This window comes from Litoreibacter albidus (genome assembly GCF_900107015.1).
GTDB lineage: Bacteria > Pseudomonadota > Alphaproteobacteria > Rhodobacterales > Rhodobacteraceae > Litoreibacter > Litoreibacter albidus.
The window spans coordinates 223,443-333,892 of the sequence record NZ_FNOI01000002.1; the positions used below are offsets into that span (position 1 = coordinate 223,443).

Annotated in this window: 122 protein-coding genes and 1 riboswitch (2 of these 123 cut by a window edge); of the genes, 57 read left to right on the plus strand and 65 right to left on the minus strand. The window is 58.5% G+C overall.

Annotated elements, in window-relative coordinates:
• On the plus strand, window positions 1-339 hold the 3' end of the coding sequence (gene ald / locus BLW66_RS06085) for an alanine dehydrogenase (protein WP_089946103.1). 780 nt of this gene lie to the left of the window's left edge; only the last 339 of its 1,119 coding nucleotides appear in the window; the start codon falls outside the window, past its left edge; the stop codon is at window positions 337-339.
• Window positions 340-400: 61 nt separating this feature from the next.
• On the opposite strand, the gene mscL is transcribed toward ald, so the two are convergent.
• The 5 genes from mscL to pheT form a co-directional block, all read right to left on the minus strand.
• Window positions 401-832, minus strand: coding sequence for a large conductance mechanosensitive channel protein MscL (gene mscL / locus BLW66_RS06090; protein WP_089946105.1), 432 nt, complete (start codon window positions 830-832; stop codon window positions 401-403).
• A 418-nt stretch (window positions 833-1,250) separates the two neighbouring features.
• Window positions 1,251-1,700 (minus strand): YtoQ family protein, encoded by a 450-nt coding sequence (locus BLW66_RS06095; RefSeq protein WP_089946107.1) that lies wholly within the window; start codon window positions 1,698-1,700, stop codon window positions 1,251-1,253.
• 65 nt (window positions 1,701-1,765) lie between these two features.
• On the minus strand, window positions 1,766-2,596 hold the full coding sequence (locus BLW66_RS06100; RefSeq protein ID WP_089946109.1) for a calcium-binding protein: 831 nt from the start codon (window positions 2,594-2,596) through the stop codon (window positions 1,766-1,768).
• Window positions 2,597-2,781: 185 nt separating this feature from the next.
• Window positions 2,782-3,579, minus strand: a complete 798-nt coding sequence (locus BLW66_RS06105) for a calcium-binding protein (RefSeq protein WP_170833410.1) — start codon at window positions 3,577-3,579, stop codon at window positions 2,782-2,784.
• A 158-nt stretch (window positions 3,580-3,737) separates the two neighbouring features.
• The gene (pheT, locus tag BLW66_RS06110) at window positions 3,738-6,128 is read right to left on the minus strand and encodes a phenylalanine--tRNA ligase subunit beta (protein ID WP_089946112.1); all 2,391 of its coding nucleotides are present in this window, start codon (window positions 6,126-6,128) and stop codon (window positions 3,738-3,740) included.
• 219 nt (window positions 6,129-6,347) lie between these two features.
• On the opposite strand from pheT, the gene BLW66_RS06115 reads away from it, so the two are divergent.
• Together BLW66_RS06115 and BLW66_RS06120 are read left to right on the plus strand one after the other, a co-directional pair.
• Window positions 6,348-6,542 (plus strand): hypothetical protein, encoded by a 195-nt coding sequence (locus tag BLW66_RS06115; protein ID WP_089946114.1) that lies wholly within the window; start codon window positions 6,348-6,350, stop codon window positions 6,540-6,542.
• A gap of 60 nt (window positions 6,543-6,602) precedes the next feature.
• Window positions 6,603-7,304 carry a sulfotransferase family 2 domain-containing protein gene (locus BLW66_RS06120; protein ID WP_139254532.1) on the plus strand — a complete coding sequence of 234 codons (702 nt, stop codon included), beginning with the start codon at window positions 6,603-6,605 and terminating at the stop codon, window positions 7,302-7,304.
• On the opposite strand, the gene BLW66_RS06125 is transcribed toward BLW66_RS06120, so the two are convergent.
• On the minus strand, window positions 7,274-7,606 hold the full coding sequence (locus BLW66_RS06125; protein ID WP_170833411.1) for a hypothetical protein: 333 nt from the start codon (window positions 7,604-7,606) through the stop codon (window positions 7,274-7,276). The two genes, BLW66_RS06120 and BLW66_RS06125, sit on opposite strands and share 31 nt — an antisense overlap.
• A 61-nt stretch (window positions 7,607-7,667) precedes the next feature.
• Window positions 7,668-8,741 carry a phenylalanine--tRNA ligase subunit alpha gene (gene pheS, locus BLW66_RS06130; protein ID WP_089946121.1) on the minus strand — a complete coding sequence of 358 codons (1,074 nt, stop codon included), beginning with the start codon at window positions 8,739-8,741 and terminating at the stop codon, window positions 7,668-7,670.
• 208 nt (window positions 8,742-8,949) lie between these two features.
• Between pheS and BLW66_RS06135 the strand changes: the two genes are divergently transcribed.
• Genes BLW66_RS06135 through BLW66_RS06145 form a run of 3 tightly spaced genes read left to right on the plus strand, consistent with a single transcriptional unit; the run spans window position 8,950 to window position 10,154 of the window.
• Entirely contained in the window at window positions 8,950-9,159 is a 210-nt protein-coding gene (locus BLW66_RS06135; protein ID WP_089946123.1) for a hypothetical protein, read from the plus strand.
• A gap of 24 nt (window positions 9,160-9,183) precedes the next feature.
• Window positions 9,184-9,921 carry an OmpA family protein gene (locus tag BLW66_RS06140; RefSeq protein ID WP_089946124.1) on the plus strand — a complete coding sequence of 246 codons (738 nt, stop codon included), beginning with the start codon at window positions 9,184-9,186 and terminating at the stop codon, window positions 9,919-9,921.
• A 14-nt stretch (window positions 9,922-9,935) separates the two neighbouring features.
• Entirely contained in the window at window positions 9,936-10,154 is a 219-nt protein-coding gene (locus BLW66_RS06145) for a hypothetical protein (protein WP_089946126.1), read from the plus strand.
• Here the strand turns inward: BLW66_RS06145 and BLW66_RS06150 are convergent.
• The 5 genes from BLW66_RS06150 to pyk all read right to left on the minus strand — a co-directional run bounded on the left by BLW66_RS06150 (window position 10,138) and on the right by pyk (window position 13,158).
• Complete coding sequence (locus BLW66_RS06150; protein ID WP_170833412.1) at window positions 10,138-10,575, minus strand: BLUF domain-containing protein; 438 nt, start codon at window positions 10,573-10,575, stop codon at window positions 10,138-10,140. The two genes, BLW66_RS06145 and BLW66_RS06150, sit on opposite strands and share 17 nt — an antisense overlap.
• Window positions 10,576-10,743: 168 nt before the next feature.
• On the minus strand, window positions 10,744-11,106 hold the full coding sequence (rplT, locus tag BLW66_RS06155) for a 50S ribosomal protein L20 (RefSeq protein ID WP_089946130.1): 363 nt from the start codon (window positions 11,104-11,106) through the stop codon (window positions 10,744-10,746).
• A gap of 12 nt (window positions 11,107-11,118) precedes the next feature.
• Window positions 11,119-11,319 carry a 50S ribosomal protein L35 gene (gene rpmI / locus BLW66_RS06160; protein WP_073144367.1) on the minus strand — a complete coding sequence of 67 codons (201 nt, stop codon included), beginning with the start codon at window positions 11,317-11,319 and terminating at the stop codon, window positions 11,119-11,121.
• Window positions 11,320-11,451: 132 nt separating this feature from the next.
• Complete coding sequence (locus BLW66_RS06165) at window positions 11,452-11,676, minus strand: hypothetical protein (RefSeq protein WP_089946132.1); 225 nt, start codon at window positions 11,674-11,676, stop codon at window positions 11,452-11,454.
• 30 nt (window positions 11,677-11,706) lie between these two features.
• Window positions 11,707-13,158, minus strand: coding sequence for a pyruvate kinase (pyk, locus tag BLW66_RS06170; protein WP_089946134.1), 1,452 nt, complete (start codon window positions 13,156-13,158; stop codon window positions 11,707-11,709).
• A 233-nt stretch (window positions 13,159-13,391) separates the two neighbouring features.
• Here pyk and BLW66_RS06175 point away from each other — a divergent pair, with 233 nt between their 5' ends.
• The 3 genes from BLW66_RS06175 to BLW66_RS06185 are packed head-to-tail and all read left to right on the plus strand — an operon-like array spanning window position 13,392 to window position 14,272.
• A complete protein-coding gene (locus BLW66_RS06175) occupies window positions 13,392-13,691 on the plus strand; it encodes a DUF1244 domain-containing protein (protein ID WP_089946136.1) in 300 nt (99 codons plus the stop codon).
• Between the two features lie 57 nt (window positions 13,692-13,748).
• Window positions 13,749-14,009: a hypothetical protein gene (locus BLW66_RS06180; protein WP_089946137.1), complete on the plus strand. Its 261-nt coding sequence runs from the start codon at window positions 13,749-13,751 to the stop codon at window positions 14,007-14,009.
• The gene (locus BLW66_RS06185; protein WP_089946138.1) at window positions 14,006-14,272 is read left to right on the plus strand and encodes a hypothetical protein; all 267 of its coding nucleotides are present in this window, start codon (window positions 14,006-14,008) and stop codon (window positions 14,270-14,272) included. Before BLW66_RS06180 ends, BLW66_RS06185 begins: the two co-directional genes overlap by 4 nt.
• 65 nt (window positions 14,273-14,337) lie before the next feature.
• Here BLW66_RS06185 and BLW66_RS06190 read toward each other — a convergent pair whose 3' ends face one another.
• The 5 genes from BLW66_RS06190 to BLW66_RS06210 form a co-directional block, all read right to left on the minus strand.
• Window positions 14,338-15,195 carry a D-amino-acid transaminase gene (locus BLW66_RS06190; protein ID WP_089946140.1) on the minus strand — a complete coding sequence of 286 codons (858 nt, stop codon included), beginning with the start codon at window positions 15,193-15,195 and terminating at the stop codon, window positions 14,338-14,340.
• 4 nt (window positions 15,196-15,199) lie between these two features.
• On the minus strand, window positions 15,200-16,165 hold the full coding sequence (gene dgcA, locus BLW66_RS06195; protein WP_089946142.1) for an N-acetyl-D-Glu racemase DgcA: 966 nt from the start codon (window positions 16,163-16,165) through the stop codon (window positions 15,200-15,202).
• A 19-nt stretch (window positions 16,166-16,184) separates the two neighbouring features.
• Window positions 16,185-17,186: an N-acetyltransferase DgcN gene (gene dgcN / locus BLW66_RS06200; protein WP_089946144.1), complete on the minus strand. Its 1,002-nt coding sequence runs from the start codon at window positions 17,184-17,186 to the stop codon at window positions 16,185-16,187.
• A gap of 115 nt (window positions 17,187-17,301) precedes the next feature.
• Entirely contained in the window at window positions 17,302-18,159 is an 858-nt protein-coding gene (locus tag BLW66_RS06205; protein WP_089946146.1) for a sugar phosphate isomerase/epimerase family protein, read from the minus strand.
• Window positions 18,156-19,139 (minus strand): fatty acid desaturase, encoded by a 984-nt coding sequence (locus tag BLW66_RS06210; protein WP_089946148.1) that lies wholly within the window; start codon window positions 19,137-19,139, stop codon window positions 18,156-18,158. The genes BLW66_RS06205 and BLW66_RS06210 overlap by 4 nt, the downstream gene beginning before the upstream one ends.
• Window positions 19,140-19,238: 99 nt before the next feature.
• Here BLW66_RS06210 and BLW66_RS06215 point away from each other — a divergent pair, with 99 nt between their 5' ends.
• Entirely contained in the window at window positions 19,239-20,099 is an 861-nt protein-coding gene (locus tag BLW66_RS06215) for a LysR substrate-binding domain-containing protein (RefSeq protein ID WP_170833413.1), read from the plus strand.
• On the opposite strand, the gene BLW66_RS06220 is transcribed toward BLW66_RS06215, so the two are convergent.
• The 8 genes from BLW66_RS06220 to BLW66_RS06255 form a co-directional block, all read right to left on the minus strand.
• Window positions 20,096-20,446 carry a hypothetical protein gene (locus BLW66_RS06220; RefSeq protein ID WP_089946152.1) on the minus strand — a complete coding sequence of 117 codons (351 nt, stop codon included), beginning with the start codon at window positions 20,444-20,446 and terminating at the stop codon, window positions 20,096-20,098. The genes BLW66_RS06215 and BLW66_RS06220 overlap by 4 nt on opposite strands.
• A 75-nt stretch (window positions 20,447-20,521) precedes the next feature.
• Window positions 20,522-21,292: a precorrin-4 C(11)-methyltransferase gene (gene cobM, locus BLW66_RS06225; protein WP_089946154.1), complete on the minus strand. Its 771-nt coding sequence runs from the start codon at window positions 21,290-21,292 to the stop codon at window positions 20,522-20,524.
• The gene (gene cobJ, locus BLW66_RS06230; protein WP_089946156.1) at window positions 21,289-23,100 is read right to left on the minus strand and encodes a precorrin-3B C(17)-methyltransferase; all 1,812 of its coding nucleotides are present in this window, start codon (window positions 23,098-23,100) and stop codon (window positions 21,289-21,291) included. Before cobJ ends, cobM begins: the two co-directional genes overlap by 4 nt.
• Window positions 23,091-23,792: a precorrin-2 C(20)-methyltransferase gene (gene cobI, locus BLW66_RS06235; RefSeq protein ID WP_089946158.1), complete on the minus strand. Its 702-nt coding sequence runs from the start codon at window positions 23,790-23,792 to the stop codon at window positions 23,091-23,093. The genes cobJ and cobI overlap by 10 nt, the downstream gene beginning before the upstream one ends.
• Entirely contained in the window at window positions 23,789-24,991 is a 1,203-nt protein-coding gene (gene cbiE / locus BLW66_RS06240) for a precorrin-6y C5,15-methyltransferase (decarboxylating) subunit CbiE (protein WP_089946160.1), read from the minus strand. Before cbiE ends, cobI begins: the two co-directional genes overlap by 4 nt.
• Entirely contained in the window at window positions 24,988-25,626 is a 639-nt protein-coding gene (locus BLW66_RS06245; protein WP_089946163.1) for a precorrin-8X methylmutase, read from the minus strand. The genes cbiE and BLW66_RS06245 overlap by 4 nt, the downstream gene beginning before the upstream one ends.
• 3 nt (window positions 25,627-25,629) lie before the next feature.
• The gene (locus BLW66_RS06250; RefSeq protein ID WP_089946165.1) at window positions 25,630-26,868 is read right to left on the minus strand and encodes a sirohydrochlorin chelatase; all 1,239 of its coding nucleotides are present in this window, start codon (window positions 26,866-26,868) and stop codon (window positions 25,630-25,632) included.
• On the minus strand, window positions 26,865-27,086 hold the full coding sequence (locus tag BLW66_RS06255) for a DUF6732 family protein (RefSeq protein WP_089946702.1): 222 nt from the start codon (window positions 27,084-27,086) through the stop codon (window positions 26,865-26,867). The genes BLW66_RS06250 and BLW66_RS06255 overlap by 4 nt, the downstream gene beginning before the upstream one ends.
• A 298-nt stretch (window positions 27,087-27,384) precedes the next feature.
• Between BLW66_RS06255 and BLW66_RS06260 the strand changes: the two genes are divergently transcribed.
• On the plus strand, window positions 27,385-28,335 hold the full coding sequence (locus BLW66_RS06260) for a glutathione S-transferase family protein (RefSeq protein ID WP_089946703.1): 951 nt from the start codon (window positions 27,385-27,387) through the stop codon (window positions 28,333-28,335).
• 3 nt (window positions 28,336-28,338) lie between these two features.
• Here BLW66_RS06260 and BLW66_RS06265 read toward each other — a convergent pair whose 3' ends face one another.
• Entirely contained in the window at window positions 28,339-28,701 is a 363-nt protein-coding gene (locus tag BLW66_RS06265) for a response regulator (RefSeq protein ID WP_089946167.1), read from the minus strand.
• A gap of 237 nt (window positions 28,702-28,938) precedes the next feature.
• On the opposite strand from BLW66_RS06265, the gene BLW66_RS06270 reads away from it, so the two are divergent.
• The 5 genes from BLW66_RS06270 (at window position 28,939) to BLW66_RS06290 (ending at window position 32,743) form a co-directional block, all read left to right on the plus strand.
• Window positions 28,939-29,313 carry a DUF1636 family protein gene (locus BLW66_RS06270; protein ID WP_089946169.1) on the plus strand — a complete coding sequence of 125 codons (375 nt, stop codon included), beginning with the start codon at window positions 28,939-28,941 and terminating at the stop codon, window positions 29,311-29,313.
• Window positions 29,306-30,241 (plus strand): threonine-phosphate decarboxylase, encoded by a 936-nt coding sequence (locus BLW66_RS06275; protein ID WP_089946172.1) that lies wholly within the window; start codon window positions 29,306-29,308, stop codon window positions 30,239-30,241. Before BLW66_RS06270 ends, BLW66_RS06275 begins: the two co-directional genes overlap by 8 nt.
• Window positions 30,238-31,137, plus strand: a complete 900-nt coding sequence (gene cbiB, locus BLW66_RS06280; protein ID WP_089946173.1) for an adenosylcobinamide-phosphate synthase CbiB — start codon at window positions 30,238-30,240, stop codon at window positions 31,135-31,137. The genes BLW66_RS06275 and cbiB overlap by 4 nt, the downstream gene beginning before the upstream one ends.
• Window positions 31,138-31,169: 32 nt before the next feature.
• Window positions 31,170-32,333: a lytic murein transglycosylase gene (locus tag BLW66_RS06285; protein ID WP_089946175.1), complete on the plus strand. Its 1,164-nt coding sequence runs from the start codon at window positions 31,170-31,172 to the stop codon at window positions 32,331-32,333.
• A gap of 80 nt (window positions 32,334-32,413) precedes the next feature.
• Complete coding sequence (locus BLW66_RS06290) at window positions 32,414-32,743, plus strand: H-NS histone family protein (protein ID WP_089946177.1); 330 nt, start codon at window positions 32,414-32,416, stop codon at window positions 32,741-32,743.
• Window positions 32,744-32,812: 69 nt separating this feature from the next.
• Here the strand turns inward: BLW66_RS06290 and smc are convergent, their stop codons facing one another.
• Complete coding sequence (gene smc, locus BLW66_RS06295; protein WP_089946180.1) at window positions 32,813-36,268, minus strand: chromosome segregation protein SMC; 3,456 nt, start codon at window positions 36,266-36,268, stop codon at window positions 32,813-32,815.
• A 193-nt stretch (window positions 36,269-36,461) separates the two neighbouring features.
• A riboswitch (cobalamin riboswitch) is annotated at window positions 36,462-36,679 on the plus strand.
• Window positions 36,680-36,713: 34 nt separating this feature from the next.
• Between smc and BLW66_RS06300 the strand changes: the two genes are divergently transcribed.
• The 5 genes from BLW66_RS06300 to cobN are packed head-to-tail and all read left to right on the plus strand — an operon-like array spanning window position 36,714 to window position 42,812.
• Window positions 36,714-36,902: a CbtB domain-containing protein gene (locus BLW66_RS06300; RefSeq protein WP_089946182.1), complete on the plus strand. Its 189-nt coding sequence runs from the start codon at window positions 36,714-36,716 to the stop codon at window positions 36,900-36,902.
• 3 nt (window positions 36,903-36,905) lie between these two features.
• Window positions 36,906-37,592, plus strand: a complete 687-nt coding sequence (locus BLW66_RS06305; RefSeq protein ID WP_089946184.1) for a CbtA family protein — start codon at window positions 36,906-36,908, stop codon at window positions 37,590-37,592.
• A 4-nt stretch (window positions 37,593-37,596) separates the two neighbouring features.
• A complete protein-coding gene (cobW, locus tag BLW66_RS06310) occupies window positions 37,597-38,661 on the plus strand; it encodes a cobalamin biosynthesis protein CobW (protein ID WP_089946186.1) in 1,065 nt (354 codons plus the stop codon).
• The gene (locus BLW66_RS06315) at window positions 38,658-39,116 is read left to right on the plus strand and encodes a GNAT family N-acetyltransferase (protein WP_089946187.1); all 459 of its coding nucleotides are present in this window, start codon (window positions 38,658-38,660) and stop codon (window positions 39,114-39,116) included. The genes cobW and BLW66_RS06315 overlap by 4 nt, the downstream gene beginning before the upstream one ends.
• 27 nt (window positions 39,117-39,143) lie before the next feature.
• On the plus strand, window positions 39,144-42,812 hold the full coding sequence (cobN, locus tag BLW66_RS06320; RefSeq protein WP_089946190.1) for a cobaltochelatase subunit CobN: 3,669 nt from the start codon (window positions 39,144-39,146) through the stop codon (window positions 42,810-42,812).
• A 2-nt stretch (window positions 42,813-42,814) separates the two neighbouring features.
• Here cobN and BLW66_RS06325 read toward each other — a convergent pair whose 3' ends face one another.
• Window positions 42,815-43,105, minus strand: coding sequence for a hypothetical protein (locus tag BLW66_RS06325; protein ID WP_089946192.1), 291 nt, complete (start codon window positions 43,103-43,105; stop codon window positions 42,815-42,817).
• Window positions 43,106-43,235: 130 nt separating this feature from the next.
• Here BLW66_RS06325 and cobO point away from each other — a divergent pair, with 130 nt between their 5' ends.
• The gene (gene cobO, locus BLW66_RS06330; protein WP_089946194.1) at window positions 43,236-43,856 is read left to right on the plus strand and encodes a cob(I)yrinic acid a,c-diamide adenosyltransferase; all 621 of its coding nucleotides are present in this window, start codon (window positions 43,236-43,238) and stop codon (window positions 43,854-43,856) included.
• Between the two features lie 274 nt (window positions 43,857-44,130).
• On the opposite strand, the gene BLW66_RS06335 is transcribed toward cobO, so the two are convergent.
• Complete coding sequence (locus tag BLW66_RS06335) at window positions 44,131-45,792, minus strand: thiamine pyrophosphate-binding protein (RefSeq protein ID WP_089946196.1); 1,662 nt, start codon at window positions 45,790-45,792, stop codon at window positions 44,131-44,133.
• Between the two features lie 79 nt (window positions 45,793-45,871).
• Window positions 45,872-46,906 (minus strand): NAD(P)/FAD-dependent oxidoreductase, encoded by a 1,035-nt coding sequence (locus BLW66_RS06340; RefSeq protein WP_089946197.1) that lies wholly within the window; start codon window positions 46,904-46,906, stop codon window positions 45,872-45,874.
• 51 nt (window positions 46,907-46,957) lie between these two features.
• Between BLW66_RS06340 and mnmC2 the strand changes: the two genes are divergently transcribed.
• Window positions 46,958-47,608 carry a tRNA (5-methylaminomethyl-2-thiouridine)(34)-methyltransferase MnmC2 gene (mnmC2, locus tag BLW66_RS06345; protein ID WP_089946199.1) on the plus strand — a complete coding sequence of 217 codons (651 nt, stop codon included), beginning with the start codon at window positions 46,958-46,960 and terminating at the stop codon, window positions 47,606-47,608.
• Entirely contained in the window at window positions 47,605-48,474 is an 870-nt protein-coding gene (locus tag BLW66_RS06350) for a DMT family transporter (protein ID WP_089946202.1), read from the plus strand. Before mnmC2 ends, BLW66_RS06350 begins: the two co-directional genes overlap by 4 nt.
• Here BLW66_RS06350 and BLW66_RS06355 read toward each other — a convergent pair.
• Complete coding sequence (locus BLW66_RS06355; RefSeq protein WP_244508594.1) at window positions 48,464-50,404, minus strand: lytic transglycosylase domain-containing protein; 1,941 nt, start codon at window positions 50,402-50,404, stop codon at window positions 48,464-48,466. The genes BLW66_RS06350 and BLW66_RS06355 overlap by 11 nt on opposite strands.
• A gap of 145 nt (window positions 50,405-50,549) precedes the next feature.
• Here BLW66_RS06355 and dapA point away from each other — a divergent pair, with 145 nt between their 5' ends.
• The 3 genes from dapA to smpB are packed head-to-tail and all read left to right on the plus strand — an operon-like array spanning window position 50,550 to window position 52,921.
• The gene (gene dapA / locus BLW66_RS06360; protein WP_089946206.1) at window positions 50,550-51,422 is read left to right on the plus strand and encodes a 4-hydroxy-tetrahydrodipicolinate synthase; all 873 of its coding nucleotides are present in this window, start codon (window positions 50,550-50,552) and stop codon (window positions 51,420-51,422) included.
• Between the two features lie 42 nt (window positions 51,423-51,464).
• The gene (locus BLW66_RS06365; RefSeq protein WP_089946208.1) at window positions 51,465-52,379 is read left to right on the plus strand and encodes a glutaminase; all 915 of its coding nucleotides are present in this window, start codon (window positions 51,465-51,467) and stop codon (window positions 52,377-52,379) included.
• A 56-nt stretch (window positions 52,380-52,435) separates the two neighbouring features.
• Complete coding sequence (gene smpB, locus BLW66_RS06370; protein ID WP_089946210.1) at window positions 52,436-52,921, plus strand: SsrA-binding protein SmpB; 486 nt, start codon at window positions 52,436-52,438, stop codon at window positions 52,919-52,921.
• Window positions 52,922-52,946: 25 nt separating this feature from the next.
• Here smpB and BLW66_RS06375 read toward each other — a convergent pair whose 3' ends face one another.
• Complete coding sequence (locus BLW66_RS06375) at window positions 52,947-54,236, minus strand: MFS transporter (protein WP_089946212.1); 1,290 nt, start codon at window positions 54,234-54,236, stop codon at window positions 52,947-52,949.
• A gap of 185 nt (window positions 54,237-54,421) precedes the next feature.
• Between BLW66_RS06375 and sseA the strand changes: the two genes are divergently transcribed.
• From sseA to BLW66_RS06395, 4 genes are all read left to right on the plus strand, one after another.
• Entirely contained in the window at window positions 54,422-55,270 is an 849-nt protein-coding gene (gene sseA / locus BLW66_RS06380) for a 3-mercaptopyruvate sulfurtransferase (protein WP_089946213.1), read from the plus strand.
• Window positions 55,270-56,454 carry an amino acid aminotransferase gene (locus tag BLW66_RS06385; RefSeq protein ID WP_089946214.1) on the plus strand — a complete coding sequence of 395 codons (1,185 nt, stop codon included), beginning with the start codon at window positions 55,270-55,272 and terminating at the stop codon, window positions 56,452-56,454. The genes sseA and BLW66_RS06385 overlap by 1 nt, the downstream gene beginning before the upstream one ends.
• Before the next feature lie 66 nt (window positions 56,455-56,520).
• Window positions 56,521-56,988 carry a lytic transglycosylase domain-containing protein gene (locus BLW66_RS06390; protein ID WP_089946216.1) on the plus strand — a complete coding sequence of 156 codons (468 nt, stop codon included), beginning with the start codon at window positions 56,521-56,523 and terminating at the stop codon, window positions 56,986-56,988.
• A gap of 142 nt (window positions 56,989-57,130) precedes the next feature.
• On the plus strand, window positions 57,131-57,757 hold the full coding sequence (locus tag BLW66_RS06395; RefSeq protein ID WP_089946218.1) for a queuosine precursor transporter: 627 nt from the start codon (window positions 57,131-57,133) through the stop codon (window positions 57,755-57,757).
• 251 nt (window positions 57,758-58,008) lie between these two features.
• Here the strand turns inward: BLW66_RS06395 and BLW66_RS06400 are convergent, their stop codons facing one another.
• A complete protein-coding gene (locus BLW66_RS06400) occupies window positions 58,009-58,350 on the minus strand; it encodes a RidA family protein (protein ID WP_089946220.1) in 342 nt (113 codons plus the stop codon).
• A 188-nt stretch (window positions 58,351-58,538) separates the two neighbouring features.
• On the opposite strand from BLW66_RS06400, the gene BLW66_RS06405 reads away from it, so the two are divergent.
• Both BLW66_RS06405 and arfB read left to right on the plus strand, forming a co-directional pair.
• Window positions 58,539-60,689, plus strand: a complete 2,151-nt coding sequence (locus BLW66_RS06405; RefSeq protein WP_089946221.1) for a DEAD/DEAH box helicase — start codon at window positions 58,539-58,541, stop codon at window positions 60,687-60,689.
• A 42-nt stretch (window positions 60,690-60,731) separates the two neighbouring features.
• Entirely contained in the window at window positions 60,732-61,154 is a 423-nt protein-coding gene (gene arfB / locus BLW66_RS06410) for an alternative ribosome rescue aminoacyl-tRNA hydrolase ArfB (RefSeq protein WP_089946223.1), read from the plus strand.
• Here arfB and pncB read toward each other — a convergent pair.
• On the minus strand, window positions 61,151-62,443 hold the full coding sequence (pncB, locus tag BLW66_RS06415; protein ID WP_089946225.1) for a nicotinate phosphoribosyltransferase: 1,293 nt from the start codon (window positions 62,441-62,443) through the stop codon (window positions 61,151-61,153). The genes arfB and pncB overlap by 4 nt on opposite strands.
• Window positions 62,436-63,044: a bifunctional nicotinamidase/pyrazinamidase gene (gene pncA / locus BLW66_RS06420; RefSeq protein ID WP_089946227.1), complete on the minus strand. Its 609-nt coding sequence runs from the start codon at window positions 63,042-63,044 to the stop codon at window positions 62,436-62,438. The genes pncB and pncA overlap by 8 nt, the downstream gene beginning before the upstream one ends.
• Before the next feature lie 103 nt (window positions 63,045-63,147).
• Here pncA and trhO point away from each other — a divergent pair, with 103 nt between their 5' ends.
• The gene (trhO, locus tag BLW66_RS06425; protein ID WP_089946228.1) at window positions 63,148-64,047 is read left to right on the plus strand and encodes an oxygen-dependent tRNA uridine(34) hydroxylase TrhO; all 900 of its coding nucleotides are present in this window, start codon (window positions 63,148-63,150) and stop codon (window positions 64,045-64,047) included.
• Here the strand turns inward: trhO and BLW66_RS06430 are convergent.
• The 6 genes from BLW66_RS06430 to fliF are packed head-to-tail and all read right to left on the minus strand — an operon-like array spanning window position 64,044 to window position 68,980.
• A complete protein-coding gene (locus BLW66_RS06430) occupies window positions 64,044-65,207 on the minus strand; it encodes an NAD(P)/FAD-dependent oxidoreductase (RefSeq protein WP_089946230.1) in 1,164 nt (387 codons plus the stop codon). The two genes, trhO and BLW66_RS06430, sit on opposite strands and share 4 nt — an antisense overlap.
• A 58-nt stretch (window positions 65,208-65,265) precedes the next feature.
• Window positions 65,266-65,730, minus strand: coding sequence for a hypothetical protein (locus BLW66_RS06435; protein WP_089946232.1), 465 nt, complete (start codon window positions 65,728-65,730; stop codon window positions 65,266-65,268).
• Window positions 65,730-66,446, minus strand: a complete 717-nt coding sequence (gene fliP / locus BLW66_RS06440; protein WP_244508566.1) for a flagellar type III secretion system pore protein FliP — start codon at window positions 66,444-66,446, stop codon at window positions 65,730-65,732. Before fliP ends, BLW66_RS06435 begins: the two co-directional genes overlap by 1 nt.
• 23 nt (window positions 66,447-66,469) lie before the next feature.
• Complete coding sequence (locus BLW66_RS06445; RefSeq protein WP_089946235.1) at window positions 66,470-66,748, minus strand: FliM/FliN family flagellar motor switch protein; 279 nt, start codon at window positions 66,746-66,748, stop codon at window positions 66,470-66,472.
• Window positions 66,741-67,334 (minus strand): FliH/SctL family protein, encoded by a 594-nt coding sequence (locus tag BLW66_RS06450; RefSeq protein ID WP_089946237.1) that lies wholly within the window; start codon window positions 67,332-67,334, stop codon window positions 66,741-66,743. The genes BLW66_RS06445 and BLW66_RS06450 overlap by 8 nt, the downstream gene beginning before the upstream one ends.
• Window positions 67,331-68,980 (minus strand): flagellar basal-body MS-ring/collar protein FliF, encoded by a 1,650-nt coding sequence (fliF, locus tag BLW66_RS06455; RefSeq protein WP_089946238.1) that lies wholly within the window; start codon window positions 68,978-68,980, stop codon window positions 67,331-67,333. Before fliF ends, BLW66_RS06450 begins: the two co-directional genes overlap by 4 nt.
• A 91-nt stretch (window positions 68,981-69,071) precedes the next feature.
• Here fliF and BLW66_RS06460 point away from each other — a divergent pair, with 91 nt between their 5' ends.
• The 9 genes from BLW66_RS06460 to BLW66_RS06500 all read left to right on the plus strand — a co-directional run bounded on the left by BLW66_RS06460 (window position 69,072) and on the right by BLW66_RS06500 (window position 77,609).
• Window positions 69,072-69,548 (plus strand): flagellar basal body-associated FliL family protein, encoded by a 477-nt coding sequence (locus BLW66_RS06460; protein WP_089946240.1) that lies wholly within the window; start codon window positions 69,072-69,074, stop codon window positions 69,546-69,548.
• A 9-nt stretch (window positions 69,549-69,557) separates the two neighbouring features.
• Window positions 69,558-69,971: a hypothetical protein gene (locus tag BLW66_RS06465; RefSeq protein WP_089946242.1), complete on the plus strand. Its 414-nt coding sequence runs from the start codon at window positions 69,558-69,560 to the stop codon at window positions 69,969-69,971.
• Window positions 69,972-70,027: 56 nt separating this feature from the next.
• Entirely contained in the window at window positions 70,028-70,552 is a 525-nt protein-coding gene (locus BLW66_RS06470) for a MotE family protein (RefSeq protein ID WP_170833414.1), read from the plus strand.
• Between the two features lie 9 nt (window positions 70,553-70,561).
• Window positions 70,562-71,431: a flagellar motor stator protein MotA gene (motA, locus tag BLW66_RS06475; protein WP_089946245.1), complete on the plus strand. Its 870-nt coding sequence runs from the start codon at window positions 70,562-70,564 to the stop codon at window positions 71,429-71,431.
• On the plus strand, window positions 71,428-73,260 hold the full coding sequence (locus BLW66_RS06480; RefSeq protein ID WP_139254536.1) for a hypothetical protein: 1,833 nt from the start codon (window positions 71,428-71,430) through the stop codon (window positions 73,258-73,260). Before motA ends, BLW66_RS06480 begins: the two co-directional genes overlap by 4 nt.
• Before the next feature lie 73 nt (window positions 73,261-73,333).
• Window positions 73,334-75,433 (plus strand): flagellar biosynthesis protein FlhA, encoded by a 2,100-nt coding sequence (gene flhA, locus BLW66_RS06485; RefSeq protein WP_244508567.1) that lies wholly within the window; start codon window positions 73,334-73,336, stop codon window positions 75,431-75,433.
• 23 nt (window positions 75,434-75,456) lie between these two features.
• Window positions 75,457-76,203: a flagellar biosynthetic protein FliR gene (locus BLW66_RS06490; protein WP_244508568.1), complete on the plus strand. Its 747-nt coding sequence runs from the start codon at window positions 75,457-75,459 to the stop codon at window positions 76,201-76,203.
• Window positions 76,204-77,289: an EscU/YscU/HrcU family type III secretion system export apparatus switch protein gene (locus tag BLW66_RS06495; protein WP_089946252.1), complete on the plus strand. Its 1,086-nt coding sequence runs from the start codon at window positions 76,204-76,206 to the stop codon at window positions 77,287-77,289.
• On the plus strand, window positions 77,286-77,609 hold the full coding sequence (locus BLW66_RS06500) for a hypothetical protein (RefSeq protein ID WP_089946254.1): 324 nt from the start codon (window positions 77,286-77,288) through the stop codon (window positions 77,607-77,609). Before BLW66_RS06495 ends, BLW66_RS06500 begins: the two co-directional genes overlap by 4 nt.
• Before the next feature lies 1 nt (window position 77,610).
• Here the strand turns inward: BLW66_RS06500 and BLW66_RS06505 are convergent, their stop codons facing one another.
• The 9 genes from BLW66_RS06505 to BLW66_RS06545 are packed head-to-tail and all read right to left on the minus strand — an operon-like array spanning window position 77,611 to window position 82,167.
• On the minus strand, window positions 77,611-78,102 hold the full coding sequence (locus BLW66_RS06505) for a flagellar basal body-associated FliL family protein (protein WP_089946255.1): 492 nt from the start codon (window positions 78,100-78,102) through the stop codon (window positions 77,611-77,613).
• A gap of 9 nt (window positions 78,103-78,111) precedes the next feature.
• Window positions 78,112-78,846: a flagellar basal body L-ring protein FlgH gene (gene flgH / locus BLW66_RS06510; protein ID WP_089946704.1), complete on the minus strand. Its 735-nt coding sequence runs from the start codon at window positions 78,844-78,846 to the stop codon at window positions 78,112-78,114.
• 5 nt (window positions 78,847-78,851) lie between these two features.
• Window positions 78,852-79,283, minus strand: coding sequence for a flagellar basal body P-ring formation chaperone FlgA (flgA, locus tag BLW66_RS06515; protein ID WP_089946257.1), 432 nt, complete (start codon window positions 79,281-79,283; stop codon window positions 78,852-78,854).
• Entirely contained in the window at window positions 79,280-80,065 is a 786-nt protein-coding gene (gene flgG, locus BLW66_RS06520; protein ID WP_089946259.1) for a flagellar basal-body rod protein FlgG, read from the minus strand. The genes flgA and flgG overlap by 4 nt, the downstream gene beginning before the upstream one ends.
• A gap of 15 nt (window positions 80,066-80,080) precedes the next feature.
• Window positions 80,081-80,800, minus strand: a complete 720-nt coding sequence (locus BLW66_RS06525) for a flagellar hook-basal body complex protein (protein ID WP_089946260.1) — start codon at window positions 80,798-80,800, stop codon at window positions 80,081-80,083.
• Between the two features lie 2 nt (window positions 80,801-80,802).
• Window positions 80,803-81,072 carry a flagellar biosynthetic protein FliQ gene (locus tag BLW66_RS06530; protein WP_089946262.1) on the minus strand — a complete coding sequence of 90 codons (270 nt, stop codon included), beginning with the start codon at window positions 81,070-81,072 and terminating at the stop codon, window positions 80,803-80,805.
• Window positions 81,072-81,347: a flagellar hook-basal body complex protein FliE gene (fliE, locus tag BLW66_RS06535; RefSeq protein WP_089946264.1), complete on the minus strand. Its 276-nt coding sequence runs from the start codon at window positions 81,345-81,347 to the stop codon at window positions 81,072-81,074. Before fliE ends, BLW66_RS06530 begins: the two co-directional genes overlap by 1 nt.
• Window positions 81,348-81,375: 28 nt before the next feature.
• A complete protein-coding gene (flgC, locus tag BLW66_RS06540) occupies window positions 81,376-81,768 on the minus strand; it encodes a flagellar basal body rod protein FlgC (RefSeq protein WP_089946266.1) in 393 nt (130 codons plus the stop codon).
• 6 nt (window positions 81,769-81,774) lie between these two features.
• Window positions 81,775-82,167, minus strand: coding sequence for a flagellar basal body protein (locus BLW66_RS06545; protein WP_089946269.1), 393 nt, complete (start codon window positions 82,165-82,167; stop codon window positions 81,775-81,777).
• 84 nt (window positions 82,168-82,251) lie between these two features.
• Here BLW66_RS06545 and BLW66_RS06550 point away from each other — a divergent pair, with 84 nt between their 5' ends.
• Window positions 82,252-83,568, plus strand: a complete 1,317-nt coding sequence (locus BLW66_RS06550; RefSeq protein WP_425283325.1) for a FliI/YscN family ATPase — start codon at window positions 82,252-82,254, stop codon at window positions 83,566-83,568.
• Between the two features lie 130 nt (window positions 83,569-83,698).
• On the opposite strand, the gene BLW66_RS06555 is transcribed toward BLW66_RS06550, so the two are convergent.
• From BLW66_RS06555 to BLW66_RS06580, 6 genes are all read right to left on the minus strand, one after another.
• Window positions 83,699-84,505, minus strand: coding sequence for a DUF1217 domain-containing protein (locus BLW66_RS06555; protein WP_089946271.1), 807 nt, complete (start codon window positions 84,503-84,505; stop codon window positions 83,699-83,701).
• Window positions 84,502-84,906 (minus strand): flagellar biosynthesis repressor FlbT, encoded by a 405-nt coding sequence (gene flbT, locus BLW66_RS06560; protein WP_089946273.1) that lies wholly within the window; start codon window positions 84,904-84,906, stop codon window positions 84,502-84,504. The genes BLW66_RS06555 and flbT overlap by 4 nt, the downstream gene beginning before the upstream one ends.
• On the minus strand, window positions 84,903-85,280 hold the full coding sequence (gene flaF, locus BLW66_RS06565; protein ID WP_089946275.1) for a flagellar biosynthesis regulator FlaF: 378 nt from the start codon (window positions 85,278-85,280) through the stop codon (window positions 84,903-84,905). The genes flbT and flaF overlap by 4 nt, the downstream gene beginning before the upstream one ends.
• Before the next feature lie 64 nt (window positions 85,281-85,344).
• On the minus strand, window positions 85,345-86,826 hold the full coding sequence (locus tag BLW66_RS06570) for a flagellin N-terminal helical domain-containing protein (protein WP_089946277.1): 1,482 nt from the start codon (window positions 86,824-86,826) through the stop codon (window positions 85,345-85,347).
• A 204-nt stretch (window positions 86,827-87,030) separates the two neighbouring features.
• A complete protein-coding gene (locus BLW66_RS06575; protein ID WP_089946279.1) occupies window positions 87,031-87,384 on the minus strand; it encodes a hypothetical protein in 354 nt (117 codons plus the stop codon).
• A 1-nt stretch (window position 87,385) separates the two neighbouring features.
• Window positions 87,386-87,658 carry a hypothetical protein gene (locus BLW66_RS06580; protein ID WP_089946282.1) on the minus strand — a complete coding sequence of 91 codons (273 nt, stop codon included), beginning with the start codon at window positions 87,656-87,658 and terminating at the stop codon, window positions 87,386-87,388.
• A 1,337-nt stretch (window positions 87,659-88,995) separates the two neighbouring features.
• Between BLW66_RS06580 and fliK the strand changes: the two genes are divergently transcribed.
• Window positions 88,996-89,445 (plus strand): flagellar hook-length control protein FliK, encoded by a 450-nt coding sequence (fliK, locus tag BLW66_RS17875; protein WP_170833415.1) that lies wholly within the window; start codon window positions 88,996-88,998, stop codon window positions 89,443-89,445.
• Between the two features lie 12 nt (window positions 89,446-89,457).
• Complete coding sequence (locus BLW66_RS06590; protein WP_089946286.1) at window positions 89,458-90,108, plus strand: flagellar hook capping FlgD N-terminal domain-containing protein; 651 nt, start codon at window positions 89,458-89,460, stop codon at window positions 90,106-90,108.
• Here the strand turns inward: BLW66_RS06590 and ubiB are convergent.
• Entirely contained in the window at window positions 90,100-91,632 is a 1,533-nt protein-coding gene (gene ubiB, locus BLW66_RS06595; RefSeq protein ID WP_089946289.1) for a 2-polyprenylphenol 6-hydroxylase, read from the minus strand. The two genes, BLW66_RS06590 and ubiB, sit on opposite strands and share 9 nt — an antisense overlap.
• Window positions 91,633-92,385: a bifunctional demethylmenaquinone methyltransferase/2-methoxy-6-polyprenyl-1,4-benzoquinol methylase UbiE gene (ubiE, locus tag BLW66_RS06600; protein ID WP_089946291.1), complete on the minus strand. Its 753-nt coding sequence runs from the start codon at window positions 92,383-92,385 to the stop codon at window positions 91,633-91,635.
• A 90-nt stretch (window positions 92,386-92,475) separates the two neighbouring features.
• Between ubiE and mutM the strand changes: the two genes are divergently transcribed.
• From mutM to gyrB, 9 genes are all read left to right on the plus strand, one after another.
• The gene (mutM, locus tag BLW66_RS06605; protein ID WP_089946292.1) at window positions 92,476-93,324 is read left to right on the plus strand and encodes a bifunctional DNA-formamidopyrimidine glycosylase/DNA-(apurinic or apyrimidinic site) lyase; all 849 of its coding nucleotides are present in this window, start codon (window positions 92,476-92,478) and stop codon (window positions 93,322-93,324) included.
• Between the two features lie 57 nt (window positions 93,325-93,381).
• Window positions 93,382-94,158, plus strand: coding sequence for an enoyl-CoA hydratase (locus BLW66_RS06610; protein WP_089946294.1), 777 nt, complete (start codon window positions 93,382-93,384; stop codon window positions 94,156-94,158).
• An 86-nt stretch (window positions 94,159-94,244) separates the two neighbouring features.
• A complete protein-coding gene (gene rpsT / locus BLW66_RS06615; protein ID WP_089946296.1) occupies window positions 94,245-94,508 on the plus strand; it encodes a 30S ribosomal protein S20 in 264 nt (87 codons plus the stop codon).
• A 209-nt stretch (window positions 94,509-94,717) separates the two neighbouring features.
• The gene (locus BLW66_RS06620) at window positions 94,718-95,167 is read left to right on the plus strand and encodes a rhodanese-like domain-containing protein (RefSeq protein ID WP_089946298.1); all 450 of its coding nucleotides are present in this window, start codon (window positions 94,718-94,720) and stop codon (window positions 95,165-95,167) included.
• A gap of 19 nt (window positions 95,168-95,186) precedes the next feature.
• A complete protein-coding gene (gene dnaA, locus BLW66_RS06625) occupies window positions 95,187-96,572 on the plus strand; it encodes a chromosomal replication initiator protein DnaA (protein WP_089946300.1) in 1,386 nt (461 codons plus the stop codon).
• Window positions 96,573-96,680: 108 nt separating this feature from the next.
• Complete coding sequence (gene dnaN / locus BLW66_RS06630) at window positions 96,681-97,799, plus strand: DNA polymerase III subunit beta (RefSeq protein ID WP_089946303.1); 1,119 nt, start codon at window positions 96,681-96,683, stop codon at window positions 97,797-97,799.
• Window positions 97,800-97,808: 9 nt separating this feature from the next.
• Window positions 97,809-98,915 carry a DNA replication/repair protein RecF gene (gene recF / locus BLW66_RS06635; protein ID WP_089946304.1) on the plus strand — a complete coding sequence of 369 codons (1,107 nt, stop codon included), beginning with the start codon at window positions 97,809-97,811 and terminating at the stop codon, window positions 98,913-98,915.
• Between the two features lie 24 nt (window positions 98,916-98,939).
• Window positions 98,940-99,560, plus strand: a complete 621-nt coding sequence (locus BLW66_RS06640) for a LysE family translocator (protein ID WP_089946306.1) — start codon at window positions 98,940-98,942, stop codon at window positions 99,558-99,560.
• Between the two features lie 143 nt (window positions 99,561-99,703).
• Complete coding sequence (gene gyrB, locus BLW66_RS06645; RefSeq protein ID WP_089946308.1) at window positions 99,704-102,118, plus strand: DNA topoisomerase (ATP-hydrolyzing) subunit B; 2,415 nt, start codon at window positions 99,704-99,706, stop codon at window positions 102,116-102,118.
• A gap of 57 nt (window positions 102,119-102,175) precedes the next feature.
• On the opposite strand, the gene BLW66_RS06650 is transcribed toward gyrB, so the two are convergent.
• From BLW66_RS06650 to BLW66_RS06660, 3 genes are all read right to left on the minus strand, one after another.
• A complete protein-coding gene (locus tag BLW66_RS06650; protein ID WP_089946310.1) occupies window positions 102,176-103,207 on the minus strand; it encodes a phosphatase domain-containing protein in 1,032 nt (343 codons plus the stop codon).
• Window positions 103,208-103,285: 78 nt separating this feature from the next.
• On the minus strand, window positions 103,286-104,710 hold the full coding sequence (locus BLW66_RS06655; RefSeq protein ID WP_089946313.1) for a UdgX family uracil-DNA binding protein: 1,425 nt from the start codon (window positions 104,708-104,710) through the stop codon (window positions 103,286-103,288).
• Window positions 104,710-105,945, minus strand: a complete 1,236-nt coding sequence (locus BLW66_RS06660; protein WP_089946315.1) for a putative DNA modification/repair radical SAM protein — start codon at window positions 105,943-105,945, stop codon at window positions 104,710-104,712. Before BLW66_RS06660 ends, BLW66_RS06655 begins: the two co-directional genes overlap by 1 nt.
• A 165-nt stretch (window positions 105,946-106,110) precedes the next feature.
• Between BLW66_RS06660 and BLW66_RS06665 the strand changes: the two genes are divergently transcribed.
• Together BLW66_RS06665 and BLW66_RS06670 are read left to right on the plus strand one after the other, a co-directional pair.
• Complete coding sequence (locus BLW66_RS06665) at window positions 106,111-106,326, plus strand: hypervirulence associated TUDOR domain-containing protein (RefSeq protein WP_089946317.1); 216 nt, start codon at window positions 106,111-106,113, stop codon at window positions 106,324-106,326.
• Window positions 106,323-107,285 carry a DNA topoisomerase IB gene (locus tag BLW66_RS06670; protein ID WP_089946318.1) on the plus strand — a complete coding sequence of 321 codons (963 nt, stop codon included), beginning with the start codon at window positions 106,323-106,325 and terminating at the stop codon, window positions 107,283-107,285. The genes BLW66_RS06665 and BLW66_RS06670 overlap by 4 nt, the downstream gene beginning before the upstream one ends.
• 36 nt (window positions 107,286-107,321) lie before the next feature.
• On the opposite strand, the gene BLW66_RS06675 is transcribed toward BLW66_RS06670, so the two are convergent.
• The 4 genes from BLW66_RS06675 to BLW66_RS06690 form a co-directional block, all read right to left on the minus strand.
• On the minus strand, window positions 107,322-107,915 hold the full coding sequence (locus BLW66_RS06675) for a TetR/AcrR family transcriptional regulator (protein ID WP_089946320.1): 594 nt from the start codon (window positions 107,913-107,915) through the stop codon (window positions 107,322-107,324).
• 13 nt (window positions 107,916-107,928) lie between these two features.
• Window positions 107,929-108,567 (minus strand): DsbA family oxidoreductase, encoded by a 639-nt coding sequence (locus BLW66_RS06680; RefSeq protein WP_089946322.1) that lies wholly within the window; start codon window positions 108,565-108,567, stop codon window positions 107,929-107,931.
• A 128-nt stretch (window positions 108,568-108,695) separates the two neighbouring features.
• A complete protein-coding gene (locus BLW66_RS06685; RefSeq protein WP_089946324.1) occupies window positions 108,696-109,259 on the minus strand; it encodes a carboxymuconolactone decarboxylase family protein in 564 nt (187 codons plus the stop codon).
• Between the two features lie 287 nt (window positions 109,260-109,546).
• A protein-coding gene (locus tag BLW66_RS06690; RefSeq protein WP_089946326.1) for a flagellar basal body P-ring protein FlgI crosses the window boundary here: on the minus strand, window positions 109,547-110,450 show its 3' portion. 197 nt of this gene lie beyond the right edge of the window; 904 of the gene's 1,101 nt are visible here — the last part of the coding sequence; its start codon lies beyond the right edge, outside the window — the gene reads right to left on this strand; it ends in the stop codon at window positions 109,547-109,549.

The window sequence follows — 110,450 nt, forward strand, 5'->3', positions numbered from 1 at the left end:
GGCGCGGCGCTGGTCGATGTGGCCATCGACCAAGGCGGCTGCTTCGAGACCTCCAAGGCGACCACCCACGCAGATCCCGTCTATGACGTGGACGGCATCATGCATTACTGCGTGGCCAACATGCCGGGCGCGGTGGCGCGCACCTCCACCATCGCGTTGGGCAACGCCACCATGCCGTTCCTGCTGGCGCTGGCCGACAAAGGTTGGAAACAAGCCTGCGAGGACGACGCGCATCTGCTGAACGGGCTGAACGTCCACGCGGGGCAGTTGACCTACTATGCGGTAGGCAAGGCGCTTGGCATCGACGTGCTGTCACCGCAACTGGCGCTCAAGTCCTAGCCACAAAAAAGGCCCGCCGGATCATCTCCGACGGGCCCAGTTTTCGCGCGTTAAGTCGCGCTTACTTCTGCTTCAAGGCAACCAGGATTTCGGCCAGCAGCTCTTCTTGTGTCGGGCCTGCTGGGGCCGCTGGTGCTTCTTCTTCAACCTTGGCGTTGGCGTCTTTGATCTTGTTGACGTAGCGCACCAACATGAACACCACGAACGCGATGATCAGGAAGTTGATAACCGCCATGATGAAGGAGCCGATGGCGAATACGGCAGCGCCGGACTCGCGGGCGGCTTCCAATGTGGCGCCCTCAGGCACATCTCCGGACAGAACCCAGTAAGAGTTGGTGAAGTCGATACCGCCCATGAACAGGCCGATGATCGGGTTGATCAGGTCGCCCACAAGGGACGACACGATGGCGGTGAACGCCGCACCGATGATGATACCAACGGCCATGTCCATGACGTTGCCCTTGGCGATGAAATCTTTGAATTCGTTAAGCATGTTTCAGTTGTCCCTTTTGTTTCCCACGGCGCATCTGTTGTATTCGTGCGCTCCTGCGCAAGTGCATAGCATCTGTTCGCACCCGTACAGCCCTTTGTTTAAACGAGCGCGCCCATTGTGTTTAAGGGGAAACACGCGGCGGGATGCCCCCCACCGCACGCAGGCTTAGCAAAACGGAAACCGCTGCGGGGTAGAACCCGCCCTGTCTAGACAGCATAGGTCACTTGGCCCCCGCGCACTTTGGGGGCACCTTGATCACCGGTGATTACGGGGGGCTATCAACCCCCGAAAGGTGCGGGATTAAAGCCCCGTCCAGCGCGACCACTCCGGCGGCGCCGCCACCTTGCAACACCATCTACACGAGAAACCGCCACCCGCGCCGCCCCAGATATCGGGCCGCGCGGCATTGGTGCGCGCGCTACGTTGGCAGATCGCCCGTCAGCACATAGCGCAAGATATCCGCCACCTTGGCCGGATCATCCGTGACCGCCAGCGCCGCCGCGTCGACTTCCTTGAGCGCGTGCTGGTGATCATCCCCATGCACAACAATCAGCGATTTGCCCAGCGCGGCAGCAAAGCCCGCGTCGAAGGCGGCGTTCCATTGTTTGTATTTCTCGCCAAAGCGCACAACCACCACATCTGCAGCGCTGATGCCCCTGCGGGTGCGGATCGCGTTCATCATCGCGCCCTTGTGGTCATGCCAGTACTTTTGATCTTCGGCGCCCAGAATGGTCGCGCCACAATCGTCAGAGGCCCCGTGATCCGTCACCGGCGCGTCAAAACTGACGTCCAGCCCGTCACAGCCCGCAATAATCTGGTCGCGCCAGTCCGTGTGAATCTCACCCGACAGGTATACCTTCAGCGTCATCTTGCTTCCTCCATTCATTCGCTTTCGCTGCAAAATGGCGTGATTAACGCTGAAGGCAAGCAGCTTTAGCCAACCGCGATCGGATCATCCAGATAGAATGCGGTGAATGCCGCCTCGCTGACGCCCTCAAAGGTGATGGTGTCCTTGAAGCCGATGTCCAGAACCGCGTTACCGTCCACCTCAGTCAACAGGTCCACCCCGAAGATGTCCGCGAAGGCAAAATTAGCGTCGACCCAGTCCTGACCGTTCAGGCCCGCGACGATGAAATCGTCCAGACCCAACTCAAAATCGGTGATCGTCACGTCGGACGACTTTTTCGCGGATTGGTAAACGAACTCGAACACATCGGCATCCGCGCCGCCAGTCAGCGTGTGGTCCGCGCCCTTCTTCAGGCGGGCAACGATCAGGTCGTTGCCAGTCCCGCCATCTGCGCGCGACGTGTGATCGCCGGTGTTCACCGTGTCATTGCCCGCGCCGCCAAATAGATCGTTGTTGCCCTTGCGGCCAAAGATGAAATCATCGCCGGAGCCGCCATCAATCACGTCCGCACCGTGGCCCCCGTCAATGTAGTCATTGCCGCCAGCACCGTTCAAGACATCCGCGCCAGTGCCGCCGAACACACGGTCGTCGCCGTTGCCCGCGTTCACCACATCATCGCCGCCACCGGCCAGAATGTAGTCATTGCCCAGCCCGCCAGAGATGGTGTCATTCCCGCCGGACAGGATCAGCCGATCATTGCCGTCGCCGCCATCAATGGTGGTGGGGGTGTTATCCGTCACCGTGATCACATCGTCGCCGCCATTGGCGTAAATCCGATACTCGGTGTAGTTGAAGTCAAAAACATCGGGGTTAAAGACATCCGCAGCGTCGCTGCCAAAAACGGTAAGAACCGACATAAAGCTATTCCTTGTTAACGCACAAAAGCTCTGACGAATCGAGCTACCGCACCAACGCTAACGAGAAAAAGACACAAGGTCGCCCCATTTGAGCCACATTTCGACCCAGCAACGCACTGTTTCTAAAAACGAAACGCCCGCCCCAGTTAAGGGACGGGCGCAATCTGCATAAACTTTAGATCGAATTAGCCGATCTCGATACCGATCCCGACACCAATTTCGATGTCGATCAGCGGCGCGTCGGCATAGGCTGCTTGCAGCTCTTCCATGTCGGTATCCGCGAAGGTCAGCGTCAGGCCTTTATCGAGGCGCAGCACCGTGTCCGCGCCGTTTTGCGTCATGGTGGCCTCCGCCTCGCCGGCCATCAGGCTGGCCATATAGTCATCGTCAGAAACCCCCGCGATGATGAAATCATCCACGCCGATTTCAAAGTCGGTGATCGTCGCCAAAGAGCGCTTCTTGGCACCCATGCCATAGAACTCGAACGTATCCGCCTCGGTGCCGCCGGTCAGCGTGTGCCAGCCGCCTTTGATCGCGTTTGCCTTGATGTGATCCTCGCCAGAGCCGCCGTCGACCTTGGTGCCGTTCAGGCCCGTGTCGATGGTGTCATTGCCTGCGCCGCCGGACAAAGTGTTGTTGCCCTTTACGCCGTAAATGAAATCGTCGCCCTGCCCCCCATCAATGGTGTCCGCGCCTTTGCCGCCATACAGCGTGTCATTGCCGAGGTTGCCGGAAATATCATCCGCCCCCGCGCCGCCGTCGACGTAATCGTCATGTTTGCCTGCAACAATTGTGTCGTCGCCAAAGCCGCCCAGAATCGTATCATCGCCTTTGCCGCCGATCAGTACATCATCTTGCGCGCTGCCAACGATGCGGTCGTCGCCCTTACGGCCACGCACCTCAAACTCGCCGGTGTCCCCAGGATAGAGGAGCGGGATGCTAATATCATCGTTGCCGGATGTACCTAAAACTTTCGTAACCATTACCAAATCCTTGCTTCGTTCACAGAATCGACGCACGGCCCCCCAGCACATCGGATCAGGGCACAGACACCACCACAACATGGCAATGTCTGAGCAATTTTAAGACAATTTTAAGATGTGGCTGTCAATCCATGCCCAATCGGGCATGAAAACAAGGATTATCCACGTAATGTGCCGCCTGTCGCCTTAGACACCTTTTCGACGATCTTGGCGCTGACCGCTTCGATGTCCTCGTCTTTCAGGGTCTTCTCTGTGGGCTGCAAACGGACGGTAATGGCCAAGGACTTTTTGTCCTCCCCAAGGGAGCCGCCGATGAATTCATCGAACACGCGCACATCGGTGACCAACGCCTTGTCGGCCCCTGCGGCGGAGTTGACCAGCGTCAGCGCCTCCACATTGGCGTCCACCACAAAGGCGAAGTCCCGTTCCACGGCCTGCAAGTCTTGCAGTTTCAGCGCGGCGCGGGTGGCGGTCTTGGATTTCGGGAACGGAATTTCAGCGGGCCAGAGCGTGAACGCAACAGCAGTCCCCTTGATGCCGTAAGCTTGCAGCACTTTCGGGTGAACCTCGCCAAACACGCCCAGCACCTTTTTCGGGCCAAGGCAGATTTTGCCGTGACGGCCAGGGTGCCACGTATCATCCGCGCCGCGCAGGATTTGCACCTTGGCGGGGGCGCCCATTGCGGCCAAAGCCGCTTCCGCGTCGGCCTTCACGTCATAGACGTCAACGGCGCGGCGGGTGCCATGCACGTCTTTGGGGCCAGTGTGCCCGATCAACAGACCGCTGGCTTGCAGATGCTGCTCCGACGGCTCGCCGCCGTGGAACGCGGGGCCAACCTCGAACAGGGCCATATCGCTGAACCCGCGCGCTTGGTTGCGGCCTGCGGCTTGCAGCAAGCCCGGCAGCAGCGCCGGACGCATATGCGACATCTCGGAGCTAATGGGGTTCTCCAGCTTGGTGGCGTCCGTGCCGCCGCCAAACATCGCGGCAGAGGCCGCATCAATGAAGGAATAGTGAACGCACTCATTATACCCAAGCGCCGCAATCGTGCGCCGCGCGATCTGCTCACGCTTTTGCATAGGCGTCAGGATCGGCTTCGGGATGCCTGCGGTCGTGCGCGTCAACGGGCGGCCTTCCAGCTTGGTCAGCGACGCGATGCGCGCCACTTCTTCCACCAGATCGGCCTCGCCCTGCACGTCAGGGCGCCACGATGGCACCTGTGCCTCGTCGCCGTCCATCACGAAGCCCAACGCTTCCAGCGAGGCGCGTTGCGTCTCCGCGGGGATGTCCATGCCGACCAGCGATTGCACGCGGTCGGTGTCCAGCTTGTAGGCGCGCGAATGGTCAGGCATTGCCCCTGCCATCACCACCTCGGACGCCTCGCCGCCGCACAGGTCGATGATCATGCGCGTTGCATGCTCAATCCCTGTCGGGGTCCACTCGGGGTCGATGCCCCGCTCAAAGCGGTAGCGCGCGTCGGAGTTGATCTTGAGCTTACGGCCCGTGTGCGCTGTGCGGATCGGGTCAAAGAACGCCGCCTCAAGGAACACATCCGTGGTGTCCGCGTCACAGCTGGACGACAGCCCGCCCATGATGCCGCCAAGGCTCTCGATGCCATTCGCATCGGAGATCACGGTCATGCCCGCCTCTAGCGTGTATTCTTTGTCGTCCAGCGCCGCGAAGGTTTCGCCGCCCTCGGACAGGTGAACGCGCAAATCGCCCGCGATCTTGCCCGCGTCAAAGACGTGCAACGGGCGGTTGCGGTCGTAGGTGAAGAAGTTGGTAATATCGACCAGCGTGGAAATCGGGCGCAACCCGATGGCCTTTAGCGCATCTTGCAGCCACGCGGGGCTTGGGCCGTTCTTCACGCCCTTGATCACGCGGCCATAGAACACCGGACAGGCGTCGGTGTCGTCGATGGTCACCTTGATCGGGCACGCGAAGGTGCCTTTGATCGGATCTGTGTCACGGGCCTTCAACGTGCCCAAGCCACGCGCCGCCAGATCGCGGGCGATGCCGCGCACGCCAAGCGCGTCGGGGCGGTTCGGTGTAATGGCAATCTCGATCACGGTGTCCACTTTGGACGGGTCATTGACCGCCAGCCAATCCGTGAAGGTCTGCCCAACCTCGCCGCTGTCCAACTCGATGATGCCGTCGTGTTCCTCCGACAGTTCCATCTCACGCTCGGAGCACATCATGCCGTAGCTCTCGATGCCGCGAATTTTGCCGACACCGATGGTGGTGTCGATCCCCGGCACGTAAACGCCCGGCTTGGCGACAACCACGGTAATCCCTTCACGGGCGTTTGGCGCGCCGCAGATGATTTGCAAAGGGCCCTCGTCCGTGGCCACCTGACACACCTTCAGCTTGTCCGCGTCGGGGTGCTTCTCCGCAGAGGTCACATGCCCGATGGTGAAGGCCGACAGGCGCTCGGCGGGGTTCTCGACCCCTTCGACCTCAAGACCCAGATCGGTCAGTGCATAGAGGATGTCATCAAGGCTGGCCTCGGTGTCGAGGTGGTCCTTGAGCCAGGAAAGAGTGAATTTCATGCCGCGCGCCTTCGTCTATATATACCAGTCAGGGCCACAAAGCCCGGTTGGTCCCGTGCTACCCCATCAATAAGGCAAGTGAAAGTGCCGCCGCGTTTATCGCGCAGCCCGCAGGTGTGGCAGATTAAGGCTATAAGCCATATTCCTGCCACATTTTGGGTCCATCTAGGACACAAGTGGGGCATCTAACGTGATTCTAAAGTTTCAAGGTTCAAGGTAATGCAAGTTCTGTTCGACATTATGTCCTCTGTCTTCAAGCCGTCGCTGATCGCACTTTCCATTGCTTTCGGCGTCGCCATCATTTCGTTCAACGACTCTCCTTTGTCCGTCGACTCCAAGTCCATCGACCTTTCCAATCTGGGTTGCCCCGGATTGCTGAGCGTTGTTTGCGGCCCGACTGGAATTCTGCGCTAACGCGCCCCTAACCCTTTTTCCCGTAGAGTATCAGCGTACCGTTTTCCAAGGACGCCGCTGATGACCCTGTCTCTCGGGAACATCCCTCCTGTATGTATGCTGCACATCGGTAAGACCGGTGGCAGCTACATGCGTTCCCTCCTCAAACATAACGAACCCCGCTGGACACGCCCGCTGCATCTGCTGGGGCACAGCGCCACCGCGCACAGCTCCGCCAAGCGGTTCGGGCCGGACCGCAAGCTGGCGTTTCTGGTGCGTGATCCGTTAACGCGGTTTTCCTCCGCGTTTTACTCGCGCCAACGGCAAGGCCGCCCCACGTATCAGTGCCAATGGAGCGCAGAGGAAGCCGCCGCCTTTTTGTGGTTCGGCACGGCGGAGGAACTGGCGCTAGCGCTCACCTCCCGCAACCCGCGCGAAAAATCGGCGGCGCTATTTGCGGTAAATTCCATCCGCCACCTGAAAGAAGACCTGCGCCACTATCTGTGCAGCGTGGAGACCCTATTGGCCGAGCGCCGCAACATTGTCGTCTGCACGGACGTCGCAGGGTTGGACAGGCACCGCAGCGCGATTATGGCGACCCTTGGCGTGACAGATTTTGAGATGCCGCCAAAGCCCATCTACCACGCGGCCCCAACGCCGCCACCTGCCCTAAGCCAAGCCGCCCAAACCGCGCTGCACGATCACTGGGCGGCGGAGTTCGCACTCTACAACGCCGCCTGCGACATCGCCGATCAGTTGGGGTTTAGCCATTCGCCGTTGTGAGCTCGGGCGTAGCGTTTTGCTTCGCGAATGAGTTGCCTACGCGACCTCAGATAGCTGCGCGGCAAGGGCTGTTCAGTTGCGCTGTGAATCCGCTCCCGCAGGACGGTTGCAAGCACCAAAGCGACTTCAGCCTTGCGGTGCGGCACGACAGGGCGGAATGGCTTAGCGGCATAAAGCCCCGCGATCCACATCGCATGTTTAAACTGCGCGTGAAGCTCGTCGTGGTCCAATTCGGCTGTGGCCTCAAAAAGCCGCCTGCGCAGGCGGTAATCGCTCGTTGCGCGCAGGCAGTAATAAAGCATTGCCAAGATAAAAATCGTAACGTGATATTGTTCAAGCAGGACGGCCCAAACGAACCACATCTTAGCGGCTCAGGCCGCCCGCCAAGTTCGGCTGATCCAGCGCGGCAAAGCCGTAATGGCGCAGCCAGCGCAGGTCGCTGTCGAAGAAGGCGCGCAGGTCGGGGATGCCGTATTTCAGCATAGCCAAACGGTCGATCCCGATCCCGAAGGCAAAGCCTTGGTACTTGTCTGGGTCGATACCCGCTGCGGACAGCACTTTCGGATGCACCATGCCGGACCCCAGCACCTCCATCCAGTCGTCGCCTTCGCCGATTTTCAGCTGGCCGTCTTTCCATGTGCACTGGATATCCACCTCGGCAGAGGGCTCTGTGAACGGGAAGTGCGACGCGCGGAAGCGGGTCTTGATGCCTTCGATTTCGAAGAACGCTTTGAAGAATTCCTCCAGCACCCACTTCAGGTTCGCCATGGAGATGTCCGTGTCGATCGCCAAGCCTTCCACCTGATGGAACATCGGGGTGTGGGTCTGGTCGTAGTCGGCGCGGTACACGCGGCCCGGACAGATGATGCGGATGGGCGCGCCCTGCTCTTGCATGGAGCGGATTTGCACTGGCGAGGTATGCGTGCGCAGCACGTGCGGCGGACGTTCATCACCTTCGGCGCGGCTCATGTAGAAGGTGTCCATCTCACCGCGTGCGGGGTGATGGCTTGGAATGTTGAGCGCGTCAAAGTTGTGCCAGTCGTCCTCGACCTGCGGGCCTTCGGCCACGGCAAATCCCAGATCGGCAAAGATCGCGGACACTTCCTCGGCCACTTGGCTGATCGGGTGAATGGTGCCCGCGGGGCGCCCACGGCCGGGCAAGGTCACATCCAGCCATTCGGTGCGCAGGCGCGCATCAAGGGCGGCGTCGGCCAGTCCGGCCTTCTTGGCGACCAGCGCCGAATTCACTTCGTCTTTCAGCGCGTTCAGCGCGGGGCCAGCGACTTGGCGCTCCTCCGGTGTCATCTTGCCCAGCTCGCGCATGCGCAGGCTGATCTCGCCTTTTTTGCCCAAGGCCGCGACCCGCAGATCCTCCAGCGTGGATTCATCTGCCGCGTCGGCAATTTGAGTAAGATACTTGGCTTTCAGATCGTCCATGACGGCCCCCGATTTGGTGTTACCGTTCTGCTATCCGCCAGTCGGCACGATTGCAAGTACACGGCGGGGCGTGGCCCAAGGGACTCACAGGCGTGAAATGTGGCGGATTTACCAAACCAAGCGCTGATGAAGGTTCAAAACACAAAATAATGTGTGTACGTATACGCCCGACGGCTGCTGATTTTTGCAGCACGCACTGGGGAAAGCAATGCAGGCCACTGTTTACGCCCACCGCATCAAGGCGGTGCTGCAACACAGCGTTGTCGAGCTGGGGTTAACCCTGTCCATTGACGACGAAAGCGCCCAGGTTTCCCTATCCCAGAACGAAGCGACCCTGCGCGACGTCGCCAAAACCCTTGGCATCCAGATCGACATTCAGAAATCCACGAACGCAACGACGGTGACATTTTATCGGTAGTACGAGTACAGAGTGAGTAAGTAGATGGTATTGTTAACGAGACTTAAGGCGGCAGTTTTTCACGCCAAAACCCTATGGCGGACCCACGGTTACCGCCGCGACCCCGCGCTGGCCAAGGCTGATTTCGAGCGAACGGCGATCATCGCCGCCCTTGCGTTCATGCTGGTCTGCGCGCTGTCCTTCATCGCCATGCAACGCGTTAACGCGCCTGCCCCCGTCGCGGTCATCGTCCCAGCGCCACCCCCAACGCCGGAGCCTGAACCGGAAGTCGCAGAGGTTGCCCTGCCCGTCCCCACGCCGGAGCCGATTGCCTTGCCCGTGGTGCAAGCCGCCGCAGTGATCGCGCCACCTGCGCCAGCCCCCGCTCCTGCGCCTGTGCCCGCCGCGCCGGATTGCATCACCGAGTTACGCCAAATCACCAACAACGCGACCTTTTATTTCGGCATCGGCAGCGCGGAGCTGAGCGGCGCGGACCTTGTGCGCCTGTCGCGGCTGGGCCGCATGGCCAACGCCTGCCCCGAGGCGCGTATCCAGATCACCGGCCACTCCGACACCACGGGCAGCGACCTGATCAACTTCGACATCAGTTGGAAACGCGCCGACAGCACGATGAACGCCTTGGCGCAGCTCGGGCTGGACATCACCCAGTTCGAGCCCGTGGGCTTTGGCGCGCGCACCCCGCTGTCCCAAGGCGGCAGCACCGACGACGACCGCAACCGCCGCGTGGAATTTGTTGTGCTGCGCGATGACGCCCGCAATTAAGCCAAGGACGTATCATGCTTAACTTCCTGATCTTGCTGTTCGCGATGAGCGCCAGTGGCGCTATCGGCTTCTACCTTGCACGCGAACGTTACTTGGGTGACGGCAAACGGGAGGTGCGCGCCTTGGGGGCGGAGCTTGCGAAACTGCGCCGCCGTTCACAAAGCGCGGACGCGCAGACGGCGCGGCTCAGAACAGAATGCGACCGGCTGAAACGCGCTACACGGAAATCGTGAGCTTGGTCGGCGCGGCCTCCAGCGACAGGTCTTGCAGGGCGTCCAGCAGATTGTCGACGTTCACGGTTTCGGGGTTGACCTGCGCGGTGCTGAAATAGCGCAAGAAGGCCTTGCGCGTCTGCGCCGTCATCCCCTGATGCAGCCCCATCGGGTGATCGGGGAACATCCGCTCCCGCACGTCGCCAAACGACATGATGATGATGTTGGAATGCCGAGGGTCGCGCATGATCCGCAAAAGCAGGGCCGACACCTCCAGCCGACCACCCTCCACAACCTGAATGAAGTGATCGCCGTTATAGTGCAAAAATCCGGTTAGATTGGTGCGGGCGTTGGTGCGCTTGCAGGTCTCCACCAGCGCCGTCACGTCCATATGCTCGGACGGGTTCCGCTGGCTGTAATACACAAGACGGGTGAGGTTCATGCTGGCCTCCGATGGGTAATCGTTAAACTGATACGCGCTACACCACATTTAGTAGTGCGCCGCGCCCCCGTTGGCAACAACTGGCACAAAACCACCCCAAAACGAAAAACGCCGCCCTAGTTTCCTAGAACGGCGCAAAACACATCTGTCATCCAGATGAGTGTATTCTTAAGCCAGTGCGGCTTTCGCTTTTTCGACCACTACCGCGAATGCGTCAGGCTCGTTCACAGCCAAGTCAGCCAGCACTTTGCGGTCAACTTCGATGCCAGCCAATGTCAGGCCGTTGATGAAGCGCGAGTATGTCAGTGCTTCGTCGATTGCGCGGCAACCAGCGTTGATCCGTTGGATCCACAGCGCGCGGAAGTTGCGCTTGCGGTTCTTGCGGTCACGGGTCGCGTATTGGTTCGCCTTGTCGACCGCCTGCGTTGCAACGCGGAAGGTGTTCTTGCGGCGACCTTGGTAGCCTTTAGCGGCTTTGATGATTTTCTTGTGGCGTGCGTGGGTTACGACGCCGGATGTAACTCTGGACATATCAAATTCTCCTTAGCGCGCGTATGGCATGTATTTTTTCACGATTTTTTCATCTGCTGCGCAGAGAATTGTCGTGCCGCGCGCGGTGCGGATAAACTTGGTGGAGCGCTTGATCATGCCGTGGCGTTTGCCCGCTTGACCCGCTTTGACGCGGCCGGAGGCCGTCATCGAGAAGCGCTTCTTAGCGCCTGATTTCGTCTTCATCTTCGGCATTTCCATCTCCTTAAAGATACGAGTGGTATTACGCGCGACTCGGCATGCCATTCGCCGGACGCACGGGTTGAGCGCGTGTCGTAGGGCCAAAGCGCCCCCGTTGCAAGCCTAGGATTCCGGTTTGTGGCCGCTTTAGCGCACAAACCTTGCAACGACCTTGGTGAAAACCTCCGGCAAGTCCGAAATCACATAGCCACCAGGCACATTGTAGAGTGCATAGACGATCATCCCGCCGGAGATCACGGCTGCGACAGCCGCAACACGTGGCGCACCGCCATCAAGGAACGCCGACAGCATGGCCGGTATGGTGAGCACCCCGATAACGATGCCCAACACAAGAATAAGATCGTAATCCAAAATCGCCTCCTACAATAGGAATGCGCTTATCTACTCAGGATCAGAGCTGTAAATCAACCTTTCCTCGCAAGGCGCTACGCGAAGAATGTTGGTGGTTCCAGGCTGGTTGAACGGCACACCGGCGGTGACGACGATCTGATCTTCCTCGCTGGCAAAACCGTCCTCGCGCGCGGCACGGGCGGCGCTGACAACGGCGGTTTTGAACCGCTCCACCTTGCCGAAGGTCAGCACGCAGTGTGTGCCCCAGCTCAGTGCCAGACGGCGTGCGGTGCCAACAAGCGGCGTCAGGGCGATGATCGGAACATGGGGGCGTTCGCGCGACACCAGCAGCGCGGTCGTGCCGGACTGGGTGAAGCAGCAAATGGCCTTGATGTTGGTGGTTTCTGCAATCTCGCGCGCCGCCACAACGATCCCGTCGGCCACGGTGGTTTTCTTGCCGCCGCGTTGGGCCGCGATGATTTCCAGATAGTTCGGGTCATTCTCGACCTCGATGGCCACGTTGTTCATCGTGGTCACCGCCTCGATCGGGTAGCTCCCCGCCGCGGATTCTGCGGACAACATGATCGCATCCGTGCCCTCATAGATAGCCGTCGCCACGTCAGAGACTTCGGCGCGGGTCGGGATCGGGCTGTCGATCATCGATTCCAGCATTTGCGTCGCGACGATCACCGGCTTGGCCACCTTACGGCAGCGGCGGATCAGGCGCTTCTGGATCGGCGGCACATTTTGCACCGGAAGCTCCACGCCCAAGTCGCCACGGGCGACCATGATGCCGTCAGACACGGCCAGAATTTCGTCGAAGGCTTCGACCGCCGCAGGCTTTTCGATTTTCGACAAGATGGCTGCACGGCCATCGGCCAGCGCGCGGGCTTCCGCCACATCTTCGGGGCGCTGCACGAAGGACAGCGCCAGCCAGTCCACGCCAAGCTGGCAGACGAATTCCAAATCCTTGCGGTCCTTGTCGGACAAAGCCGCCAGCGGCAGCAGCACATCGGGCACGTTCACGCCCTTACGGTTGGAGATCGTGCCCCCCACAACGACTTCGCAGTTCGCGAAATCCTTGCCGCAGTCTTTGACCTTCAAGCGGATTTTGCCGTCGTTCACCAGCAAGCTGGAGCCGGGCTCCAGCGCGGCGAAAATTTCGGTGTGTGGCAGCTGCACGCGGGTGGCGTCACCCTCTGCGTCATCAAGGTCCAGACGGAACGGCGCGCCGACAACCAGCTCCTCCTCGCCATTGGCAAAAACGCCGACACGCAGCTTTGGCCCCTGAAGGTCGGCCAGAATGGAGATCGGGCGGCCGGTGTCTTTTTCGATCTGGCGGATAATTTCGTGGCGCACGCGGATTTCGCTGTGATCGCCGTGCGACATGTTCAAACGGAACACATCTGCGCCAGCCTCGAACAGGGCGCGGATCATTTCATAATCGTTAGACGCCGGTCCAAGAGTGGCCACTATCTTTACTTTACGTAGTCTTCTTTTCATCTCAGTCCCTCGGCCAGCGAATGTTAGCGGTATCATATGACGGAATTCGCACCCCACCGCAACTGGCGCTTCCTCTTATTGAAGGGTATTCTGCGCAGAATTGTAACAGTCAAAACAACAAGTGGCTGCAAAAGTTGGCAAATCCGCGCGGCGCATCCTACATGCAGCCTATACGGCCCTCGCCGCTTCGAACTGCCGCATTTGCCCGACACAGCCCTGAAGGAACGCAGACAATGGACGCCCAAACAAAGCTGGAACTGGAAGCCGCCGCCTTCCGCACCCTACAAGCGCACCTGCAACGGCGCACGGATGTTCAGAATATCGACATGATGAACCTCGCAGGGTTTTGTCGCAACTGCCTGAGCCGCTGGTATCAGGAAGCCGCAAACGAGCGCGGCATCGAGATGACCAAAGCCGAGGCGCGTGAAGAATTCTACGGCATGCCATTCGACGCATGGCGCGAGGCGCATCAGACCGATGCCAGTGACAGTCAGAAAGCAGCCTTCGAGGTTGCGCATAAAGACGCCACATAACTGTGAATTGGGGCTTGCCCGCAGCTGTGCTACACTCGACGCTTAAAGGAGACCCAGATGAAACGCCTGATCCTGACCGCAACATTGGCCGCACTGGCCCTACCCGCCGCTGCCAGCCAGTCGCCCATGCGTGACCACCTGAAAAACGAGCTGCCGACATGGGGCTACAGCGACGTGGACGTCGACGGGCTGACCCGTGCGCAGGTTGTGCACATCAACCACCTGCTGCATAGCAACAAGACACCTGCGCAAATTCGTGGCAACATCGGCGCGGTTTTGGGGGACAGCTTGCTCAAATCGCTGTTCGGCCGCAAATGATCCGCGCTGCGCTTGTTGCAAGCCTGCTCGCGTTAGGCACACCTGTCGCGGCAGGCCCGAACCAACAGCTTTTGCGTTCTATCGAGCACCGGTTGGCGGCGTGGAACGTGGGTGAAGTGGATTACGCCGCGCTGACCACGTCGCAAGCCGCAGCGCTTCACATGAAGCTGACAAACGCGCCGTCGCGCTTTTCCGGACGGGCGCATATGTTCCGTCAAGAACTCATGACGATCTTAGGCTGGGATGGCAGCGAGAAAAAGTAATGAGGCTTAACCAGACTTTCATAGAAAGTCTGGTCCCAAATTCTCTGGGAGAATTTGACCGCGCCCTACAGCGCCTGCTTCATGCTTTCTTCGAGGTAGATTTCGCGCAAACGCGCGGCTGACTTCCCTGGCTTCCCGTCACCCAGCATCACCCCGTCAACCTCGACAACCGGCATCACGAATGTAGACGCCGAAGTGATAAACGCCTCATCAGCGGTCTTGGCCTCTTCAATCGTGAAAGGGCGTTCTTCAATTTGCATCTGCGCCGCCTCGGCGTAGGCCAGAACCGCAGCACGGGTGATGCCATGCAAAATCTCGGACCCGAGGTGGCGGGTGATGATCTTACCGTCCTTCACGATGTAGGCGTTGTTGGAGCTGCCTTCGGTCACATGCCCGTCCTCAACCAGCCACGCGTCATCGACACCCGCAGCTTTGGCCATCATTTTCGCCATCGATGGAAACAAAAGCTGCGTCGTTTTGATATCGCGGCGCGCCCAGCGTTGGTCATCGACGGAGATGACCTTCATGCCCGTCGCAATCTTCGGGCTATTGAGCAGGTTCGCCGTTTGGGTGAACAGCACAATCGTTGGCGTCACATCCTCGGACGGGAAGGCAAAGTCACGATCACCGGGATTGCCGCGTGAAATCTGCAGGTAGATCATACCTTCGGCCAGATCGTTGCGTTTCACCAACTCGCGGTGAACCTCCAGCAGGTCCTCCGTGGAGATCGGGTTCTTCATTTGCAATTCATCAAGCGACCGCTTCAGCCGTGCCGCGTGACCATCAAAGGCAAGTATCTTCCCGTCGAGGATCGACGTCACCTCATACACCGCATCGGCAAACAGGAAGCCGCGATCAAATACGGAAACTTTCGCGTCTTCTTCGGGCAAATATTCCCCGTTCACATATACGGTGCGGCTCATGTCGTTATCCCCATAGCTCGGGCTTGGGCGCGTGAACGCCAGCCTCGTCAAAATTCAAAGGTGCCTTGCGGTCTTCGGCCAGAAGTAGCGGCCCGTCAAGGTCGGTGTAGGCCACGCCTTGCGCCAAAATCGTGGCGGGCGCCATCGCCAGAGAAGACCCGACCATACAGCCGACCATCACACCGTAGCCCTGCGCCAACCCTGCGTCTTTCAGCGCGAGCGCTTCGGTCAGGCCACCGGCCTTGTCCAGCTTGATGTTGATCACGTCATATTTGCCCTTCAAGGACGGCAGGGACGCGCGGTCGTGGCAGGCCTCATCTGCGCAGACGGGCAGCGGGCGGGCGATTTCGGAGAGCATATCGTCGGCCCCTGCGGGCAGCGGCTGCTCCACCAGCTTCACCCCGAGACGCACCAGATGCGGGGCCAGTTCGGTGTAGACCTCGGCCGTCCAGCCTTCGTTCGCATCGATGATGATCGGCGTGTCCGGTGCGCCACGGCGCACGGCTTCCAAGCGGGGCATGTCATCGGGTGTGCCCAGCTTGATTTTGAGCAACGGGCGGTCGCTGTTCTTGCGGGCGCTGGCTTCCATGGCGTCGGGCTCCCCCAGCGACAGGGTGTAGGCCGTGATTTCCGGCTTGGGTTCGGGCAAGCCCAAAATGTCCCACACGCGCACACCCTTGGACTTAGCCTCCCAATCCCACAGCGCGCAATCCACGGCGTTGCGTGCCGCGCCCGCTGGCAGGGCGCCTTGCAACGCGGCGCGGGTGATCTCGGACGGAAGGGACAGGATTTCCTCAATCACGGAATCCAGCGTTTCGCCGTAGCGGGCGTAGGGGACGCATTCGCCTTGCCCAACCACGCCGTCACGGTCGACGCGGGCGGTGAGAACTTGGGCTTCGGTGCGAGAGCCGCGCGAGATGGTAAACACCTCCGCCAGCTGGAACACATCCTTGGTGACTGTGATGCTCATGGCGCGGCTCTCCTTTTAGTTACAATGCTTCAAGCGCATCCACGAGGCGCTCTGCCCCGAAGCGGAACGGATCGGTGGTGGGCAGGCCCATGCGGTCTTCGACCTCTTTGAGGTAAGCGCGCGCGTCATCCTCGGCCATATGCTGGGTGTTAATGGAAATGCCTGCAACCACACAAGCGGGGTTTGCGACCTTCGCCATGGTCAAGGCCGTGTCACGCAGGGTTTCCAGCGACGGCTGTTGATAGTCGGGCAGGCCGCGCATGTGGGTGCGGGTTGGCTCGTGACAAAGCACCAGCGCATCTGGCTGGCCGCCGTGGATCAGTGCCATGGTCACGCCGGAATAGGACACGTGGTAGAGGGAGCCCTGCCCCTCGATGTGATCCCAGTGATCCGCGTCGTTGTCGGGGGTCAGATACTCAACAGCCCCCGCCATGAAATCCGCAATCACCGCATCCAGCGGCACACCGCCGCCGGTGATCAGGATGCCGGTTTGACCCGTCGGGCGGAACGTTGATTTCATCCCGCGCTTGACCATTTCCGCGTCCATGCAAAGACCCGTGTACATTTTGCCCACAGAGCAATCCGTGCCCACCGCCAAACAGCGCTTGCCGGTACGTTTCACACCATTGGCGATTGGGTAGGCGACGGACGGGATGCGCACATCGTGCAGCGTGCCGCCGTGTACCTTGGAGGCGCGTTGGATTTCATCCTCGTCGCGCAGCAGGTTGTGCAAGCCCGACGCGATATCGTAGCCCATGCTCAGCGCCTCCACGAGGACAGCCTTCCATGCGTCGGAGATATAGCCGCCACGGTTCGCGACACCGATCACCAACGTTTTCGCGCCCGCGTCCAAGCCTTCTTGCAGGGTCATATCGGTCAGGCCGACGGTGGTGCCACAGCCTTCCATGCGAAACTGGCCCACTGCGTTTTCCGGACGCCAATCTTTGATGCCTTGGGCAACTTTGGCGGACAGGGCATCCGGCGCGTCGCCGAGGAAGAGGAGGTAGGGTGTCTGGATCATGGCAGGTCTCCGTATGCGTGCTGATTTGGAAGCAGCATAGGAAGGCTGTTCAGAAATGTTCTTGTTGATGCATGGCGCGGCGTACAGGTGACGCGTCAATTATTCGACAGATGCGCTACTTTGGAGAAGAATCTTCGGCAGAGCTGACGTCGGCCCATATATCTTCGACCCACGACTTAATTTTCTGCGCTTCCTCCCACCGATTGGACATCTCGCGACCGGTCGCGTCGGTCATGGCGTATTCTGGGGGGCCAAGCTCGCTCAGGAAGATACAATCGCCGGTGGCGTTGCGGTCGCACCAGCTTGCCATGCCTTCGCGCCACCATCCTTTGAACAGCTCCACCCACTTTTGATGCTGCGGGAAATCCAGCGGCAACTGGATTTGCTGCCGCGAGGCCACCCGCCCCTGAAAACTGTCGGACCGCTCCAACACGCGGGTAATCAGCCCCATATCGTGATCCGACAGGGGAAACCAGAACTCGCGGTCCACGACGTAATGGCTCAGGTCGGCGCAGACGCGCATTTCTGGGATGCGGTCCAAGAGTTGCAGCATGGTATAAAGGTCGTTGGTGATGCAGTTGCGGTGGGTTTCAAACTGGATCGGCATGCCGATCTTGTCGGCCATTTCAATCCACGTCTCTATCACCGGCACCATATCATCGAGCGCTATGGGCATGACCTGCCCGATCACATCCACAAACGGCGCGCCGAAATCCTTCGCCATCTTCAGCGTGTCTTCCAAGCTGTCGATAGTCTTCGGGAAGGCCACGATAAGGGGCGTCAGGTTATGGCGCTCCATATGCGGGCGGACGGCGTGGGCCACCGCAACATCGGACGCGCCCAGATCAATCGCCATGCCGTCGAACCCGGCCCCCGCGACCATCTCGCAGACCTGATCATAGGGCAGTTTGACGCCGGACGGGTCGTGCGGCTGCATCGCCCAAAGGGAGGTGTAGGTCTGAAGCCGCCTCATTCTGCGGGTATCCGCGCGGTGCGGCCCCCTGTCAGGGGCACGACCCAGACCTCATCCATGGGGTATTGGCTTTCGTCTTTGGCCATCAGCTTTCTGATCACCTCGATCTGGAATTCGATCCAGCCCATGCGGTGCACCTCACCGGCCTGCGCTTCGATCTTGGCGTTCAATTCACGCAGCTTCCAAAACGGCACGGCCGGGAAGACGTGATGCGCGGTGTGATAGGGCATCTGCCAGCAGAGCCAGCGGATCAGTGCGTTGGTGCGGGTGGAGCGCGTGTTCTCTAGAATATCGTCCTCATGACTGAGGCCCAGATGCTCAATCGTGTTTTGTAGCTGGTGAATTGGCTTGGTCAACACCATCGGCAGCAGCCAGAACGTAAGCGCGACCCAGTTGCCCGCCGCGACGGACAGCACCGCGATCAACGCATAAAGCGCAAGGTGAACGCGGGCCTCTGTGATCACCTTGGCCTCCTCCTCCGCGCGGATGTAGGGTTCCAGAATGATGCCACGGGCGCGGCGGATGTTGCCGGTGATCCGGTTGCGCCAATAGGTGATCCCGCTCAGCCACAAAAGGTAGCTGGTCAGCGTGTAGGGCGCGCGGACGAGTTCGCCGTCGCGTTCCCAATCTTGGGTGTAGGTGTGATGCGCGAAATGCATGACTTGGTCAAAATCGCGGGGGAATATCTGGATGAAGCCGATGATGCGGCCGAAGATCTCGTTCAGCTTGCGGGTTTTGAAAACCGTGGCGTGGCTCAACTCGTGTTGAGCCGCATAAAGGAAGTTCAGCAGCACCCCGAGCGCCAGCCCCGTTAACCAGACCCAAGGCGTGCCCATCGCCTGCGCGTGGGCGATGACCGCCACCGCGATTGCGCCCAGATGGCTGGCCATTTGCACCCCGCCCTTCAGGTCAGAGCGCGCGTTCAAGGCCCGCAATTCTTGCGGCGTGACCAATTTGCGACGTGAAAAGCTGGCGTCCATATGCGTGCGTCCCCTGTGCGAAGTGTAGCGCCAAGTTTGACCTGCAAAATCTCTCATGTCATACGATTAATACTCACAGATTACATGAGGCATTTTCATATGTCTATTCCATCCACCTCCGCGCTGATGGCGCTTCTGACCTTGGCGCGCACCGGCTCCGTGACGGCCACGGCGGATGCGCTGGCGGTGACGCAATCCGCGATCAGCCATAAATTGAAGGCGCTGGAGGAGCAGTTGGGCTTTACCCTGATCCGGCGCGAAGGGCGCGGTGTGCGCCTGACGGAGCGCGCCCGGCATTACGTGGCCGAAATCGGCCCCGCCTTGGAGGTTCTGGCGCGTGCCTCGCAGACGGAGGCGGTATCGGGGGCGCTGACGGTGAATGTCGCATCGGGCTTTGCCGCAAGCTGGCTGGCCCCGCGGATCGGCGGCTTTCTGGCAAAGCACCCCGGCGTGGTGCTGCGGATCAACACGCCACGGCGCTACGGCGATCTGGGCGCACGGCGCAACGACCTCTACATCAGCTTTCTGTTACCGGACGAGGTGCCTGTCGGGTCAACCAAGTTGATGGGTGTCGGCTTCTTTCCCGTCGCCGCGCCATCGTTGATGGGCGGGCAGACAGTGACCGACACGGCGGCCCTATCGCGCATGCCGATCCTGCACCTTGATAACCGTCAGGACTGGCAACGCTGGCTAAGTGCTGCGGGCGGCGCGGCGGACGATGGCGTGACACAAGGCATCGTGTTTCAAGACCTGCAAATCATGGAAATGGCCGCAAAATACGGGCAAGGCGTGGCCTTGGGGGACGCGCTGACCAGCCGCACCGCGATGGAGCGCGGGGAGTTGATGCGCGTGCATCCTTTCGAATTGCCGTCGGCGCGGGCCTATTGGTTGGTGGAGGGTGCAGCGCCGCTCAGCGACAGTGCCAAAGCGTTCAGCGCGTGGTTGCTGGCGGAGCTTTAGCGGCTGCCCAACAAGGCAACAGGCGCGGCCTCGTCACGGACGAAATCCAGTGCGGGGCCAGCGGCGGACGCTGTGTTGCGCTTGAATTCAAACACCATAACGTCGTCTTCCACCGAGGTGGCCACGACCAGCGCCTGATACAGGTGGCGCGTTCCGTCGTAGATGTCGACAAGGCCCCGCAAGCGCGGTGCGACGTCCAGTTCTATCGCAAAATCGGTGGCCGTCAGACGGACCAAGGGGATCATTTCGTCGCCGGATTGAACCCGCAACCGCGTCCGCTTTTTCGCCGCGCGCAGCCGTGCCGTGGCAAGTCCGTCAGCGACATCTTTGGGCAAAAACTCGATCATGGCAGCGATTCCTTTTTCAGTCCCTCTAAGGATATTGAGCTTGGAACCCGTTAACATCAAGTTTTTAGGACAGTTTTATGAAGCTTTCACTTTCGGGCGCAGAACATGCGGCGTCTCGGGATCGTAAAGCGCGCTGTCGCGGAAGTCTTTCACCTCGGCCAAAGCGGGGCCGACGAGGATCAGCGCGGTGCGGGTGATCTTCTCCGCACGGACCTTCTCGCGGATGTCTTTCAAGGTGCCACGAAGATACAATTCATCCGGCCAAGAGGCGCGGTAGGCCACGATCACGGGGCAGTCTTCGCCGTAGTAAGGGATCAACTGGCGCTCTATCTCGCGCAGCGCACGGATGCCCAGATGGATCGCCAAAGTGGCCCCCGTGCGGGCGAAGTTTTCCAGCGTTTCCCCTGCGGGCATGGAGGTCGATTTCATCGACATGCGGGTCAGCACGATGGATTGCGCGATCTCCGGCACGGTTAGCTCCTGCCCCAAGGCGGCAGCAGCGGCGGCGTAGGCGGGCACACCGGGGATGATTTCGTATGGGATGCCTTCGGCTTTCAAGCGGCGGATCTGCTCCGCGATTGCGCCGTAAAGCGACGGATCACCGGAATGGACGCGGGCCACGTCTTGACCCTTGGCGTGGGCCGCGACGATTTCCGCGTGGGTGTCATCCAAGGTCATCGGCGCGGTGTCCATAACACGCGCATCTTCAGGCGCGCCCGCGACGACTTGCTCCGGCACCAGCGAGCCCGCGTAGAGGCAGACGGGGCAGCGCGCGATGGTTTTCTGCGCCTTCAAGGTCAGGAGTTCAGGATCACCGGGCCCTGCACCAATAAAGTAAACGGTCATTCTGAAGTCCCTGTTTTGGCCAAGTCGCCATCAATTTTGCGCGCATAGCCGCGCGGGGTGTACATGCGGGGGCCTTCGCCCAGTTGCGCCAGTTTGGAGTTGCTGGAGCCGATGAGCACGACGGTCAGCATGTCGACCTCATCGACCTCCAATGCGTCCAAACGGCGGTAGCGCACATGTTCTTCGGGGCGGCCCAAAGACGACGCCAGCATAACCGGCGTGTCGGCGGGGCGGTGCTGCAAAAGGATGTCGCGTGCCTCCGCCAGAAGCGTGCGGCGGCGCATGGAAACGGGGTTGTAGAAGGCGATCACGAAGTCGCCTTCAGCGGCGGCGTGCAGGCGTTTGACGATGTCCTCGCGCGGGGTCAGAAGATCCGACAAAGAGATGGCGCAGAAATCATGGCCCAAGGGCGCACCCGCGCGGGCAGCGGCGCCTTGCAAGGCGGACACGCCAGGGGTGGAGACAACCTCCACGCGGCGGGCGGCATCACTGACGCCAAGCTCTTCGGCGCTGCGGTCCAGCAGTTCAAACACCAGCGCGCCCATCGCGTAGATGCCCGCATCGCCGGAGCAGATGAGCGCCACATTGCGCCCCTCGCCTGCGCGTTCCAGCGCGTAACGGCAACGGTCTTCTTCGCCACCGAGCGGGAAATCGGAGCGCTGTTTGCCGTAGCCCAGCGGGCCAAGCAGGTCGATATAAAGGCCGTAGCCCACGAGTTCTTCGGCCTCGTTCACCAGTTGGGAGGCTTCGGGCGTGCGCCAAGAATGCTGCCCCGGACCGATGCCGATGATCGACAGCTTGCCGCGCGCGCGACCGCGCAATTCGGTGATAGGCTGCGGGGCCAAAGCAACGGCGCAGGTGGCGTTCTTGGTTTTCTGTTTCGGGGCTATGAGCTTGCCCTCCGCGCCAGCGCCCGCCAGGGCGGCGGCTTCGGAAACGCCGTGGGTGCCGACCTCCGCGAACACCACATCGGACGGGTTTTCTAGGCGGGGGGTCTCAGATTCCAGCGCGGCGGCATCAAAGACGCGCACGGGGATATCAAAGGCGCGGGACAGGGCGTGGACGGCGGGTTCATCCGCCTTGAGGTCGAGCGTATAGATCGCCTTGAGCGCGGCGGGCGCGATGTTGGCGTCACTTAGGGTTTTCATAACCAGATCGTGCAATTCTTCCGGCGCACAGTTGCGCGCACAGCCGACGCCCAGCGTGACTTGCTGGGGGTGAAACACAAGGTCCGCCGTGGCCGGCGCGGTGGTGCAGGCGATGGTGACGGCGTCACCTTTGGGCAGGTCTGCCAGCCAAGGCGCGTTGCCTATCACGGTGGCACCCGCGCCGGACAAAAGCTTGGCCATGACGTCTTTGGCGTTCTCGGGGTTGGCGAGGCGGTAGCCCAATGGCGGCTCGTCCAGTGCGACGCCCAACGCGACGTCGCCTGCGGTGGTGACGGCGGCGGTGGCGTCCATCGCCTTGGCGATTAGCGCCGCCATGCGGTTCGCCCCGCGGTGGCCACCCAGCAACGGCACAATCACCGCCCCGTCGTCGGAGACGGAGAGCACGGGTGGTTCAGTGGTTTTATCGGCCAGCACGGGGGCCACGGCGCGGATCAGGATGCCCGAGGCGCAGACGCCGACAACCGGCGTGCCTGCTTGGAACAACAGGCGCGTGTGATCAAGCGCGTTGGCGAAGAACACATCGGCCTGATCGACGCGATCCTCGCGCCCGTGAACGGGGGCATCCAGCAGTCTAGCGATGCGGTGCGCGGTGGCCTCCCCCGCGCGGTTGAGGCACAGGACGACGGGTTTTACAGCCATGGATCGGCCCCTTTGGTCAACAGAATTATAGAAAAATACGGGGCCTGTTCAGGCGCTTGGGACAATGGCAGCACCACCTCTTCGGGCAGGGTCGCGCGCTCCACATACATGGCCTGATCCGTCAGGCCCAGATCATCAATCACGGCGCGGATCTTTGGCAAATGCCGCCCGACCTTCATGATGACGACGCTTTCAGCGCCTTCAATACGTGTGCGCAGCTCTGCCTCCGGCAATGGGCCGGGCAGGATCGTCAGGCGCTCATTGCGGGCGGCCAGCGGCATCGCGGCACGGGCGGCGCAGGCGGTGACGGAGGTGACGCCAGGGATGATCTCGACGTCATGCGCCGCCGTCAGGCGGGCGTGCAGATACATGAAAGAGCCGTAAAAGAACGGATCGCCCTCGCACAGGCACACGACATCTTCGCCAGCGGCCAGAATAGCGGCGATTTCTGCGGCACCGGTGTCATAGGCGTCTTGAGCGGGTTGGCGTTCGGTGCTCATGGGGACATCCATGCGGATTTCGCGTGTGCCCTCGCGGATCAGCCCCGCCGCAATCGCGCGCGCGAAACTGTCACCGCCTGCCAGCGTCGGGTAGGCGATGGTTGTCGCGGTTTCGATCAGCCGCGCGGCTTTGATGGTGATTAGCTCAGGATCACCGGGGCCAAGGCCGACACCGTAGAGTGTGCCGCTCATCGCTTCACCAAGCTCCACTGCGTGACGGTCATGGAGGGACGCCAGCCGGTTAGGCGGCCCACGGGTTCCGCCCGCTGCACGCTGATTTTCACCAAGTCGCCGCCGTACTTCTTGTGCAAGCCGATCAAGATCGCCTCGCTTTCCAACGTCACGGCATTGGCCACCAAACGGCCCAACGGGCGCAGCTTGTCCCACGCGATGTCGAAGACTTCCTCGCTGAGGCCGCCGCCGATGAAAATGGCGTCAGGCGCGTCGAGCCCTTGCAGGGCTGCGGGGACTTGGCCGTCGATCAGCTCCAGCTTTGGCGCACCGAGGGCCAGCGCGTTTTCTGCCGCCATTGCGCGGCGGTCGGCACGGGGTTCAATGCCGGTGGCGCGGGCGTAGCGGGCCGCGCGCATCCATTCGATAGCGACAGAGCCTGAACCGGTGCCGATATCCCAAAGCAGCGCCCCGCGCATCGGCATCAGTTTGGCCACGGTCGCGGCGCGAACCTCTTGCTTGGTCATGGTGCCGTCGGATTGAAACAGATCGTCGCCCAACCCCGGAACACGCGGCAAAAGCGCGGCGTTGGGGGCCGCGATACATTGCACGGCGAGGGTGTTGAACGCGGGAACCTCATGTGCCCAATCGGCGGCGGTGCCGTCGAAACGTTGCTCTTTGTCGCCCCCCATGGAGGCCAGCACGGTCATCTGCGATTTGCCGAAGCCGCGTTCCGTCAGGAATTGCGCGATTTGCGCCGGCGTTTCTGCGCCAGTGGTCAGAATGATCAGGCGCTGGTCAGGCTGGATGAAGGCTACCATCTGATGCACGGGGCGACCATGCACGGTGAGGGTTTCGACATCCGCAAGGCTCCAGCCCATGCGGGCCGCCGTCAGTTGGAAGGCGGAGAGTTGCGGGTGGTAGACGATTTCCGAGGGATCAATGGAGCGCCCGATGCGCGCGCCGACGGAGAACCAAAGCGGATCGCCCGTGGCCAGCACGACGACGCGTTTCCCACGGTAGCTTTCGAGGGTCTCGATCAGCGCGTTAAAAGGCGATGGCCACGCCACGCGGGTGGCAGTGACGCTCTCGGACAGCTGATGATGACGATCACCGCCGATGATCACTTCGGCGGTTTCAACAACGGTGCGGGTGACAGGGGTGAGGCCGCCCATGCCGTCCTCACCGATACCCACGATATGGAGCCATTTATCGTTCACGATTGCACCTCCGGCAGACCAGCGGCAAGGGCATTGACCGCCGCCGACGCGATGGCGGAGCCACCCTTACGCCCGCGCAGTGCCACGAATTCGCAGCCACGCGGATTGGCCGCAAGCTCCGCCTTGGATTCAGCCGCGCCGACGAAGCCTACGGGGAAACCAAGGATCACGGCGGGTTTGGGGAAGCCTTTGTCGATCAGATCGAGCAAGTGAAACAGCGCCGTCGGGGCGTTGCCGATGGCGACCACTGCGCCCGCGATATGCGGCTCCCACAGCTCCACGGCGGCGGCGGATCGGGTGTTGCCGATCTGCCGGGCGCGGTCCGGCGTGCTGGGATCGTTGAGGGTCACAATGACCTCGTTATCGCTTGGCAGGTAGCGCCGGATAATTCCCGCCCCGACCATCTCGCAATCGCACAGGATCGGCTTGCCAGCTGCTAGCGCGTGATGACCCGCGAAATAAGCGTCATCGGTAAAGGCCAGACGGTCCGCGATTTCCACCATGCCGCAGGCGTGGATCACGCGGATGGCAAGGCGGTCCAGACCGTTTGGGAAACGGTCCAGATTGGCCTCCGCGCGGACGGTGGCAAAGCTTTGCGCGTAGATCGCGGAGGGGTCTTTCTCATAAGGGCGCATAAGCTAGATTTTCGCCTTCCGCGCCGATTCCGGTCCATGCGGATGCATGGCGTGGGGGTACGGGGCGTGGTGGTGATCATGCCCGTGGTCGTGGTCATGATGATGGTGGTGGTGGTGCCCGTGATCATGTGCGTGGTCATGCGCATGGTCGTGGTGATGATGGTGGTGGTGGTGGCCCGGCAATTCCAGACGGCACATGCCGGTGCAGAAGGTATCGCACAGATCGCAGTCCTCGACGTTGGAGCCGGGGGCGTTGGCGCCTTGGCCCTCCACGTGGTGGTGATGCGATTCCTGCACCGCGCCGACCTCACCTTCAAAGCCCAAAACCTGCACACGGTATTTGCACAGCACGCAGGTGGGCGGCGGCACGTCGCCGAAGGCGGGGTGGTCTTTGGGGGCAATGGTTTGGACCTCTTGGCCCTCAATCGCGAGAACTTGGGTGCGGTACTGACAGACGCCGCAGTTTGGCGGCGGGGTGCTGCCCATCTGTTCCTTGATACGCTCCGCGAAGGTTTCGAGCACCTGCGCGTGATCGTTCAGGTAGCCCGCTTTGACGAATTCGATATCCGGATGCTGCGTCGCGACTTGGTCGGTGAAGCCATAGATGCGGTCAATCAGGATGCCGGTGAACAAGAAGTAGGGGAACACCACGATGCGTTTATAGCCCAGCTTGGCCGCGTGGGTCAGGCAGGGCTCCACCAGTGGGAAGGTAACGCCGGAGTAGCCTACCTCGACCCAGCCAAAGCCCATGCCTTCGTGCAGCATCCGCGCAATTTTCGACACGTTGCCGTTCGCGTCCGGGTCGGAGGCCCCGCGCCCGATGACGACAAGGCAGGTTTCTTCGTTCGGGACATGCTTCACCGCGTTGGCGGCATCCACGGCCTGTTGGATACGTGCACCAGCGGCGGCGATCATCTTCGGGTCAACGCCCAACTCGCGGCCATAGCTGATGTCCACGCCATGCTTCGCGGCGTAGGTGTTGAGCACGGTCGGGATGTCGTTCTTGGAGTGCATCGCGGCGAAAAGCATCCCCGGAACGGCCAAAATCTTGTCGCAGCCCTGCGCGCGCAGCTTGTCCAAGCCGTCGCGGATCACAGGGTTTGCGAACTCAAGGTAGCCGTATTCGACAGGCCATTCGGGCGGCAGGTAGTCGGGCAATTTTTCGGCCAGAACAGAAAACTGGTCGACCGCCGCCTGAGAGCGCGATCCGTGGCCGCAAATCATCACACCGACTTTGCTCATGCGGTTTCCTCTTCGGTGTCGTCTTGGGCTTCGACCTCGGTCTGGTCTTTGCGCTTCTTGCCCTTCAGCACACCCCAGATGGACACCGCCAAAGCCGCGCCCAAGGCCGCGCCCGCAACCCAGTGATCGTGGCCCGCATATTCGCCGACATGGCCCACGTGGGCCGACGCAGGAGCCGCCAGAAGCAGCAAGGTTAAGGTGAAGAGTTTCCGTGTCATAGCAGCGCCTTTCATCCAAACTTCCATAGGTGGAGAGATTGGGGCAACTGCCCGCACCTTGACGATGCAGCCGGTGGATCCCCTATCTGGGTCGATCCGAAGGCCGCCAACCTCTCTGGGCAAAAGCCCTCGTCGTGACTCGCAGGTATATGGGCAGGGACGCGATGCCGCAATGGGGGGAAGCGGCGCGACAGCGACCAAAACCGGCCCATGCGCAGTTTCTGTGCACCTGCGCGAGGTGACGCATACGACTTTAGCCCATAGCTGTGGACCGAACGCAGCCAAGGAGGATGAAGGTTTGGGTCAGTTGGTAAACGGTGTTTGGCACGACACATGGTATGATACAAAATCGACAGGCGGCGCGTTCAAACGGTCCACCGCGGCCTTTCGCAACTGGATCACGCCAGACGGCGACTTCCCGCCGGAAGCGGGGCGATACCACCTCTATGTGTCCCACGCGTGCCCTTGGGCGCACCGTGCGCTGATCTTCCGCAAGCTGAAGGGCCTGGAAAGCCTGATCGACGTCTCGGTTGTCCATCCCGACATGTTGGGCGACGGCTGGAGCTTTGAGACAGACGACCACGGCGCCACCGGCGACCGGCTCTATGGGCTGCCTTTTGCCCGCGACATTTACCTGAAAGCAGACCCGTCAATTTCCGGCCGCGTCACAGTGCCCATTCTATGGGACACCAAGCGCGAGACGATCGTGAGTAACGAATCCTCGGAAATCATCCGCATGTTCAACTCCGCCTTTGATGGCCTGACAGGCAACACGGATGACTTCTGGCCCGAAGCCCTGCGCGACGCGATAGAGCCGATAAACGAACGGATTTACACGACGGTGAACAACGGCGTCTACAAGGCCGGTTTCGCCACGACGCAATCCGCCTATGACGCGGCGGTGGGTCCGTTGTTCGACAGCTTGGACTGGCTGGAGGCGCATCTGGGCGAAAACCGCTACCTGATGGGCGACACCGTGACGGAGGCGGATTGGCGGCTTTTCACCACCTTGGTGCGCTTTGATCTGGTGTATCACCTGCACTTCAAGTGCAACCGCAAGCGGATCATCGACTACCCCAACCTGTGGGCCTACACCCGTGAGCTGTACCAATGGGACGGCGTGGCGGAGACCGTGAACTTCAACCACATCGTGCGCCACTACCATTACAGCCACGAGACGATTAACCCGAACCGCATCATCCCCACCAACCCCGTCCTGGATTGGCACGAACCCCACGGGCGGGGCTAATCGCTACCGCGCGTGATACTCGACCAAGGCGGCAAGGTCCGACGGCTGCGTGTTCGGCGGCACCATCGCACATGCGTTCGGCATGTAGCGAAAGATGGAGCCATCCGAGAAGAAGCTATCGCTTGTCACGCACACCACCTTCGCATTCGGGCGACGGTAGCTGGCGTAATCGGCGATAGCTGACGCATCACCCGAGCGCGGGTGAAGGTCCAAGTTTATAACCAAAACGTCGAAATCCTGCTGTCGCAGCAAGGCTTCCGCGTCCTTTTGACAATGCACCAGCGCAACTTCACACCCAAGCCGACCAACATGGTCCGCCCAGAGCTGCCCTAGACCACTGCCATTTTCGACAATGAGAATATCCATATGTTTCTCCGACCATGACCGCACACAGGCCGGTACACTTCCCGTTACTGATACTTATTACTGATACTAATTTAGTGTTTTTGGTCCCTGAGCTGGGGACACCTGACTTGTGCACCCAGATACCCTAACGAAAGGTTAACAAACTGGCGGTCATTCAAAACGAATGACCTGCTTCTTGCGTCTTTGGCCATTTTCCGCTTGATGGGCGTCTAAATAGATGAGGCACGAGACACACGCATGACCACATGGATCACCATCTGCGACACCTGCAAACGTGACGATTGGGAGGCCCGCGCCCCCGGCGTGACCGACGGCGAAACCTTTGCGGACCTGATAGAAGCCGCCGCAGAAGGCACCGCAGATGTGCGCACCCGCAGGCATTCCTGCCTGATGGGCTGCGCGCGCGGCTGCAACGTAGCCATCCAAGGGCCGGGCAAGCTGAACTACACGGTGGGCGAGTTTGACCCATCCGTGGAGGCCGCCGAAGCCGTCGTGGAATACGCCAGCCTGCACGCCCAAAGCGAAACCGGCCAAGTGCCTTACAAACAGTGGCCGCAAGCCATCAAGGGCCACTTCGCGACCCGCCACCCGCCCTTACCCTCCGATGACTGAGAACCCGCGCGATCACGGCGGCGGGCTGGACGCTGCTGCCGCATGTTACGGCGGCATGCGCGGCGACTGGCTGGACCTGTCGACCGGCATTAACCCCGTGCCCTACCCCGTGGGCGAAATCACCCAAAACGCTTGGACCGCCCTGCCCGACCGCGCCGCCCACGACCGCCTGATCCATGCGGCGCGGGCGTTTTGGCATGTGCCTGAGGGGGCGGAGATCGTTCCGGCCCACGGCGCATCGGCCCTGATCGCGGCCATGCCCCATGTGCTGCGTGCTCAGTCCGTTGCCATACCTACCCCGACGTACAATGAGCACGCCGCCGCGTTCCGCGCCCAAGGGGTTCCCGTCTTGGACGGCGCTGCGGACCTGCGGGTTCTGGTCCACCCCAACAACCCCGACGGCAAACTCTGGGACGCCGGTGACCTGCGCGGCCCAGCGGTGATTGATGAGAGCTTTTGCGACGTCTGCCCCGCGCAAAGTCACGTTGATCTGGCGAGCCGTGGCGACACGGTGGTCATGAAAAGCTTTGGCAAGTTCTGGGGTCTTGCAGGGCTGCGCCTTGGCTTTGCTATCACCACGCCGGATATCGCCGCGAAAATCCGCGTAGAGATCGGCCCGTGGGCCGCATCGGGGCCCGCGCTGGAAATCGGTGCCCGCGCCTTGCGCGACACCGCTTGGGCGGACGCCACCCGCGCGCGCCTGACGACAGATGCGGCGCGGCTGGATGCGCTTATGGCCAAAGCTGGTGCCAAGGTCGTTGGCGGCACCACGCTGTTTCGCCTTTATGACGTGGGCGACGCTGCGCTGTGGCAGGACAGGCTGGCCAAGGGCCACGTGTGGTCGCGCATCTTTCCCTACTCTGACCGCTGGTTGCGCCTTGGGCTGCCCGCCCCGCACCAATGGGCGCAGCTGGAAGCGGCGCTATGAATGTCGCGCTTGCCATGCTGCTGGATGCCCTGCTGGGCGAGCCGAAGTGGCTTTGGGACCGCGTCCCGCATCCCGCCGTTCTGATCGGGCGCGCGATTTCCTATCTGGAGGTCCGCCTGAACAGTGGCAAGGATCGCCGCGCCAAAGGCATGTTGCTGGTGGCGGGGCTAACCTTGGGTGCATGGATCATCGGCGCGATTTTTGCGGGCCTTGGCCCTATCGCGGAAATTCTGATCGGGGCCGTCTTGATTGCGCAGCGGTCCTTGGCCGACCATGTGGCCGACGTGTCCCGTGCGCTGCGCCTGAGCCTTGGCGACGGGCGCATGATGGTGGCGCGCATCGTCGGGCGCGACGTCAAGGCGCTGGACCGGTCCGGCGTTGCACGTGGCGCAATCGAGAGCTCCGCCGAAAACCTGAGTGACGGCGTTGTGGCCCCTGTCTTCTGGTTTGCGCTGCTCGGCCTACCAGGACTGCTGACCTACAAGGCGATCAACACCGCAGACAGCATGATCGGCTACCGCACGCCCCGCTACGAGGCGTTTGGCTGGGCTGCCGCGCGCTTGGACGATTTGGTCAACTGGCCCGCTGCTCGCCTGACGGCCATATTAATTGCAGCCGCGCACCTGCGCCCAGACGCGATGCGCCTTGCGGCCCGCGACGCGGCTTTGCACCGGTCGCCCAACGCGGGCTGGCCGGAGGCCGCTATGGCCAGCGTGTTGGGTGTCGCCCTGTCGGGACCGCGCAGCTACGACGGCCAAATGCGCGACGAGCCGTATGTAAATCCTGAGGGTCGACGCGATGTCGGCCCCGATGACATCGACGCCGCAGTGTCGGGTTTGTGGCGCACATGGGCGCTCACGCTTGTGTTCGTTGTCCTCTGGGGGGTGATTGCATAGGTTGGCCTCGGAATAATGCCTCGGAGATCAAAATGCGCCACCTTGCCCTTGCCCTGACCCTATGCCTCGCTTCGCCTGCGGCCCATGCTGCGTGCGGCGGAAGTTGGGGCGATTTTATCGGTGGCTTGAAAAACGAGGCCGTCGCGAAAGGCCATTCCGCAGCCACCGTCGACCGCTTTTTTGCATCCGCCCGCCAAGACCCAAAAGTGTTGAAGGCCGACAGATCGCAAGGCGTCTTCAAACGCGACTTCATTGATTTTTCGCGCCGCGTCATTTCCAAATCCCGCATTAACAAAGGTCGTGCGAATGCAAAAAAATACGCCTCCGTCTTTGCAAAAGCGGAGCGTGAATACGGCGTTCCGGCGGGTGTGTTGCTGGCGTTTTGGGCACTTGAGACAGATTACGGCGCGGTTCAGGGGGATTTCAACACGCTGAACGCCCTGCTTACCCTAAGCCATGATTGCCGCCGCCCAGAGTTATTTCGCCCGCAAATTTTTGCCGCACTTGAGTTATTCGAGCGTGGAAATTTTGACCCGAAAACGACCCAGGGCGCATGGGCGGGTGAAATTGGAATGGTCCAAATGCTGCCTGAAGATATCATCGCCAACGGCGTTGATGGCGACGGAGATGGCAAAGTTAGCCTAAAAACCTCCGCGCCAGATGCGCTTTTGTCGGGCGCAAAAATGCTGCAATCCTTGGGTTGGAACGCGGGGGAGCCTTGGCTGCAAGAAGTTCAAGTGCCCGAAAAAATGGATTGGTCCAAGACCGGATTAAACACCACGCTGTCAGTTCAGGAGTGGGCCGCCATGGGGGTTCGTGCGCGTGCAGGGAGCTTTGAAGGCGGAGCGGGTTCGATCCTTTTGCCGATGGGCAAAGATGGCCCAGCGTTTCTGGCCTATCCGAATTTTCAAACCTATTTTGAGTGGAACCAAAGTTTTGTCTACGTGACCACTGCCGCCTATTTTGCCACCCGCCTTTCCGGCGCGCCGGTTTACGACGCGGGGAACCCAAGCCCGAGCCTATCGGATGCCAACATGAAATTACTGCAAAAGAAATTGGCAGCACGCGGGCATGACGTTGGAAAAATAGACGGCATTTTAGGATCTGGCACCCGCGCGGCCGTGCAAGCAGAGCAGAAACGCCTTGGTTTCGCGGCAGATGCGTGGCCAACGCTGGCGCTGTTAAAAAAGCTCTAGTGCATGATTTCCTTGGTTTTGACAAAATAATGTTCTAACAAGCTTCCCATTCACATAGCTGGGGAGCTAAATATAACACTATGGCAAAAGTCGATCTGAAATCACTGTCATTGGCAGAACTGAAATCTCTGAAACTTCGCGTCGAAAAAGCAATCGATCGCCACGACAAGAAGCAAAAAACGCAAGCGCTTGCGGCTATAAAAGCCAAGGCCAAGGAGTTGGGTTTTTCACTGGATGAATTGACGGGCAAAGCCACGTCGGAGCCTAAAGCAGCAGCGAAAAAGCCTGCGAAAGCCGCGTATCGTCACCCCGATGACGCCAGCAAAACATGGGCTGGCCGCGGCGCGCGCCCGCTGTGGCTGAAGGATGCTTTGGCTTCCGGCAAGACATTGGAAGACTTTAAAGTCTAGGCCGATCACATTAGGGATTTAAGGCGCATGCGTTCATCGTATGCGCCTTTTTTGTTTCTCTAAGAATGATCAGGCAACCAGCTGCTCGGCTTTTTTCAGGTCCACGGAAACCAGCTGCGATACGCCTAATTCCGCCATTGTAACCCCGAACAAACGGTCCATGCGCGCCATCGTCACAGCGTGGTGGGTGATGATCAAAAAGCGGGTATCGGTGCGGCGGGCCATTTCGTCCAAGAGGTCACAAAAACGCGTGACGTTGGCATCGTCCAACGGCGCGTCAACCTCGTCGAGCACACAAATAGGTGCTGGGTTCGCAAGGAACACCGCAAAAATAAGTGCCAATGCGGTCAACGTTTGCTCCCCACCCGAGAGCAACGAAAGTGTCGACAATTTCTTGCCCGGCGGCATGCACATAATTTCCAGACCGGCTTCCAACGGATCGTCGCTTTCGACCATAACCAGCTTTGCTTCGCCGCCGCCAAACAGGTGCTTGAAGAGCGTGGCGAAACTGGTGTTCACCTCTTCAAACGCAGTTAACAGACGTTCGCGGCCTTCTTTGTTCAAAGACGCAATGCCGGTGCGCAGCGCGGATATCGCGGCTTCCAGGTCGCGCTTTTCATTGGCCAGCGTGTCATGTTCTTCGGCGACTTCTTTGGCGTCTTCCTCGGCCCGCAGGTTGACCGCGCCCAATGCATCGCGTTGCCGTTTCAGCCGGTTCACGTCAGCCTCAATTTTATCGGACGGCGGCATGTCCTCGGGGTTGGTATCCAAGGTTTCGAGTAGTGCTTGCGGCGTGGTTTCCACCTCTTCCTGAATGCGGTCCACGGCGTAGGTCACGGTCTCTTTTGCGGCTTCGGCGCGGGCCTCGGCGCGGGCGCGGGCTTCGCGGGCCTCGGAGGCTTCGCGCTCCGCGTCGCGCTCAGTTTGCAACCCTTCGCGTAGCGCCGTTTCGGATTCGACCAAGTTGTCGGCCGCTATCTTGCGGCGCTCCTCCGCCTCTTCGATTGCGGCGCCTAATTCATCGCGTTTAGCGGCCAGTTCGGCTGGCGCTGCCGAGGCATCTTTCAGCTCGACCTCTGACGTCGCCTTGCGCTCTTCCAGCTCACCAATGCGTTTTTCAGCGGTTTCCAGACGGTACTTCCAGCCGCTGATTTCGGTGGTGATTTCTTGGCTCCGCTTGGTGCGGGCTTCGCCCTCGCGGCGCAATTCGTCGTGCGAAGACCGCTTGGCCAGCATGGTCATGCGGGAGGCTTCGACGGTCATCTTGACGTCTTCGACCTCGGCACGCGCCGATTCCAGATCCCCCAGATCGGCCACGCCTTTGTCCGCCTCGCGCAGGCGTTCGCGGGCCGCCATCGCCTCTTCCTCGTAGCGGGTCACGGCCAATTCCAAGCTTTCGACGCGTCCGGTGGCGATCGACTTCTCGCCCTCCGCGCGGGACACGGCGCGCGAGGCATCCGCCATCGCGCGGTCGGCATTTTTGCGGGCCTCGCGGGCGTCGCGGTCGGCTTGGGCTGCTTGGGCCAGCTCATCGGTGAGCATTTCATGGGCCTGACGGGCCCCATCGGCGCGGGCGGTAGCCCCTTCCAAGGCTTGCTTCAGCTCCTCAAGACGGTTGAGCTGTTGCAGGCGCATCGCGGCGGCGGAGGGCGCATCATCGGCGCCGGTGCGAAAGCCGTCCCACCGCCAGACATCGCCCTCGACAGAGACCAAGCGCTGCCCTGGCAGCAGATCAGGTTGCAGGCGGTTGCCTGCGTCCGCGTCGACCAAACCGACCTGCGACATGCGGCGCGCCAGCACATCGGGGATCGTCACGTAGGTGGTCAGCGGGTTGACGCCATCCGGCAAGCGCTGCGGCTGATCGTACGGCGCGAGCTTTGCCCAACCTGTGATCTCATCGTCTTCGATTTGCGGCGCGCGCAGGTCATCGGCCAAGGCCGCGCCCAGTGCTTTCTCGTAACCCGCCTTGACTTGCACAACGTCGAGAAGCTGGCCTTGCTCCGACGTGTCGCGGTCCACCAGACGGGACAGTGCGGTGGCCTCCGCACGCAGGGCGTTGGCCTCGCCTTCCGCCTCGGAGCGCTGCGAGCGGGCGTCGCTTTCGCGGTTCTGTGCATCGGAACGGGCGATCTCTGCGGCACTCAGGTCAGCGTCAGATTTCTCCACCTGAACAGAGGCTTGCGACAGCGCGGTTTGGGCAGCGATCAAAGCGGTGTCGGCGTTGGTTGCGGTGGCTTGCGCATGGTCGACGGAAGCGCGGGCCTTCGTTGCCTCATCCTCGTAGCGCTGCAACGTTTTGGCGGCGTCTTCACGCAGGCGGTGCGCCGACTGGTGACGCGCGGCAAGACGCGCCACGTCTTCGGTGTGCTCCGCCAACTGGGTTTCGCGGTCTTGCAAAACGGTCGCTGCCTCGCGGGCCTGCGTCGCGGCGGCGTCGAGTTTTTCAACATGCCCTTCGGAGGCTTTGGCGATCTCGCGCGCCTCCCACTCAAGCCGCTCAATGGTTTCGCCCGCATCGCGGTTCAGCGCCGTTTCACGCTCTATATCGCGCGCCAACTGGTCGATGCGCGACGTCAGGGTATCAATCGTTTGCTGCGCTTGGCGTTCTTGATCCGCCAGCGTATCGCGCTGCACTTGCAAGCGCTGCAAAATGGCGGCGGCGACGGCTTCTTCCTCACGCAGCGGCGGCAGGGCGTCTTCCATGCCTTGGCGCAGTTTTGCCACTTCGCGCACCTGCGCTTCGGCGGCAGCGGCCAGCTTGGTGCGCTCTGTCAGTATCTGACTGGCGGCGAGGTTCGCCTCTTCCGCCTCTTTCCAACGACGGTAGAGCAACATGCCCTCGGACTTGCGCAACTCCTCCCCGATTTCGCGGTAGCGGGCGGCTTGGCGCGCTTGGCGGGCCAGTTGCGCCAGTTGCGTAGCGAGTTGTTCAATCACGTCATCAACCCGCGACAGGTTGGTTTCGGCACCGTTCAGTTTCAGTTCCGCCTCGTGACGACGCTGGTACAGGCCGGAGATGCCAGCCGCCTCTTCCAGAATACGGCGGCGGGCTTTGGGGCGGGCGTTGATCAGTTCGGAGATTTGACCCTGCCGCACAAGCGCGGGGGAATGGGCACCGGTGGAGGCATCTGCGAACAGCATTTGCACGTCGCGCGCCCGTACGTCCTTGCCGTTGGTTTTATAAGCTGAGCCCGCGTCGCGCGTGATGCGGCGGATGATTTCAAGCGTATCCAGATCGTTGAAACCCGCGGGCGCCAACCGTTCGGAGTTGTCGATATGCAAGGACACTTCGGCGAAGTTGCGGGCGGGGCGCGATGACGCCCCCGCGAAGATCACATCCTCCATGCCGGAGCCGCGCATCGACTTGGCGCGGTTCTCCCCCATGACCCAGCGCAGGGCCTCCAGCAAGTTGGATTTGCCGCAGCCGTTTGGCCCCACAACACCCGTTAGCCCGTCCGCAATCACCAGCTCTGTGGGGTCCACAAAGCTTTTGAAGCCGTTCAGTCTGAGTTTAGAGAAGCGCAATGCGGGCCTCGCGGGAATCGGGGTTTAGTGGGCTATTGTTTGAACCCTGCCCCACCGAGTCAACGCCAAACCACTGCATATGGCCGGATTTGCAGGGTTATCCCCAAGATGTTGCGGGTTTTCGCTTATATCGCGGTGCCGCGAAATGCACGTGGCCTGTCGGAATGGACCTTGACCCGCAAGCCACCCATGAAGCATTGTTGCCAAGCATGGTTCCCCGCGACGTGCAAAGCACAGTGGGGAAAAATGGGAATTCGGTAAGTGTGACCCAATTAGGGACGCAAATCCGAAGCCGCCCCCGCGACTGTATGCGGTGAGCACCCTGCCAACCGAGCCACTGGAGAAATCTGGGAAGGCGGCAGGATGCATCGACCCGCGAGCCAGGAGACCAGCCATGCGTCGTGAAACCCCTCCCGTCGGGTGTGACGGGGCAAGGAGATAAAGAATGAACGATCAAGTTAAAGTCGCAGCAATTGCGCAAAAATCCGACGCAGCAGACCAAGGCCTTCTGGGCATCATCGGCGCAGTTATGCTGGGCGCAGTTTTGTTGTTCTCCGCTGGCTTCGCACAAGCGACCGTCATGCACGACAGCTCCCACGATATGCGCCACGCCATGGCGTTTCCCTGCCACTAAGCCATGCTTAAACATATTTTGACCAGCGCGGTGTTCGCTGGGATCGTGGCGGGGCTCTTCGCGGCGATCATTAACCTGTGGGCTGTCATTCCAATGGTGATGGAAGGCGAGCTTTACGAATCTGGTGAACGGACCCACTTCGCGGTGGACGGTTCCCCCCAATCTGACGCTGGCAGCCCCTCGATCCTAGAGGATCCGGCGCGTCACATCATGCCTGCGGCCTTTAGCGTCGTGGTCTTTACCGGCTATGCCTTCTTCTTGGTCGCGGCCTTCGCCTTGGCAGAACGTTACGGGCACAAAACCACCGTACGTTCAGGGGTGATCTGGGGGCTTTGCGGCTTCATCGCGTTCCAGCTTGCCCCTGCGATGGGCATGCCGCCGCAATTGCCCGCCACACCGGGCCCCGAGGTTGTGCCACGCCAGCTTTGGTGGGCCATGACGGTGATATTCACCGCCAGCGCGCTTGGCTTGATCGCCTTCGGGCGCGGGGTGTTGCCGATTGCCGTAGCCGTGGTGTTGCTGTTTGCGCCCCACATCATCGGTGCCCCCCGCCTTGATACTTACTTCGGCTTTGCCGCGCCCGAACTGGCCGCACATTTCGCTGGCGCATCTCTGGCCGCAACCGCTTTGACTTGGACCACCCTCGGCCTGTGCTGCGCGTGGTTCTGGACGAAGCTGAAACAGGATTAACTTTATGCAAAAGATACCCGCAACTGTGGTGACCGGCTTCCTTGGGGCCGGAAAAACCACCCTCATCCGGCACATGCTGGAAAACGCCAACGGCAAGCGCATTGCCCTGATCATCAACGAATTTGGGGATCTTGGTGTGGACGGCGACATCCTCAAAGGCTGCGGCGACGAAACCTGCACCGAAGATGACATTATGGAACTGTCCAACGGCTGCATCTGCTGCACCGTCGCCGACGACTTCATCCCCACAATGGCCAAGCTGCTGGACCGTGACGTCAAACCCGATCACATCGTGATCGAAACCTCCGGCCTTGCCCTGCCGCAACCGCTGATCCGCGCCTTCAACTGGCCGGATATTTCCACCAAGGTCACGGTCGACGGTGTTGTGACAGTGGTGGACGGCAAAGCCGTCTCGGAGGGCCGTTTTGCCCATAACGTTGCCGCCGTAGATGCGCAGCGCAAGCAGGACGACAATCTTGACCACGAGACACCACTGTCGGAACTGTTCGAGGACCAGATCGCCTGCGCCGATATGATTGTTGTGAACAAGTCGGACCTTTTAGGCGACGCGGAAACGGACGCGCTTGTCAGCAAGCTGAAGGCCGACAGTCGCGACGGCGTGCAGGTGGTGCGCACCTCGATGGGCAAACTGCCTGTCGACGTATTGCTGGGCCAAGGCATTGGCGCGGAGGCCGATCTGGAAGCCCGCCACGAGGTGCATCACCACCACCACGATCACGATGATGACCATCACGACGACCATCATCACGCGCATGACCACAGCCACGATGACTTCCAGTCCTTTGTTGTGACACTTGGCGAGATCACCGACCAAAAGGCGTTCGCCGCTCAGGTCGCCGACGTGATCCGCGCCCATGACATTTTGCGCCTCAAGGGCTTTGCGGCGATAGAGGGCAAGCCCCTGCGCCTGACGCTTCAGGCTGTTGGGCCGCGCGTTGATACCTATTATGATCGCCCGTTCGGCGCGGACCCACGCGAGACGCGTCTGGTGGTGATCGGTCAGGCCGGACTGGACCAAGCCGCCATCGAAGCGGCGTTGCAGGTATGATCGTCGAGCGCGGTGACCCCCGTGACCCACAGGTCACCGCGCTGCTGCACGCCAGCCATGCGCTGATGGAATCCTTGTTCCCGCCCGAGGACAATCACTACCTGTCCATCGACGCGCTATGTGTGCCGGAGGTCCATTTCTTCGCCGCCCGCGACGGCGATGCCGTTTTGGGATGCGGCGCGTTCAAAGTCATGGGCGATTACGGCGAAGTGAAATCTATGTTCACCGCCGAAGCCGGCCGTGGAAAAGGCGTGGCCTCGGCAGTCCTGAACGCAATCGAAGCACAGGCGCGCGATTTGGGGCTCAAAGACCTCAAGCTGGAAACGGGCGATTTGCTGCACGCGGCGCACAAGCTTTACGCCAAGCACGGCTTCACGATCTGCGGCCCCTTTGGTGACTATACGGAAAACAAGAGCAGCGTCTTCATGGAAAAGCCCCTGTCGGTTGCCCCCTAACACGCCGCTGCCCATTGGAGGCATATAATGCACCTTCTTGCCGCCACCCCCGGAAGCATCGACGACGGGAAAGAACCCGTTGATTTAGGCCAAACGCCCGCCGACGTAGTGTTTATCTCTGCCGCCGATACGGAGCTGGCCGCGCTGTCAGCCGCGCGGGGCGAGTTGTCTTCGCCCCCGACGCTGCGCCTTGCCTCCATGATGCATCTGCTACATCCGATGTCGGTCGATCTGCATATCGAGGCCTGCGCGGTGAAATCCAAACTTGTGATTGCACGCGTGCTGGGCGGGGTTGGCTACTGGAAGTACGGGGCGGAGCAATACGCGGCACATCTGCACGACGCAGGCGTGCCGCTTGTCTTACTGCCGGGGGACGACAAACCCGACGCGGAGCTACGCGGCCTGTCCACGGTATCCGACGCGGACTATGACGCGCTTTGGGCCTATCTGGTGGAAGGCGGGCCTGCCAACACCGAGAACTTCCTGAACTACGCCCAAGCCATGATCACGGATGCGGAGCGCCCTTCCCCCGCAGCACCCCTGCTGCGCGCGGGCGTCTACTGGCCCGGCGCGGGCATCGCCGACCTGAGTGCCGCGCAGGCGGCATGGACGCCAGATGCGCCAATTGTGCCGCTGGTTTTCTACCGTGCGCTCGTGCAAGGCGCGGGGCTGAACCCCGTCAACCGGTTGGTGAAATCGCTGCTGCGCGCAGGGATGAACCCGTTGCCGATCTTTCTGGCGTCCTTGAAAGACCCTATCAGCCTCGCCACTTTGGAGAGGTTGTTTTTGCAGGCCCCGCCGGATGTCATTTTGAATGCGACCTCCTTCGCCACCGGCTCCCCGCATCAGGGCGACGCGGAGGCGTTCAACCCGCTGGCCGCAGACTTCGCCAATCAGGCCCCCATTTTTCAGGTGATCTTCTCAGGCTCCTCCGAGGAGGCGTGGGCCGACGGGTTAACAGGCTTGTCCGGCCGTGACATCGCGATGAATGTAGCCCTGCCCGAAGTTGACGGGCGCATCCTGTCGCGTGCGGTAAGCTTCAAGGGCGAGGCCTATTTCGACGACGCCACCGAATGCGCGATTGCCGCCTACCGCGCGCGCGGCGACCGCATCCAGTTTGTCGCCGATCTGGCCGCCAATTGGGCAAAGCTGCGCCGCGCAAAAACGGCGGAGCGCAAGGTCGCGCTGATCCTTGCCAACTACCCAAATAAAGACGGGCGCTTGGCCAATGGGGTGGGCTTGGACACGCCCGCCGCCACTGCGCATGTTTTGGAGCTTTTGGCTGGTGAAGGCTACACCGTTGAGGGCGCGCCTGAGGACAGTAAAGCCTTGATGGATCGCATCATGGCGGGCCCAACAAACTGGCTGACAGACCGCGCCGACAGAGAGGGCGGCGAAGCCTTGTCGCTGGAGGCTTACCGCGCGGAGTACATGGCACTGCCCTACGCGCTGCGTCAGCAAATGGAGGATCGCTGGGGGAAACCAGAGACCGATCCGTTCTTTGACGGCACCCACTTCAAGTTGTCCATCCACAAGTTTGGCAACGCCGTCGTCGGCCTGCAACCCGCGCGCGGGTATAACATCGATCCGACCGACACCTATCATTCCCCTGATCTGGTGCCGCCGCACAACTACCTCGCCTTTTACTTCTGGCTACGCCATGAGTTTGGCGCACATGCCATCGTTCACATGGGCAAACACGGCAACCTCGAATGGCTGCCCGGAAAAGCCGTGGCTCTCTCGGAAGAATGTTGGCCCGAAGCCGTGCTTGGCCCGATGCCACACGTCTACCCGTTTATCGTCAATGACCCCGGCGAAGGCACCCAAGCCAAGCGCCGTGCGCAAGCGGTGATCATTGACCACCTGACGCCGCCGATGACGCGGGCAGAGACCTACGGGCCGCTGAAAGACTTGGAGGCCTTGGTCGACGAGTACTATGAGGCCGCAGGCGTGGACCCGCGCCGGATCGAATACTTGCGCCGCGAAATCCTGTCCATGACGTCCGCCACGGGGCTCTCGGAAGACGTCGGGTTCTGTGGGGATGAGGACGGCGATCTGGCCAAGCTTGACGCCTATCTGTGCGAGTTGAAAGAGGCGCAAATCCGCGACGGGCTGCACGTATTTGGCGTGTCGCCCGAAGCTGAGCAAGCCCGCGATCTGACCATCGCCTTGACCCGCGTGGCGCGCGGCGACGGCAAGGGCGCTGACGCGTCAATCATCCGTGCTTTGGCCGATGATCTGGAGCTGGGGTTCGATCCCCTGTCCGCTGAATTGGCGGCGCCTTGGACAGGCCCCCGCCCTGACACGCTCACGGGTGGCACATGGCGAAGCACCGGTGACACGGTGGAGCGGCTTGAGGATTTAGCCGTTCGGATGATGGAGGGCGAAACGCCCCCGGGGCTCGCAAGCGCGGCCGTCATGGATCACATCCGCGACCACGTGTCCCCGACTGTCGCGGCCTGTGGACCTATGGAGGGGGCGGGCCTTCTCAGCGCCCTCAAGGGGCACTTCGTCGCCCCGGCGCCCTCCGGCGCCCCGACCCGCGGACGAATGGATGTGCTGCCAACGGGGCGCAACTTTTTCTCCGTCGATAGCCGTGCGGTTCCCACTCCGACCGCTTGGGCATTGGGGTGGAAATCCGCGAACCTGCTAATTGAAAAACACCTGCAAACCCACGGCGACTGGCCACGCGCTTTGCTGCTGAACGCTTGGGGCACGGCCAACATGCGCACCGGCGGCGACGACATCGCGCAGGCCTTGGCGCTGATGGGGTGCAAACCTAAATGGGACGCCGCCAACCGCCGCGTCACCGGCTTTGAAATCCTGCCTATGGGCGTGCTGGGCCGCCCACGTGTGGATGTCACGCTGCGCGTCTCCGGCTTCTTCCGCGACGCGTTCCCACAGCTGATCGCGCTGGTAGACAGCGCCGCGCGCGCGGTGATGGAGCTGGACGAGCCGGACGCCGACAACCCCGCCGCCACACGCTTCCGCGCGGAAGGGCAAAGCCACCGCGTCTTCGGGTCGAAACCCGGTGCCTACGGCGCGGGTCTGCAAGCAATGATCGACGAGCGTCTGTGGGCGGACAAATCCGACCTCGCCGAGGCCTATCTGGAATGGGGCAGCTACGCCTACGGCAAAGGGTCCGAAGGCACCCGTGACCGCGCAGGGTTCGAGGCCCGCTTGGGACAGGTCGAAGGGGTTGTGCAAAACCAGGACAACCGCGAACACGACATTCTGGACAGCGACGATTACTATCAATTCGAAGGTGGAGCCGCCGCGGCAATTGAGACGATCCAAGGCCAAGCCCGCCCGATTTACCACAATGATCACTCCCGCCCGGAACGTCCCGTCATCCGCACGCTGGAGGATGAAATAGGGCGCGTTGTGCGTTCCCGCGTGGTGAACCCGAAGTGGATCGAAGGTGTGAAGCGCCACGGCTACAAGGGCGCCTTCGAGATGGCGGCGTCATTGGACTACCTCTTCGCATTTGCGGCCACGACGGGCGCGGCCAAGTCGCATCACTTCGATCTGGTGCATCAGGCCTATCTGGAAGACGACGACACGCGTGACTTCATCGCTGAACACAACCCCGCCGCGCTGCGCGAAATGGCGGAGCGCCTGAAGGAGGCGATCGAGCGCGGACTATGGTCGCCTAAATCCAACTCCGCCCGGGCACTGATCGACGGGCTACTATGACATTAGCACAACAAGTCACCCTGTATCAGCGCAACATCCCCCCGCACAGAACTGCGTACAACGCGGCAGCCCGTCACCTGCTCAATCGCTGTGGCCCCTGCGGCGAATACCTCGCGCGCTTGCGGGCGGGCCATAACGTTGGTGCGGTACGCCTCGGCGCGGCTCCCTTTATGGTGAACGGTAAAGCTGTATTCCCCAACGCGCGCGACACGCGTCTGCCCGCCCATCACGCTGATGCCCGGCGCAGCACAGGCCGACGCCAAGCCCAACGTGGCGAGAAAGAAAAACCGCATGAAGACCCCATTTAACGATGACAACCGCACCACCTTAACGGCAGACCAGTTAACAAAGCCCTACCACCTTAAAGCTTGCATCACCCGCCATGCTCTTTCAGGTTAAAGCAACAGACATCCGGAGCGCACCATGACCCACGACACCCCAGAAGACCTGTCCCGTCACGCCACAAAAATGGCCAAGAAGAAGGCCGCGCGCGACAAGATCATGGCCACGAAAACCGATAAACGTGGCTTGATCATTGTCCACACTGGCAAGGGAAAGGGCAAAAGCTCCGCCGCGTTCGGAATGATTTTCCGCTGTATCGCGCACGACATGAAATGCGCCGTTGTCCAGTTCATCAAGGGCGGCATGAGTACCGGTGAGCGCGACCTGATCCTTGGCAAGTTTTCCGACACCTGCGAGTTTCACACAATGGGCGAGGGCTTCACATGGGAAACCCAAGATAAATCCCGCGATATAGAGATGGCGCAAGCCGCTTGGTCGAAGGCCAAAGAGCTAATCCGCGACCCGTCCAACCACATGGTGTTGCTCGACGAAATCAACATAGCGCTGCGATACGACTACATCGACATTAACGAGGTCGTGTCGTTCCTCGCCGAGGAAAAGCCCGACATGACACATGTGGTTTTGACCGGCCGTAACGCCAAGGACGAGTTGATCGAGATCGCCGATCTTGTCACAGAAATGGAGCTGGTCAAACACCCGTTCCGCTCCGGCATCAAAGCGCAAATCGGCGTCGAATACTAACCTTGCATTAAGCTTAACACGCCCGCCTTAGATGCACTAATCGCGTGCTTCATCTTGGCAGAAATATTCCCGCCGGAGGCTCCTTCACCGCGACTTGCGCGTGTGTTGATAACTGAGATGCCTCCGGCGGGAATATTTTAACCAAGATGAAACCAATACCCGCTTTATTGGCGGGGCGGTACAGGGTGGAAACCCGATGGCCGTCCAAGGTGAAGCCTCTTCCAGAGTGTCTTCGGTTGCTTCAGGGGGACTGCGTGTGCCCCCTGAAGGACCGTTAGTTTGCGCTCTCGCCAATCGCCCGTGTCTCGGAAAGCGTCATACCGGTCGACAGCACCTCGTCGTCGAGTTGCAGCTCAATCACAGATAACACTCCCGCCGCCTGCGCTTGCTTGAACGCCGCGGCGAAATCTTCGGTGCGGGTCACAGTTTGCCCATACCCGCCATACGCCCGCGCAAGGGCTGCGAAGTCGGGGTTGGCAATCATCGTGCCTGACACGCGACCGGGGTATGTTTTCTCTTGGTGCATGCGAATGGTTCCATACTTGCCGTTGTTCACGACAATCACAATCACCGCCGCGCCATGCTGGATCGCGGTGGACATCTCGTTGCAGGTCATCTGGAAACAGCCATCGCCCGCGAAGCAAATGACCGTGCGCTCTGGGTGCGCGAGCTTCGCCGCGATTGACGCGGGAAAGCCGTAGCCCATGGAGCCGGAGGTGGGAGCAACCTGCGTCTTATAGCTGCGAAAGCGGTAGTAGCGATGCACAAAGGCCGCGTAGTTGCCTGCCCCGTTCGTCAGGATCGCGTCATGCGGCAAATTTTCGGACATCCACCCGATGACTTGCTCCATTTTGACAGGGCCCGGTGTCTCCTTTGGTGTCTGCCACACCTCATAGTCGGCGCGGGCCTGCGCGCGCCAACCGGCCCAGTCGCCCGCCCGCCCGCCAGCGTCCGCCAGCGCCGCAATCAGCGCCTCGCTATCGCATGCCAAAGCGAAATCCGGAGCGTAGACGTGCCCCGGCTCGTCGGGGCTGGGGTGCGCGTGGATTAAGGTCTTCCCCAGATTTGACGGGTTTAGCAACGTGTAGCCATCCGTCAGAATGTCGCCAACCCGCGCGCCAATGACCAGCAGCAGATCCGCGTCTTTCAAGCGCTTTGCCAGCGCAGGGTTCATGCCAACGCCAAGATCCCCCGCATAGTGCGCACTGTCATTGTTAACGTAGTCTTGGCGGCGAAATGGGACAGCAACCGGCAGGTCCATCCCCTCGGCAAAGCGCTGCATGTCGGCGGCAGCTTGCGCAGACCAGCCGGGACCGCCCGCCACAACCAAAGGCCGCTTAGCCTGCCCCAGCATCTGCACGATGCGAGCCACATCAGCGGGCGCAGGCATTGCGCGGGCCGGCTGCGCGGCTGGTCTGTCGGCGACGTCGGTCATTGCCGACAGCATGTCTTCGGGCAGCGCCAGAACCACCGGACCGGGACGTCCGGATTGCGCAATCTGGAACGCGCGGGCGATGTATTCCGGCAGGCGGTCCGTCTGGTCGATCTGGGCCACCCATTTGACCAAGCCGCCAAACATCTGGCGGTAATCAACCTCTTGAAAGGCCTCGCGGTCGCGGTGGGCGCGGGCGATCTGCCCTACGAACAAAATCATTGGCGTGCTGTCTTGCATCGCCACATGCAGCCCCGAGGACGCGTTGGTGGCACCCGGCCCACGGGTGACAAAGGCAACGCCCGGGCGTCCGGTGAGCTTGCCATGGGCCTCCGCCATCATGGCCGCGCCGCCTTCTTGGCGGCATACCACATTCTGAATGTCACTCTCATAAAGCCCGTCCAGCGCTGCTAGAAAGCTTTCCCCCGGCACCGAATACACCCGCGTCACACCTTGGATTTTCAGCTGCTCCGCCAGAATTGCGCCGCCATGTCGTTGTGTCATCGGACCCTCCGTTTCTTCCCGTGAGCAGTCTTTGAGCAGAGCGAGACCATTTGCAACGGCAAAGCCATGGAACGGCGCCTCAGAGCGATTTTTCCGCCTGAAAGTCCGGCGGTATGTGATCGACGCCGTCCAACACCAAATCGGCCATGACCTGAGCAATTTTCGGCGCCATGCCGAAGCCGATCTTGAAGCCGCCGTTGACGACATAGGCACCCTTCTCGAACGGGTGCTGGCCCAGCATCGGGGCGCGGGTCCGTGCGCGCGGGCGTACTCCGGCCCACCGCGCGATGATCTTGGCCTCGCCAAGCAGTGGCACGCCAGCCACCGCCCGCGCGAGGACGTCATCAAGCTGCGCATCGGTAGACGCGGGCGCCTCGAAGTATCGCTCCGACGTGGAGCCGATCGCGACCGTACCGTCCGCATGGGGCACCACGTGTAAACCGTCGAAATACAGCTGCGGCAGACCATCTGCCGCGTAGTCCAGCAGCACCGCCTGCCCTTTGACGCCGTTGCCAACCTCCCGTGTATGCTGTGCGGACATGGACGCGAGCCCCGCGACACCTGTCGCATGGACGACCGCACCCTCCTGCGCGCCGTCGCGCATGATCTCCCCGCCCATCTCCACGATCGCCCCTGCCAAGGCCAAGCAAGCCTGACGCGGGTGCAGGCGTGCGGAGAGCGTGTCGAAGATCACCTGCCCCATGGGGGCCGTCGGACACCACCCGTCGGGCGCGGCTTCCACCCGCCATTCCGCCGCATCGCCCCAAAGCGTGCGCGCGGACCCCGCGCGAAGTTTCGCCAAGGCCAGCGCTGCCTCATCCGCCACGGGTTGAAGGCGCCCGAGGCGCCCGTATCCCGTGGGCAGACCGGAGGCTCGGGCCACGTCGTCCCAAAAGTCTTTTGCCATCAGCAGGCTATCCAGTTGGAACTGTTTCTTGTCAGTCCAACGCTCCGGCGTATGCGGGGCCAGCGCCCCCACAATACCACCCGACGATCCGGCAGCCACGCCGTTCGGATCAATCACCCGTACCCGTGCGCCACGCCGCACGCAGGCCCACGCCACCGACAGGCCAAAGATACCTGCGCCTAGCACCGTTACTTCTGCTCTGGACAAGATTGCCCCCTTTGCTCAGTGTCGCTCGGTGGGAACCTAAGGCAAAGCGACATGAGCGACCAGACAGCACACCTAGAATGGCGCGACGGCGTGATCCCCGTCTCGACGCGGTTTGACGACCCTTACTTCTCCCTTGCGGGCGGTCTGGACGAGACCCGCCACGTATTCCTCGCGGGCAATGACCTGCCCGCCCGCTACCGCGACGGGTTCCACATCGCGGAGCTGGGCTTTGGCACGGGCCTGTCCATGCTTACCGCGCTTGACGCGCATAGGGGCGCGGGCACGTTGCATTTCACCAGCTTTGAGGCCTATCCGATGGGGCGCGCCGATATTGAGACCGCGTTGAAGGCGTTCCCGACCCTCGACCCTGCCCCGCTGTTGGACCATTGGCCAGCCACCAGCATACGCACCGACAGGCTGCACGCCGATATCATCATCGGGGACGCGCGTGACACGTTGGCCGCTTGGGATGGCAAGGCGGACGCGTGGTTTCTGGACGGATTTTCCCCTGCCAAGAACCCTGAACTCTGGTCGCCGGAGTTGATGGCCCAAGTCGGTCGCCACACAGCAACGGGCGGCACTTTTGCCACTTACACCGCCGCCGGTCACGTGCGCCGCAGCCTTGACGACGCGGGCTTTGATGTGTCGCGCGTCAAAGGCTTCGGGCGCAAACGCCACATGAGCGTGGGCCGCCTGAGATGAGCAGCACCGACACCAAGCGTGGCATTCTGTTGATGATCCTCACCATGTTCATCTTCGCCGTCCAAGACGGGCTGTCGCGGTACTTGGCAGGGGAATACAATGTCCTCATGGTTGTGATGATCCGCTACTGGTTCTTCGCGGCGTTCGTGCTGACGGTATCCGCCAAGCGGGCAGGCTCCATTGCGCTGGTCGCCCGTACGCGACAGCCGGTTTTGCAGGCCTTCAGGGGCGTCCTTCTAGCGCTGGAGATTTGCGTGATGGTCGCGGCGTTCACCTTGCTTGGCTTGATCGAAAGCATGGCCGTGTTCATATCCTACCCGCTGATTGTCGCCGCGCTATCTGGCCCCATTTTGGGAGAGAAAGTCGGGCTTTACCGATGGGCCGCGATTGGCGTGGGATTTGTGGGCGTGATGATCATCTTGCAGCCCAGCGGCGGGGTGTTCAGCCCCTATGCGCTGATCGCTGTGACCGCGGCGCTGCTGTTCGCGCTTTACACGTTGCTGACGCGCTACGCCGCGCGCAAGGACACCGCTGAGACCAGCTTTTTCTGGACCGGCATTGCGGGGGCCGTAGCGATATCGCTGGTGGGCATCTGGTTTTGGGAGCCTATGGCGCCGCGCGACTGGCTCTGGATGCTGGGGCTATGCATCACCGGCGCATCTGGGCACTACCTGCTGATCAAGACCTACGAGATCGCAGAAGCCTCCGCCGTGCAGCCCTTCGCCTATCTGCACTTGGTGTTTGTTGCCGTCATCGGACTTCTGGTGTTCAACGAAGACCTGCGCATCAACGTGGTGATCGGCGCGGGCCTGGTGATTGCTGCGGGCATTTTCACCCTATGGCGCGCGCGCCGCGCTACTGCTTGAGCTGGGCGCTCAGCTTGATGTTGTCGACCTTACCGTTGAGCCGCGCCCTATAGGGAGCAAAGCTTTCTGTGACGCGCATGACGTAGTTGCGGGTTTCGCGGAACGGAATTCCTTCGATCCAGTCGATGACATCGACATCTTCGCTGCGCGGGTCGCCAAACAGCTCCGGCCAGCGCTCCGCCCGACTGGGGCCCGCGTTATAGCCGATAGACATCAGCACCGGATTGCCCCTGAAACGCTCTGACAGGCCGTGCAGATACGCCGTACCGAGACGGGCATTGTAGAGCGGATCCTCGGTCAGCCGTGAAAGTGCGAAGTCCTCACCTAATTCACCGGCGACTTCCTGCGCCGTGGCTGGCATCAGCTGCATTAGCCCACGCGCCCCCGCGCCGCTGACCACTACGGGGTCAAACTCGCTTTCGCGCCGCGCAATGGCCAGTGCGAACTCCTCTGGAACCTCCATCGCCACGCCTTGCGGCACCGCAAGCGGGAAGTAGCCGTGGTATATCTCGAACCCTTGGCGCGCTGCCTCCTTAGCCAACATCAGCGCGATATGCGGTTCGTTCCACTCCAAGGCCATATCAATCATCTGGCCGATAGAGGTGCGCGACTGGCTTTCAGCCAGATGCACCAAGAACCGCTCGGCCAAACTGCGCAGGCCTGCTTCGTGCAGCTTTACCGCAGCCTTGAAGACGGTGGATTTAGTAAACGTCGCGTCGCGCCAGTCGGGGAATTTCTCGCCGCCCGTCATCTTCGGGTCACGTGGCACGTTGGCGCGTTCAGCGGCCAGCTGGCCGTAGAACGACGACTGGTAAAGCGCCCCGAACTCATAGGCGGCTTTCGCCACGTCTTCTGCGCCGTCAGCCTCGTAGGCGCGACCCAGCCAATAGCCTGCCCGCCCGAGGGAAATCGGTGTCTCAACCGCCGCTTGGAAGTTGTTGAAATGCGCCAGTGCCTGCTTTGGCGCGTCCAGCTTGCGCAGTGCGATGAACCCCGCGAGCCATTCCAGATCGGCGTAGTCGGACCCCGCCGTCAGAAAATGCTGCGATGCTACGGCGTAGGCCTGCGCGTGCTTTCCGTCGCGCATGAGCTGGCGCGCAAGCGACCGCCTGCGGTTTGCCCATTCGACCGGACGCCCCAAATCCTGCACGGAGAGGGAGCGCTGCAACAGCACCTCTACCGCGTCGTCCACACGACCCTTGCGTGCGCGCCACAAGAAGCGCTCATAGGCGAGGCCCGCATCTTCGGCGAGCGCCGCTGGCACTGCCGTAATCATCGCATCAACACCGTTCCCACGGTTACGCAGGGTCAGTCGGGCGTTCGCAAGTGTCACCCAATCCTCGGACACCAACTCAAACATGCGGCGGGCGGCGGTTTCCTCACCACGCCACAACAGCATGTCCAGACGCACGGTGTGCAAGTCTTTCAGGGCGTCACCATGGCGTTCTAGAAATGTGGAGTGCTCCACCTGCGCCAAGTTGAAAACTTGCCACGCGCGGCGTGCTTCTTGCACAGCCTCGTCGCGCTGGCCTGTGGCCGTCAGCGCCTCGATCAACCGCAAGGAGCCTGTGCCCGTCTGCGGGATGGTGTTGTTGAAGAAGTCCAAAACAGTCTGCGGGTCAGCGCCATCGCGCGGAATCGAATATTCGCAACGCAGTTGCAGCAGCGGCAACCCTGGCCAATCGCTGTTTCGGGTCAGGAAGTCGACGCACTCGGCGAAGCTACCCTGCCGTCCGCGCATCCGCATCCAGTCCAGCACCTCGCGCTGCACCGGATCAGTCAGCGTGGCGCGGGTCGCGTTCACCCTGTCCCAGTCTCGCGCGCCCGCGTTTGCCACGGCCTTGGCAAACGGCGACCTGTCTTGTGCCGCCACGCCGCCCACACAGCCTATCCAGACCGTTAAAACAGCACCCAAAACCCTTGCGAACACAGCCAACCTTTCATCCGACTCACATGCATTACCTAAGTCGGCTGTCGCGCCTTGCAACTCACTTAGATGCTATCAACCCCCTTGCAGCGGCGTTCCGCCAACGGTATCCGGACAAACAGACATCTTAATCAAAGGAGAACGTGTCATGTTCAAAGGCTCAATGCCCGCACTGGTCACGCCGTTCAAAAACGGCGCAGTGGATTTTGACGCGCTCAAACACTTGGTTGAATGGCACATCGAGCAAGGCTCTCACGGGCTGGTTCCGATGGGCACGACAGGCGAAAGCCCAACCGTGAGCCACGACGAGCACGACGCCGTGGTCGAGGCCGTGGTGAAAGCCGCTGCCGGTCGGGTTCCGGTCATTGCAGGCGCGGGCTCCAACAATACCGCCGAAACCGTGCGCCTTGTGCAGCACGCAAAAGAAGTCGGCGCGGACGCGGCGCTTGTGGTCACGCCTTACTACAACAAGCCGACCCAACGCGGATTGATCGCGCATTTCACTGCGGCGGCAGATTGTGGCCTGCCGATCATCATCTACAACATCCCCGCACGGTCCGTCATCGACATGACACCTGCAACGATGGGCACCTTGGCTAAGCACCCGATGATCATCGGCGTTAAAGACTCGACCGCCGACATCGCGCGGGTCTCTCAGCAACGCATCACCTGTGGCACCGACTTCTTGCAGTTCTCTGCCGAGGACGCGACGGCCTTGGGCGCACACGCGCATGGCTCCGTCGGGTGCATTTCGGTCACCGCCAATGTGGCGCCGCGCCTGTGCGCGGAGTTCCAGAACGCGATGGCCGAGGGCGATTACAAAACAGCCCTGACTTATCAGGACCGCCTGATGCCCCTACACAACGCGATCTTCACAGAGCCGGGTCTTGTGGGCGCAAAATATGGCGTGTCGCTGCTTGGCAAATGCGACGAAGCCGTGCGCTCCCCTCTGACCACGCTAGAGGATAGCACCAAGGCCGCCATCAAGGACGCAATGGTCTACGCTGGGCTAATCAACTAGCCTTCTTCGTTTTCTATGATCCCCAATTGCAAAGGATCGAAGATGCTTGAAGACACGCTATCACGGATCGAAAAATATATGCGCAAGGCCCCCGACAAGGGCCTTGTCGCGAACTACATCCCAGAGCTGGCGACCGTAGACCCCAACCAATTCGCCATGTCGGTCTGCCTTGCCAACGGGCAGCAATTCAGTTGCGGCGACGTCACCACCCGCTTTTCCATGCAAAGCATCTCCAAGGCGTTTTCCTTGGCGATGGCGCTTGGCCGCTACGGCGACGGGTTGTGGAGCCGTGTGGGGCGTGAGCCGACCAGCAACGCCTTCAACTCGGTCGTCGATCTGGAGCTGGGCGGCGGCAAGCCGCGCAATCCTTTCGTGAACGCGGGCGCTATTGTTGTGACCGACGCGCTGATCGGAGGACGCACCCCGAAGGAAACACTGGCTGAGATCGTGCAATTCGTGCGCTACGCCGTGGGTGATGCCGACATATATATCAACGAAGACATGGCGCGCTCGGAAAACCTGACCGGAGATCGCAATTGGTCGCTGGCCCATTTCCTGAAATCCACCGACAACCTCTACCACGAGTGCGAGCTAACCCTCGGCACCTATTTCCACCAATGCGCCATAGAGCTGAACTGCCAGCAACTTGCCCGCGCGGGGCGTTTCTTGGCAGGCTTGAACCCCGAGGACGAGATGATCGCGAATCGCCACGTGCGCAGCATCAACGCCTTGATGATGACCTGCGGGCACTACGATGGCTCTGGCGAATTCGCCTACCGCGTCGGCTTCCCGGGCAAAAGCGGCGTCAGCGGCGGCATTCTGGCGATTGTGCCCGGCGTGGCCTCTGTCGCGGTCTGGGCGCCGGGGTTGAACAGCTTTGGCAACTCGCTGCTGGGCACCATCGCGTTGGAGCAGCTGTCTTTGGCGATGAACTGGTCGGTGTTTGACACCGTGTGATCAAATTTGCTCTTGGGATTGACCCCAAGACGCGCCCTCCCTACCTAGAGACCACTATGGCCAAGAAACCCAAAACAGCTGAAGAGCGGAACTACAAAGTCGTGTCGGAGAACCGCCGCGCCCGCTTTGACTATGCAATCGAGGATGACCTCGAGTGCGGCATTCTGCTGGAAGGGTCCGAGGTTAAATCCCTGCGCACCGGCCAAGCCCAGATCGCTGAAAGCTACGCCGCCGTTGAAGAGGGCGAGCTGTGGTTGGTAAACAGCTACTTCCCCCCCTACGAGCAGGCAAAAACGTTCCAGCACGAGGAACGCCGCCGCCGCAAGCTGTTGGTAAAGCAAAAAGAACTGGCCAAGCTTTGGTCCGCCACCCAGCGTGAGGGCATGACGCTGGTGCCGATGGTTTTGTACTTCAACCACAAAGGCCGCGCGAAGATCAAAATCGGTATCGCAAAGGGTAAAAAGCTCCACGATAAACGCGAGACGTCGGCGAAACGCGACTGGCAACGCTCCAAAGCGCGTTTGATGAAGGAAAACCGGTAGAGACGGGCTTCGGGATGAAGGTCAGCTATCTTGGCATCGTCCTTAGCCGCATCGCAAGCACACCGACCAAAATCGCTGCTACGCCCAGAAAACCCGCGCCGAAAATCCATGCAACAGGTGTGGAATAAACCTCGACCATGGCTCCTACCAAAACCAACCCCAACGCCGCCCCCAGCTGTTGTATCAGGGACCGCAGAGACAGCATTGTCGACCTCTGCCGATCTTCCACACATTTATGCAGGATGCTGCTGGCAGGTGTTTCACTTACGCCAAGCAGGATGGAGTACGCAATGAATGCGCCTACAAACCCGCCGATGCTGCCTTGCATCGCCAGTGCCACCTGAACAGCCGCGAGACACGCGAAAACTGCGGCAAGTGTGATCGCGTGGCGCCGCTTGAATATCCGGCTGATGTAGGGGGACAGTGATGCACCAAACGCTATTGAGAAAAAGTAGCAGGCCGTCAGGGCGCCAATCGCAGTATTTGCGTAGCTCTGATCCAACATTGGTTTGGCGTATGTTGGCCAGATCACTTCGACGGGATTGGTTGCCATTATGAAGAACGCTAGGGCCGTTAGAAGCACTAAGAGCGTAGGGTGTTTCAACGCAAGGAGACCGGCCCCTGTGATCACCGACGGGACGTTTGCGAACCCGTGCTTGAGCGCGCTTGGGCTAAGCGGGCGCGGTTTCTCATCGATGGCGAATATGGTGTAAATCAACACGCCAACCATCACAGCAAAGCTTGCGGCATAGGAAGCGTCATAGATGCTTAATCCATACCTTTGACCGGCCGAACCAAATGCGTCGGGCAAGACGCCACCCAAAACGGCCCCGACAGCCAAGCCCATGGAATTGGCCCACTGCGCTTTGGCAAGCGCGGGTTGGACATCCACATTTGGCGCGTTGGCTTTAAACGTCTCAACGAACCACGCATCCAGCGTACCTGACCGTAGTGCGCGCCCAAACCCTATGAACGCAAATGACATAGCCAAAACGTAGAAATCACTGGCAAACAGGAACAGCGCCAGCGACATCAAGCTGGCGACGACCGCCGCCAGAAATACCGGTTTGCGCCCGATGTTATCGGCCAAGCCGCCGAACGGGAGTTCCATCGCCATCGTGGTGATTGAGTAGACCCCGAACAGAAGCGAAATCTGGAAAAGGTCCATGCCGCGATCTGCCAGCGCCAGCGCAACTACGGCCACCGTGAGCCCCATAGCAAACCGATCAAGAAACTGATGTATTTGAAAGACCCGAATGTGCCGTCGCGCGGGCTCCGGCAGTGCGTTGAAAGAGAATTCTACTTCGTTCGCCATATGTGCAGCTTCGGGGTTACCACCTTCGAACACAATCCCCTGGCACTGCTAGGGGAGTCATTTACGCGTCAAAGCCGACTGGCGGCGCGGCGGTTCCCCCCTCCCGACACCAAACATAATAGCCCGCACTTGCCTCTGCCCCATCACAGGTCTACCAAAAGGCAATTCCGCTCGGAGGCTGTGCAATGACTGACGATCCCAAGACGCTTGTATCCACCAAATGGCTGGAGGATCACCTCAATGATCCCGATCTGCGCATCATTGACGCGTCTTGGTATCTGCCCGATATGAACCGTGACGGCCGCGCCGAATACGACCGCGGGCACATCCCCAACGCGCGCTTCTTTGACATTGACGAGATCAGCGACACGCGCTCCGCCCTGCCGCATATGGCGCCGCCGGTGGAAAAATTCATGTCCCGCTCCCGCGCGCTTGGCGTGGGCGACGGCCACCAGATCGTTGTCTATGATGGCGCGGGCCTGTTCTCCGCCGCGCGGGTGTGGTGGCTTTACCGGCTCATGGGCAAAACCGATGTCGCGGTGCTGGACGGCGGCTACCCCAAGTGGATCGCGGAGGGCCGCCCGACCGAAGATCTGCCTCCCGTACACAAGGAACGCCACATCACCATTCATCGCCAAGCACCATTGGTGCGCGACGTAACACAAGTGGCCGCAGCCTCTAAGCTGGGCGACCACACCATACTGGACGCCCGTGGCGCCCCCCGCTTCAAAGGCGAAGAGCCGGAGCCGCGCAAAGGCCTGCGCGCGGGGCACATCCCGAACTCGCAGAATCTGCCGTATAAATCGGTATTGAACGCGGATGGCACGATGAAATCCGTCTCGGAGCTACGCGAAGTGTTCCATGACGCGAAGGTTGATCTGTCGAAGCCGGTTATCACCACCTGCGGGTCCGGCGTCACAGCGGCAATCCTAAGCCTCGCGCTGGAGCGGATCGGCAACCGGAACCACGCGCTGTATGACGGGTCTTGGGCAGAGTGGGGCCAGTTTGAACAGCTCGCCGTGGAGACCGGATAATGTTCGAGGCGCTGACGGCCCAGCCCGCAGACAAAATTCTGTCGCTCATGGCCGCCTACCGCGATGACCCACGAGACGACAAGATCGACCTAGGCGTCGGCGTCTATAAGAACGCGTTAGGCGAAACGCCTGTGATGCGGGCTGTGAAAGCGGCCGAACAGATGTTGTGGGAAACCGAGACCACCAAAAGCTACACGGGCCTTGCGGGCGACGTCGGCTACCACAACGCAATGCGCGAACTGGTGCTTGGCACCGCCGCAGCCCCCGATCAGGTCGCCGCAGCCGCCACGCCTGGTGGCACAGGGGCCATTCGGCAAGCGCTGGAACTTATCAAAATGGCGTCGCCTAGTGCCACGGTCTGGCTGTCTGCGCCAACATGGCCCAACCACCCGTCGATCATCCGCTATCTTGGCATGCCAATGGCTGAATACCGCTATTTTGACGCCACCACGCGCGGCGTCGACTTCGGGGGCATGCTTACCGATCTGGACGCCGCCAAGCCGGGGGATGTGGTGCTGTTGCACGGCTGCTGCCACAATCCTACGGGCGCCAACCTGACCGCAAGCCAGTGGCAGGAGGTGGCGTATCTGTTAAAGGCTAAGCAGTTGATCCCCTTTGTCGACATCGCCTACCAAGGCTTCGGCGACGGCTTGGACGCGGACGCCTTTGGCCCGCGCCACTTGGCAAAAACCCAACCGGAAATGCTAATCGCAGCCAGCTGCTCAAAGAACTTCGGGATATACCGCGAACGCGCAGGCGTTTTGATGGCCGTCTCCCAAGACCCATCAAAGACGGCGCTGACCCAAGGCACCTTGGCGCATCTGAACCGCCAAAACTATTCCTTCCCGCCCGATCATGGGGCGCGGTTGGTGACGCTGGTTCTGGGCGACGACGCGCTGCGCGCGGATTGGTTGGAGGAGCTGGACGGTATCCGCACGGGCATGCTCGCCCTGCGGCAAAACTTGGCCGACGCGCTGCGCAAGCGGACTAATTCGGACCGGTTCGACTTTCTGGCGCAGCACCGTGGCATGTTCTCCCGCTTGGGTGCAACTGAAGCGCAGGTCGCACAGATGCGCGAAAACCACGGGGTTTATATGGTATCCGACAGCCGCATGAACATCGCGGGCCTAAATGCGCAATCCGTGCCAGTTCTGGCGGATGCGATTGTGGCCGCTGGCGTTTAGCGGCAACCCGCCGACCCCGCGCCGCCGCGCTTGGCAGCCCCGCATACGACGGGTATTGCTTTTAGCATGATACGCGCATTCCTCATCTTTCTGTCGCTGGCCGTCGCCGGTTGCTCCGGCGCCGCACCGCAGGAGCCCACCCAGCAGTCCCAGCGTATCCCGCTCCATCCGAACGAAACGCCAGAGCTGCGCTTGCTGATCAACAACTACGCGGATTTCTACGACGTCCCGCGCGCCTTGGTGCATCGCCAGATCATCCGCGAAAGCACCCACCGCCCCGAGGCCCGCAACGGCCCCTACTATGGCTTGATGCAAATCCTGCCCGCCACCGCCCGCACCATGGGGCATCGCGGCCCACCCGAGAGCCTGCTCGATGCCGAGACCAACCTGAAGTACGCGGTCAAATATCTGCGCGGCGCGTGGCTCTTGTCCGATGGTAGCTTTGACGAAGCTGTAAAATGGTACTCGCGCGGCTACTACTACGAGGCCAAACGGCGCGGGATGTTGGTCGAAACGGGGTTGCGCCCCGCGTAGCGCGCATCGCGACAAGAGCACGCCACGTCACAAGAGCGAAGTCTGCGCGCGGCTATATATCGCTTGCCAGCCCCTAACCGCTCCCTTAAATGCGGCCCTCGAACTTCAAGTCTCCGCTACCTTGTCAAAACGGAATTACATTATGACACGTCTTCTTCCTGGCATCCTTGCCATGGCCATCACTGTTGTGGCCTCCAACGTCCTTGTTCAGTACCTTTTCGGGGATTGGCTAACATGGGGCGCCTTCACCTATCCTATCGCCTTCCTGATCACCGATGTGATGAACCGCGTCTACGGCGTCTCCGCCGCGCGGCGTGTGGTCTTTGCAGGGTTTATTGTGGGCATCATCTGTTCGCTGATCGGGTCGCAGATCATGTTGGAATATGGCCCCGCCGTACCGCTGCGCATCGCCGTGGCATCCGCGATCGCCTTCCTGACTGCACAACTTTTGGACGTGTCGATTTTTGACCGCTTGCGCGAAGGCCAGTGGTGGAAAGCACCTTTGGCCTCGACGCTTATAGGCTCAATCGTTGACACGACCTTGTTCTTCACCATCGCCTTTGCAGCCTTCATCACCCTGTTCGGCACGGCCAATAACGACGCAATTTCATGGGCTTGGGAAGGCGTTCCGCTTCTGGGTCAAGGCCCTGTTCTGCCGCTATGGGTGTCACTCGCGATTGCGGATTGGGGGGTCAAACTGGCGATTGCATTGATCGCGCTGATCCCGTTCCGGATCATTGTCGGAAAACTTTCACACAAAATCGCGTAGAAAATACTTGAGTTATCCACAAGATGTGGCACCTTTCTATTCAACAGCAACCATTGAAAGGAGGTGTCCATGTCTAGAGTGATATTGGAGCAACGTGTCGGGCAAGGTACGGAGGTGCGTGTCTAGGGGCAGCCCCCTTACTCACACCGAGGTATCGGTCTCAGGATCAACCTGACCCACCTCCATCAGATCTCGGAAAGGGCGCCCCGTGCTGTGGGCGCCCTTTCTTTTGTTCACTGATTTTCGCTCATTCAGTCGCAAGCTGCGTCCACGATGATTTCCACCAGCAACTCTGGCCGCGCCAAACGCGCCTCGCCGCAGGCCCGCGCTGGCGCGTGCCCGTCCGGCACCCATGCATTCCACACTTCGTTCAGCCCCGCGAAGTCGGACATATGCGCAAGCCAAATGGTCGCACGCAGCATCTTCTCGCGCGAAGACCCTGCCAATTCCAGCATCTCGTCTACGCGGCGCAAGCACTCCTCGGTCTGCTCCTTGATACCTTGACCCTCGCCGACTTGCCCGCTGATGTAGGCCACGCCGTTGTGCTTCACGACCTTGCTTGCGCGCGGGCCGGTTCCAATTCTTTCGATCATTTCGATGTCTCCTGTTGCGAGCGCGAACCATAACTTCCGGGCCGATTGAACGCACCCCCTATACAACGGTGCCCAAGCAGCGTATTGCGGCCCACTTGCGGTGCGCTCTCAGGGCACGGGCCGCGTTTGGTGGCCAAATAGGGGTGGCTGCCGTTTTCTTTCCCGCCCTGACCAGAAAAGAGTGACCCGTGATACAAACTATTCAAGACGCGCTTACAGAGCGCGGCTACACCGACCTGACTCCCGTCCAAACTGAAGTGACCAACACAGAGTACGGCGACGCCGACCTGCTGGTGTCCGCGCAAACCGGCTCCGGCAAGACCGTGGCGTTCGGCTTGGCTATCGCCCCCACCTTGCTGGGCGACGCGCTGAAATTCGACCGCGCCGCCGCGCCTTTGGCGCTGATCATTGCCCCCACCCGCGAACTGGCCTTGCAGGTTAAGCGCGAGTTGATGTGGCTCTACGCCAAGGCTGGCGCTGTTGTGGCGTCCTGCGTGGGCGGCATGGATATGCGCGATGAGCGCCGTGCCTTGGACCGTGGCGCGCATATCGTCGTCGCAACACCTGGTCGTTTGCGCGACCACATCCAACGCGGCTCTATCGATCTGAGCGAAGCACGCGCTGTGGTGTTGGACGAAGCCGACGAAATGCTGGACCTCGGGTTCCGCGAGGATTTGGAGTTTATCCTGTCCGAAGCGCCGGAAACCCGCCGCACGCTGATGTTCTCCGCGACGGTTCCTGCATCCATCGCCAAGCTGGCAAAAAGCTACCAGAAAGACGCGGTTCGCGTCACGACGAAGGCCGAAAACAGCCAGCACTCGGACATTGAATACCGCGCTATGGCTGTCGCCCCCCGCGACGCCGAAAATAGCCTGATCAACGTTTTGCGCTACTACGAAGCCCCGAACGCAATCGTGTTCTGCAATACCCGCGCGATGGTGAACCGCCTGACGACGCGCTTCTCCAACCGTGGCTTTTCCGTCGTGGCGCTGTCTGGTGAATTGAGCCAGAACGAGCGGACCCACGCCCTGCAATCGCTGCGCGACGGGCGTGCCCGTGTATGTGTGGCAACGGACGTTGCGGCGCGCGGAATCGACCTGCCGAACCTTGAATTGGTTATCCACGCGGAACTACCGAACAACCATGAGACGCTGTTGCACCGCTCAGGGCGTACAGGCCGTGCGGGTCGCAAAGGCGTCAGTGCGTTGATCGTTCCCGCCAAAATGCGCCGCAAAGCGGAGCGCCTGCTGCAAGGCGCCAAGGTCAAGGCCGAGTGGGGCGAAGCGCCATCAGCCGACGACGTGAATGCACGCGACGAGGAGCGGTTGTTCAATGATCCGGTCTGGACCGACACCGCGACCGACAGCGAGGCCGGTTTGGTTACAAAGCTGGTCGAGCGTTTCTCGCCAGAGCAAGTCGCCACCGCGTACACCCGCCTGTTCCGCGAACGCCAATCCGCACCAGAGGATCTGGCACCAGCCAGCTCTGACGCGCCGAAAGCCCGCCCCGCCTTTGGCGCGAGCGTTTGGTTCTCCATCTCGGTTGGCCGTAAGGACAACGCGGAGCCACGTTGGTTGCTGCCCGCGATGTGCCGTGCCGGCGACCTGACAAAAGACGACATCGGCGCGATCCGTATCCAGCAAAACGCCAGCTTCGTGGAGATTTTGAAATCCAGCGAAGAGGGCTTCTTGCGCGCCTTGGGTGAGGGCATGAAGCTGGAAGACGGCGCGATTGTCACACGCTTGGACAAGGCCCCTGACTTCACGTCCATGCCGCGCCCAGAAGGTGGCAAAAAGCCATACGAGAAGAAACCCTACGACAAGAAGCCGTATGATAAAAAGCCTCACCGCGGCGACTTCGACACGCCACCACGTCCCGCAGCAACAGAGCAACCACGCAACGGAAAGCGCATCAGTGACGCACGACCTGACGGTGCTGTGACAGGTCATAAACCACGTCCTGCCGGTGACAAAAAACCGTACGAAAAGAAGCCATACGAGAAAAAGGGCGACAAGAAACCATACGGCGACAAACCAGCGTACGACAAAAAGCCAGGTGGTAAGAAACCGTTCAAGAAGGCCGACGGTGACAAACCGTTCCGCAAGACCGATGGCGATAAGCCGTTCAAAAAAGCAGACGGCGACAAGCCACGGTTCGACAAAAAACCGGGCGGCAAGAAGCCCTTCAGCAAGGCAGATGGCGGCAAGCCTGCAGGCAAACGTCCGGCCGCAAGCCCGAACGACACATCAAAGCGCTTCACACCTCCGGGTGGGAAAGCCAAGCCGCGCGTCGGCAAAGGCGCTGGCGCGAAACCATACAAGGGTAAGGGCAAACCTTAATCTGACGTGTTCACGCAACGGATCATGGGGTAGTAATGCCCCATGATCCGCGTGAACGACACCATAACCATCGAAGACTGGGAACTGACCGAAAGCTTCACCCGCGCCCAAGGGCCGGGCGGGCAGAACGTCAATAAGGTTGCTACTGCCGTCGAACTTAGGTTCGAGGCAGAGCGCTCTCCGAACCTGACCGCCCCCGTCAAAGCCCGCCTGAAGCGGCTTGCGGGGCGTCGCTGGACAACAGAGGGCGCGCTGATCATCTTCGTGCAGGACACAAGATCACAGGCCAGAAACCGCGACCTTGCAGAAACACGTCTGCGCGATCTGATCCTCAAAGCTTTGGAAACACCTAAACGCCGGATTAAAACCCGCCCGACGCTTGGCTCTCAACGACGCAGGATTGCCAGCAAGAAGCAGCGCGGCGAAGTCAAAAACCTGCGCGGCAAAGTCACCGACGACGATTAGACGACGACGTCGATGTCTTCCTGCTCCCCCACCCCGAACACGCGTTTGTAACGCGCGATCTCTGCGGCGGGGCCCATGGCTTTACGCGGGTTATCCGACAGCTTGACCGTCGGGCGACCATTCGCCGACACCGCCTTGCAGACCAACGAAAACGGCGACAGCCCGTTATCGGGGACCAGTCCACGGAAATCGTTGGTCAACAGCGTGCCCCAACCAAACGAAACCCGTACCCGCCCGCGAAACTGCGATTGCAGCTCAACGATTTTGTCGACGTCCAGACCGTCCGAGAAAATCACCAACTTCTTCGTTGGATCCTCGCCGCGTGATTTCCACCAACCGATAGCGCGCTCCGCCCCCTCGGCAGGATCACCGCTATCAATGCGGATGCCCGTCCATCCCGCCAGCCAGTCTGGCGCACCCGCAAGGAAACCGTCGGTGCCGTATGTATCCGGCAGAATGATGCGCAGGTTTCCCTCATGCTCTTCGTGCCAATCGGCCAGCACGTCATAAGGGGCTTGACGCAGGGCGTCGTCACTGTCGGCAAGGGCGGAATACACCATCGGCAATTCATGCGCGTTGGTGCCGATGGCCTCCACCTCCCGACGCATCGCGATAAGGCAGTTAGACGTGCCGACGAACTTTTGCCCCAGCCCTTCCTGCATCGCCTGCACGCACCAGTCCTGCCACATGAAGCTGTGGCGACGGCGCGTCCCGAAGTCGGCCAAGCGCAGGTCATCAACGCCCTGCAACTTTTCGACCTTTTCCCAAAGCCGCGTCATGGCGCGCGCGTAAAGCACCTGTAACTCAAAACGCCCCATGTCTTTCAACACAGCCCGCGAGCGCAGTTCCATCAGCACGGCCAGAGCGGGAATTTCCCACAACATGACCTCAGGCCACTTGCCCTCGAAGGTCAGCTCATACTGACCATCGCGCTTTTCAAGGTGGTACGCGGGCATGGAGACGTTCTCGAACCACTCCATAAAGTCGGGGCGGAACATCTGGCGTTTGCCGTAGAACGTATTGCCGCGCAAAAACGTGCTTTCGCCGCGTGACAGTGACAGCGACCGGATGTGATCCAACTGCTCGCGCAACTCCCCCTCATCGACCAGTTCCGCCAGCCGGATATCCTTGCTGCGGTTGATCAGCGAAAAAGTCACATTGGTATCACGCTTGTTGCGAAACACCGATTGGCACATCAGCAGCTTGTAAAAGTCAGTGTCGATCAGGGATCGCACAATCGGGTCAATCTTCCATTTGTGGTTATAAACCCGCGACGCAATATCAACCATTTAGCTGCACTCCAGCATCCGTCATTCCAGTTAACGCACCTTCAAGCGAGCCATCCAAGTCGATCGCGCGGCAGAGATCTTGCTCCACAGTTACGTGAAAGCCCAGATTGGCGCCGTCCACCGCAGAAAAATTCACGCAAAAATCCAAAGCCAAGCCGACCATCGTCAGTTTCTTGACACCGCGCGTGCGCAAGTACCCCTCTAGGCCGGTAGGCGTCGTGCGATCATTCTCAAAAAACGCGGAGTAGCTGTCGACCGCTGGGTTAAAGCCCTTACGCACGATCATTTGCGCGGCATCTGTGCGCAGCTCGCTGTGAAATTCAGCACCACCACTCCCTTGAACGCAGTGATCCGGCCACAAAACCTGTGGGCCGTAGGGCATTGTCGTCACCGAAAACGGTTCCTGATCCGCGTGAGATGATGCGAAGGAGGAATGCCCTATGGGGTGCCAATCTTGGGTCAAAACAACGTTATGGAACTCGGACATCAACGCATTGATCCCGCCGACGATCTCATCGCCGCCTGCGACAGCAAGGGCGCCACCCGGACAAAAATCGTTTTGAACGTCGATGACGATCAAGGCTTCGTCGGTTGCGCGCATGTTTCATCCTCCCGGGATTTTGCCTGAACTTGCTAGGCGTATGCTTGCCTTGCGTCAACAGCCCGCACTTGATCCTGCATTCCCGCGGTCGTAAAGCCTCCTTATGTTTACAGTTGCAGCACTCTATCACTTCACCCGCTTCGCAGACCCAGACGGTCTGCGCCCCGCCATTGTTGAGCTTTGCGAGCGCGAAGGCGTTCGCGGTACGCTGTTGGTGGCGAAGGAGGGAATAAACGGCACCGTCGCAGGCAACCGTGCGGGCATCGACGCCCTGCTGGCGCATCTGCGGTCCCTACCCGGCTGCGCCGAGTTGGAGCACAAGGAATCCACGGCCTCGGAAATGCCGTTCAACCGCATGAAGGTCCGCCTGAAGCGGGAGATCGTGACGATGGGCCAACCCGACGTCGACCCGCTTGCGCGCACGGGCCATTATGTGAAGCCCGAGGACTGGAACGAACTGATTCAGTCCGAGGACGTGGCCGTGATCGACACCCGCAACGATTATGAAGTGGCCATCGGCACCTTTCAGGGCGCGATTGACCCGATGACCAAAAGCTTCGGCGAGTTTCCCGCATGGTGGGAGGCCAACAAAGATCGCTTCCATAACAAGCGGGTCGCCATGTTTTGCACTGGCGGTATCCGTTGCGAAAAATCGACAAACTATCTGTTGGGACAAGGGGTTGAAGACGTCTACCACCTGCAGGGTGGCATTCTGAAGTATCTGGAAGAAGTGCCCGAAGAGAACAGCACTTGGGACGGCGAATGCTTCGTTTTTGACGGACGTGTCTCGGTTGGGCACGGGTTGAAGGAGGGCGACCTAAAGCTGTGCTACGCCTGCCGTCGCCCATTGCAACCCGAAGACCTGCGCCGTGACAGCTACGAGTTAGGCGTGAGCTGCCACCAGTGCGTGGACGAGACCAGCGCCGAGGATAAAGAGCGTTTTCGCGAGCGACAGAAGCAGATCAAACTGGCCGTAAAACGCGGCGAGAAACACATAGGTTAACGGCCAAGCAAGGTGCGCGACAACTTGCGTCCGAATGCCTGTGCGCCCCTGCGTGCGATCATTCGGGCAGAAAAGTCGTTGCGAAAGAACCGCAGTAGCTCTTCCGGCGGCAAGGTCTTCATGCGCACCACTGATCTATCCCAGTCATCGGGCGTGTAGGCCGCCGCACGCTTGTTTGCCGCGAACCCGATTTTGTACTGAAGCGCCAGCGTTCGCCGGACATCCCGCTCCCAGCGTTTTAATGCAGTAGGCGACCGTGCGCCCAACGCCGCGCCCAAAGCGCGGCCCTGCTCAATGCAAATTCGGATGCCTTCACCCAACGTCGGCGTCGCCATATTCGCACTATCCCCCACGCGGATCACTTTGCCGAAAACGAGGTTCGGCGCGAAGGGCGTGGACGGCAGAATGCCCGCGTTCACGTGAAAATTGGTGGGCACGGGCAGGCCCATGCGGTCAAGCCCGCCGCTCTCTAAAAAGTCACGCATCAAGTCTTTAGGGGAAGCATCTGAGTCCGGTTCAATTAATCCAACCCCAAGGCGCAACGCGCCCGACGTCGTCGGAAACGCCCAGCCGTAGCCCGTTGGAACGGCAGAGCCGAAGAACAGAGCCGCACGGTTCGGGTCATGCGCGGGCGCGGGATACTCATACTCGATCCCGATACCGCGGCGCACGGGCGCTGCGCCAAGCTGGAGACTTTTCAAAACAGACGAATGCCAGCCGGACGCATCCACGATAACCCGCGATGCGACCTCGTATTCACGCTTACCTTCGCGCATACGCGATACATACAACCCGCCCTCACGCTGCGTGCGCAGGTATTTTGTCGCGCAGCGAATTTCCGCCTTCGACTGGTGAGCCAGCCAACGATAAAGGCCCGTCACATCCAGCACCCCGACAGGGTCAGACGACATATCCAGCGTAAGATGCTCGTAGTCCGAATATATGTCCGCGCAGGTGACAGGGTGTGCGAGCTCAGCCGGAAGCCCGAGGCGGTCGACATCCCGCATCCAGCATCCACCTGACGTGCGCACCGGCTGCCCGATTTCCCGATCTTGGTGCACCAGAACTGAGGATGTCCCTTCTGGTAAGGCTGATGCCGTCGCCAACCCTGCGGGCCCCCCGCCGACGATGAGAATCTCTGTATCAATGCGTTCAACCATACATGCTTTTGACATGGCACCTTGGCCTCGCGCCATGCAAAAACGGCGCTGCCCGCGCCTATGTTTTCATCTCCGCCACATATGCAGCCACTTGTCTGGCCGTCGGCCCGCGCAGTTTTCGGAGCGCCTCCAGCTGGGCTGATGTGGGTAATGTCACCAAATGCTTTGCGATCAAGGCCGGGTGCTGCGCCATGATATCCCCCCGCGCGTCTTGTCGCCGCGCCGGATCGTGGCGATCCTCGGCCTGATGCGCGACCTCTATCCGTTCCGCAGGCCTTTGAGGAGCTTTCGCGTCGCCAAGTCGCCGCACCAGTTTTGCCAATGCGGCACTCAAATCCGGCACCGTAGCGGCTTGCTCCAGTGGCTGGACCGCAGTTTGCGCCAACTCGCGGAAAAACGGGTGCCGCGAGGTCTTTGCGAAATCTGCACCAAGCATTGAAACCAGCATGCGGGCTTTCTTCACCTGCGCTGGTGTCGGGTGGATCTCGTCGGCGGGCGGCGCGGGGTTCACTGATTGGGCCACTATGAATAACTCCTGACTAGGGCACTTGAAATGAGGCTCCACCCATCTGCCACGACAAAAAAGGCCAGCTTGAATGGCAATGACACGATGGCGGGTGGGACCATCATCATCCCCATCGACATGAGCACCGCAGATACCACCAGATCGATGATGAGAAACGGAAGGAACACCAGAAAACCAATCTGAAAGGCACGCTCAATCTCGCTCAACATAAAAGACGGGATTAAGACCGACAGCGAAGCAGTGGCGGGTGTTCCATCCCCTGCCTGCTCTGGGCGAAGCTCCGACAGCATGAAAAAAGTGTCCACATCGACCCGCGCCGCCATGAACCCGCGAAACGGCTCTAATGCCTTGGGAATCGCCTGCTCAACGGTTAGGATGCCATCGTTCAGCGGCTTCAAACCGACCTGCCAGCTTTCCGTAAAAACGGGGTCCATCACGAAGTAGGTTAGGAACAGCGCCAGACTGACGATAAGCATGTTTGGCGGTGCAGCTTGCAAGCCGATGGCTTGCCGCAGGATAGATAAAACAGTGACCACGAACGGAAAACACGTGATCATGATCGCAATTCCCGGCGCGAGGCTTAGGACGGTCATGAGCGCAATAAGTTGCATCGCGCGGGCACTTAAAGTCGTCTCGTCCCCCAGCGAAATGGCTATATCTTGCGCGACGCTCGGCGATGCACCAAGCGCGGTCCCGGCGAGGGCAACAGCCACGATAAGAACTGCTTTGGTGTAAGTCACTTTAAGCCCGTCGCCATATCACCCACGGCAGTAAGGCGCACTGATAAGCCACCGTTTTCCGCGTCTTGAGAGCTTTCGAGAAATCCACGCGCAACCAGCTTTTCGCCTACGTATAGCTCTACGGGGTCGTCGATGGTTGTGTCCAACGACAAGACTGAATCGGGGCTCAGCGCCATTAACTCCTTGATCGTCGGCGATGCAGAGCCAACGCAGACGCGCAGGTCCACATTCACGCCCTGCAAAATATCTCCTGTTGGGTTTATCGGCTCAGGCATGTTCCGCCTCCTTCATGTCGGTCGTGTCGTAGAAATTGGTGATGCAGTCGCGCAGCGCCTGAAGCGTTGCGTCCAGATCAACAGAGGTCTGCCCGTCGTCGAACGCGATTAAAGCTTGCGAGGTCGTCAGCGTTGGCTCGGTGTTAATAGTGACCGGAAACTTGACAACATCCGCGACCAACGCGCTCAGCATCGCCTCACTATCAGGTGCGCAAGTGATGGTGACCGAGGGCTCAACCGACTTGGAGGCAACCTCCAGAACTTCAATGACACGCCCGCCAAGGCTTTGAGCCAACACCTGTGGCAGCACTGCGTTGACCATCGCCTCAAGGACCGGTCGCACCGACTGCAACGCATGTTGACGCGCCTCAAAATACGTAAAATTCATCGCCTGAAGCGCGGATGACATGGCGTCTCGCACCTCTTGATCCTTGCTTTGCGCGGCGGCGCCACCATCTTGCCAGCCGCATTTATAGCCGTCATCAAACGACGCGCGAAGCTCTGCTTGCGTCGGCGTACCAGCCGCGCTCTGCCCCGCACTCCGTTCCTGCGATGCGAAATCCTCTAGAAATGGCGTGCCGCTCATTGGACCGTCGCTTCCGGCTCTTCGATCCAGCTTTTAAGGACTTCAACAGTCTCATCCTGTCGCTCGTCGATCAGCGCCTTCAATCGTTCTACGGGATCTTCATGTTCGATAACGGTCGGCGACTGGCCCTGCACCACCGCGGGCAGATCCTGAGTGCCCCCGCGAGGCGGGGCGATTTGTGCGGGTGTGGCTTGCCCCGTGGCGGCCAGCAGGTCGTCGGCTTGCGGCCCCGCCAACAGGTCGGGTGCAGGTACCTCATTCAAGGGGGCCGCCGTCTTAGCCGCCAATAGCATGGGGCGAAGGACGAACATACCCAAAGCCAGAACAACGAAAGCTGCGACCCCAATTTGGATCAGGCGCATGATGTCCAGCGGTCGCGAAGTCATCCACCCGTTGTCAGGCGTTTCAACCAACGCGGCGTCTGACGACAAATCCATTGAGCGCAAGGTAACGGAATCCCCGCGCGCCTCATCAAACCCGATAGCGGATTTGACCAGCGCCTCTAAGGCCAGCAGCTCGTCGGCGCTTCGGGGCTCCCACACCTCCGCTCCCGTGTCGTCGACGCGCATTGTCCCACCGACCAGCACTGCCACTGTAATCCGCTTTATAGAGCCGGCGACGCGGCGCACCTCGCGCGTAGTTTCAGACACTTCGTAGTTTACGATTTCACGCGTGTCGGAGTTTTGCCCCGATTGCTCCGAGCCGCCTTGGCCCCCGCCCTCCGGCAGATTGCTGGCGACCGTCACCCCCCCGCCGCCTTGGTTCTTGGTTGAACTCGTAGTCTCTTGAGTATTCGTGCTGATCGCAACGCGGCTTTCCGGATCAAACTTGCGCTCCAGAATTGTTTCCGCGTCGGTGAGCGTATCAACGTTGACCTCAATGACCGCGCCGCCGACGCCAGTCCGCGCCAGAATCAGCCGCTCCACATTCTGCTTAAGGCGCGCGCCATGCGCGAGGGCTGTTCGGACGGGCGTCTCAGCACCTGCCTGCGCCATGACCTGCCCTAAATCCGCGTTTATGATAGATACATCTTCTGGCCGAAGGCTCGCCACAGCAGACGCCACAAGAAAGCGAATGGCTTCCGCAGTGGCATCAGAGATTTGCCCACCATTGCCACGAATAGACACTGAGGCGGTTGGCTGGCTGGAGCGACGGAAGGGGCTTTGGGACATCTGCGCGATATGCACCCGTGCGGCACTAATCTGGGCGTTTGCAACAATCGTCCGCGCCAACTCCCCCTCTTTCGCGCGTAAGTACGCGGCATCAAACATCTGGGACGTTGTTCCGAAGCCGCTGAGCCCATCCAGCAATTCATACCCTTCACCGCCGTTCGCCGGAAGTCCTGCCCCAGCCAGCGTTAAACGTAAGTGGTCGCGCCGCGCCTCGTCCACATAAAGCGCGCCTCCCCTGACTTCGTAACGAACGTCCTGCGCCTCTAACTGGTCAATAATTTCCCCGGCCGCACTTGGGGAGAGACCACTATAAAGAAGCCCCATGTTTGGCGTCGCGGCGAGGCGCGTGAGAAAAAGTACGCCCAACACAACCAAGACGACCGACCCGATGACCGTCGCACGTTTAATCGGATCCAATGCGTTCCAAATCTGTTGGAGTGGCTGCACGGCAGAACCTTTCTTTAGGCGAGTCATTCTGACCCGCTGACAGCCACTTAAAGTGATCAGCCTTAACAATCGGTTAGTCGATTACACGCTATAGCTGAAAAAAATTGGCGAGAATCGAATGACCGAAGATGTTGAAGCACCTCCACCCAAAAAAGGGAAAAAGGGACTGATTATCGGCTTTGTTCTGGCACTGCTGGGAGGCGGCGGCGCGTTCTTCGTCGTTTACTCTGGAATGTTGTTCGCGCCTAAAACCATCGAACACGAGGTCACTGAATTCGTCCCGACGGAGCCTCTTCCAGCAATTCGCTTCGTTCCGTTGGAGCCGATTGTCGTAACCGTTGGCAAGTCAGGGTCGCGCCAGCTTCGCTTTCGCGCTGAACTAGAAGTCGCGCCGGAGCGATCGGAAGATGTCGCCACCCTAATGCCCAGAATTCTGGACGTGTTGAACGGCTATCTGCGCGCTGTGGACCTAAGTGAGCTGGAAAACCCAGCGTCCTTGATAAGACTACGGGCGCAGATGTTGAGAAGGGTTCAAATCGTGACGGGGACCGGCCACGTTCGTGACCTGTTGATAACTGAATTCGTATTTTCGTGAGGGCTAAAATTGGAATTTTTATCTGACATTCTGCTCGGATTAGGCGCCGTATTCGCATCCGTTTACTGCTTCGTGCTGTCCCGTAAGTTGTCCAAGCTTAAGGGCTTGGATCAAGATTTGGGGTCCGCCATCGCCATTATGTCGCGTCAAGTTGACGAGATGACGGAGGTTCTGACCTCAGCCCAAGAAACGGCGGGGGAATCTGCGCAAAAACTGGCTGAAAAGACGGAAGCGGCGGCGCGTGTCTCGGATCGCTTGGAGCTAATGATCGCTGCGTTGCAAGACCTTCCAGAAGACGACGGCATTATCCAAACCGCTTCACCACCACCTGATAATACAGAGGTCGCACCGGCCTCGCCAACGGCGCCACTACCGGATGACGTCAACGTTTTTGTGAGAACTGCGACGCGGAGGGCTTCCTAATGGCATCGGTAAAATCTTCTCGGTCAATCAAGGGAGTTCTGACGCTAATCTTTGTCATGTTATTGGCTTCCGGCAGCTTGCGGCTCGGCTCCATCGGGATTGCAGTTGCCTCCAGCCCCGCAGACGGTGACATATTCGCATCAGACGCAGAGCCCGCTCAATGCATGACTGACGCAGAAACCGCTGCGTTGATGGAGATGCTTAAAACGCGCGCTGCGCAACAAGACGAGGTCGAGGCCCAACAGTCCGAACGCCAGTTGGTGCTGGCGAAAATGGAGGCCGACGTCATGGCAAACCTTGCCCGTGTCGAGGATGCCGAGCACCGCCTCGCGGAGACCATAAACGATGTCAGCAGCGCCTCGCTTGATGACATCGGACAGCTTACCAGCGTGTACCAATCGATGAAGCCAAAGGCCGCGGCACAACTGTTTGAGCAGATGAGCGCGGAGTTCGCTGCTGGCTTTCTGGGAGAGATGCCGCCCGCATCAGCCGCCGGAATTCTATCCGCCTTAAGCGCTGAGAAGGCTTACGCTGTTAGCGTTGTTCTCGCCGGCAGAAATGCGAACGCGCCCAGTGAGTGAGTTGAAATAATGGTTGGAATAGTAGGCATAGTCGTTGTTCTTGTCATGGTCTTCGGCGGCTACCTTGCCGCCGGCGGCAAGATGGAGATCATTCTCAAGTCCCTTCCTTTTGAATTCACGATGATTGGGGGCGCGGCCGTCGGCTCCTTTCTCATCAGTAACGATTTTTCAAGCGTCAAACACACTGTGAAGGACATAGGCAAAGTATTTAAAGGGCCAAAATGGAAGAAGCAGGACTATCAGGATCTGCTTTGCTTGCTGTCCGAGCTCCTGCGCGTTGCTCGGAGAAGCCCAGTGGAGCTGGAGCCCCACATCGAAGCGCCCGACGAATCCGATATTTTCAATACCTACCCCCGCATCCTGGCCGATAGAGAGTCGGTTAACCTGATCTGTGACACCCTACGCTCTGCTGGGATGAACTATGACGACCCTCACCAGGTCGAGGAGGTGTTGGAAAAACGGATCGAGGGCAATTCACATCATGCAATGCATTCCAGTCACGCGATGCAGACCCTCGCTGACGGCCTACCTGCGCTAGGCATCGTTGCGGCCGTTCTAGGCATCATCAAAACGATGGGCTCAATCGATCAGCCGCCTGAAATCCTTGGCAAGCTGATTGGTGGCGCCTTGGTCGGCACCTTTCTCGGCGTTTATCTGGCCTACGGTTTTGTGGGTCCGTTCGCCGCAAAGATCAAAATGGTGATTGAGGATGAAAGTCACTTCCAATTGCTTATCCGCGAGGTTTTGGTCGCCAACCTACATATGCACTCCACCAACATGTGCATCGAAGTCGGGCGCCAAAATACGCCGAGCGCCCTTCGCCCTAGCTACTCCGAACTTGAAGACGCCCTTAAGGGGGCGCGCAAGGAAGCTGCGTGAGGCTCTTGATCCTTCTGATAATGTTGAGTCTACCAACTTTTGTGTTGGGCAAACCTGCGAAAATCAAGTCCGGTGAGCACAGCACATTTTCACGTCTTGTTTTATATACTGGCCAGACTCAACAATGGACCCAATCGCGGAATGGGAACAAGGTAACCATCAAGGTGACAGGCTGGACCTCTAGTTTCGACACCGCCGACACGTTCACCTTTATACCCCGCGAAAGAGTGACTGAGATAAGGGCGCTGCCAGATGGCATCGAATTGACGCTTGATTGTACCTGCAAGGTTCAAGTAGCTGCTGTAGAGCGCGGTGGCATCATGGTTGATATCACCGATACCGTAGATGACGTCGAGGTTGACGTACCCCCACAAGACACGCGCTTAGTCTGGCCCGAACCGGATGGCTTTGTTATGCAAAGCGCCACATCGGCATCCATCAATGCTTTGAGGAAAACCCTGACCCAGCGTTTGGCAAAAGCCGCCACGCAAGACCTGCTTGTTCCGGCGCCACCCAGTGCCACGCGCCCCGCAGCCGCACAGCAGCTGTTCGATGAGCCGCACGCAGTCGAGCGGATCAGGACTACATCCGCGGCGGAACGCGCTAATCAGCGCAACGCACCGTCCATTCCAACACCGCCCCAATGTCCGCCCGAACACTATGGCGATATTCAAAATTGGGGAACAGACGAAAGCTTCGCCGATCAACTTGGGCGGCTTCGACGCGATACGGTCATGGAGTTCGACGTCACGGACCAATCCAGCGCCCTCCATTTAACGCGACTATATTTATTTTTCGCGATGGGCGCAGAAGCGCGGGCAAGCATCGTGGCTTTCGATCAAGACACCTATGACGCTAATTTTCTAACTGTTGTCTCAAGACTACTAGACGGCGAAAGCGGTAGAAAAATCTCGTTAGACCTACCGGCGAATGGCTGTGAGGGGACCATGTCTCTCTGGGCTGCCCTTCTTGGGCGCACAGACGCCGCCATCTCCGAACCTCAGGGGAAAATCGTCGCCGAGGCCTTCTCGCGCCTTCCACACCATCTACGAACAATTCTCGGGCCGAAGCTAATATCGCGACTGCACGATGACGAAAACGGTGTCGCCGCGGGCGTAATCAAGAACATGATCTCCAATCACACCGATGCAGATCCTCAATACCCCAATCCCGCAAGTAATCTCGCCGATTCGAGTATTCCCGAACTAGAAGCGCTAGTGGCCCAAAGCAACGCGGAAACACCGATGGCGCTTGTTGCTTTAATCAACCGGACAATTGATCAAAACCTCGCGATTTCCAATGATATTCTTATTGTCGCGAGATCGTTTGCAAGACAACAAGCGGGCACGCCGGAGGCTATTGAAATTGAAAAGGCTTTGGTGCGTGTATCGGCATTTCGAGGGAATTATACAGATGCAATTGCATCGGCTATGGAACTAGAGGCAGATCAAGACCGGAAGGACTTGATCGGCTTCACGGTGTCGCAAATTATCGCGAAAGGCCGCGATATCGACGTAGCTAAATTCGCTTTGAACCTAGGCCATGACGGCGCACAAACCTATCTTCAACAAAGCGCCGTTCAGGAGATTGCCGACCGCTTAACCGCTGCGGGTATGGACGAGCTGTCCCGCGATTTTTCGGGCAAAAAAGGAAGCACCAAGCGCGACCACCCCCCACAAGTTAACGCATCGACTGCACCTGCGGGTCCGGCCCGCCCACGAGCATTGCCTGACGAGCCGACCACGATCGCCGCTGCAAGCGCTATTTTGAAAACCAGCAAGGATCTGCGGGAGCAGGTTGTCAGCACGCTTGGACCAGCGCCCCCTTGAACGGGTAAAGAACAGACCGCTTAACATATCGTTATGCACTTTTAACCTAAACTGATTTGCACGCACCCTGCCTATGGACGGGGCAAACAGAGCCAGGCCAACGTCAACGATGAAACTGAAATTCCAACCAACTGTCCTTCTTGCGGTGGCATTGATGGCGGTCATCGTGATGATGATCTTGCCGATGCCCGCGTGGGTTCTAGACCTTGGGTTAGCGGCGTCTTTTGGCGTTGCCATTTTGATGTTCACCACAACATTGTTCCTGGAACGCCCGCTTGATTTTTCGTCGTTCCCGACAATTCTTTTGGCATCTTTAATGCTGCGGCTGTCACTTAATGTATCATCCACGAAACTTATCATTGGCGAAGGGCATACAGGAACGGGCGCCGCGGGGCATGTCATTGAAGGGTTTGCCAACTTCGTGATGAGCGGCAGTGTCTACCTCGGGTTGGTCGTCTTCTCCGTCCTGCTTATTGTAAACTTCATTGTGATCACGAAGGGCGCCACGCGAATGGCTGAGGTCGGCGCCCGCTTCGCTTTAGACGCGATGCCTGGCAAGCAACTTGCAATCGACAGTGACATGTCAGCAGGTGCAATCGATCACACCGAGGCCAAAACCCGAAGGGAGCGTGAACAAGCGGAAACGACTTTCTTCGGGTCCCTTGATGGCGCGTCCAAGTTCGTGAAGGGCGATGCGGTGGCGGGTTTGTTAATCACGATGCTTAACCTTGTCATGGGATTAATCATTGGCGTCGCTGCCCACGGCATGCCGTTAGGGTTGGCCTTCGAAACCTATGCGATCCTTACCGTTGGCGACGGTCTGGTCACACAAATTCCAGCAGTCATCATCTCTATCGCCACAGCGCTCTTGCTCGCCCGCGGTGGCACAAGCGGCGCAACGGATATCGCACTGGTGGAGCAGCTGGGACGACACCCAGCAGCGTTGGCGACAGTCGGTGTTCTCATGGTGTTTTTCGCGTTGGTCCCGGGCTTGCCCTTCGTCCCCTTCCTTTTGGGGGCTTTAACGCTTCTTGCCTCCGCGTATCATTTCAAACGAAAACTGGATCTAAAGCCGGCAGTGATACCCTCTCCCCCCGTCACGAAAATACCAGAAAAATCCATGGGCGACATCTTGGATCTGGATGAAATACATGTCGAATTTTCGCCCGACTTGGTGATGATGGCACTTGACCCAACCACCGGCTTAGAGACCCGCATCGGCAATATGCGCAACCACGTCGCCAGCAGTTTCGGGCTGGTTCTTCCGGAAATTCGGCTAACGGATGACGCTTCGCTGAAATCGGGGGGATACCGCATCCGCATACATGGCGTGGTCAAAGCGGAGGACACATTGCATCCCGACTCCGTGTTAGCGCTACTTCCGCCACACGATCCGGACGCCGTTGAAGGTGAAGTGGTAAAAGAGCCGGTGTATGGCGCGCCCGCAAAATGGATCAGTCGCAAATCAAAAGAAGATGCTGCAATGGCCGGCTGCACTGTTGTCGCCCCCCCTGAGATACTTGCGACGCATCTTCTGGAAGTCGTTAAAACCAATTTTTCGCGTTTGCTTAGCATGCGCAGCCTACGACGTATTCTTGACGAGTTCACCAATCTTTCCGACACCAAACGCAACGAAATTAATCGAAAAATACTGGATGAACTGATCCCTGAACGTGTGTCGATGGAAACACTTCTACAGGTTCTTAGACTGCTGCTCGATGAGCGCATATCAATCCGGAACCTTCCGGTCATTCTTGAGAGTATTGCTGAAGGCCGCTCCATTCACTCGACCGCGGAAGCCCTGTGTGAACACACGAGGCAGAGATTAGGCGCACAACTATTCGCTGATCTTAAACGGGATGATGGCTCGCTTCCGTTGTTGCAACTGTCCCCTGAGTGGGAGGAGTTGTTCACCCAATACGCTATCCCTGAGGGTTTACCTTCCGAGATTGCGCTACCACCCGAGGACTACAGCCGTCTAGCCGACGGGGTTTCGCAAAAATTGGGCCACCTGAACGAGACCGGCGTCTTTCCAGCCGTGGTCACGTCTGTGCAACGTCGTCGCTTTTTGCGGCTGCTTCTCGTCAGTCGTGGCATAGACACGCCAATTTTCTCCTACGAAGAAATAGCCCAAGATGGGCGGCCCGCCATTGTCGGCGTAGTGGCCGCATAATGCTCGATTCTTTGCCAGTACTGATGTCCGAACAAAACGTTTGGACGGCCTCCCTTATCGTTCTGCGCGTCGGCGCCGCCATGGCCTTCCTCCCTGCGTTTGGGGAGAAGGCCGTACCGATGCGCATAAAGCTAGGCGCTACGCTCGCCTTCTCAGCGATATTGGCACCGCTAATTTGGCCCACTCTAGCGCAGATCTCTAACCGACAAGATTGGGTTGCGTTAATCGGGCCGGAAATCGTGTCCGGCTTACTTGTCGGCTTTGTCTTTCGTCTAACCGTTTTTGTGCTTCAGATAGCTGGTACAATAGCGGCGCAGTCGACGTCGCTGTCCCAGTTCTTCGGTGGGGGACTGGGAGCCGATCCGCAACCCGCGTTCAGCACGTTCTTTGTCGTATCGGGACTGTGTTTCGCGGTCATGCTCGGGCTGCACATCCGCGTCGTTGAACTATTTCTCCACTCATATCACAGCTTTCCAACCGGCGTTTGGCCGGTCCCCGGACCGACTGCGGAGTGGGCCATTAGCAACATAAGCCACACGTTCGGGCTAGGTTTTAGCTTGGCCGGTCCTTTTGTGTTGGCATCTTTAATCTACAACCTGGGACTAGGCGCAATAAACAAAGCAATGCCACAACTGATGGTCGCGCTGGTTGGCGCCCCTGCAATTAGCTACGGGGGCCTCCTACTGCTGATGCTCTCAAGTCCGTTCATACTTACTGTTTGGGGTCGCTTTTTTATGCGTATCAGCAGCCCCGAAGGGTCTGGTTTTTAAATGGCGGAACCGGCGGAGAGCGGAGAGAAGTCACATGAGGCAACACCTAAGAAGCTGCAAGACGCCCGAAAGAAAGGACAGATTCCCAAATCAGCTGACCTGAATGCCTCCGCCGCATATCTTGGATTGATTTTAGCGTTAACCATACTTGGACCGACGACTTTGCTAGACGCCGCCTCCAAGCTAAGCCACCTCCTATCGGACCCAGCTGCATTTATCGCCATCGATGGCACGACAGACAGCGTCACATTGGCCGGGCTAATGAAAGAAGTCGGCATATCTTCATTGCTGCCTCTGTTTAGCATACCTGCAATTGCGGTTTTGCTGAGCTTGCTCGGCCAACAGGCGTTCACCTTTGCGCCGTCCAAAATTCAGCCCAAGCTCAACAAAATATCGCCTATCGCGTCCGTAAAGAATAAGTACGGGGCATCTGGGCTTTTCGAATTTTTGAAATCTGCACTCAAGCTGGTGGTCGTGAGCTTGCTCATGATTTTGTTTCTACGCTCCACCTTTCCCGATATGTTGCACGTCATAAGCCTTGAGCCGTCGCAGATCTCAGCTCTGCTAGGCCTGCAAATTCTGTCATTTCTGACAATCATACTCGGGATGTCCCTGCTCGTCGGTGGGATAGATTACTTGTGGCAAGTTTCAGAACACCACCGAAAACACCGCATGACTAGAAAGGAGGTGGAGGACGAGAGCAAAGAGGCCGAAGGCGATCCTCACAACAAACAGGCGCGCCGGCAACGCGGTTACGAGATTGCCATGAATCAAATGCTAGCGGATGTCCCCGAGGCAGCGGTCGTGATTGTTAACCCCACCCACTATGCCGTTGCATTGAAGTGGGACGCAAACAGCCCTAATGCGCCAATTTGCGTGGCGAAGGGCGTAGACGAAATCGCCGCGCGCATTCGGGAGGTAGCACACGCAGCATCGGTACCTATTCACAGTGACCCACCCACCGCTCGGTCGCTCTATGCGCACATTGATGTCGGGAAAGAAATTTGGCCTGAAAACTTTCGCGCAGTCGCCGCTGCTATCCGCTTTGCGCAATCGATGAACACCTCTCGGAGAAATACGAAGTGAGTATCGCCAAGCTTGTTCCGCTGCTCAATGCCGCTTACCAAAGGGATCAATCCGCGTTCAATGTGATACGTACCAAGGTCGCCGCCTTAGAAGCGCAGGTATCTAAACTTCGCAAATTTGAGCAGCCTTTGAGCGATGATTCCACGAGCTTCGAACAATCCCATGCTTGGAGCAACCATTTAAAATGGCGGGAAGCCGAAGCGCGAAGACTGATGCGCCTTGTGTTCGAGCTTCAATCAGATCTGCGGAACGCACGCCAACAGTTGAAAAAATCATTTGGTCGGCTCGAGGCGGCTAGAGCCGCTGCAAAAACTGAATAAGCTACATATCCTGTCGAACAATGTCAGTGATCAGAACGTCAGACACGTTTTCACCTGCGACCCTTCGAGCACTCGCGAGCAACGAACTGCGAAGCGTATCCATCGCTGTTGACGCGGTATAAACGCCGTCAAATCCGCCCAAATATGCGTGGTCAAACAGGACCTGAAGAAACGCGTCGCGCAACTTTGGCTCCCTGTCATAAATCGCGCTGGTATCAACAGCGGGCACCTCCAAACTTAGTGACAACACGACGAGCGCCGACACCAGATCATCTTTGATGACTGGAACGACAAACTGATTGTTAATCTTGACGAAACTAAGCTCCACCTCCACCGGTTCGGCCGCCTTTAGGGGTGCTGCGGCCTCCGCCGGCCCCTCATCCACAGAAGAAGCCGTCGGAGGTTCTGGAGGAGCAGGACGAAGAAAAAAACCTGCCCCAACGCCCGCTGCCAAACCCAAAACAAGCAATAAAACTGGTATCAAGGCGCCCAAATCAAACTCCTAAAATGGCAATACGATATCAGCAATTTGCTGACCGTAACGGGGCTGCTGCACATCTGTAATCTGCCCTCGCCCGCCATATGAAATTCTCGCAGCCGCGATACGGTCATATGACACCTCATTTTTTCTGTTTATGTCAGCGGGTCGCACGTATCCGCTAACCAACAGCTCACGTAGCTCGAAATTGACCCGCACTTCCTGCGAACCTTCGATACTCAAGACACCATTTTGCAAGACGTCTACGACAGTCGCAGCGACCCGAATGGAGAACTTTTCTTTCCGCTTGATCGTACCGTCGCCAGAAGACGAGCTGGATGAATTGGTCGAAACTGCAGTATCCAGCGACGCCCCGTCGGGTAATATTTCGTTCACACGCTGCGGGATTCCCAAAAGCGAAGGCAGCTCTAAATTTTCGGATCCGGATCTCCCTCGCGAGCTGCTGTTGGAGATTTCTGCGCGTTCATCAATCTCAACAACCACTGTTACGATATCGCCAACCTGCTCCGCCCTCTGGTTTCCAAGCAGTGAATTTCGACCAGACTCCCATAGCGATGCACTGTCTGTCGCCAACTCGGGTTCGGAAGATTTCGGAACTGGAACCCGCATCATCGCATAATGCTCGTTAGTATTGGCAATCGCACTAATTTCCGGTGGCTTTCCGACATCTTCCAAGCGCCCACATGCGGCTAGCATGGCGAACAAAGCCAGTCCCTGAATGGCACGAGTTTGGCTCATCAAATCTACTTTCCACTTACCGTTACTTCGGCCAAATCACTTACATGGCCCAAAACTGTATTTTTTGACACAAGGTTCAGAACTCGCAAAGTATCCCCGACCGCCCCCCGCCCGAGCGCGCGCCCCTCAGTGGCGATGTTCAACGTACCGGTTTTATAAATTAGCGTGACGATGTCGTTCCGATGGACAAGCGCCCTTGGGCCAACGTCGCCCGCCTGTAACGGCCGACCACGGTAGAGAACCCGTTGCACCTCCTGACCAATCACCTGCGATACGTTCGAATATGTGCCATTCAACGACCGTTCGGAAATGCGTATATCTTCCGCCGTTACCATATGACCGGGGCGCAACGTATGCTCTGGCACGACAGTCTGCGCTGCGGCTGCGGCAGCAGAGAGGGCTGTCAGCAAAACAACGGCACTCGCATATCTGATCATCGGATTTGCGTTGTCGCGCTAAGCATTTGATCAGCAGCCGTGATGACCTTGGCGTTCAGTTCGTAACCACGTTGCGCCTCGATTAGTTCCGTTACTTCACGGACGGCATCGACTGAAGAATCCTCTAGATAGCCGTGCCGGAACCGTCCCAAACCGCTTTCGCCAGCAGTGCCGACAACCGCCCCTCCAGAGGCACCGGTTTCGACGAACAGGTTGCTCCCTATCGCCTCGAGCCCTTTTTCATTCGTGAAGCCTGCGAGCGTGAGTTGGCCAAGCTGCTCAGGCTCAACGCGGTCCACGAAGTAGGCGAACACCTCTCCCTCGGGATTGACCGAAATGGAACGTGCATCTTCGGGAATCGTGATGTTTGGAACCACGGGAAATCCATCAGATGTCACCAACAGGCCATCGCCTGTCCGTTTCAAACCGCCGTCGCGAGTGTAGCCCGAAACGCCGGATGGCAAAGCAACCTCAAGGTAGCCACGCCCTTCAACGGCCAAGTCTAGATCCCCACCGGTCTGCGACAGCGCGCCCTGCGCCACGTTCACAGACACCGCTGTCGCACGGACGCCTAGCCCCATCTGAACGCCGGCCGGCACCAATGTTCCATCAGCCGCATTGATGCTGCCTGCACGCGTCAGCTGCTGATAGTGCAGATCGGCAAACTCGGCGCGACGCGCGTTGTAACCAGTCGTCGACATGTTCGCTAAATTATTAGAGATAACGTCGACGCGAGATTGTTGCGCAGCCATACCCGTTGCTGCAATTTTGAGGGCATTCATGTTGTTGTCCTTTCGTTATCGACCGCCGACCAATGTCATGATTGAGCGAAGTCGTTCATCTTCTTTCTCTAGGAATGACTGCCCCATCTCGTATGACCGCTGAACTTCGATCATGCGCGCTATTTGCCCAACAGCATCGACATTCGAAGACTCCAAGAAACCTTGGCTTATCGTGGCGTTATCAGCGGGCAGAAGGTCAGAATTTGTTTTGAATTTCACGCCGCCCTCGCGCACAAGCGTCGTCAGATCGGTCGGCAGAACTAACCCAATCTGTGCCACCGGATGTCCGCCCGCTGACAATGTCCCATCGGCAGAAATACTGATCGGACCAGCGTCGGCAGGGGCAAACATCGGCGCGCCCCCGACATCCAAAAGCAAACTTCCATCAGGTGAAACCAGTTCACCCTCTGCGCTCAGACTAAAAGCCCCTGCGCGCGTCAGCCTTACCCCATCAGGGGTCTGCACCTGAAAGAACCCGTCACCGTTAATTCCGAGATCGAAAGCCCCGCCTGTTTGCGTCAAGGACCCTTGGTGGTAATTCGTCTGGTGCGCGTTTGCGCGCGCCATTGATATGCTGTCGTTACCTACGCCCAACGGCATCACGAATTCTGAGAAAATGGCGCTTTCGGCCCGAAACCCGGTTGTGGCAAGGTTAGCTATATTGTTGGCCACAACGCGCATCTCATTCATCAGGCCGGACTGACGGGTTAGCGTCGTATAGACGGAATTACTCATCACTAGCCCCCCACAATTATTGGAATGATTGTGCCAGACCAAAACATCATGAGGTGTTTGGTCATGAAGCTCATCGACATCCAGAACGTCGCAAGAATTGCACCGACTTTGGGGACAAAGGTTAACGTCATTTCTTGAATTGATGTCAGCGCCTGAAAGAGGCCAATCAACAGCCCGACGCCCAACGCGACGGCTAATATCGGTCCGGAGATGACGACAGCCACCCACAGCCCCTGCCGCATCACATCGAAAAATTCAGCTTCGCCAAGCATCAAACAGGCATCCGAAGAATTTCTTGATAAGCCTCAACAACCTTGTCGCGCGCACTTACAGCAGTTTGGACGGCCAATTCGGACTGGGTCAACGCCTCTACCAATTTGTGCGGATCGCCGTTTGATGTCATCGATTGCATTGCGACCTGCTCGCCCATTGCGACCACATCGGCGAACTGCTGAGCCGCCCGACCTACGGGCGTATCTGCGCTCGGGCTTGTTCCAAGTTTGGCCGCTTCATATGCGCGGTGCGCGATCGTAGTAGAAATATCCATTCTGGATTATCCTTGTAAGTTTCTAGGTTTAACGCCTCAGGATATCTAGCAAGGCACTAGACATTTTGCGTGTCTGCTCAAACATCTTGAGGTTGGCCTCATAGCTTCGTTGCGCTTCACGCGCGTCAGCGATCTCAATCATCAAATTCACATTGGAGCCTTGAATATATCCTCCTGCATCCGCCAGCGGGTGCGATGGGTCGTGAATTTTGGGGAGCTCGCTCTGATCCAAATTGGTCTTGCCCTTTCGGACCAAACCGGTTGCTTCGCCGACTTTAAACTCTTGCTCGAAGGAAGTAACTTTGCGACGATATCCAGGGGTGTTGACGTTCGCTAGGTTTTCGGATGTCAATCGGAGGCGCGCTGCATGGGCCCGCATACCGCTTGCCGATATGGCCAAACTTTGTGAAATTTCACTCATTTCCCATTACCGTCCGCGACCGATCGACATTTTCAGTAGATCGACCGAGTGCTGATATATCGTGATCGCTTTGGAGTGCTGTCGCTCGACATCAATTGACTTCAAAATTTCGCCCTCAAGCGAAACTGAATTACCGTTCGGCTTCGTCTCCCACGCCAACTTATGAGAGACGGGAAAAATATCTGCATGATGATCGGCCTGAATATGTCCCGTCCGTGTGGTACCCCAAGTCAATTCATGACGTGTTTGTATCATTTCATCAGTGAATTTTGAAACTTCGCGAGGTGTATAATTTGGCGTATCCACGTTAGCGATATTGGTAGAGATCACCTTCTGACTTGCCGTTGCGTGTTGTGCCAAAAATCCGGCTGTCTGCAATAAAGGTAAATTTTTGAACATCAGGGGTTCTCCCATCAAGTGTGTACATCTTGTCTTAAGAGCCATTCGTTTAGAAAAAGTAATCGGACCAAGAAGAGTAGAAACTTGTCTCAAAATTTTAATCAGATGATATCCGCCTTTGGTGAAATTCCTCGTTACGCGAGGGAGGGCTTTGTGACATCAACTTCCGCGGGCGTCGTCAGGGTTCGTGGATTATCGTCGGCCGCGCGCGTTGGCGACTTAGTGACCCTACATAAAAATTCAGGCCTCACGGTCTACGGTGAAGTTTTAAGTGTTCAAAAGGGGGCTCTGGACGTCCTGCCCGAAAGCGGTGTCGACGGGGTTGCTGTTAACGATCGGGTATCTCACCACGGGGCACTACGGATCATGCCGCACGTCAGCTGGCTCGGTCGAGTCATTGACCCTTTTATGCGCCCGCTGGACGGAATGCCGCTCATCACGGGGTCAGCAGAAGTGCCATTAAAATCGCCCCCACCCACACCCACGCTGAGAAAACGCTTCGGGGGTCGCCTACCAACGAAAATCGCTGCTTTTGACACGCTTCTGCCGCTGGTTCGAGGGCAACGCCTAGGTATTTTTTCAGGTTCCGGTGTGGGAAAATCCACGCTCATCGCCGATCTTGCCAAGGGTGTTCAGGCGGACGTCGTCATCATCACTTTGATCGGGGAGCGCGGTCGGGAGGTTCGCGACTTCATAGAGGACACCCTTGGAAAGGAGGGGTTACAGCGCGCGGTTATCATCGCTGCCACCTCGGACAAATCCGCGATGATCCGTCGAAAGGCAGCTTGGGTCGGCATGGCTGTTGCCGAATATTTCAGGGATGAAGGCGCACACGTCCTTTTGCTGGCAGACTCTGTCACGCGATTCGCCGAGGCTCATCGAGAGATTGCGCTCACGACAGGTGAGACCGCGAGTTTGGGGGGCTTTCCACCCTCTATTACTCAAGAACTTATGAGTTTGAGCGAAAGGGCGGGCCCTGGGCCAATCGGGAAAGGAGATATTACCGCTATTTTTTCTGTCTTACTTCAGGGCACAGACATGGATGGCCCGGTCGCGGACGTAATGAGAGGCGTGCTCGATGGCCACGTTGTATTGTCTCGGAACATCGCTGAGCGGGGGCGATTCCCTGCGATCGATGTATCGAAATCCGTATCGCGTAGCCTTCCCGGAGCAGCATCCACGGATGAGCTCGAGCTGCTCTCACAAACGCGGAGCGCGATCACCACATATGAAGAGTCTCAAACCTTGATACAGTCCGGATTGTATGATCTCGGAAGCGACGCCACAATTGATCACGCAATTTCCGTTCGCCCTAAGATAGAAGCGTTTTTGTCGAATAGAACGTCACCCTCCATCCAATCGTCATACTCTCAACTAGAGGATTGCCTAAATGGGCAATAGGCACAACAGTATACTAGCCAGCGAGGGAGCAGTGGAGGGGAGGTGCCAAACGCGCACGGTAACGCCGACACAGACCGTGAATACCCTTAAAAACAGGCAGTTTCCCCAAAGTGAAAGGCTGTTGATATAGTCAGAAAGAAAGCTTGAGGCCGTTCCGCAACAAACTTAACGCTGTCGAAGCGCCAGTTTTCACAGTTTGATTGTTGAGCTGACTCGCCAGCAAAAACTTGGTTCTCAATCTATCAACGCTAGACTGTTCCTTGAAGATGTCGATGCTCTCGCCATCGAGCTTAGACAGAACTTCAGATTTTAAAAAATCCACCTGCCGATCTAAAGATAGGTTTGAGAATGCCGGTGGCAAGAAAAATGCAGTATCGAAAATTGACTTCAGCGGTGGGTTCCCCAGAACCGAAAACCACTTCGTCGCTTCGGTTGCTTCCTTGTTAACGATCTCGCCAATGGATTGATCGAGACTTAATGCCAATCGCAAGCTTTCGTCCTGGTCGCCCACTGCCCGTTCAAACTTCTGGTCAATATACTTCGAGATGATTTCTTCAGAAAAATCGCTAAGCTGGGTGCGCGGAACATCGAAATCTCCAAAACCAAAGGCTTTCGTGAATTCCAGATAGCGTTTATCTGAAAATCGGTTTGCTAATGCATCTTCTGAAAAGGAACCGTCCGATAGTACTTTTTTTACCAGAAACGTGTTATTCAGGTCATCTTCCAAGCCAAACGCGGTTAGTGCAACCGACAAGAGCTCGCGGTCACCAACAAGGTCATCAGCAGTCTTAACCGACGAAATGCGTTCGCGAAAAGCCTCGGCCTCACGATTAGGCGCCCCTGATTTCATGAAATTATCTTTCTGGGCCTCCAAGGTGCGCGACAAGAATGTCCAACCTAGCAAACCGGACTGGGGAATGACTGGCGAGAACGTCATTGGGCACCTGCGCCCAGTAGCCTCGCCTCGCGTGACAAGAGCATTCGAAGGGACTTGAGGGCAGGGTAGAACTGGTCTTTCAGAATGTGGTCGGTCGACACATCGAGTATTCGGCGGCTATCACTATCCAAAAAAGCATAACTGAGTTTCTCAATCGTTCTTAACACCTCTTTTCTTCCGTCCTGCTGCGTTAAGTCTCCGGAGAGAATTAATTGCAGGAGATAGCAAACCCTGCGAACTGGAGTGGTGGCTTCGTCAGGGTGAATTGCATCCTTGAGCCGCAGAATTTTTGCGTCAGGTGTCAGTATATTTATGCGTCCACGACGTTCACCATTCTCGACGACAACACCGTTGATAAGAACCCGTTCCTTTGGCCCTAGCTTTAAGACTAGACCCGTCACGTGCTGGTAGCCTCCATGTTCAGGCCCCGCATTATAGACATATTAACCTCCCTAAGAGCATCGACCGTGGCATCCCCCCTTAAAACTTTTCCTGTCTGCTCATTCACAAACTCCGAGAGATAAAACACCCTGGCCCTCATATCTGCGGGAAGCGCGTTTTCGGCGTTTGAAACGTCGGAGGCTAATGCTCTCCAGAGGCGACGGTTTGAGTGCAGCGCCGCCGCCAGTTTGGGAAACCCGTGTTTCTTATCGCCGGACGCTAGAGTAATCGCGCGGGTGACCTGTGCGAAAACTTCTGCTTCGATCCCGCGGTGTGTTCGAAGGTGAGTATTCTCTTTACCATACGCAGAGATTGCCTGTTGCGTTGAATTCATTTGGACACCTAGATTGATTTAAAGTTGACGAGGCGACCACATCGGCGCCCCGTCCTCATTCACGTTAGCGGAATAGCGACAAAATACTCTGTGGCGCCTGGTTCGCGATCGACAAGGCCTGGACGCCGAGTTGTTGCTGAACCTGCAAGGCCTGCAAGCGCGCTGAGGCTTCCTCCATATCTGCATCCACAAGGGTACCGATGCCGGATTTCAGCGAGTCTGTCAGTTTGCCGACAAATTCTGACTGAGTCTCAATTCGACCTTGCGCTGAACCGAATTCAGCGGCGGCATCAATGGAGTTTTGTATCAAGACCTCGACGTTCCCAAGTGCCGCATCCGCCCCTTGAGAGCTGGTCACGTCAATACTCCCTAGGCCAAACAAGCCTCCAGAGGCTGTACCGTCTTGCGCGCCTACAGCTGTAAACGTCGCAATAGATGACGCGCTGTCGTTGTCAATTTTCAGTACCTTTGCACCTGCGTCATTGGTGGTTACGCGCGTCGTAATTCCGTCGATGCCCGCGGTATCAATCGCTGCCTTCAACCCGTTAGCGACGTCCTCGAATGTTTCACCCTCGCCCGCTATATAGGTGGCGACATCACTGCCGATGGTGACACGATATCCGTCCCCCGCATTGACTTTCGCAACCGCCGAGAACGTCACGTTTTCGGCACGCTCGGCGATTTCCGCAGTTCCATCCACGACTGGCGAACCGGAGAACGTCAGGTCCACCGCTTCAAATGCGCGCGTCGATGTGATTTCAAGATCGCTTCCGTTGCGCGCGGCACTGATACCCTCGAGACCCAGCGCATTGATCTGCCCGGCAATTTGATCAATCGCGAGTTCTTCCGTATCAGACGCTAGGAAAGTACCAGCGGTAAAGTTCAATGTGGAACCGGCTACGGTGATTTGGAAGTTGTCGCCCGACATGTCACTACTGTTCGCGAACGTGATTGCCTCGGTTGTGCCGGTGTTTGCAATCGGTCCAGCTGATGCCGTCGCATTTGCCGACAGTGACGTACCAGTGCCGTAGGTGCCAGCGCTGTCAGATAAGTCTGCGCGGGCAATCGATATATTGGATGCAGATACTGTCCCATCTCCCAAGCGGTCCAGCGACGAAAGAATGTCGACCGAGTCGGTGCCTTTCAACATATTCAGACCGTTGAATTGTGCAGCCCCGACGACAGACTTTATCTGCGACGTCAGTGCGTCGATGTCAGTTTGGATTTTTTCACGGTCCACATTCTCTTCTTGGGCGGAAACGACCTTTCCTTTAATTTGGGTAAGCAAGTCCGTCACGGTTTCCGCGCCCTGTCGGGCGACCGCCACAGTAGATTCGCCAAGCGCCAAGCTTTCCGAAATCGCGTTAAAACCTTTAACGTCTGACTCCATAACTTTTGAAATCGCCCATAACGCCGAGTTGTCTTTTGCTGACGCGACAGATTTGCCAGTTGAAATTTCAGATTGGGTTTGCAGCAAGTTCGAGTTAATTGACTTCAAAGTCTGCAACGCGACCATTGCGCCATTGTTTGTAAGAATACTTGACATATCGTTTCCTCTTGAGCAGCGCTTTTAAGCGCCGGATTTTAGCCATGCAGCACGGCTTGAAGAGTCATTTTGACTTTTGCGTGTGTTAACCTCAGTCAAACTCGCGCCACCCCGTTGGTGGGATGCGCTCCCATCTGGCGTGGAATTCCCTAACGGGCAGCTAAAGGTCACGTGTGCCTTCGATAAGTTTTTAAATACCCAAGCCTAAAATTTTCGATCGGTCAGCCCCCGATTGAAGCAACCCATCGAGCCGCTTCTATTGTATGTTTTCAAGTGTAGATCGGGATTTAGAAAGCCCATCAAACGTTCGTTTGCAGCCTGAAACCCAGCCTGTACAGCGCGGTACAATTGCTGATTCTGCTCAAATTTTATTCGCAAGTTTCTTAGCTCGACTTCGGACCTTCCGTCCCGCGCGGCATAGAAGTCCTGCAATGCCTCTTCTTTGTCCGCCAATGCGTCTGCGATATCGTCTAGCGCCCCCGCGGTCAGTGTGTCTTGCTCTCGCTCCAAGACTTTCAACAGACGAGCAGACGGGCTTTGTTTCGAGTAAATACCCAAATCATTTACCTTTCAAGTTTTTCAAAAAATGGCCGCTCAGACCTAAGCCACCTTTCTCTACAATAAGCTTTGCATGAGCATCCCGAAGAAACGTTTGAAACTGCTCCTCCCCCGCACCACCGCCGAACTCTCCTGACATTTCTTTCACGCCCATAAATGACAACATCTCAGCCAGGAATGCTCTCTCAAGACTTTGGGCAACGTCATGCATTTCAGGTGGCTTGTGCTTGCCGACTGGCGCAGCGGCAGGGCGAATAGTTGCTAAATCATTCATAAGGTTCTCCGGCAAAAGCGACCTGAGAATATTTATTGGGCAGTAGTAAAGATTGAGTAACTCATGTCTGACATTGTTCTTGCTAACTGAGCGAGAATAAACCCAGCATCATGAACCTTCCTCCAATACAGACGAGTGCAGAAAGCGGGTCTCCGCCTCATAGGGCGGAACAACCTTCTATTGAGGTCTCTAACGAGATCACACCAGACGTGTTTGAGACACTGATAGGTCCTGAGCTGGTAGAGCCGAAGCAGCAGTCACAAATGACGACAACTGCCTTAGTCAGTCCGCTGGAGGTAATCGCGAGGCTAATCCGCCTTGCCGACCCAGGCAACATACTCTTTTCGCAACAAATGCCGGATACAGCGACGCCACCGCCGCATCGAGAACCAAACACGAGCAGTCACTCGGCATCTACAACCTCGCGATCAAATGTACCGCAACTGAAGAACCTCTCTAAGGAGGGCTTTACAGCGCCCTTGTCGCAACCAACAACTACTCTGCCCTTGGCGCGATCAAAGCCTTCCGACGACATCGCCCGTGGCGCGCCTTCGTTGGGCATCGAAAAGTTAGGCCGTCAGGTGAGCAACGAAGCAACGGTCGCAAGTGCGCCAACTACAAGTAGAAGCGACCAGAATTCAAAGACGCCCCCCACCCGTCACCTATTAGATACTGGTGCGGCTCATCGAACTCGGCCTGATGTCGCACCACAAATTTTCACGGATAAAGCCGTCGATCGCCCGGTACATCTCCCCCCTGTTATTCAGGATGTAGCTGAAGTGCTTCCTGCGAGCGCCTCACGCTCGGGGCAAGAACTCGACTCTACACAGAGAAGCACCTCCGGTGTTTCGGAAGACGGGGTGACTCAGGTTGCAGCCAGCTCTCCGCCCCGTCACTTTCCGAAACGCCCTGCACTTCAGGCTTTACACGTTGAGACACGGTCAACCTCGCCTCATCAATCCCCCCAATTTGCGCCACCGGTGTCTTTGACTGAGCAACCTAACGCTTCACCTGAGTTGACGACTGCCCGGCCTAAGCCGCAAGGTTCAATGCTCTTCGCTTCCCTCCCCCAGCAACATGCTTCTGCGCCGCGCCCCACCGCCACGCGAGGCGCCCCACAAGCACAACTGCTGCACAGGCTTACCGTGAGAAGCCACCATAGGGCGACTTCACCTATAACACCAACGGCGGCGCCCAGCGGCGATCAAGTGAACATACTGGTCAATAAAGAACAGAATCTGGAAAATTTCCTACGCCCCCCTCCCACCAAGAGTCTTACTGAAAGTGTGGGGCAGCCTCGCGTTGAACCTGAACAGGGCTTGATATTTAGTACGTCGATGGCTGTCGCCAGCCAAAGTACAGCGATTGCAACTCCGCAACACCAGCAGCCACATCAGCCTCACTTGCCGCAACACATTAGCGCGCAAATATGTGTTGCGGTGGAAGCCTCAGACGAGCGCAGTGTCGAAATCCGCCTCGATCCTGAAGAGTTGGGGCGCCTGCGCATCGTTCTCTCACCCAAGGATGGTGGCATCGTGGTAACTGTTTTCTCCGAAAAACCCGAGGTGCTCGACTTAATGCGCCGTAACACGAACCAACTCGAAACCGATTTCTCAGACATTGGATATGACGGCGCCAGTTTCAGCTTTCGAAAGGAAAGTCGTGACGCGGACGACCTATTGGATGCCCCCTCCAGCAAAACCAATGAAACCACGCCAGTAAGCTCCCCGCCCGAAGTGCACCTGCAAATCGACGGAACAACCACGAGTCTAGATTTAAGGCTGTAAGGAAACACCATCATGGACGTAGTCTCATCACCACAATTTAGCGGCGCTGAAGCGGCCCCCGCCCCCACTGCTCACAGCGTTCTGAGTTCCGACTTTGAAACGTTCATCACGATGCTGACCGCGCAGATGGAGAACCAAGACCCGCTCAATCCGCTCGATTCGCAGGACTTTGCCACTCAATTGGCAACCTTTTCGGGTGTTGAGCAGCAAGTAAAAACTAACGACCTACTAAGCGCTCTGGCGTCTCAGCTTCTGGCTTCTAGTCTTGGCGATATGGCGAGCTGGGTCGGCATGGATGCCCGCATAGCAGCGCCTGCACACTTTGATGGAGCACCCATTGAGTTGGTCGCGAATCCACCTAAACACGCGGAACGCGCCGAATTGGTCGTAACAAATGAAGCCGGCAGCGAGGTACAGCGGGTTAGTATCCCAGTCTCTGACCAGCCAATCAGCTGGGCGGGTGTGGGCAGCAGCGGGCAACCCCTAGCCAGCGGTACATACAGCTTCGAAGTGGAAGCCTTTTCTAAAGATGAGCAGATCGACAGTCATGTGCCGGATATTTTCACCCGCGTTTCGGAGATCCGCACAGTCGATCAAACCGCCGTAGTGGTGGTTAAGGGCGGCGCAATTCACCCCACGTCTCTGGTCACCGGCCTACGATAGTAGAAGCCATACCACCCAAGCTGCCGCAGCAACCCCAATACCCCACATAAAACCGATCAGCCGACCATTCGGCTGGTCCTTCCGTATTGCTCTCTCACTGTCGTGAGACTGGTTCAGCGCTGTTTCCATCAATTTTGGAAGCTTCGGCCCGAAACGGCCCAAGACCTGTACGGTCGAGACCAAATCGCGCAGTAAGGCTTTCGGTCCAACATTTTCTTTGATGTAGTCTTCAACCACTGGCTGAGCAACTTGCCAGATGTTGATTTCCGGATGCATGGTCCGTGCAACCCCCTCGACAACGACCATCGTGCGTTGCAGCAGGATCAGCTCGGTTCTCGTCTCCATGCCAAAACGCTCCGTCACCTCAAAAAGGTAGGCAAGCAAATGAGCCATTGAGATTTGCGTGGCGTTCATCCCGAAAATTGGCTCACCCACCGCGCGCAGCGCCTGTGCAAAATCATCGATATCACGGTCTGCAGGCACGTATCCGGCCTCAAAGTGAACCTCGGCAACACGGCGGTAGTCCTTGCGGATAAACCCGATGAGAATTTCCGCATAAGCGCGGCGGGTGTATTCATCAATGCGCCCCATAATGCCAAAATCATAGGCGATTATGTCGCCGGAGGGGCTGACCTTTAGGTTCCCTTGATGCATGTCGGCGTGAAAATAACCGTCGTTCAGGGCCTGCCTCAAGAACAACTGCAAGACGCGTTCGCCAAGGAGCTTCCGATCATGGCCGGCAGCGTCAATTGCCTCCACGTCACCGAAAGCGATTCCCTCTGCCCACTCCATTGTCATGACACGCTCAGCAGAATGGAAGAAATGTGTCTTGGGTACGACGAAGCCAACATCGCCAGCCGTCTTTGCGGCATATTCACCAGCGGCGGCAGCTTCCATCCGCAGATCAAGCTCCCCGCGCACAACGCCGTCGAAATGCTTAATCACTTCAGTCGGGTGTAAGCGACGCGATGACGGGGACAGCAACTCAATCATAGAAGCTGCGAAATAGAACGCGTCGATATCCTTTCGGAATGCCTTTTCAATGCCCGGACGCAGGATTTTGACGGCGACCTCTTCGCCTGTCTCTTTAAGGCGCGCCTTATGCACTTGCGCAATGGATGCGGCCGCGACGGGCTCGGAAAACTCTGAAAAAATCGTCGCCAGCGACGCGCCCAGCTCCTCCTCAACTGTCGCGATCGCATAGGCTGTTGGAAACGGCGGGAGCTTATCTTGTAATACGCGCAACTGTAGCGCCAGCTCGTCACCAACCACGTCGGGGCGTGTCGATAGAACCTGTCCAAACTTGATGTACGCGGGTCCCAATGCCGACAAAGCACGCACAGCCGGCGGCATCGAAGGGTCTCCCTTGTGGCCCAACCACTTGAACGGCCAAGCCATGACGCGCGCCACCAAACGCAAAGGTGCAGGAGCGTCAAACGCATCAAGCGCCAGGTTCATCGCGCCCGTCCGCTCTAGTGTAGCGCCGGTTCGGATAAGTCGCCAAACGTTGTGCGGCCCGCGCATCTAGATCTTCCAACCCGCGTGCAACGCCGCAACGCCCAACGTCATATTGCGGTAGCTCACGTTCTCGAAGCCAGCCGCGCGTATCATCCCGGCAAAGGTGTCTTGGTCAGGGAATTGTCGGATCGATTCGACAAGGTATTGGTAGCTTTCACTGTCGCCTGCGATCACCTTCCCCATTTTGGGGATAACGTTGAAGGAATACAGATCATAAGCTTTTTGCATCATCGGATTGGGCAATTGAGAAAACTCCAGAACCATCAACCGACCACCAGGCCGCAACACACGGTAAGCTTCGCTTAGGGCATCTGCGATACGAGTGACGTTCCGTATACCAAAGCTGATTGTATACACGTCGAAACTGTTATCCTCGAACGGCAATGCCATTGCATCGCCGACGACCCAATCAAGGCGGTCCGCTAGGGACGATGCTTCCGCGCGCTTGCGCCCTTCGACCAGCATCGATTCCGTCATATCCAGAACGACTGCATCCGCGTCACCGGCCCGCGCCAAGAACCGGAAAGACACGTCGCCCGTGCCGCCGGCCACGTCCAGCAGCCGCTGTCCCGCTCGCGGGGCCAGCCAGTCCATCATCGCATCTTTCCAAATGCGGTGAATGCCCACCGACATCACGTCATTCATGATGTCATACTTCGAGGCCACGTTCGTGAACACGCCATGTACCATCCCAGCCTTCTGGTTTTCTGGGACGTCCGTGAACCCGAAGTGGGTGGTTTTTTGCGAATCTTCAGCCATCTGTTCTTGCGGTCCTTACAATCTCACCCTTTCTTATAGGTCTAGCTTGGCGGGTTACAATGCGACCCAAAGGACGAATGAGGGTGCGCGATGCCAGAACTACCAGAAGTCGAAACTGTCAGGCGCGGCCTGCAACCCCATATGGAGGGGCGTGTCATGGCACGGGTGGAGGTCAACCGGCCCGACCTGCGCTGGCCATTCCCCCCGAATATGACGGGCCGGCTTCAAGGAAAGACAGTCACCGCACTGCGTCGACGTTCCAAATACATCTTAGTTGATCTGGATAGCGCGGAGACTTTGATCATCCACTTGGGAATGTCGGGCCGAATGCAAATTGACGAAGCACCGACGGCGCAGTTCCATCATGAGCCACCTGTGGCCCAAAAGCACGACCATGTTGTATTTCACTTACAGGACGGCACGAGAATTGCGTTCAATGATGCTCGCAGGTTCGGCGCCATGGATTTAACACCGACGGCTGAGGTCGAGAATCACTGGCTCCTTAACAAATTGGGTCCGGAGCCCTTGGGGAATTCGTTCAACGCACCGTATTTGGTCGAAGCCCTGAAAAAGAAGTCATCCCCGATCAAAACCGCGCTGCTGGATCAACGAGTCGTCTCCGGCTTAGGCAACATTTACGTCTGCGAGGTTCTGTTTCGCACTGGCATCTCACCGAAGCGCAAAGCCTCAAACTTGAGCGCCGCACGCGTTGCAAGCCTCGTCCCCGCCATTCGGGATGTCTTGGAGGAAGCCATAGAATCGGGAGGTTCCTCCCTGCGCGACCATCGGCAAACCAACGGTGAGCTGGGTTATTTTCAGCATAATTTTGCTGTGTACGACCGCGAAGGAGCGCCGTGTCGGAATGAGTGCGGCACCAACATTTTCCGTGTTGTTCAGTCGGGGCGTTCCAGTTTTTACTGCCCCAAATGTCAAAGATGAATTGAACCTCGGCGTGAACATGCTACGTCTCATGACCTGCTAGCAATGAGGTACATCATGGCATTCAAGACAATTATTGTTGAAATTGAAGAGCATATCGCGCTGATCAAACTGAATCGCCCTGACGCATTGAACGCGCTCAATGCGACGTTGCTATCTGAACTCTCGCAAGCACTGACGGACGCGGGCACCAACAAGAAGGTGCGCTGCATCGTCATTACCGGCTCTGAAAAGGCATTCGCAGCTGGCGCAGATATAACTGAGATGGCCGAAAAGTCCTTCGTCGACGTGTTCGGCGGCGACCTCTTCTCGGAATTTCCGAACACTTTCATGCGGGTACGCAAACCCATTATCGCCGCGGTCTCAGGCTATGCCTTGGGCGGTGGGTGCGAGTTGGCGATGATGTGCGACTTCATTATCGCATCAGACACCGCAAAGTTTGGGCAGCCGGAAATCAACCTTGGCGTCATGGCAGGTTTGGGCGGCTCGCAACGCCTGACACGCTTTGTTGGCAAGTCGAAAGCCATGGATATGAACCTGACCGGACGTTTCATGGACGCCGAAGAAGCTGAGCGCTCTGGACTGGTAAGCCGTGTCGTACCGGCGAAAAAACTGATCAACGAGGCCATGGCCGCAGCCGGAAAGATTGCTGAAAAATCTGCGCTCGCCACCGTTGCCATCAAAGAATCGGTGAACCGCAGCTACGAGACAACACTCAACGAAGGATTGCTGTTCGAGCGTCGGGTTTTCCACTCCCTTTTTGCGACAGAAGACCAAGCAGAGGGTATGGCAGCCTTTATAGAAAAGCGCGAACCGCAGTTCCGCGACAAGTAATGCCAATTAGAGCGTTGACTTGAAGGCGAGTCGGTCCTAGAAGCGCATTCTCAGATTTTCACACCGAACCATCGGGGTCCTTACGTATGGCAAATTCGCCTCAAGCTAAAAAGCGCGCGCGCCAAACAGAGCGCCGCACCGAAGTAAACAAAGCACGTCGCTCGCGCATCCGCACGTTCCTGCGCACAGTTGAAGAAGCAATCACTGGTGGTGATTCTTCCGTCGCTAAAGACGCGCTCAAAGCTGCTCAGTCTGAACTGATGCGCGGCGTCTCCAAAGGCGTGATGCACAAGAACACAGCGGCACGCAAAATGTCGCGCCTGTCATCGCGGGTCAAAGCCATCGGCTGATCCGGTTACAACTGATTACAGTTAAGATTTTCTAGAACGCGCCCTTATCGGCGCGTTTTTTTGTGCCCGATCCTTGGGGCGCGGCTTTTGCGCCACGGTTAGATTCGAGATCGTACTAAGTATGAGTCAAGCGCGAAGATAAGTTGCGACATGCCCTATCCAGTCGCTATCCATATTGAGCGATTCACTTCGTCTCGGGGGGACATGGAATGAGCACGAACACCAGTTCGGCTGTGCAAGACTTGCGGCCGGTACAGGCTTGGGACCTTTTAGAAAAGAACCCTACAGCAGTGCTCATCGACGTCAGGACAAAAGCCGAATGGTCTTTTGTGGGGAAACCTGACCTGTCGATCCTAAATCGTTCGGTTTTAACAATCGAGTGGTGTAGGTATCCGGATATGTCCGTAAATCCGCGGTTCGTTGAAGAAATGAATGAGGCACTGGGCAACGTTCTGCCGTCCCAGCTCTTGTTTATTTGCAGGTCCGGTGCGCGTTCTATGAACGCAGCGCTTGCGGTTCACGCTTCCCTTGCCGAGGGAGCGCACCACGTGGATCTGTTCAATGTAGCCGAGGGCTTCGAAGGCGACTTGGATCAGGAAAAACATCGGGGGGGGCTTAATGGCTGGAAGTCCCACGGGTTGCCATGGGGGCAATCCTGATCTGCGGAACGGGTAAAAGATGACGAACGACACTTGGGGGCAAGCGCGTGAAACGCTGCAAACTACTATTGGTAAGAACAACTACCAAACTTGGATTGAACCACTAACTTTCATTTCTTGCGACGGTGGCGTCGCTGAATTTGGTGTGCAAACCAGCTTTCAGGGGGACTGGGTCTCTCGCAACTTCGGCGACGAAATTCTTCGCCAGTTTGACAAGCTTGGTGAATCCGTTGACCGCCTGAAGTTCTCGGTTCAGAGCAATCGCCCGGTGAAAACTGCAGCACCTGCCACGACCACCATCTCGAAGTCCGGACAAACCGCTGCGCCAAAACCTGTTCAGGCCGCAACGCCGTCCGACGATCCCGTGATTGGCGCCCCTCTCGACAAGCGCTTTACGTTTGACCGTTTCGTTGTCGGGAAACCCAACGAACTGGCGCATGCCGCCTCACGCCGCGTCGCCGAAGGTGGTCCGGTCAGCTTCAACCCTCTGTTCCTCTACGGCGGTGTTGGCCTTGGTAAAACCCACCTGATGCACGCTATCGCTTGGGAGCTACAGACCCGCTCTCCCGAACTCAAAGTTGTCTACTTGTCCGCAGAACAGTTCATGTACCGCTTCATCCAAGCGCTGCGCGACCGTCAAATGATGGACTTCAAAAGCCTGTTTCGCTCGGTCGACGTGCTCATGGTGGATGACGTCCAGTTCATCGCTGGCAAAGACAGCACGCAAGATGAATTCTTCCACACGTTTAACGCGCTGATTGATCAGCAAAAGCAGATCATCATCTCCGCAGATCGCGCACCTGGCGAGATCGACGGCTTGGAAGAACGCATTCGGTCGCGGCTGCAGTGGGGGCTGGTCGTGGATTTGCACCCAACCGACTACGAACTGCGCCTTGGCATCTTACAGCAAAAGGTCGAGCAGTACCGCGCGCAGTATCAGGAGCTGAAAATCACTGATGGCGTGCTGGAATTCTTGGCGCACCGCATTTCCAACAACGTGCGTGTCCTAGAGGGTGCGTTGACACGACTGTTCGCGCTGGCCTCACTGGTTGGCCGCGAGATCACGCTGGAGATGGCCCAAGAAAGCCTCGCCGACATTCTGCGCCAGTCCGACCGCAAGGTGACGATGGACGAAATCATGCGCAAAACCTGCGACTACTACAACGTGCGCATGTCCGACCTGCTGTCGCCAAAACGGTCACGGAACATTGCGCGCCCCCGTCAGATGGCCATGTGGTTGGCAAAATTGCTGACCCAACGCTCCTACCCTGAAATCGGGAAGCGTTTCGGCAACCGCGATCACACCACGGTCATCCACGCGGTTCGCAAAATTGACGAGCTAAAAGCGCAAGACAGTCAGGTTGCCGAGGATGCGGAGCTACTTCGTCGCATGCTCGAAGCCTAATTGCCTTGACGATCCCGCGATAAAAGCGGACTTTTCAACAAAATGTTTGCATAAGCGGGCGGAGAGGATACCTTCTCCGCCCCAGCTATCTTCCAAAGAGGGACGGATATGAAAATCAGTGTCGAGCGCAGCGCCCTGCTCAAGGCTGTGAGCCAAGCTCAATCAGTTGTCGAGCGCCGTAACACCATCCCTATTCTGGCCAACGTCCTGATCGAAGCCGAAGGTAACGATGTGACGTTCCGCGCGACCGACCTTGATATCGAAGTTGTCGACAAAGCCCCCGCGCAAGTTGAACGCGCCGGTGCAACCACGGTATCCGCGACCACCTTGCATGAAATTGTGCGCAAGCTGCCTGATGGCGCGCTCGTTTCTCTTACGGACGACGGGGCGACAGGGCGGTTGACCGTAGAAGCCGGCCGCTCGAACTTCTCCTTGGCGACACTGCCAAAAGAAGACTTCCCCGTTATGGCGACGTCCGAATACCAGTCGAACTTCTCCGCACCAGCCCCGATGTTGCGCCGCTTGTTCGACAAGTCCAAATTCGCGATCTCGACCGAAGAAACACGGTATTATCTGAACGGCGTCTACATGCACATCTCTGACGCTGACGGCGGCAAGGTGTTGCGCTGCGTCGCGACCGACGGGCACCGTTTGGCCCGCATTGACGCCGACTTGCCGGACGGCGCCTCAGATATGCCCGGCGTCATTGTGCCACGCAAAACAGTGGCAGAGCTTCGCAAACTGCTTGAAGACGACGACATGCAAATCGCGGTGTCCGTTTCCGAGACCAAAATTCGCTTTGCGACCCCCGCTATCACGCTGACATCCAAGGTCATTGACGGCACATTCCCAGATTACACGCGCGTTATCCCGCAGGGAAACACGCGCAAGTTGGAGGTGGACGCCACAGAGTTTGCAAAAGCCGTGGACCGTGTGGCGACCGTTTCGTCCGAAAGGTCGCGCGCCGTTAAGCTGTCGCTAAGCGAGGATCGTTTGGTCCTGTCCGTCAATGCCCCCGACAGCGGTGCTGCGGAGGAAGAGCTCGCCGTTGCCTATAGCGACGAGGCGCTGGAGATCGGCTTCAACGCCAAGTACTTGTTAGAGATCGCAGGCCAAGTCGACCGTGAGAACGCTGTTTTCATGTTTAACTCAGCGGGCGACCCAACCTTGATGCGTGAAGGCAATGACCAATCTGCGGTCTACGTCGTGATGCCGATGCGCGTTTAACCCGCGCTCATGGCGGGACTGTACCTTTCCGCGCTAGCTTTATCCCATTTCAGGTCCCACCGCAGGGTGGAGCTGCAGCTTGACGATCGACCAGTAGCGATTTTCGGCTCCAATGGCGCTGGAAAAACCAACATCCTAGAGGCGATTTCGATGCTCTCTCCAGGCCGTGGCTTACGCCGCGCCAAGGCCGATGAAATCGCCCGCGCACCAGAAGCCGTGGGCTGGAAGGTATCAGCGCTTCTGCACAGCCTTGGCCAAACCCACGAGTTGGAAACCCGCGCGGAGGCTGGTGGGAACCGGACAGTCAGCATTGATGAGAAAACCGCGCCCCAAGTTGCTTTGGGACGCATCGCACGTGTCGTGTGGCTGATCCCGGCGATGGATCGTTTGTGGCTTGAGGGTGCGGAAGGGCGTCGCCGCTTTCTGGACCGCATCACCCTAAGCTTTGAGCCTAAACATGCCGAAGCATCCGTTACCTATGAAAAGGCGATGCGAGAGCGTAACCGCTTGCTCAAGGACATGGTCCGCGACCCAATGTGGTACGGGGCTCTAGAAACCCAAATGGCCGATGCAGGCGCACAGATCATCGCCAACAGGGCGAACGCATTGGCTCGGTTGCAATCCGCCATGCAAAACGCCCAGACGTCGTTCCCCACCGCCGACCTATCCATTGAGGCCCCAGATGACGGCGATTTTCTTGACAGCGCCGAGGCGTTGCTCGCCGCCTTCCAAGCCTCCAGATCGACAGACCTACGCGCGGGCAGAACGCTTGTCGGCCCTCACCGTGTCGATCTGAAAGCCATTTACACAGCGAAGAACATCGAAGCAAAGCAGTGCTCTACGGGGGAACAGAAAGCGTTACTGCTCTCCCTCATCTTGGCAAATGCGCGGGCGCTATCCGAAGACTTTGGTGCCGCTCCAATCATACTCTTGGACGAGGTTGCGGCCCACCTGGACGCCGATCGTCGCGCGGCGCTTTATGATGAGATCTGTGCGCTCAAGGCACAGGCGTGGATGACCGGAACCGGCGCGGAGTTGTTCGCTGAGCTTGCCGACCGTGCGCAGCACCTTGAAGTATCGGACGATAACGGCGCCTCCAAAGTAACCTTTCAGTAACCTTCGCTAAAGTGGGCTGACCAGATGACAATCACACCAGTTGAACTTCTATTCTACGCGGGCGGGTTGTTCGTCCTATTCCTGACCCCGGGCCCTGTGTGGGTCGCACTTCTGGCTCGCTCTATGTCTGGCGGCTTTCACGCGGCGTGGCCGCTGGCGCTTGGCGTGGTGGTCGGGGATGTGATCTGGCCACTTATTGCGATCCTTGGGGTGACGTGGATCGTTGATCAAGCCGGCTGGTTTATGGATGCCCTGCGGTGGGTCGCAGTCGCAATGTTTCTGGTAATGGGGGTGCTTTTGATCCGGAACGCGGACGCGAAATTACCCGAAAACTCCGCCCTTACGCGTCCTGGCATGTGGGCAGGTTTCGTGGCGGGGCTTATCGTCATCATCTCCAACCCGAAGGCCGTTCTGTTCTACATGGGGGTGCTGCCGGGCTTCTTCGACTTAACCAAAGTGACGCCTTGGGACATCGCTGCAATCTGCGGCTTAAGCTTTCTGGTTCCCCTTATCGGCAATCTTATACTCGCCGTCTCGGTAGATCGCGTCAGAGGCGTGCTGAAGTCACCAAGCGCGCTTAAGCGGATGAATACCATCGCGGGTTGGCTCTTGATTGGCGTCGCGGCAGTCATCGCAGTGAGCTGATTTGAATGCTATATCGCAGCCACTTTCCCACGGTAGTGGATCCCCGCGCATAGTGCTGTGCCGACCACGATATCTTGCGTCAATCGCGTGACATCCCCCAGCAAAAAGCCTATATTTGGCCCAACTTAAGCGGGAAATAACTCATGTCCGAAGAGCAAGAAAAACAAGCCGAATACGGCGCAGATTCCATCAAAGTTCTCAAAGGCTTAGAAGCCGTTCGAAAGCGCCCTGGAATGTACATCGGGGATACCGATGACGGCTCCGGCTTGCACCACATGGTTTATGAGGTCGTGGACAACGGAATTGACGAAGCGTTAGCCGGACATGCAGACGCCGTTAACGTAAAAATTCATGCCGATGGTTCCGTTTCGGTCAGTGACAACGGGCGCGGCATCCCTGTCGGCATTCACGAAGAAGAAGGCGTGTCCGCAGCCGAAGTGATCATGACCCAACTGCACGCTGGTGGTAAATTCGACAGCAACTCCTACAAGGTCTCAGGCGGCCTGCACGGCGTTGGGGTTTCCGTGGTTAACGCGCTGTCCAACTGGCTGGAGCTACGCATCTGGCGCGAGGGCAAGGAACACATCGCAAGGTTTGAGCACGGCGACACGGTCAAGCACCTTGAAGTCGTCGGTCCGACGGACCGCACGGGCACCGAGGTCCGCTTCATGGCCTCCTTGGAGACATTCTCCAACCGTGATTACGTGTTCGAGACACTGGAGAAGCGCCTGCGTGAGCTTGCCTTCCTGAACTCCGGCGTGCGCATCATCTTGGAAGACGAACGCCCCGCAGAAGCCCTGCGCACGGAGCTGTTTTACGAAGGTGGCGTCAAAGAGTTTGTCAAATACCTCGACCGCTCCAAATCCTCGGTGATGGCAGAGCCGATCTACGTGGTCGGCGAGAAGGACGACATCGGCGTCGAAGTCGCCATGTGGTGGAATGACAGCTACAACGAAATGGTGCTGCCGTTTACCAACAACATTCCGCAGCGCGATGGCGGCACTCACATGGCGGGCTTCCGTGGCGCGCTGACGCGCACGATCAACGCCTATGCGCAAAGCTCCGGCATCGCGAAAAAAGAAAAAGTGACCTTCACGGGCGACGACGCACGCGAAGGGCTGACTTGCGTTCTGTCCGTCAAAGTCCCTGATCCGAAGTTCTCCTCCCAGACTAAAGACAAGCTGGTGTCCTCCGAGGTCCGCCCAGCCGTTGAGGGGTTGATGAACGAGAAGTTGGCGGAATGGTTCGAGGAGAACCCGAACGAGGCGCGGGTGATCGTTTCCAAAATCGTCGAGGCTGCTCAGGCACGCGAGGCAGCACGCAAAGCGCGCGAGCTTACCCGACGTAAAAACCCGATGGACATGAACTTTTTGTCTTCAAAGCTAAAAGACTGCTCCGACAAAGATCCGTCAAAAACCGAAGTATTTTTGGTGGAGGGGGACTCGGCTGGTGGTTCCGCACAGACGGGGCGCGACCGCCAAACACAAGCAATCCTGCCGCTGAAGGGTAAAATCCTCAACGTGGAACGAGCCCGCTTTGATCGTATGTTGGGCAGCCAGGAAATCGGCAACATGGTGATGGCGCTCGGCACCGGAATCGGCCGGGACGAATTCGACATCTCCAAGCTGCGCTACCACAAGATCGTCATCATGACTGATGCTGACGTCGACGGCGCGCACATCCGCACATTGCTGCTGACCTTCTTCTACCGCCAGATGCCGGAGCTGATTGAGCAAGGGCACCTCTACATCGCGCAACCCCCGCTCTATAAAGTGGCACGCGGGCGCTCCGAAGTTTACCTGAAGGATCAGGCTTCAATGGAGGATTACCTCATTGAGCAGGGTGTCGAAGGTGCTGTTCTGAAGCTGGATTCCGGCGAGGAAATCACCGGCATGGACCTGCGCCGCGTCATTGAGGAAGCCCGCACCGTACGCCGCATTTTGCAGGCTTTCCCCACGCATTATCCGCAACACATTCTGGAACAATCAGCCATCGCCGGTGCGTTCATGGCGGGCCAAGTCGACCAAGACCTGCAAGGCGTTGCAAACACAGTCGCTGAACGTCTGGACCTCATCGCCCTTGAGTATGAAAAAGGCTGGCAGGGCCGGCCCACGCAGGACAAAGGCATCCGTCTCTGGCGTGTCCTGCGCGGCGTGGACGAGGTCCGTATTCTTGATGGTGGCGTTCTGCGCTCCGGAGAGGCGCGTCGCCTAGGTCAACTCACCACTAGCCTACAAGACACCTACGCCAAGCCCGCAAAACTGGTTCGCAAGGACCGCGAGCAACCCGTCTTCGGCCCGATTGATCTGCTGCAATCCATCTTGGAAGAAGGCGAAAAAGGGCTGTCCCTGCAACGCTACAAAGGTCTGGGCGAGATGAACCCCGACCAGCTGTGGGAAACGACCCTAGACCCAGATGCCCGCACCTTGTTGCAGGTCAAGATCGAGGACATCGCTGAGGCTGACGACATCTTCACCAAGTTGATGGGTGACGTGGTAGAGCCACGCCGCGACTTCATCCAAACGAACGCGTTGAGCGTTGAGAATTTGGACTTCTAGGGTCATTCCAGAAAAGTCTTCAGGTTAAAAACCTCGTTAGGGTTGCTCTAGGCTGCCCTAACGGACTGTCGCAGTGCTATCGGGCGTCGCGAACAGGTCGGGCCGCGCCTTAATCAGTCGCTCCTGAAAACCGTCAAAAGATGGCGCAGCGAAAGCGAGCCTTTTAGTGGCAAGCAACTGATCTAAATCAGTTAAATCAACCGCATCCATCCCTGGCCCCGGCGCGCGCAAACCTACTGCTGCGATACGGTCACCGTGACGTTCGATTGCGGCATGGTAGATTTTCGCGTCATGCTGGCCGGTGTCTCCCAACAAGATCGCAGGCAAATCAGGATAGGCGTTCAAGATGTGGTCGATGCTCGCGCCTTTGTGGTCTCCATGCCCCTCAGTGATGAATTGGGTGTCGCTTAGACCGAGATCGCGAAGGAACATCGGCCCCGCGATCAGACCAGTATTCGCGAATACCCGTTGCAAGAAGCCATGCATGTTCCAAGGTGAGGAGCTAACATAGAACACCGGATTGCGACCGCCCGCGGACAACCACGTCGTCAGCGAAATCGCGTCTGTGTAGGCATGTCGCGTCTTGGTGTTTCCGGTGAATGTAGTGAATAGATTGCGAAGCAGAGAATAGGCACCGGTCTCTATCATCGTGTCATCAATATCTGAAATGACGATGAACCTTGCATCTGCGCGCGGCGCAAACACGGGGCACGGGACCGCTTCAGCCCGCCCCTCGACGTGCACATATTCGGTACTCCACCCCTCGCGCTCATCAGCAGGTAGCACCAATGTGAAGTAGCCCTCCTCATCGGTTTGCGCCTTCGTGGCGTCAGAGCACACCGTCACATCCGCAACTTCATTGGTAAAAAACAGGTCAAGCATCCGGCGAAAGTTGCCCCATCTGGATTGACCATCCGCCACGTCGTAACTGCGCAAACTGCCAAGGACTCGCCCCCGCACAATGACATGCTGCTGGGTTGCATAGCCTATGTAGGGGTCGATTTCTCGTCCGCTGGTCGGCCTGTGAAACACACGGTCAAAACCGCGTTCGGCGATAAGGGCAATCTTGTGCAATACACGTTTAATCAATGTCGTCTCCTAAGATTCACCTAACCAAACGCGGGGGCTACGGATATTGCTCCCGAATTTTTACAATTCCTTTGAAGCTTACTCCGCAACCAAAGCCTTTGCCTCTGCCAAATCGCGCATCAGAACGTCACGGGCCGTTGACTGTGCAGCAGTGTCAGGCAGGCGCAAAATATACGCCGGATGATACGTGATCAAAACTGGCACCCCGTCGCGCCCTGCTTCGACCTTGCCGCGACGCCCGCTTATCGGACCCTTCCGCCCCGTCAGCGCCATCGCAGCCGTGGCACCGAGCGCGACTACGAGCTTCGGTTGAACGCGCAAAAGCTCCGTATCAAGCCAGAGGCGGCAATGCTCGACCTCATCGCTGGCAGGCGTCTGGTGAATACGCCTTTTGCCGCGCACGACGTGTTTGAAATGCTTCACCGCGTTGGTCAGGTATACGCGGTCCCGTTCCAATCCCACATGCTGCATAGCCTGCCCCAGCACCTGACCGGCAGGCCCTATGAACGGCCTGCCGTGCAGGTCTTCAATGTCCCCCGGCTGCTCCCCAACGATCATCAACGCGGCCTTGTCCGGCCCACATCCCGCAACAACCTGCGTCGCCTGTGCGTGCAGCGGACAGCGCTGGCACGACGCCAGTGCAGCGGCAAAACCGCTCTGCGGCCCATCCCAATGCGCCCCACGTGTGGCTGCACTCTGCACCTTGGCTGCGCGTACTGGCGGCAAGGTTGGTGCGGCTTCCGCCATAGCGCGTGCCCGTGCGGGGGCCTCGGCGATCAGCCTTGGGATCGCGGCCGCCTCTGGAAGATTTTTCCAGTACTTCTTCGGCATCTCGGACGTCATCGCGTTTACCTTCAACCGAGCTGGATTGAAGATGTTGCAGAAATACGTGGTCCAAAGGTCTTCGTGAGCATCTTCGCGCAAATCCGGCTTCGGCAAGTCCACTGCGAACCGCAACACGCCGCCCTCAAAAATCGCCGTGACGTCTGGCGTCACAATTCGCCAATCCATATCCGCAAAGCGCTTGACGAAGAACGTTGCTGTTGGCTCCATGGTGTGATGCGTCGGCTCGAACCACGCGGCAAAACTGCGGCGCTCCGCTTCAGGATCTCCAATCTCGCGAAACCGAACAAACGCCTTCATTTTATGCTGACATCGGTAGACCGCCTTCTCCATAGCACGCAGCGATTGCACCAATGGGTCCGCGCGATCCTGCATCAACCCGCGTTCGCGTTGCAGCCGGTACAGGCAGCTATAAAGCCGATCAAACCGGTCCGCATCAGTATGCCACACGACAGCCCGCGCCAAAGACACAAATGATTTGGGCACGCTCAGGCGGCTGTCGTCCACAACGGGTGGCGCAGAAACCTCATCAAATAAACCGCCTGCCGCGCCTTGGCCGAACGTCACATCACGCGGCGACATTCCCGCCGCGAGACAAGCGCGCGCCGCATCGCGCCAAGCGGTGTCCACTCCCAGCCGAGGCAGTACAATCCGCTTCATTAGAATAGACTAAGCTGCTCTGGTGGGGGCGCGAACAACCCGCGCAAGTCGGCGCTGTCCGTCAGCCCCCCCGGTGTCCAACCTTTGGCCGTAATAAACACACGCGCCTTCTTCAAGGACGCCCCAAGTCGCGCAATATCCTCGTAGCGCAAGGTGCGGTGACGGCGCGTCGCGATGATGCGGTTGACCGTTTTCACCCCAAAACCAGGAACTCGCAGCAGCATCTCGCGGGAGGCAGAGTTTACGTCGACCGGAAACCCTTCTCGGTGCGCCAAAGCCCATGCGAGCTTTGGGTCGATGTCCAGATCAAGGTTGCCGCCCAGCGCTGTGTCCGTAATCTCGTGCAGCTGAAAGTCGTAGAACCGCAGCAACCAGTCCGCTTGGTACAAACGATGCTCACGCTGCAACGGCGGGCTAACCAGCGGGAGGCGCGACGATGCGTCCGGGATCGGACTAAACGCCGAGTAATATACTCGCTTCAAGCCGTAGGAACCATATAGCCGCGTTGACTGGCCCAGAATGGTCGCATCGTTTGCGCCATCGGCCCCGATGATCACTTGGGTCGACTGGCCCGCAGGCGCAAACTTTGGCGGGCGTTTGCCCGTGTGAGATCGGTCTTTACTCGCGATCTGGCGCAGCTTGACGTCAGCCATTGCTTTCCGGATTTGATCCGGACTTTTCTCGGGCGCGTATTCCTTCACGGCTTGGTCCGTCGGCAATTCGACGTTTATCGATAGACGGTCCGCCAACCGACCTGCCTCCGCTATCAGTTCGGGCGCAGCGTCGGGGATCGTCTTCAGGTGGATATAACCGCGAAAATTTTCCTCTTCCCGCAGCTTCCTTGCAATACGGACCATGTCCTCCATCGTCTTGTCAGGCGACCGGATAATGCCGGACGATAAAAACAGCCCTTCGATGTAATTGCGTCGGTAGAAGTCGATTGTCAGCTTCACAACTTCATCGACGGAAAACCGCGCGCGCTCCACATTCGACGACACGCGATTAACGCAATACACACAATCGTAGATGCAGAAGTTCGTCATCAGGATTTTTAGTAAACTGATGCATCGCCCGTCCGGGGCGTAAGAGTGACATATGCCCGAGCCGGTGTTCGATCCGAGTCCTCTGCCATCGCTGGAGTCCCGCTTTGTGGAACCCGACGACGCGCATGACGCATCGTATTTTGCGGCGTCGCTTAGAATCGCCAGCTTTTCGTTGATTGATTTTTGAGCCATGTGTTCATGGTATGTTCTTATCGTGTTTATTTCAACCTGCCTGTGCGGCATTCCCCCGCGTCACGTGGCCTTCGGGTCGCTTCCTCCCTTTGCGGAACCTTCGAGACGTTAAGCACGTTTGTACATATCGGTCTCCGCGCGATCGAACCTCAAAAGGAGTTGGATATGAGCAACATCAGCGAAGGCGACACCGTGAAATGGGACTGGGGAAACGGGAGCGCATCAGGCACCGTTCAGTCTGTGTTCTCGGAGAAGACAACTCGCACGATCAAAGGTTCTGAGGTTACGCGCAACGGCACCAAAGACGATCCAGCTCTCTACATAAAGCAAGACGACGGCGACGCGGTTCTCAAACTCGCATCGGAAGTAAAGACGACATGACAGCGGGCTTGGTCTACGTATCGGATGCTGATCCCGGCATCTCGCGGCGCCGCTGCGGACGCGGGTTCACCTACACCGCGCCCGACGGGACCACCATCGCGCGCGGAGAAGAGCGTCAACGGATTGAAGCTCTCGCCGTCCCGCCAGCGTACGAAGACGTCTGGATTTGCGCGCTTGAACTCGGTCACATTCAAGCCACAGGCCGCGACGCGCGAAAGCGCAAACAGTACAGATACCACCCCGACTGGTCTGCCGCTCAGGCGGAAACCAAATTTGAACAGCTTCCGGCCTTCGGGGCCGCGCTCCCATCAATTCGCCGACGTGCGGATAGGGATATCGCCTTGTCCCCAGGAGACGAAGAGTTCGCTCTGGCCGCTGCCGTCATGTTGATCGACCGCACGTCGTTGCGTGTCGGAAATCCTTCCTACGCGCGTGAGAACGGTAGTTACGGCGCGTTAACGCTAAAACGCCGCCACCTAAGGATGTCGGACGATAGCATCCGGCTGAGCTTCACCGCGAAAGGCGGCAAAAAAGTTCGGCAGACAATCACCGACCGCAAGCTTCAGAGGCTGCTACACAAAGTGAGTGACCTTTCCGGTGCGACACTACTGTCGTGGTCGGACGATGACGGCGCGGATCACACAATCTCTTCGCAAAAACTGAATGAATACTTATCCGACGCGGCCGGACAGGCGGGCATCACAGCCAAAGCATTCCGAACATGGGCAGGTACACTGGCCGCATTCGAATGTGCAGAAAAAGGCAGCCCGAGCATTAAAGACATGGCGGATGCAGCAGCTAAGCGATTGCACAACACGCCGACAGTGGCGAGAAACAGCTACATTCACCCAGCTGTAATCGACTTGGCGAGCCGCGCCCAAATCGACCTGAAGCCCACCCAGATGAGAGGGCTATTCGCGGCGGAACAACGTCTGATGACGTTCTTGGAAACGCACTGACGCGATAACAGCAGCGTCCGTCATCGCCGGCCAGTTTTACACCCGCAACGCTTCAACCTCACCCGCCATGTCCTCGGCCAGATCATGCAAATCGGCCGAATTCGTGCCCTGATGCAACTCTAACCGCAGCGCCGCGACATTCGCTTGATAGCGACGCGCCAGCCGGTTCGGATCAGCTTGCGGGCCAAGCTCACCGGCGATTTTCGCGGCTTCGAATCCGGCCGCAATCTCCAGCCTGATACCTTCCAGATATTCCCGTGATCTCTCGGCAATCAATGGGTCCGTGGACTTCGTGTCGACAATCGTCTTGGTCAACATGCACGCCTGCCGCGTGGCGTCCGCTTCCGGCAATAACGCAAAGCCGCGCAGATGATCGGCAAGTCCACGCAGCGGTGAGGAACTTTGCGCAAGCATATCTCGAAACGCCTGTCGCGACCGCTCGAAGTAAGCCTGCAAAGCCAGAAGGTACAAATTCTCTTTGCTCTTGAACGCAGCGTAGATGCTGCCGGGCTTCATGTTTAACGCAGCTTCCAGATCTTTCAGTGACGTCGCGTGATAGCCCTTATTCCAGAACAATGACATCGCGGCATCTAGCGTTCTGTCGCGATCGTAAGGGCTGGCACGCGTCATGGTTTCATACCTCTTATGGCGCCAACTGGCGTAAAATACTTACATAGTTGTCCACACCCTGCGCGCCAGTAACCAGATGTTTGCGGTCAAACACGACTGCTGGCACACCTTGAATGCCCTGTTGCGTCCAGAACGTCTCAGCGTCTCGGACGGCCTGTGCAAAACGCTGGTCATCAAGAACCGCTGCCGCCTCTTCGCGGTCTAACCCTATCTCGCCAGCAATATCGTTAAGAACCGCATTATCGGAAAGGTTTCGACAATCGGTAAAATGGGCCTTGAACAACGCTTGCTTTAGCTCGTGCTTCCGGCTCAGCTCTCCCGCCCAGTGCAGCAATTGATGCGTGTTGAAAGTGTTGTGCATCCGGAAGTCGCTATCCCAGCTAAATTCGAACTCCAATTCGTCACCAAGCGCGGTCATTTGCGCGCGGCTTTGCGCGGACTGCTCCGGCGTCGACCCGTATTTCTCGGCAATATGCTCGCGCATGTTTTGCCCCTCGGCGGGCATTTGCGGGTTCAGTTCAAAAGGGTGCCACTGAATTTCATGTGCCACGCCGGTTTGCTCCAAGGCACGGGATAATTGGCGATATCCAATGACGCACCACGGACACATTACATCCGAAATAATATCAATTCGAAGGGGTTGGTCGGTCATGGTAATTCCCTATTCAGGATAAACGGTCATGGAGACCATGTATAATGCGCACGGCTGTCGATCAGCAACCAGTGCCAGATTTAACTTGCGGAGAAGGCGCGTGGCCCCCTGAGAGGCCACGCGTATCGTTAAGCAGCTGCGTCGTCGCGCGACCAGGCAAACTTCTCAAACACCTTGTCGACAGGTGTTTTCGCCAAATGGTTTGTGTAGTTCGACATAATCTTTTGGCTATAACCGAGGATGACCTCAAGGATGTTGCGCTGCGTATAGCCCGCGTCCAGAAACGCCTGCACGTTGTCGTCCGACACATAACCGCGATCACGAACCAACTGCAGTGTGAAGGTCCGCAGCGCTTCCAAGCGCGCATTCGGCAATGGCGTCTCGTTTCGCAGTGCTTCGGTGATGTCGTCGTCTACCTTCATCATTTTCGCGATACCTGTGTGTGCAGGCACGCAGTAATGACAGTCGTTTTCAACGTTGATCGCCTGCCAAACGACAGTCAATTCGTCTTTGTCGAAGCTCGAGTCCAAAAACAACTCGTGGAGTTTTTGATACCCTTCCAACAAACCAGGCGCTTCGGCCATGACACCGTGGAGGCCTGGCAAGCGCCCATTTGCCGCGATGGATTTAGCCACAAACTCTTTCGAGGCTTCTGGAGCTGAATCTTCGGTGTGAACTGTAAAATTGGTCATAAGTCATTCCTGATGTAGTCAAATTTCAAGGAACAAAGGCGCGCACGAAACTATGACGGCTGATCAGAGAGGCCGTAATTCTTTCGATTTTTCCGCGCTCCCTCACTCAATGCTGCCCCGTCATCGGGCCATGACGTGCATATGGGATAACTTGAGTGATCACTCAAGATGAGCTTTGAGCAATCACTCAAACGTGACAACCTATACCCATCTGACACTGGAAGCGTCACGAACAAGTTGCGACACCGGTGGCGGCCCATCGCAACAGAGGACGCCTCGCATCGACACTACTGGACTATAAACTCAGCGTGCAGCGCGCCGGCAGCTTTGATGCTTTTGAGGATATCAATCATCGCCATTGGCTTGACGCCAAGGGCATTGAGCCCTGAAATGACATCTCTCAGAGTGGCCCCCGGTGGAATTTCGGCAAGGCCAGTTCCCTCATCTTCCTCCAGCGTTGCAGCTGTTCGCGGTACAACCACGGTCTCGCCCTCGCTAAATGGGTTGGGCTGAATGACAATCGGTGCCTCTTCGATTGTTAACGTGAGGTTGCCTTGCGCAACGGCAACGCGGGATATCCGCACGTTTTCGTCCATCACAATCGTGCCGGAGCGCTGATCAATGACCACGCGCGCCCGACGTTCTGGTGCCACAATGATGTTCTCAATTCGGCTCAGAACATGGGCGGGCGATCGCATTCCTGTGGCATCAATATTCAACTCCACCGTCCCCGAATCCAGCATCAATGCCGCCGGTCGCCCTAAAGCCACGTTCACAGCCTTCTCAATCTTTTCTGCAGTGGAGAAATCGGGCGTGCGTAGTGCCATTCGCAGGCTCGACAGCTGTGTGAAGTCGAATTCCACTTCGCGCTCCACGCGCCCGCCGGCAGGGACAATTCCCGCTGTGGGAACCCCGTGCACAACCCGGGCCGCGTCGCCTTCTGCCGACACTCCACCGGCAATGACTGTACCCTGCGCGACAACGTACACGTCGCCATCTGCCGCATTAAGTGGCGTCATAATTAACGTGCCGCCTAGCAAGCTTTTCGCGTCGCCAATTGCCGAAACTGTGACATCGACCTTACCGCCTGTGCGGCTGAATGCGGGCAATGTCGCGGTCACCAATACGGCTGCAACGTTTTTAGGGCGAAACTGCTCTCCGCCGACGTTGACGCCCAGACGCTCCAAGATG

Coding starts and splice junctions, on each gene's coding strand:
- mscL (WP_089946105.1), bottom strand. CDS start 832: ATGCTTAACGAATTCAAAGATTTCATCGCCAAGGGCAACGTCATGGAC.
- BLW66_RS06095 (WP_089946107.1), bottom strand. CDS start 1,700: ATGACGCTGAAGGTATACCTGTCGGGTGAGATTCACACGGACTGGCGC.
- BLW66_RS06100 (WP_089946109.1), bottom strand. CDS start 2,596: ATGTCGGTTCTTACCGTTTTTGGCAGCGACGCTGCGGATGTCTTTAAC.
- BLW66_RS06105 (WP_170833410.1), bottom strand. CDS start 3,579: ATGGTTACGAAAGTTTTAGGTACATCCGGCAACGATGATATTAGCATC.
- pheT (WP_089946112.1), bottom strand. CDS start 6,128: ATGAAATTCACTCTTTCCTGGCTCAAGGACCACCTCGACACCGAGGCC.
- BLW66_RS06115 (WP_089946114.1), top strand. CDS start 6,348: ATGCAAGTTCTGTTCGACATTATGTCCTCTGTCTTCAAGCCGTCGCTG.
- BLW66_RS06120 (WP_139254532.1), top strand. CDS start 6,603: ATGACCCTGTCTCTCGGGAACATCCCTCCTGTATGTATGCTGCACATC.
- BLW66_RS06125 (WP_170833411.1), bottom strand. CDS start 7,606: ATGCTTTATTACTGCCTGCGCGCAACGAGCGATTACCGCCTGCGCAGG.
- pheS (WP_089946121.1), bottom strand. CDS start 8,741: ATGGACGATCTGAAAGCCAAGTATCTTACTCAAATTGCCGACGCGGCA.
- BLW66_RS06135 (WP_089946123.1), top strand. CDS start 8,950: ATGCAGGCCACTGTTTACGCCCACCGCATCAAGGCGGTGCTGCAACAC.
- BLW66_RS06140 (WP_089946124.1), top strand. CDS start 9,184: ATGGTATTGTTAACGAGACTTAAGGCGGCAGTTTTTCACGCCAAAACC.
- BLW66_RS06145 (WP_089946126.1), top strand. CDS start 9,936: ATGCTTAACTTCCTGATCTTGCTGTTCGCGATGAGCGCCAGTGGCGCT.
- BLW66_RS06150 (WP_170833412.1), bottom strand. CDS start 10,575: ATGAACCTCACCCGTCTTGTGTATTACAGCCAGCGGAACCCGTCCGAG.
- rplT (WP_089946130.1), bottom strand. CDS start 11,106: ATGTCCAGAGTTACATCCGGCGTCGTAACCCACGCACGCCACAAGAAA.
- rpmI (WP_073144367.1), bottom strand. CDS start 11,319: ATGCCGAAGATGAAGACGAAATCAGGCGCTAAGAAGCGCTTCTCGATG.
- pyk (WP_089946134.1), bottom strand. CDS start 13,158: ATGAAAAGAAGACTACGTAAAGTAAAGATAGTGGCCACTCTTGGACCG.
- BLW66_RS06175 (WP_089946136.1), top strand. CDS start 13,392: ATGGACGCCCAAACAAAGCTGGAACTGGAAGCCGCCGCCTTCCGCACC.
- BLW66_RS06180 (WP_089946137.1), top strand. CDS start 13,749: ATGAAACGCCTGATCCTGACCGCAACATTGGCCGCACTGGCCCTACCC.
- BLW66_RS06185 (WP_089946138.1), top strand. CDS start 14,006: ATGATCCGCGCTGCGCTTGTTGCAAGCCTGCTCGCGTTAGGCACACCT.
- BLW66_RS06190 (WP_089946140.1), bottom strand. CDS start 15,195: ATGAGCCGCACCGTATATGTGAACGGGGAATATTTGCCCGAAGAAGAC.
- dgcA (WP_089946142.1), bottom strand. CDS start 16,165: ATGAGCATCACAGTCACCAAGGATGTGTTCCAGCTGGCGGAGGTGTTT.
- dgcN (WP_089946144.1), bottom strand. CDS start 17,186: ATGATCCAGACACCCTACCTCCTCTTCCTCGGCGACGCGCCGGATGCC.
- BLW66_RS06205 (WP_089946146.1), bottom strand. CDS start 18,159: ATGAGGCGGCTTCAGACCTACACCTCCCTTTGGGCGATGCAGCCGCAC.
- BLW66_RS06210 (WP_089946148.1), bottom strand. CDS start 19,139: ATGGACGCCAGCTTTTCACGTCGCAAATTGGTCACGCCGCAAGAATTG.
- BLW66_RS06215 (WP_170833413.1), top strand. CDS start 19,239: ATGTCTATTCCATCCACCTCCGCGCTGATGGCGCTTCTGACCTTGGCG.
- BLW66_RS06220 (WP_089946152.1), bottom strand. CDS start 20,446: ATGATCGAGTTTTTGCCCAAAGATGTCGCTGACGGACTTGCCACGGCA.
- cobM (WP_089946154.1), bottom strand. CDS start 21,292: ATGACCGTTTACTTTATTGGTGCAGGGCCCGGTGATCCTGAACTCCTG.
- cobJ (WP_089946156.1), bottom strand. CDS start 23,100: ATGGCTGTAAAACCCGTCGTCCTGTGCCTCAACCGCGCGGGGGAGGCC.
- cobI (WP_089946158.1), bottom strand. CDS start 23,792: ATGAGCGGCACACTCTACGGTGTCGGCCTTGGCCCCGGTGATCCTGAG.
- BLW66_RS06245 (WP_089946163.1), bottom strand. CDS start 25,626: ATGCGCCCTTATGAGAAAGACCCCTCCGCGATCTACGCGCAAAGCTTT.
- BLW66_RS06250 (WP_089946165.1), bottom strand. CDS start 26,868: ATGAGCAAAGTCGGTGTGATGATTTGCGGCCACGGATCGCGCTCTCAG.
- BLW66_RS06255 (WP_089946702.1), bottom strand. CDS start 27,086: ATGACACGGAAACTCTTCACCTTAACCTTGCTGCTTCTGGCGGCTCCT.
- BLW66_RS06265 (WP_089946167.1), bottom strand. CDS start 28,701: ATGGATATTCTCATTGTCGAAAATGGCAGTGGTCTAGGGCAGCTCTGG.
- BLW66_RS06270 (WP_089946169.1), top strand. CDS start 28,939: ATGACCACATGGATCACCATCTGCGACACCTGCAAACGTGACGATTGG.
- BLW66_RS06275 (WP_089946172.1), top strand. CDS start 29,306: ATGACTGAGAACCCGCGCGATCACGGCGGCGGGCTGGACGCTGCTGCC.
- cbiB (WP_089946173.1), top strand. CDS start 30,238: ATGAATGTCGCGCTTGCCATGCTGCTGGATGCCCTGCTGGGCGAGCCG.
- BLW66_RS06285 (WP_089946175.1), top strand. CDS start 31,170: ATGCGCCACCTTGCCCTTGCCCTGACCCTATGCCTCGCTTCGCCTGCG.
- BLW66_RS06290 (WP_089946177.1), top strand. CDS start 32,414: ATGGCAAAAGTCGATCTGAAATCACTGTCATTGGCAGAACTGAAATCT.
- BLW66_RS06300 (WP_089946182.1), top strand. CDS start 36,714: ATGAACGATCAAGTTAAAGTCGCAGCAATTGCGCAAAAATCCGACGCA.
- BLW66_RS06305 (WP_089946184.1), top strand. CDS start 36,906: ATGCTTAAACATATTTTGACCAGCGCGGTGTTCGCTGGGATCGTGGCG.
- cobW (WP_089946186.1), top strand. CDS start 37,597: ATGCAAAAGATACCCGCAACTGTGGTGACCGGCTTCCTTGGGGCCGGA.
- BLW66_RS06315 (WP_089946187.1), top strand. CDS start 38,658: ATGATCGTCGAGCGCGGTGACCCCCGTGACCCACAGGTCACCGCGCTG.
- cobN (WP_089946190.1), top strand. CDS start 39,144: ATGCACCTTCTTGCCGCCACCCCCGGAAGCATCGACGACGGGAAAGAA.
- BLW66_RS06325 (WP_089946192.1), bottom strand. CDS start 43,105: ATGCGGTTTTTCTTTCTCGCCACGTTGGGCTTGGCGTCGGCCTGTGCT.
- cobO (WP_089946194.1), top strand. CDS start 43,236: ATGACCCACGACACCCCAGAAGACCTGTCCCGTCACGCCACAAAAATG.
- BLW66_RS06335 (WP_089946196.1), bottom strand. CDS start 45,792: ATGACACAACGACATGGCGGCGCAATTCTGGCGGAGCAGCTGAAAATC.
- mnmC2 (WP_089946199.1), top strand. CDS start 46,958: ATGAGCGACCAGACAGCACACCTAGAATGGCGCGACGGCGTGATCCCC.
- BLW66_RS06350 (WP_089946202.1), top strand. CDS start 47,605: ATGAGCAGCACCGACACCAAGCGTGGCATTCTGTTGATGATCCTCACC.
- dapA (WP_089946206.1), top strand. CDS start 50,550: ATGTTCAAAGGCTCAATGCCCGCACTGGTCACGCCGTTCAAAAACGGC.
- BLW66_RS06365 (WP_089946208.1), top strand. CDS start 51,465: ATGCTTGAAGACACGCTATCACGGATCGAAAAATATATGCGCAAGGCC.
- smpB (WP_089946210.1), top strand. CDS start 52,436: ATGGCCAAGAAACCCAAAACAGCTGAAGAGCGGAACTACAAAGTCGTG.
- BLW66_RS06375 (WP_089946212.1), bottom strand. CDS start 54,236: ATGGCGAACGAAGTAGAATTCTCTTTCAACGCACTGCCGGAGCCCGCG.
- sseA (WP_089946213.1), top strand. CDS start 54,422: ATGACTGACGATCCCAAGACGCTTGTATCCACCAAATGGCTGGAGGAT.
- BLW66_RS06385 (WP_089946214.1), top strand. CDS start 55,270: ATGTTCGAGGCGCTGACGGCCCAGCCCGCAGACAAAATTCTGTCGCTC.
- BLW66_RS06390 (WP_089946216.1), top strand. CDS start 56,521: ATGATACGCGCATTCCTCATCTTTCTGTCGCTGGCCGTCGCCGGTTGC.
- BLW66_RS06395 (WP_089946218.1), top strand. CDS start 57,131: ATGACACGTCTTCTTCCTGGCATCCTTGCCATGGCCATCACTGTTGTG.
- BLW66_RS06400 (WP_089946220.1), bottom strand. CDS start 58,350: ATGATCGAAAGAATTGGAACCGGCCCGCGCGCAAGCAAGGTCGTGAAG.
- arfB (WP_089946223.1), top strand. CDS start 60,732: ATGATCCGCGTGAACGACACCATAACCATCGAAGACTGGGAACTGACC.
- pncB (WP_089946225.1), bottom strand. CDS start 62,443: ATGGTTGATATTGCGTCGCGGGTTTATAACCACAAATGGAAGATTGAC.
- pncA (WP_089946227.1), bottom strand. CDS start 63,044: ATGCGCGCAACCGACGAAGCCTTGATCGTCATCGACGTTCAAAACGAT.
- trhO (WP_089946228.1), top strand. CDS start 63,148: ATGTTTACAGTTGCAGCACTCTATCACTTCACCCGCTTCGCAGACCCA.
- BLW66_RS06430 (WP_089946230.1), bottom strand. CDS start 65,207: ATGGTTGAACGCATTGATACAGAGATTCTCATCGTCGGCGGGGGGCCC.
- BLW66_RS06445 (WP_089946235.1), bottom strand. CDS start 66,748: ATGCCTGAGCCGATAAACCCAACAGGAGATATTTTGCAGGGCGTGAAT.
- BLW66_RS06450 (WP_089946237.1), bottom strand. CDS start 67,334: ATGAGCGGCACGCCATTTCTAGAGGATTTCGCATCGCAGGAACGGAGT.
- fliF (WP_089946238.1), bottom strand. CDS start 68,980: ATGACTCGCCTAAAGAAAGGTTCTGCCGTGCAGCCACTCCAACAGATT.
- BLW66_RS06460 (WP_089946240.1), top strand. CDS start 69,072: ATGACCGAAGATGTTGAAGCACCTCCACCCAAAAAAGGGAAAAAGGGA.
- BLW66_RS06470 (WP_170833414.1), top strand. CDS start 70,028: ATGTTATTGGCTTCCGGCAGCTTGCGGCTCGGCTCCATCGGGATTGCA.
- motA (WP_089946245.1), top strand. CDS start 70,562: ATGGTTGGAATAGTAGGCATAGTCGTTGTTCTTGTCATGGTCTTCGGC.
- flhA (WP_244508567.1), top strand. CDS start 73,334: ATGGACGGGGCAAACAGAGCCAGGCCAACGTCAACGATGAAACTGAAA.
- BLW66_RS06490 (WP_244508568.1), top strand. CDS start 75,457: ATGTCCGAACAAAACGTTTGGACGGCCTCCCTTATCGTTCTGCGCGTC.
- BLW66_RS06495 (WP_089946252.1), top strand. CDS start 76,204: ATGGCGGAACCGGCGGAGAGCGGAGAGAAGTCACATGAGGCAACACCT.
- flgH (WP_089946704.1), bottom strand. CDS start 78,846: ATGAGCCAAACTCGTGCCATTCAGGGACTGGCTTTGTTCGCCATGCTA.
- flgA (WP_089946257.1), bottom strand. CDS start 79,283: ATGATCAGATATGCGAGTGCCGTTGTTTTGCTGACAGCCCTCTCTGCT.
- flgG (WP_089946259.1), bottom strand. CDS start 80,065: ATGAATGCCCTCAAAATTGCAGCAACGGGTATGGCTGCGCAACAATCT.
- BLW66_RS06525 (WP_089946260.1), bottom strand. CDS start 80,800: ATGAGTAATTCCGTCTATACGACGCTAACCCGTCAGTCCGGCCTGATG.
- BLW66_RS06530 (WP_089946262.1), bottom strand. CDS start 81,072: ATGCTTGGCGAAGCTGAATTTTTCGATGTGATGCGGCAGGGGCTGTGG.
- fliE (WP_089946264.1), bottom strand. CDS start 81,347: ATGGATATTTCTACTACGATCGCGCACCGCGCATATGAAGCGGCCAAA.
- flgC (WP_089946266.1), bottom strand. CDS start 81,768: ATGAGTGAAATTTCACAAAGTTTGGCCATATCGGCAAGCGGTATGCGG.
- BLW66_RS06545 (WP_089946269.1), bottom strand. CDS start 82,167: ATGTTCAAAAATTTACCTTTATTGCAGACAGCCGGATTTTTGGCACAA.
- BLW66_RS06555 (WP_089946271.1), bottom strand. CDS start 84,505: ATGACGTTCTCGCCAGTCATTCCCCAGTCCGGTTTGCTAGGTTGGACA.
- flaF (WP_089946275.1), bottom strand. CDS start 85,280: ATGAATTCAACGCAACAGGCAATCTCTGCGTATGGTAAAGAGAATACT.
- BLW66_RS06570 (WP_089946277.1), bottom strand. CDS start 86,826: ATGTCAAGTATTCTTACAAACAATGGCGCAATGGTCGCGTTGCAGACT.
- BLW66_RS06580 (WP_089946282.1), bottom strand. CDS start 87,658: ATGAATGATTTAGCAACTATTCGCCCTGCCGCTGCGCCAGTCGGCAAG.
- fliK (WP_170833415.1), top strand. CDS start 88,996: ATGGCTGTCGCCAGCCAAAGTACAGCGATTGCAACTCCGCAACACCAG.
- BLW66_RS06590 (WP_089946286.1), top strand. CDS start 89,458: ATGGACGTAGTCTCATCACCACAATTTAGCGGCGCTGAAGCGGCCCCC.
- ubiB (WP_089946289.1), bottom strand. CDS start 91,632: ATGCGCGGGCCGCACAACGTTTGGCGACTTATCCGAACCGGCGCTACA.
- ubiE (WP_089946291.1), bottom strand. CDS start 92,385: ATGGCTGAAGATTCGCAAAAAACCACCCACTTCGGGTTCACGGACGTC.
- mutM (WP_089946292.1), top strand. CDS start 92,476: ATGCCAGAACTACCAGAAGTCGAAACTGTCAGGCGCGGCCTGCAACCC.
- BLW66_RS06610 (WP_089946294.1), top strand. CDS start 93,382: ATGGCATTCAAGACAATTATTGTTGAAATTGAAGAGCATATCGCGCTG.
- rpsT (WP_089946296.1), top strand. CDS start 94,245: ATGGCAAATTCGCCTCAAGCTAAAAAGCGCGCGCGCCAAACAGAGCGC.
- BLW66_RS06620 (WP_089946298.1), top strand. CDS start 94,718: ATGAGCACGAACACCAGTTCGGCTGTGCAAGACTTGCGGCCGGTACAG.
- dnaA (WP_089946300.1), top strand. CDS start 95,187: ATGACGAACGACACTTGGGGGCAAGCGCGTGAAACGCTGCAAACTACT.
- dnaN (WP_089946303.1), top strand. CDS start 96,681: ATGAAAATCAGTGTCGAGCGCAGCGCCCTGCTCAAGGCTGTGAGCCAA.
- recF (WP_089946304.1), top strand. CDS start 97,809: ATGGCGGGACTGTACCTTTCCGCGCTAGCTTTATCCCATTTCAGGTCC.
- BLW66_RS06640 (WP_089946306.1), top strand. CDS start 98,940: ATGACAATCACACCAGTTGAACTTCTATTCTACGCGGGCGGGTTGTTC.
- gyrB (WP_089946308.1), top strand. CDS start 99,704: ATGTCCGAAGAGCAAGAAAAACAAGCCGAATACGGCGCAGATTCCATC.
- BLW66_RS06655 (WP_089946313.1), bottom strand. CDS start 104,710: ATGAAGCGGATTGTACTGCCTCGGCTGGGAGTGGACACCGCTTGGCGC.
- BLW66_RS06660 (WP_089946315.1), bottom strand. CDS start 105,945: ATGGCTCAAAAATCAATCAACGAAAAGCTGGCGATTCTAAGCGACGCC.
- BLW66_RS06665 (WP_089946317.1), top strand. CDS start 106,111: ATGAGCAACATCAGCGAAGGCGACACCGTGAAATGGGACTGGGGAAAC.
- BLW66_RS06670 (WP_089946318.1), top strand. CDS start 106,323: ATGACAGCGGGCTTGGTCTACGTATCGGATGCTGATCCCGGCATCTCG.
- BLW66_RS06675 (WP_089946320.1), bottom strand. CDS start 107,915: ATGACGCGTGCCAGCCCTTACGATCGCGACAGAACGCTAGATGCCGCG.
- BLW66_RS06680 (WP_089946322.1), bottom strand. CDS start 108,567: ATGACCGACCAACCCCTTCGAATTGATATTATTTCGGATGTAATGTGT.
- BLW66_RS06685 (WP_089946324.1), bottom strand. CDS start 109,259: ATGACCAATTTTACAGTTCACACCGAAGATTCAGCTCCAGAAGCCTCG.